Source organism: Mycobacterium sp. BK086, assembly GCA_004362315.1.
GTDB lineage: Bacteria > Actinomycetota > Actinomycetes > Mycobacteriales > Mycobacteriaceae > Mycobacterium.
In genome coordinates this window covers 337,406-451,962 of sequence record SNWL01000007.1, presented here as the reverse complement: position 1 = coordinate 451,962, position 114,557 = coordinate 337,406, and the positions used below count along the sequence as shown (strand labels likewise).

Genomic DNA, 114,557 nt, shown 5'->3' with positions numbered 1-114,557 from the left:
AAATAGCGGTACGCGACGTCGATCGTGATGCCCTGTTCGCGCTCGGAGCGCAGCCCGTCGGTCACCAGCGCAAGGTCGGTGTAGTCGTTGCCGCGTTCGCGTGACGTCCGCTCGACGGCCTCCAGCTGGTCTTCCATCACCGCTTTGGAGTCGTAGAGCAGCCGGCCGATCAGGGTCGACTTACCGTCGTCTACCGAACCCGCGGTGGCGATCCTCAACAGGGTGCTCATCAGAAGTAGCCCTCTCGCTTGCGGTCTTCCATGCCGGCTTCGGAGATTCGGTCATCGGCGCGAGTGGCGCCGCGTTCGGTCAGCCGCGACACGGCAGTCTCGGCGATCACCTCGTCGACGGTCGAGGCTGTGGACTCCACACAGCCGGTGCAGGTCACGTCGCCGACGGTGCGGAACCGCACCGCGGTCTCGAACACCTTCTCGTCGGCGGCGGGTTGCATGAATTCGTGGACGGCCAGCAGCATTCCGTCCCGCTGGAACACCGGGCGGGTGTGCGAGTAGTAGATCGCCGGCAGGGTGATCTCCTCGGCGCCGATGTAGGCCCAGATGTCGTATTCGGTCCAGTTCGACAGCGGGAACACGCGGATGTGCTCGCCCTTGCGGTGACGTCCGTTGTAGAGGTTCCACAGCTCGGGCCGCTGGGCCTTGGGGTCCCACTGACCGAACTCGTCGCGGAAGCTGAACACGCGCTCTTTGGCGCGGGCCTTCTCCTCGTCACGGCGGGCACCGCCGAAGGCGGCGTCGAACTTGTTCTCGCGGATGCCGCGCAGAAGGGTCACGGTCTGCAGCGGGTTGCGCGAGGGGCCGTTGTCGACCACCCGGCCGGCTGCGATGTCCTCTTCCACGCTGGCGACCACCAGTCGCAGCCCGTATTTCTCGACGAGCGCATCGCGGGTGGAGATCACCTCGTCGAAGTTGTGCCCGGTGTCGACGTGCATCACCGGGAACGGCAGCCGCCCGGGAGCGAAGGCCTTGATCGCCAGGTGCAGCATGACGATCGAGTCCTTACCGCCCGAGAACAACAGCACCGGCCGCTCGAACTCGGCGGCGACCTCGCGGATGATGTGGATTGCCTCGGCCTCAAGGGACCGAAGGTGGCTCAGCTCGTACTGCCCCGGTAGGGGGCGTTCGACCACCGGACTTGCCATGGTTTCCTCGTAAAGTTGGTAGGATTGACCAGAATTACAAAGCTAACCTGGAATTTAGCGAGCACGACGGGCTAAGTCAAGGGTTAGGCGCAGAAGCGAGAGCCGCAGGCCACGGCCCATTTGTGGGCTCAGAGCACGACTTCGTTGAGCTTTCCGGTCGCGACATCGAAGACAAAGCCGCGCAGCGACTCGTGCTTGGTGACGAACGGACTGTTCTCGATACGCCGCAGCGACTGGCGCACGTCGTCGTCGAGGTCGCCGAACGCCTCGGCCGCCCACTGTGGCTTGATACCGGTCTCGTCTTGGATGTCGGCTTTGAATGCGTCATCGGTGAAAGTCAGCATGCCGCAGTCGGTGTGGTGGATCAGGATGATCTCTTTGGTGCCCAGCAGCCGCTGACTGATCGCCAGCGAGCGGATCTCGTCGTCGGTGATCACACCGCCCGCATTCCGAATAACATGTGCCTCACCATCTTTGAGGCCCAGGATCCGGTAGACGTCCAGCCGGGCGTCCATGCACGCCACGACGGCGACGTGCCTGCTCGGTGGCAGCGGCAGCGGCCCGCTGAAACTCTTCGCGTATTCGACATTGTTGGCCAGGTATTCGTCGGTAACGCTCATTGCGCGATGCTAACTCCGTCCGCTGCCACTGCCACCAAGAACGATCAGCCTGATCGCAACTCCGGGTTAAGGGGCCTCAGGCGGTTCGGCGGTCACCGGCGGCGCATAACTCACGGCAGTCACGGTGGGCTCGCCCACCTCCGACTTCGTCGTCTCCCCTGTCGTCATCTCCACAGGTACCGGCGAGGTGAACGTACCCGGGTCGGACATGATCATGCTGCCGCCCGGCTCAGTTGCTCCCATGGCCAGCGCCCCCATGGCCACGATCGCGCTACCGCCGACCACGGCGGACAGCGTTTTGATGTTGCGCATCTCGACACTTCCAATCGGTTTCGGTGGGTGATCCGCAGACCGGCTCCCCTGCCAATCCGCTGGCAATTGGTTAACCGTGACCTGTGGAGCCCAAACGAAGGCCGGCTAACTGGGCCCGTTACCAGGCTCGGGGCTCGCCGACGCGACCGAAGAGGAGGGCAGCATCGGCTTCGAGGTCTGCACCGTGGTCGGGCTGGGGCTCGTCGTCGTGGGGTCGACCGTGGTGCCCTTGTCGGTGCACGCCGTCAGGGCAACAAACGCCAATACCGAGGCGACGACCGAACGCCGCAGTGTGATGCCATTCACGTCAGGCCGCGTACCCCGGGGCCACGCCGGTAAACGCCCGGGTCTTCCCCTCGTTTCCCACTGTCATCTCCTACCCTGTGCTGCATGCACCCTGCGGCGGACGGCGACCGATGACGCGGTTCCTGGCCCGTCGGCTGCTCAACTACCTGGTGCTGCTCGCTTTGGCGTCCTTCCTCACCTTCACGCTGACGTCGCTGACGTTCACCCCGTTGAACAGCCTGCTGCAACGCAATCCGCGACCGCCCCAGGCCGTGATCGACGCCAAGGCCGCCGAGCTCGACCTCGACAAGCCCATACCGCTGCGCTACGCGCACTGGGTGGGCGGCGCGGTGCGCGGTGATTTCGGCACGACGGTCACCGGTCAGCCCGTCTCCGACGAGCTGTGGCGACGGATCGGGGTGAGCCTGCGGCTGCTGGTCATCGGCTCGGTGCTGGGCACCGTGATCGGCGTGGTGATCGGCGCCTGGGGCGCGATCCGGCAGTACCGATTATCCGACCGGGTGATCACCCTGCTGTCGCTGCTGGTGATCAGCACGCCGACCTTCGTGATCGCGAACCTGGCGATCCTGGCCGCACTGAAGGTCAATTCCGTTCTGGGACTGCAGATCTTCGAATACACCGGCGAGACATCGCCGGACGCGATCGGGGGCCCGTGGAACCAATTCATCGACCGTCTTCAGCATCTGATCCTGCCCAGCGTCACCCTGGCACTCGGCGCGATCGCGGGATACAGCCGCTACCAACGCAATGCGATGCTCGACGTCCTCGGCCAGGACTTCATCCGCACAGCCAGGGCCAAAGGGCTCACCCGGCGACAGGCCCTGTTCAAACACGGGCTGCGCACCGCCCTGATCCCGATGGCGACGCTGTTCGCCTACGGTGTCGCGGGTTTGGTCACCGGTGCGGTGTTCGTGGAGAAGATCTTCGGCTGGCACGGCATGGGTGAATGGGTGGTCCAGGGCATCGCCACCCAGGACACCAATATCGTCGCGGCGATCACAGTGTTCTCCGGTGCCGTCGTGCTGCTGGCCGGGCTGCTGTCCGACGTCATCTACGCGATCCTCGATCCCCGGGTGAGGGTGACATGACGGAAACATCTGCGCGCGCGGCGGTCAAGCCCGAGGAGTTCGCCTCCCGGCGCACGTTGGTGCTGCGCCGGTTCGCCCGCAACCGTGCGGCGATGGTCTCGCTGGTGGTGCTGGCGCTGCTCTTCATCGGCTGCTACGCGCTGCCGCCGCTGCTGCCCTGGTCGTACACCGATCTCGACTTCTACGCACTGCAGGACCCGCCCAGCACCGATCATTGGTTCGGCACCAACGCAATCGGCCAGGACCTCTTCGCCCAGATTCTGCGCGGCATGCAGAAGTCGATGCTCATCGGCGTGTGCGTAGCGGTCATCTCGACGGCCATCGCGGCCACCGTCGGCTCGATCGCCGGGTACTTCGGCGGCTGGCGCGACCGCACGCTGATGTGGGTGGTGGATCTGCTCCTGGTGGTACCGAGCTTCATCCTGATCGCGATCCTCACGCCGATCACCAAAGGCTCGGCCAACGTCGCGCTGCTCATCGTGCTGCTCGCCGGGTTCAGCTGGATGGTCAGCTCGCGGATGGTCCGCGGCCTCACGATGAGCCTGCGCGAGCGTGAATTCGTCCGGGCCGCACGGTATATGGGCGTGTCCAGCTCGCGGATCATCATTCGGCACATCATTCCCAACGTCGCCTCGATCCTGATCATCGACGCCGCGCTGAACGTCGCCGTCGCGATCCTGGCCGAAACCGGCTTGAGCTTTCTCGGTTTCGGCATTCAGCCGCCCGACGTGTCGCTGGGCACCCTGATCGCCGACGGCACCAAGTCGGCGACGACGTTCCCGTGGGTGTTCCTGTTCCCGGCCGGTGTGCTGGTGCTGATCCTGGTGTGCGCCAACCTCACCGGTGACGGACTCCGTGACGCGCTCGACCCCGGCAGTGCCACCCTGCGCCGCAGGAAGAAAACGAAGTCATGAGCGACACCTTGCTGGAAGTCACCGACCTCTCCGTCAGCTTCCCGACCACCACCGACGATCTCACCGCGGTCCGCGGGCTGAGCTACCAGATCCGGCCGCGCGAAGTGGTCGCGATGGTCGGCGAATCCGGGTCGGGTAAGTCGGCGGCGGCCATGGCGGTGATCGGCCTGCTGCCCGAGTACGCCGCGGTGTCCGGTTCGGTGCGGCTCGACGGGCAGGAGCTGCTCGGCCTCTCCGACGCCGACATGTCGAAGATCCGGGGTCTGCGCATCGGCACGGTGTTTCAGGATCCGATGTCCGCGCTGACGCCGGTCTACACCGTCGGCGACCAGATCGCCGAGGCGATCACCGTGCACAATCGGGAGATCGGCAAACAAGCGGCGCGCAAGCGGGCCGTCGAGCTGCTCGAGCTCGTCGGTATCGCCCAGCCCGAGCAGCGGGCCCGCGCCTTTCCCCATGAACTGTCCGGCGGCGAACGTCAGCGCGTGGTCATCGCGATCGCGATCGCCAACGACCCCGATCTGTTGATCTGCGATGAACCGACGACCGCGCTCGACGTGACCGTGCAGGCCCAGATCCTCCAGGTACTCAAGACCGCACGCGACGTCACCGGGGCCGGGGTCCTCATCATCACCCACGACCTGGGCGTGGTGGCCGAATTCGCCGACCGTGCGCTGGTGATGTATGCCGGGCGGGCGGTAGAAGTCGCCGAGGTCGGCGACCTCTACCGTGACCGCCAAATGCCTTATACCGCGGGCTTGTTGGGCTCCGTACCCCGACTGGACTCACCCCAGGGCACCCGGCTGGTTCCTATCCCGGGCGCGCCACCGGCACTGGTCAACCTTCCGCCGGGCTGCCCGTTCGCCCCGCGCTGCCCGCTGGTCGTCGACGACTGCCGAACCGCGGAGCCGGCACTACTGAATGTCGGACCCGGTCATTCGGCGGCCTGCATCCGCACCGACGAGGTGAAGGGACACAGCGCGGCGGAGATATACGGGGTGTCCACCCAGCCGGTGCCGCTCGAGGACACCGCCGAGCCCGGCGTGGCGATCAGGGTGGCCGAGCTGGTGAAGACCTACTCGCTGACCAAGGGCGTGGTGTTTCGCCGCAAGACCGGCGAGGTTCGCGCCGTCGACGGCCTGTCCTTCGAGCTCCCCCGCGGCGAGACGCTGGGCATCGTCGGCGAATCCGGATCGGGGAAATCGACGACCCTGCACGAGATCCTCGAGCTGACCGCGCCGCAGTCCGGCAGCATCGAGGTACTCGGCAATGACGTCGCCACGCTCACCACGGCGCGCCGACGCGAACTGCGCCGGGACCTGCAGGTGGTGTTCCAGGATCCGGTGGCCTCTCTGGACCCCCGGCTACCTGTCTTCGACTTGCTGGCTGAACCGTTGACCGCCAACGGCTTCGACAAGACAAGCGTCGACGCGCGGGTCGCCGAACTACTGGAGATCGTCGGGCTGCGGCGGGCCGACGCCAGCCGCTACCCCGGCGAGTTCTCCGGCGGCCAGAAGCAGCGGATCGGTATCGCCCGGGCGCTGGCACTGCAACCCAAGATCCTGGCGCTCGACGAACCGGTGTCGGCGCTCGACGTGTCCATCCAGGCGGGCATCATCAACCTGCTGCTGGACCTGCAGCGCGAATTCGACCTGTCCTATCTGTTCGTCTCGCACGACCTGTCGGTGGTCAAGCACCTCGCGCACCGCGTCGTGGTGATGTACCGGGGCGCGATGGTCGAATACGGAGACGCGGACGACATATTCGCCAATCCGCAGCATGAGTACACCAAGAAGTTGCTGGGCGCTATCCCGCAACCGGATCCCACTCGCCGTTAGCATCAGTGGCGTGACCCGATTGATCCGCCGGCACGCCGGCCGAATCGCAGTGTTGGCAGTCGTGGCAAGTCTGGTGGTGGCCGGCTGTTCGAGCAGTAAGCGAGAAGTCCCATCCGCCGGCGGCAACGCCGAAGTCGGATCGACCAGCGACATCAACCCCCAAGACCCGGCGACCCTGCGCACCGGCGGGAACCTGCGGTTGGCGCTCACGGCGTTTCCCTCGAACTGGAACACCCTCAACATCGACGGCAACGAAGCCGATACCGGCGCGATGCTGCGGCCCACGATGCCGCGTGCATTCGCCATCGCCGCCGACGGTTCGATGAAGGTCAACACCGACTACTTCACCAGCGTCGAACTGACCAGCACCGACCCACAGGTCGTCACCTACACGATCAACCCCAAAGCCGTGTGGTCCGACGGCACCCCGATCACCTGGGAGGACATCGCCTCCCAGATCAATGCGACGAGCGGCAAGGACAAGGCTTTCGCCATCGCCTCGCCCAACGGCAGCGACCGCGTCGCGTCGGTCACCAAGGGGGTCGACGACCGCCAGGCCGTCATCACCTTCGCCAAGCATTACGCCGAGTGGCGGGGCATGTTCGCCGGCAACACAATGCTGTTGCCCAAGAGCATGACCGCCAACCCCGACGTGTTCAACAAGGGTCAGCTCAACGGCCCCGGCCCGTCCGCGGGACCCTTCTTGGTCTCGGCCCTGGACCGCACCGCCCAGCGCATCGTGCTGAGCCGCAACCCCAAGTGGTGGGGCACCCCGCCGCTGCTGGACTCGTTCACCTTCCTCGTTCTCGACGACGCGGCGAGAATCCCTGCGCTGCAGAACAACACGATCGACGCCACCGGACTGGGCTCACTGGACGAACTGACGATCGCCCGGCGCACACAAGGTATCTCGATCCGGCGCACGCCGGGGCTGAGCTGGTACCACCTCACGTTCAACGGCGCGCCCGGTTCGATCCTGTCCGATAAGGCGCTACGGCTCGCCGTGGCCAAGGGCATCGACCGGCAGGCGATTGCCGATGTGTCACAACGTGGTTTGGTCGACAAACCCGTCCCGCTGAACAACCACGTCTACGTGGCGGGCCAGAAGGGCTATCAGGACAACAGCGAGGTGGTGGCCTACGACCCCGAGAAGGCCAAGCAGGAACTCGACGCCTTAGGCTGGAAACTCAACGGGCAGTTCCGGGAGAAGGACGGCAAGCAACTGGTCATCCGCGATGTGCTGTACGACGCGCAGACCACGCGGCAGGTCGCGCTCGTCGCACAGAACAGCCTGGCCCAGATCGGGGTGAACCTGCAGATCGACGCCAAGCCCGGTAATGGCTTCTTCACCAACTACATCATTCCAGGCGATTTCGACGTCGCTCAATTCTCTTGGGTGGCTGATGCTTTCGCGTTGTGCTGCCTGAACCAGATCTACACGACGGGCGCCGAGAGCAACTTCGGTAAGATCAGCAACCCCGATATCGACGCCAAAGTCGAGCAGGTGCTCAACGAACTCGACCCCGACAAGGCCCGCGGACTGGCCAACGACGTGGACAAGCTGATCTTCGGCGAGGTGTTCAGCCTGCCGTTGTTCCAGTCGGCAGGCAACGTCGCGGTGCGCAGCAATCTGGCCAACTACGGTCCGGCGGGGCTGGGCGACTTGAATTACACCGCAATAGGATTCATGAAGTAATCGGCTTCGGAATGGTTCGAGCCACCGCGCGCGGAAGCACTGCCGGCAGCACCGCCTCGACGCGGGCGGCCACCGCCAACGCCGACACCATCAGCCGCACGGCGGGAACACTCGGCATCGCGTCGAGCGCCGACTCCTGCGATCGCAGCGTGTCGGTTCGGCCGATGGCGACCGCCTCGGCGATCCGCAACGCCGTCCGCTCCTTGGTGTCGAGCACGCTGTGACCGGTGGAGGGTAGCCGCACCAGCACCGATCCGGGAATGAGCTCGGCGACCCTTTCGGCGACCGCGGGCGGCGTGATCAGGTCCCGCCCGCCGGAGATCACCACGGTGGGCCAGCTGAACTTCGGCATCTCGGTGACCAGGTCGAACGGCTCGGCCTCGAATTTGTCAGCCTCCCCCGTCGCGAGACTTCGCATGGCGACCGCCGGGTCGAGCGGCAGTCCGTCCGGGTCCGCCGCATAGTTCAGTTCGCGGAACGCGATCCGCTCCACCAGGTCGGTTTCGTTGCGGTACGGCGCTTTTCGGCCCACCATCAACTCGCCGAACCGGCCCATCGCGGTCCACACCAGTGGGCGACCGTGGAGCAAGAGGTCCAGTTGGCGATCCAGCAGCCGGGCTCCCCCGAACCCGTACACCGTCGCGGCGAGCTGAGCGGCGGCCGGATTCATCACCCCCTCGTCGACCAACCGGCGGACCTTGTCGGCCACCTCCTCGGTGTCGCGCTGACCGTGCCAGAGCACGCTGCGGATGTTGCGCCGCACCACCTCGATGTCATCACCGGCCAGCAACGGAGAATCCAGGATCATCGCGTGCACCCGGGTCGGATGCCGAACGCCGACGCCGGCGGCGATGTAGGTGCCGTAGGACGTGCCGTAGATGATCGCCTTGTCGACCTGAGCGTCATCGAGCACGGCGGCGACATCGTCGACGACCTGTTCGATGGTCAACGCCTCGGGTGGCAGGTCGGCTCCGGCGTCGTCGTGCCGCGACATCCCGATGCCCCGATGTTCGATCATGATCACGTCGAGGCCCTCGGAGGCGGCATGCCTGCGCAGGCCCCGGTAGAGCGCGATCGACGCGGCGCCTGGCCCACCGGGGATGATGACCAGCGGATGCTTGGTCTTGCGGCCGGTGCGCACGTAGTAGAGATCGAATTCTTCGGGCCCGCCCGGGGTGACCGGACGCCGAACCGGACGCACGCCCGGCAGGGCCGCGAGTTTTTCGTGGGCGCGGCGCCTCTTCTCGTTCAACGTCATCGCCGCCGGCCCACCATGGCTTGATTCTGCCTCGCCCGGGGCGGGAATGGAATCCGCCCCCTGCCTCTTAGGTTCGGGGTGAGCCAAAGCAGTGCCCGTGGTATCGAACCTCGCGTAGAACGGGGCCATGACCACAGTGGAACCTGTCAACCGCATCCTTCCCGGCACACCCGAATTCACCGCACTGCTCGCGAACATCAGGGCCGGCGCCAAAGACCGAGACCTCAACGACGAGAACCCCTTTGACCAAGTCGATGCGCTCAAGCGGGCCGGTTTCGGCACGCTTCGCCTGCCCGCCGAACTCGATGGTCCGGGTTTCACTGTCCGTCAATTGTTTTCGACGATCGTCGATGTCGCGGCAGCGGATCCGATTGTGGCGCACATCTTCCGGACCCACTTCTGGTTCGTCGAGGAACGTCTGCGCACTCTGTCGGACCCGCGATCGCGGCAGTGGCTGACAAAAGTCGCAGACGGCAACATCGTGGGCAACGCGTTCAGCGAAAAGGGCTCGAACGCCGTCGGCAGCCTGGTGTTCAACACCCGGCTCCTGCCCGTTCCCGGCGGCTTCCGCCTCACCGGCGAGAAGTACTACAGCACCGGGACCCTGTTCGCCGATTACCTGACCGTCACGGCGACCACCGACCACGACTCCGTGGCGACGGTGATCGTGCCCGCCGACCGCGACGGCGTGCGGCTGGTGGACGACTGGGACGGCTTCGGCCAGCGCCGCACAGGCACCGGGACCACGACGTTCACCAGCGTCGACGTCGCTCCCGACGAGGTGTTGACCGACGCCTCCTACGACGCCGACCCGGTCCCCACGGTGCAGTACGCGTCGCTGCAGCTGTACATCCATGCCGTGGTCGCCGGGGTCCTGCAGACGATCGTGGACGACGGCGTCGAGCTGCTGCGCTCGCGCACACGTAGTTTCAGCCACGCGCTGACGGACAACCCCGTCGACGATCCGCTCTACCAGCGTCAGCTCGGTGAGCTGGCCAGCACCGCCTACATCGCACGTGCCGCGGTGCTCGACGCGGCGGCGGCCATCGAGGCGGCGACGGACTCGGTGCGCGATGGGGTGCCCGACGCCGACCTGTCGTCCGAGGCCCAGCTCAAGGTCGCCAAGGTGAAGGTCCACCTCGACGACGTCGCACCGGAGGCGGCCACCCGGCTGCTCGAGCTCGGCGGCGCGAGTGCGGCCAGCCGCCAGCGCAACCTGGACCGGCACTGGCGCAATATCCGCACCATCACGCTGCACAACCCGGTGGCCTATAAGGCACGGGTCGTCGGCCAGAACCTGTTGCACGGCAGCCCAATCCCCGCCAACGCCTACTTCTGACATCCCAGCGATTTCGGCGCGAAAATCGCCGCTGAGCGACGGTTTCCGCGCCGAAATCGCAGAAAGAGACCACCATGACCCGACAGCTCCACCTGGGCGGCTTTCAGATCGCCTCCCAGGTCACCCACTCCCACGCCGCCTGGCGGCACCCGGCCAGCGACACCGGGTTCCTCACGCCCGAGTACTACCACCGCATCGGGCGGATCCTGGAACGCGGCAAGTTCGACTTCCTGTTCTTCGCCGATCTGCTCGCCGCGCCGGTCCGGTTCGGTGACGGGATCGCCGAGCCGCTGCGACGCGGGACGCAGGCGACCGCCACCCTTGATCCGTCCATCGTGGCCGCCAGCATCGCCGCCGTCACCTCTCGCCTGGGACTGGCAATCACCAAGTCGGCCACCTATTTTCACCCCTACGAGCTGGCCCGCATCTTCGCCAGCCTCGATCACATCACCCGCGGCCGGGCGGCCTGGAACATCGTCACCTCGCTCACCCAGGGCGAGGCGCAGAACTTCGGTCACGACGACCACCTCGGCCACGAGTTCCGCTACGAACGCGCCGACGAGTTCGTCCGCACCACGCTCGAACTGTGGTCGAGCTGGGATCCCGATGCCCTCGTCCTCGACAAGGAGTCAGGGGTGTTCGCCGACCCCGACCGCATCCGCCACGTCGACCATGACGGCCGCTACTTCCGCTCCCGCGGGCCGCTCAATGTGCCGCACTCCCCACAGAGCCGGCCGGTGCTGATCCAGGCCGGGTCGTCGAACACCGGCAAGGACTTCGCCGCCCGCTGGGCCGAGGCCATTTTCGAGATCGACCCCACTCCTGAGGGCCGACGCGCCTACTACGACGACATCAAGTCCAGGGCGGTGAACTTCGGCCGCAACCCCGACACGGTGCTCATCTTCCCGGCGTTCATCCCGTTCATCGGCGAGACCGAGTCGATCGCCCGCGAGAAGCAGGCGTATCACAACGAGCTCGCCGACCCGATCTCCGGACTGATCACCTTGAGCGTGCACACCGACCACGATTTCTCCGGCTACGACCTGGACGCCCCGGTCGAAGACGTCCAAGTCAGTGGCACCCAAGGGCTTTTCGACGCGGTGCGCCGCGTCGCCAACCGGGACAACCTCACCTTGCGCGACGTCGGCGCCTGGTACGCCCAGGGCGTGCTGTTGCCCCAGTTCGTCGGGACAGCAACACAGGTGGCCGATCAGATCGAGGAATCGTTCACCTCAGGTGAGGCCGACGGCTTCATGGTGTCGTCGGCGACGACACCGGGGACATTCAACGATTTCGTCGACTCGGTGGTCCCGGAGCTGCAACGGCGCGGACTGTTCCGCACCGAGTACACCGGAACCACGCTTCGCGATCACCTCGGGCTGGGCAACGTCGCCGACTCGAACGTCGGGGCGCGAGACGAGCGGCTGCCCGCCGCCGGCTGAGCATTCGCTCAGCATTTCCCTCAATATCAAGTACTTGCCACGCTCGGCGAGTAGCTTGCGGCTATGCAAACGGTGCGCAGTTTCTGCCGGGTGTGCACGTCGGTCTGCGGCATCCTGGTCGACGTCGACGGCGATGAGGTGCTTCGCGTCCGCGGCGATCAGGACCACCCGTTCTCCAAGGGCTACACCTGCGCGAAGGGCCGGGCGCTGCCACTGCTGCACCACCATCCGGCGCGTCTGGAGAGGCCGCAGATGCGGGTGGACGGCCGACTGCGGGACGCCTCATGGGATACCTGCCTGGACGACCTGGCCACCCGGCTGAAGGCGATCATCCACGAGCACGGGCCCCAATCGGTCGCCTTCTACTTCAGCACCATGGAGAGCGCCGGCTTCCGGATGGCCGAAGCCCTGCACGCCGCGATCGGCACCCCGGCCAAGTTCAGCCCGCTCACCATCGACGGCACCGCCAAGCCACTGGTCTCCGATCTGGTCGGCGGATTCATGGGGTTGTCGGGTCGTACCGACCTCGACAACTGCGATTTCCTGATGCTCGTGGGCGTCAATCCTGTTGTCTCACATGGGCATGCGATCTCCATGCCCAACCCGACCGGCACTGTGCGCGATATCGCCAGCCGCGGACAGGTGTGGGTGATCGACCCGCGGCGGACCGAGACCGCCCGGCTGGCCACCGGGCATCTTGCTCCCCGACCCAGCACCGACCACGCGGTGCTGGCCTATCTGATCCGCGAGATCTTGATCGATGGCGCGAAGACCGATGTGCCCGTGCAGGGCTTGGACGAGCTGACCGCTGCGGTCGAGCCGTTCACGCTGGAGCACACCTCATCGCTCGCCGATGTCCCCGGACACGAGTTGGCGCGACTGGCGACGGCGGTCCGCGAAGCACGTTGTGTCGCCATCGAAACCGGTACCGGGGTGACGATGACCGCCGAGCGGGGCAACGTCACCCAGTGGCTGGCCTGGGTGTTGATGATTCTCACCGGCGCGATGAACCGCCCGGGCGGGACGTGGTTCCATCCGGGGTTCGCCTACCAGCTGGAGGCGTTCGGCGAGTTCCTGCCGATCACGCCGGTCGAGGGATCGTTCGGCCCAGGACCGCGAAGCCGTCCCGAAGCGCAGGCCTTCATCAACGAATGGCCTTGTGCCGTATTGCCTGACGAGATCGCCGCGGGCAACATCCGCGCGCTGATCAACGTGGGCGGCAGCCTGGTCACATCGTTTCCGGAGACCGGCAAGCTGATCCCCGCCCTACAAAATCTCGAAGTGTTCGCCAGCACCGAGATCATCGACAACGAGACCACCCAGCTGGCCACACACGTTCTGCCGACCAAGGATCCGCTGGAACGCGCCGACATCACCATCCACGACATCCTCAGTTCACGAGTGTCGGTGCAGCACACCCCCGCTGTCGTCGCACCGGTCGGTGAACGGCGATCGATGTGGTGGGTGTTCGCCGAACTGGGCAGGCGGCTGGGTTACGACATGGGCGGCCTCGGTGATCCCGCCAGCAGCAGCGACGACGACGTGCTGGCGGTCCTGCTGGCCGGCGGGCGGTGCTCGTTCGACGATGTGGTGGCGAAGGGCTGGGCCGAAGCCCCGCAGGATCTGCCCGCGCCGTGGGTCGAGGATCACATCGGCCGGATGGGTGGCTGGCGGCTGGCCCCACCATTGTTGGTCGATCAACTGGCGGCGCTGCAACCTCCTGCCCCCTTGGTGATGGTGCCGCGCCGCCAGCGCAAGAAGCTCAACGGCCAACTGGACTTTCTCGGCGAAACCGCCGAGATCATCATCAACCCGGCTGACGGTAGCGCGGCCGGCATCGTCGACGGCCAATCGGTCACCGTGCGCAGTGTCAGCGGCGAATTGACCGGTGTCGCAAGGGTTGACGACTCGATTCGGCGCGGCGTGGTGTCCATCCCGCACGGCCACCACACCGCCAACGTCAATCGCCTGACCAACTCCGGCGACATCGACACGGTGACCGGCATGGTGCGGTACTCCGGCATCCCGGTCAGCCTGCACCCGGGATAGGACCTCAGTCTTAGGGGCCAAAGTCCTCAAGTGATCGGGCGATGTTCTCCCCGGCGCCCCGCCGTCGTACGTTGGCGAGGGAGAACATCATGACCGAATTCATGCGCAACTCAGACGCGTTCACCTGGTCGATGGAGGCCGATCCACGGCTGAGATCGACGGTGGTGACGGTGGTCCTTCTCGACCGGTCTCCGGATTGGGACCTGGTGCGGGAGCGCTTCGAGATGATCAGTCGAGAGCTGCCGATATTCCGTCAGCGGGTGGTCGATTCACTGCCTCCCGCGCCGCCACGCTGGCAACATGTCACCGATTTCGATCTCGACTACCACATGCGCCGGGTCTCGGCCGCTGAGCCTGGCAACCTCGACGGCGTGTTCGAGATGGCCCGACTGGCCGCGATGGCGGACTTCGACCGGGCTCGCCCGATGTGGGAATGCACTCTCATCGAGGGCCTCGAGAACGGTCAGGCAGCGGTGCTGTGCAAGTTCCACCATGCGCTCACCGACGGCATCGGTGGTGTGCAGATTGCGATGGCATTGTTCGATCTGACCGACGAGCCACCTGCCATCGGCGACGCGGGGCAGGCCCCAGCCGTATCCTCGCGCACGCAACTTGCTGCGTATCGGGACACCTTGCGCTACGACGTGAACCTTCTCGGCAAGGTGGTGACCGAGTCAGCCAAGCTCGGTCCCAGGTTGCTACTGAACATGATTCGCCGACCGATACAGACCGCCGAGTCGGCGAGCGAACTCGCCGCGTCGATCTACCGCACCGTTCGCCCGGTCAACACGACCGGTTCACCGCTGATGAAGCGTCGCTCGCTGGTCCGCCGACTCGGCGTGCTCGATATTCCGATGCCGCGCCTTCGCGAAGCAGCCCACCGAAGCGGTGGCGCACTCAACGACGCCTTCGTCGCGGGGGTGGCCGGCGCCTTACGCCGGTACCACGACAGGCACGGCGTCGGTGTCTACGACCTTCATCTGACGATGCCGATCAGCCTGCGTGCCGACGGCGACGCGATGGGCGGGAACCGAATAACTTTGATGCGCTTCGACGTCCCAGCCGGAATGGCCGATCCGGCGCGGCGGATCAGCAGCATCCGCGAACTCACATCCCGGGTTCGCCACGAAAAGTCGCTGCCCTATACACAATTGATCGCGGGTGCACTGAACCTGATGCCCCGCTGGTACATCGGTTCGATCCTGCGTCACGTCGACTTTTTGTGCAGCGACGTGCCCGGAATTCCGGTGCAGGTTTACCTCGGTCACGCCAAAGTGCTCGGGCAGTACGCGTTTGGCCCGACGATCGGCTCGGCAGTCAACGTCACGCTCGTGACCTACATGGACAACTGCGCGTTGGGTATCGACGTCGACACGGGTGCGATCCCCGACTTCGAGGAGTTCTACGACTGCCTGATAGAGAGTTTTGACGAAGTATTGGCGTTAGCGGATTAGCTCAGGCGGTCAGCTCGATGACATGGGCGTCCTGCACACCCAGGTAACGGGTCGGGGTGCAGGTGAGCACGATGACCTGACCGTGGTCGCCCACGGTGTCGAAGACGGCACCCATCTTGGTCAGGCGTTCGGGATCGGTGAACCCCAGCGCATCGTCGATGACCACCGGCACGGTGTCTTCCGGGGCCACCAGCGCCGCGCCGGCCAGCCGGGCCAGAATGCCTAGCTGTTCCTTCGCCCCGCCCGACAGGGAGTCATAGGGAACGGTGCGACCGTCCAACGTGCGGTTGGAGATTCGCAAGTCGCTGTCGACCTCGACTTCGAAGGTCGGCCCGAACACCGGGCGGCCCAGCCGCTCGATTTCGGTTCGGAACGGCGCGACGTAGCGCGCCCTGGTGTTGTCGCGGTGGCGCGCCATGACCGACCGCAACAGCTCGGCCGCCCTGGCGCGGCGGGCCACCCGCGAATGCTCGGCGAAGGCGTGCTCACGCACGATCTCAGCGGCATCGAGGCTGCCCTTGCGGCCCTCGTTGCCCATCACGCCCAGCTCGACGGCGATGTCGTTGAGTGCCTGCCCGACGCCTGCATGCTCGCGGTCCAGGTCTTCGGCCGCCGCCTTGGCAGCAGCCAATTCCCCTTGCACCGCGGCCGGATCCGCTGCCGCGTAGCGCTGCGTCAGTTCGGCAACACCGGTGGCCGCCTGCCGATGCACCTCGACATCTGCGGCCGCCAGCTCAGCCACCTGCTCGTCGGAACTGACCGCCCGCAGTGTCGCGAGCCGCATCGTTGCCCCGTCCAGTTCAGTGATGGCGTCGGCCAGTTTTGAGCGCAGAACCGTTGCTGCTGTGCTCTTTTCGGTCAGCTTCACATTGGCGGCCGCGATCGCCCGCTGGTGCAGATCCGCCTGGGACTTCGCATTTTCGCGTGCCTCGATGGCCCCGACGAAGGCCGCACGCGCGGCACCGGCGTCGACACCGGCAACCAGGAGCACCGGTGAGATCTCCGCGCGCAGGGCTGCCAGCCGCACGCGCATCTGGGCAAGCCCTTCGTCCTCGCACAACCCGGCCAGTGTCGCCGACAGCTGGTCACGATCGCCGGTGAGTTCGCGGCGACGCGCGTCGATCGCCCGGGCGCGCTCGATATCGGCCGCACCGCCTTGCGACAACGCTTCGGCCATAACGCGTTGCGCGGCATCGAGTTTCGCCTGCGCATTCGACGTGGTGGTGGCCGGATCGATCCGCACACTCAGCAGCCCGGGCACCTCGACGGTGCTCGGCGCCGAGCTCGACGGCGTCCAGCGCTGACCCGCCGACAGCCGGATGGTCTGCTCCCCCACCGTCAGCTCGAGATCGGCCGCCGCAGTGAACTCCACCGTGGTGGCGGTCAATGCGAGCTGCGCCTCGATACGGTCGACCAGGGCCGCCGCCGACTCGATATCGGCCATCACGTCGGCGGTCAGCGTGATTCCGGAGAGCTCACGGTTCAGCTCGGCCAGCTGGCGCTCGGCCGCCTCGACGCGCTCCACCCGCGCGGTAAGGCGCTGCGCCTGCTCACTGTCGGCCAGCGCATCGACCACTCGGCGGGCCTGGTCCACCGCTTCCTGGGCGACGTTGAGCGTGGTGGCCGATTCCGCTGCTGCCGCACAAGCCATTTCGACGACTTCACGGGCGGTGTGTTCGGCCTCGATGGCGGCGGCCAGCTGGGTCTGCACCTCGGCGACGGCCACGGTGCGGACGGCCAGTTCCTCCCGCAGTCGCACACGTTCGGCTTGCGCGGCGCTCGACGCGGCGCAGGTGCCCTGCGCCGCGGTCGCGACGAGCTCGGCCTGCCGCAGCTGGTCGGCGAGCTCAGCGAGCGCGCCGGCCGCCGCCTCGGCGGCGGCCACGCGCTCGGTGATGCCGTGGCGCCGATCCGCCAGGCCGGCCTGCTGCTGCGCCAGGTCGGCATGCCGGCGTACCCGTTCGTCGACCTCGGCGACCGCGGCAGTACAGCGGGCCACCTCCTCGTCCGCGGCGCGCAGTGCGGCGATCGCCACCGACCACTCGCCCGTCGGCCGGCCCGTCGCGGTGAAATACCGGCCGTACTCGGCGTCGATCCGTTCGATCAGCAGGGGTTCGGTGCCCGACATCGCCGCATCGTCACCCGCGGCCAGATCCAGCGCCCGGGACAGCGCATCGCATTCGGACAGATCCACCGCTGATGTCGAGCCGTTCTGCAGTACCCGCTGCGCATGCCACAGCCCGGTGTCGACGGTCTCACCGAGCATGGCCAGCACCCGGTCGTGAGCCTCGTCGCCGGTCAGCTGCTCGCGGCGCGGCGCCATGATGGTCAGCTCGGTCTCGCACTTCTTGTGGAACCGCTTGCGATAGACGAAACGGTATGGGCCCGTGCTGATCTCGGCGGTCACCTCGGACCCGACGTCGGCGTGCGTCGGCTTGACCTGCTTGACTTCTTTCTTCGTCGAGCGGTCCTTGGACTCCAACAGCAGATCGAGCGCCTCGATCATCGACGTCTTGCCGATCTCGTTGGCCCCGCAGACCACGACCACACCGTGGTCGGGAAACTCGATGTCGCGGTGCGCGATTCCGCGGTAGTTGGTCAGTGTCATGCGGTGCAGTTTCATGCCGCACTACCGCCGGCCAGCCGCAGCAACAGTCCCAGCGCACTCTGCGCATCGTGGGCGGCGTCGCCCCCGGAGCGGGCGGTGCTCACCAGCTCGTCGATCGCGGCGGCGGCGAACCCACCGATTCCGAGATCGTCGAACTCGCCGTCGGCGGGCATGACGGCGATGTTGGTGTGCCGCTCCCAGGTTCCCAACCAGGCGAACAGCCGGACGTACTTGTCCAGGCAGGCATCCAGCGCGGCCCGATCGGTGACGGTGAGCGAACCGGTCAGCCCGAGCCGGACGACGGTGCGCTCCTTGTCGGGCAGCAGGTCGAGATTGAGGTCCAGATCGGTGATGTCACGGCTGTCGTCGACTTGGCGGTGCAGCGTGACGAACCGCCACCGCCCGACGTGGTGGGACTCGACGGTCACCGGATGCGCCGGTCGGGTTTCGTCGACATCGACTACCAGGACGTGGCCCGGGTCGGCCTCGACATCGTCGAAGTTGGTCACCTCGGGCGAACCCGAGTACCAGACCCGTCCACTGTCACCGACACAGGTTCGAGAGTGCTTGTCCCCCAGGGCCACATAGTGGACCGCACCGCGCGCGAGCGCGTCGGACAGGGCGGCCAGCCGGATCAGCGACGGCTTACCCGGATCCGGATCGAGGACGTCGACCCCGCCGTGCGCCACCAGGATGCGGATGGTGCCGTCGGCGGGAAGATCGGCCAACACCGCGCCGGCCAGGTCGGTGGTCGGCGCCTTGGTGCGCCACGGGGCGACGACGAGTTGCACGCCGGGGCGCACGTCCCACAGTCCGTCGCGATCCAGCACGATCACGTTGTCCGGGCATTCGGCCTTGAACAGTGCGCTGGTGTACACCGACGATGCGTCCAGCGGGTCATGGTTACCCGGCAGCAGATACACCGGAACGCCGATGGCGCGCATGGCTTCCAGCGATTGACTGATCACCTTCGGGGCGAGCTGGTTGTGCTCGAAGACGTCGCCGGCCACCACGACGAACTCCGCGCCGGCCTGCTCGGCCAGCGCACCGAGGCCCGCGACCGCATCGCGGCGCGCGCCCGAGTAACGGGGCTGGGCTTCACCTTCCAGGAAGTGCCGCGTCATGCCGAGCTGCCAGTCGGCGGTGTGCACGAAGCGCATGTCGCTGGGGCCTTCCCTGTCTCGTCGGCGAGTGTTGGGGCGAGTGTATGGCTGCGCGCCGACAAGTCCGCGGACCTCGACCGGCATTGCGCGCGACCGTCTAGCCTGACTGGCGTGCACACCCTGATCCTGATGCGCCACGCCAAATCGGATTACCCCAACGGGGTGGCCGACCACGATCGGCCGCTGGCCGCTCGCGGCATCCGGGAAGCCGGGCTGGCAGGTGACTGGTTGCGGGCCAACGTGCCCGCGATCGACTTGGTGCTGTGCTCGTCGGCCACCAGAACCCGCCAGACCCTGGACCGCACCGAGATCAGTGCGCCGGTGACCTACTCCGAGAGGCTCTACCACGCCAACGCGGGCGCGATGATCGACGAGATCAACCGGGTCGCCAAGCATGTCGCCACACTGCTGGTCGTCGGCCACGAACCCACGATGAGCCACGTCGCGCTCGGCCTGGCCGACCCCGACAGCTCGGACGCGGACGCCGCCGAACGCATCTCGATGAAGTACCCGACGTCGGCCATCGCGGTGTTGTCGGTGCCGAGCGGCTGGCCCGGCCTGCAGCTCAGCGGCGCGGAACTGACCTCATTCCACGTGCCCCGCTAGGAGTTCGTGGCCAGCGTCAGTTCCATCAGCTTGATGGCCTGACCGCACGCGTCAATCCCGGGCGCTTGGGGGTTCACCCACCAGCCGACGACACCGCCGGCATCGCTGGCCACTCCGCATGCCCCGTTCGGATCGCTGGTCCGCAACACGATCGACGGCACACCGGCGATCGAACGGTTTTCGATCTGGTACTTGAGGAACTGGGCGACCGACCGCTCGTTGTCCAGGCTGCCCTGCTCGTACCAGAACCGAGTGATGTCCACCAGACCTGCGGGGTTGGCGGCCTGCCACCGGCACACCGCACCGACGAACGTGCTCTGGATGTCCAGCGGATCGGCTCCGACGGTCTTGGCCAGGATGTCGGTCGTGAGGACGTCGCACTCCTTGAGCAGGTTGGGGTACTGCTGAGCGGAGTTGTCATTGCGCGGCGTCACGCCTGAACCGGACTTCGCCGCGGTGCCTGCCACGGTCTTGGCGCAGCCACTGACCAGCACGAGCGCGGACAGCACCGCGACCACGACAGCGACCAACCGGCGCGGGCTCATTTGGAATTCACGATCGATTGGCGGGTCAATTCCTTGGCCACATCGCACGCCGGCGGGAACGGCTTCTCGGCGAAGCTGACCGACCATTCGATGAAGTCGTCGTTGAACTGGATTCCGACCTCGCACAGGTTGTCTCCCAGAGTCGGATCGGTGCCGATCGCGATGAATCCGCTGTGGCCCTCGATATTGATGTCCTCGACGCTGGTGCGCGACAGTTCCTCGGTCTTGCGTTCGCGCCCGATCGGGCTACCCCGGTACCAGGTGAAGGAGAAGTGCGGTCCCAGGATGCCGCCGCCGGCCAGCCACTGGCAGCCGATGGAGTTCTTGGCGGTGGTCACCAGGCCCGTCACCCGGGTCTGCTCGGCCATCGTCTGGTCGCTGATGCCTCCGCACTCGGGAAACATCGGACCGTGTTTGGCGTTGGCCGACTGCGGCGCGGGGCCCTGAGAACCCGGGGTTGGACTGGGGCCACTGCCCGAATCCGAGCATGCGCCGATGGTGGCGACGATGGCTACGGCCCCCGCAGCCACCGCGAGTTTGCGCGTCGCTGTCATGCGCGCCTGCTGCGTGTCACAGCATGCACTGTAGCGGCCACCCTTTATCACAACCACCGACATGCCGCTTGACCTGCCACTTTGCTGAGATTTCACACAGTGGGAGTTGACAGGACCCAACACGACCCCGGGAGCCCGGGTGCAGGGGTGTGCGACAGTAGCGAAATGCTCCTGGCGCTGCTGAGACAGTATGTCCGGCCGTACCGGTGGCTGGTCGCCGCGGTCATGGTGCTGCAGACCATCAGCACGCTGGCCTCCTTGTATCTCCCGACCGTCAACGCGGCGATCATCGACGACGGGGTGGCCCAGGGTGACACCGGGCTGATCGCCGAGCTCGGCCTGGTGATGCTGGCGGTGACGGGCCTTCAGGTGGTGTGCGCGGTCGGGGCGGTCTTTTTCGGTTCCCGCACCGGCATGGGTTTCGGACGTGACCTGCGCTCGGCGATGTTCCACCACGTCACGACATTCTCCGAGCAGGAGACCGCGCGGTTCGGGGCGCCGTCACTGCTGACCAGGACCACCAACGACGTCCAGCAGATCCAGGTGCTGATCCAGATGACGACCACCGTCCTGGTGACCGCGCCGATCATGTGCGTCGGCGGCATCATCATGGCGATCCATCAGGATGCCGGACTGTCCTGGCTGCTGGTGGTCAGTGTTCCGGTGCTGGCGCTGTCCAACTACTGGATCGTCACGCGCATGCTGCCGATCTTCCGCAGCATGCAACGGCTCATCGACGGCATCAATCGGGTGATGCGCGAACAACTCTCCGGTATCCGGGTGATCCGGGCGTTCGCCCGGGAATCCTTCGAGCAGGACCGGTTCGCCGTCGCCAACGCGGCGGTGTCCGACACGGCGCTGGCCGCCGGCCGCTGGCAGGCCCTGATGCTGCCGGTCACCACGCTGACCATCAACGTCTCCAGCGTTGCGCTGATCTGGTTCGGCGGGCTGCGCATCGATACCGGACACATGCAGGTCGGCTCGCTGATCGCGTTTCTGTCCTACTTCATGCAGATTCTGATGGCCGTCATGATGGCCACGCTGATCCTGGTGATGCTGCCCCGCGCCGCGGTGTGTGCCGAACGGATCACCGAGGTGCTGGGCACCCAGCCCGCGGTCAGCAGCCCGGCCTCGCCGCTACACCCCGACGGGGGTATCCGCGGTGCGGTCACCCTCGAGAACGCGACGTTCCGCTACCCGGGCGCGGAACGCCCTGTCCTGGAAGATGTTTCGCTCACCGCGCGGCCGGGAACGACGACGGCGATCGTCGGCAGCACCGGCTCGGGTAAGTCGACGCTGATCGCGCTGATCTGCCGCCTCTACGACGTCACCGACGGCGCCGTGCGCGTCGACGGCATCGACGTGCGCGACTACGACACCGAAACCCTCTGGTCGACGCTGGGTTTGATACCGCAGCGCGGCTATCTGTTCTCCGGCACCGTCGCCGACAACCTGCGGTACGGAAAGGCCGACGCGACCGAGGACGACATGTGGTCGGCGCTGCGGGTGGCCGCCGCCGAGGATTTCGTGCGCGCCCATCCCGACGGCCTGAACATGCGAGTTGCCCAGGGCGGCATCAACTTCTCCGGCGGGCAGCGTCAGCGGCTGGCGATCGCGCGGGCGGTCATCCGGCGCCCCGCCATCTATCTGTTCGACGACGCGTTCTCGGCTCTGGACGTCCACACCGACGCCAAGGTCCGCGCCGCACTTCGCGAAGAGTCCGCGGGTGCCACAGTGATCATTGTCTCCCAACGTATTTCGACCGTCGCCCAGGCCGATAACATCATCGTGGTCGACGGCGGACGCGTCGTCGGCTCCGGCACCCACGACACGCTGCTGGCCGAATGCGCGACCTATGCGGAGTTCGCCGACTCCCAGTCGGTCGGCGCCGGGGTCGGGGGCGCACAGTGACCGGGCCGGGCTTCCGCGGCGGCGGGATGCGCACGCTGACCCAGGATCCCCGGCAGGCCCGCTCACGGGACTTCACCGGCTCGGCGCTGCGGCTGCTGCGGCGACTGACCCCGCAGCGGTGGCCGACGCTTGCGGTGATCACGCTGTCCATCCTCGGAATCGCGCTCGGCGTCATCGGACCACGCATCCTCGGGCACGCCACGGACCTGTTGTTCAACGGCGTCCTCGGCCGGCAACTGCCTGCCGGTATCACCAAGGACCAGGCCGTCGCGGCGGCCCGGGCGCGCGGTGACAACACCTTCGCCGACTTGCTGTCGGGAACCAACGTGGTGCCCGGCCGTGGCGTCGACTTCACCGCGGTGGCCCACACTCTGTTGCTCGCGCTGGGACTGTATGTCGTTGCCGCGCTGCTGGTCTGGGCGCAAGCCCGGCTGCTCAACGTAATCGTGCAACGCACGATCACCGCGCTGCGCTCCGACGTGGAGGACAAAATCCACCGGCTACCGCTGTCCTACTTCGACTCTCGGCAGCGTGGCGAGCTGTTGAGCCGGGTCACCAACGATGTGGACAACATCCAATCGTCGGTGTCGTTGACGATCAGCCAGCTACTCACCTCGGTTCTGACCGTCGTCGCGGTCCTGGCGATGATGCTGAGCATCTCGCCGCTCTTGGCATTGATCACCGTCGCCACAGTTCCGTTGTCGCTGTGGGTGACCCGGGTGATCGCGCGCCGTTCGCAGCGGATGTTCATCGCCCAATGGACCAACACCGGCCGGCTCAACGCACATATCGAGGAGACCTACAGCGGCTTCACCGTCGTCAAGACCTTCGGGCACCGGGCCGCCGCCCAGGAGAAGTTCCGCGAGTTCAACTCCGATGTCTACCACGCGAGCTTCGGCGCGCAGTTCTTCTCGGGTCTGGTGTCACCGGCGACGACGTTCATCGGCAACCTCAGTTACGTCGCCGTGGCGGTGGTCGGTGGCTATCAGGTGGCGACCGGCCAGATCACGCTGGGCAGCATCCAGGCCTTCATCCAGTACGTCCGCCAGTTCAACCAGCCCCTGACCCAGGTCGCCGGGATGTACAACACGCTGCAGTCCGGGGTGGCCAGCGCCGAGCGGGTTTTCGACTTTCTCGACGAGCCCGAGGAATCACCGGATGCACCAACGGCATTGCCGAGCAATGCCATTGGGCGAGTCGAGTTCCGAGGCGTGTCGTTCAGCTATGTGCCGGGAACCCCGGTGATCGAGGATCTGTCACTGGTCGCCGAACCCGGCTCCACGGTGGCGATCGTCGGACCGACCGGCGCGGGCAAGACCACACTGGTCAATCTCTTGATGCGGTTCTACGACGTCGACGCCGGACGGATCCTGCTCGACGGTACTGACATCACGCGCGTGAGCCGGGAATCGTTGCGCTCGCGGATCGGCATGGTGCTGCAGGACACCTGGCTGTTCGGCGGCACCATCGCCGAGAACATCGCCTACGGCAAGCCCGGCGCGACCGAGGACGAGGTGGTGGACGCGGCGCGCGCCGCGTACGTGGACCGGTTCGTGCACACACTGCCTGCCGGCTACGAAACCCGCATCAACGACGGCGGCGGAAACATCAGCGCCGGCGAGAAGCAGTTGATCACCATCGCCCGGGCGTTCCTGGCCCGCCCACAATTGCTGATCCTCGATGAGGCCACGAGTTCGGTGGACACCCGCACCGAACTGCTGATCCAGCACGCGATGACCGAATTACGCAGGGAACGAACGAGTTTCATCATCGCCCACCGGCTCTCGACCATCCGCGATGCCGACAGCATCCTGGTGATCGAGGCCGGGCGGATCGTCGAAGCGGGCAACCATGCCGAGCTACTGGCCCGCCGCGGGTCGTACTACGCGATGACGCAGGCTTAGCCGCCACAGCCAAATTTTCCGTAAACCAGCAATTCCAGCAAACTTGTTATACGCTGTCGTCCCGCTGCTCGCGATAGCGCGAACAGCACCTATGACGCGAAAGGCGTTTCAGTATGGCAATTACGCATGCCTTCCTGGCTGGGCTGGCCACAAGTGTGCTGGCGGCAGGCATGGTCACCGCAAATTCTGAGGTGACACAAGAGGCCAGCACCCCCGCACTGCCGGGCGTCGAATTGACCGGCACCACGATCCCGATCATCGACTTCTACGGGACGCTCGGCCCGCTGAGCATCTTGCGAACTCTCACCCTCGAACAGAATGTCGCGCCGAACGTGCTGAATCTGAAGGGCGAAGCGGGCACCGCGTGGAACCCCGCGATCGGGCCCACCGTCACGGTGGGCAACAGCTTCGAACTGCCGATCAGCCGGACGTCCACCGCCGCGATGGTGGACCTCGGCTTCAAACCGGAATGGAAGAGCGCATCGCTGTTCCAGCCGATCGGCGCGACAGGCCCGACGATCGACCTCGCTCCCGACATCTCGTCGGAGATTCACCTGATCGAATACCGGGGCGGTACTGAGGGATACGGCTTCGGCATGAAAGGGTCGCTTGTGCAGCTCGGCCTGCAGGGCGGCTCAACGAAGCCCACGTCGATGCTCGGCGGCGCCGTCACGATCGGTCAGTACGAAACCCAGCTCTCGGTGCTGCCTACCGGCGGACTGAAGGCCGCTCTCAGCTTCTCGCCGTATTTCGGCGGCGGCGGCGCGAACATCGAATTGGGAACGACGAAGATCGGCACCACGTTGCCCAGCGGGAAGTTCGCGTTCGACACCAAGTTGTGCCTGGGGTCCGCCGCAGCCTCGTGCGGAGGTGTGATCGCTGAGGCCTCGATGACGGTTGCTCTCGGCGCCACCGTCTTGAAGGTGGGCAATACCGAAGTCTTCGCCTACGACCTCGCCCTGCCCGACGGTCTGAAGGTCGAGCTGAAGTCCACCGCCCTGACGGTGACGGGAAAGATCGGCGCGACGGTGACGATCGCGAACACCAAGGTCGGCGGGATCAGCCCGATCGACATCACGATCCCCATCCCGTCCGCGCCCGCGATCCCGTCGGTCAGCGCGCTGCGCAAGACATCGACCGCGGCAACGGTGAGCGCGGTCAAGCCGGAAGCCGCGTCGAAAGCCGCGTCACGAAAGTCGGTGAGCGACAACAAAGCCGACGCGCCCGCCGGCGCCAGCCCCAACGGCAAGGGGGTCGCCAAGTCCAACCGCCCGGCAAGGGACTGACAGAAGCGGGCACACTCGGCGTTAGAGCCCAGGACCCTCGGCGCGGAGGTCATCCACCTCGGCCATCGCCGAACGCAGCTTGGCCAGCCATTCCTCGGCATGCTCACCGACGAGCCGCACACTCCAGGCGAGCGCGTCAGACCGGGACCGGGCCACGCCCGCGTCGACCAGGGTGTCGAGCACCTGGCGTTCAGGTTGCTTGAGGCGGGTCATCACCGGAACGGCGATGTGCGTGAACAGAATTCGCTCGGGCGCCTCCGGCGTCCCCAGCTCGACCCCCCACGACACCTTGCGGCCGTACTTGTCCTGAGCCTCCTCGGCAATCCGGATGCGCTCGGAACGGGTGTCCTCACGGAAGCGTGACGCCCGCCCGGAAGCACGCGCTTCGCTGTCGGGCTTGTCGGCGGAATCCCGTAGTCGTCCGATGACGGTGATTTCCTCGCGGTCGACGATCACCGTGGGGTCGCCGGCGAACCATTCTTCAGGGAGCCGGCCGGCGAACCACTCGCCGGCATCGGTCGCGTCGGGTTGATCGGCCTGCTGCCAGCCGCCGGGGCGGCCGGGCCGACGATGCATGTGCTGATGTTTCATGAATTACATGATTACACCGTTACAAGATGAGCACCAGGCATTCTCTGAGGGCGAACGGGCACAAACCCGCTTCGGACACGGATAATGGGCCGCATGGCAGGCAAAGAGCTCGATCCCGACCGCGCCCGGGCCGCGCGCGACGTGGCGCGCCAGCACCCGGCGATGTTGGCGTTGTTGGTGGGAGCACCGACCGTCGCCGCCGTCGCGTTGGTGTGGTGGCTACTCGGACCAGGCGCGGCGATCGTGCTGCTGATCGTGGCCGTGCTGGCCGGCGGCTGGTCGGTCGTGCGTAAGCGCTGAACCCGCGTCCGCTCAGGGCTTTTCGGCGCGACGAGCGCGGAAGAGCTTGACATCGTCCTGAATACCCTTGAGGCGCCGCGCCCTGGCGAACGACCAGTCGAAGGAACGATCGTCGCCGATTTTCTCGCGGGCGGCCTGCTCAACCAGAACCGATCCGGGCCGAGCGGCCGACGTGACCCGGCTGGCCAGGTTGACCGGGCTGCCGAACCAATCGCCGACCCGGCTCACCGCCGGTCCGAATGCCACGCCCACCCGCAACTGCGGGAGCGCCTCATCGGCCTCGGTGGCTTCCACCAGGGTCAGCATCGCCTCCAGCAGCGCTGCCGCGTCCGTCGACACCAGCATCACCGCGTCACCGATCGTCTTGACGAACCGCACCGGCGGCACGGCCACATCGCGAGCCGCGTCGGCCAGCCGGTTGGCGAGCTGCTCGAGTTCCTCGGGCGGGACCGTCTCCCCCAGCCGGGTGAAGCCCACCAGGTCGGCGAACGCGACCGCCACCAGGCGAGCCCCGGGCAACGGCGCACCCGCCGCTCGTTCATTGGCGTTGACCGCTTCGGTCTCCATCGCGTGCCGCAGCTGCAGCATCAGCATGTCCTGGATCATCGGGCCCAGTAGCGGCGCTGCGTTACTCACCAAGGCCTGTACGCCCTTGGCCATCTCGAGCTCGGTCGTCCCCGCGTGCATCGTCGACGCCACACCGGTGTAGCGCATCGCCTCGGCCGCGCGTGAAAGCCCTTCTGCCAACACCCGAACCACGGTCAGCATCTGGTCGGGGTCCAACCCGAGATCGAGGAACCGCTTGATGTGATCGACGATCTCCGCGTCGGGTTTCAGGTACACCGCCGCGTCCGGATCCTCCACCGACCCCAGCCCGCTGGCCCGCAGGAACCGCATGATCTGGTCGATCTCCAGACCGGACCGCTCGCTGATCTGCCGGACCGACAGCCGGGTGCCGTCATCGCCGAGACTCCGGCGGCCGGGCAACAGCATCGGCGCGAACGATCCTTGAATCTCCTCGACGGTGATGCCCTGCTCCTGCAGCCACGGGATCAGTTCGGCCCGCTGGGCGCGGGCATCGCCCGTCAACCCGTCGAGCAGCCCGGCAGCATCCGGGTCGACGGTGTCGGTCACCGCCCCAACGTATACCGTCGTTCCTGATGTCACGATCCCCGCTCCTGGAGGGGCTGCCGCCGATCGGCTCCCCCGATGCGCGGTTGGTGATCCTCGGCAATATGCCCAGCGTGCTGTCGCTGGCGTCCGGGCAGTACTACGGCAACCCGCGAAATGCGTTCTGGCGCATCATCGGCGAGCTGTTCGACTGTGAAGCCGATGCCCCGTACGAACAACGCACCGCCACGCTCGACCGTCACGGGATCGCCGTCTGGGATGTGCTCAAGGGATGCCTGCGCATCGGCAGCCTGGACTCCGCGATCGAACCGGACAGCATGGTGCCCAACGACTTCGCCAGGTTCTTTGCCACGCACACCAAAGCCGATCTCGTGCTGTTCAACGGCGCTGCCGCCGAGCGTAACTTCACCCGGCTCGTCCATCTCGAGCTACCAGCAACCACCCTGCGGCTGCCGTCGACCAGTCCCGCGCAAACCATGCGCTACGCCGACAAACTCGGCGCCTGGAGTGCGGCGCTGACGGGCGCTCGATAACCCTTCGGCGCAGGCCATGGCCGCTTATTCTCGGTCAGGTGGCGGTCGATAGCGCGACGTGCCGAGTATGTGGCGCCCAGCCGCGCCCGGGCGCGCGGTTCTGCGACTCGTGCGGTTCGCCGCTCACCGACACCGAGATGCCCGCGGAGTACAAACAGGTCACGGTCCTGTTCGCCGACGTGGTGCGGTCGATGGACCTCGCCGCCGCGTTGGGCCCGGAACGGCTGCGCGAAATCATGACCAATCTGGTCGAACGGGCCACCGGTGTCGTGACCCGCTACGGCGGCACGGTCGACAAGTTCACCGGTGACGGCATCATGGCGATCTTCGGCGCACCGGCCGCCCTCGAGGATCACGCATTTCGCGCGTGCCTGGCGGCCCTCGGCTTGCAGAACGAGGCCCGCCAGCTGGCAGCCGAGATCGAGAAGGTCGACGGACTGCAGTTCGAGCTGCGAGTCGGCCTGAACTCCGGGCAGGTCATCACCGGCGACATCACGTCGAGCCCAACGAGTTACACCGCCGTGGGTGAACAGGTCGGGCTGGCGCAGCGGATGGAATCGGTGGCACCGCCCGGCGGGGTGATGCTCAGTGAATCCACCGCTCAACTGGTCGACGGCACGGTCGAGTTGGCTGACGCGGAGCAGGTTCATGTCAAGGGCGCGCAGGCACCCATGACGGCGCGACGCCTGCTGGGTGTGTCGAGCCGGCTGCGCCGCAGGCAGACGGCCGAGACCACACTCGTCGGCCGTACCTGGGAGCTGGCCAGCATCGCCGGCATGCTCGACGAGGCCATCGGCGGGGCGGGCGGTGTGGTCAACCTTGTCGGCCCACCGGGGATCGGTAAAAGTCGCATCGTCCAGGAGGTCACCGCGCGCGCGGCCGAACTCGACGTCGACGTGATCGCCGCCTCCTGCGAATCGCACACCAGCGACCTGCCCTTCCACGCCGCCTCAGCACTGCTGGCCGCGGCCCTCGACGTCGCCGGAATGGACAAGGCGGCGGCCAGAGCCCAGGTTCGCGAACGAGTGCCCGAGACCGGCGCCGATGATCTGCTGCTGGTTGACGATCTGCTGGGAATCGCCGATCGCGACGCGCAGACACCGGCGATCGAAGCCGATGCGCGCCGACGCAGGCTGACGAGCCTGCTCGACGCCGCCCTGATGGCCCGGCGGCGGCCAACGATGTTCGTGCTCGAAGACGCGCATTGGATCGACGAACCCAGCGAAGCCCTGTTGTCGAGTTTTCTCGAGGTGGCGCCGCAGACTCCGTCACTCGTGCTGATCACCTTCCGGCCCGAATACCGGGGTGCGCTGGCCAAAGCGCCGGGCGCCCAGACGATCACGTTGCGGCCGTTGAGCAATACGCAGACCTCGGCGCTGACCAGTGAGCTGCTGGGCCGGCACTCCTCGGTACGAGAGCTTGTCGACCACATCGCCGAACGGGCGGCCGGCAATCCGTTCTTCGCCGAGGAGATCGTTCGCGACCTCGCGGAACGCGGTGTGCTGGAAGGAGTTCAGGCCGGATACAGCTGCACGGTCGATATTGCAGATATTCGGGTACCTGCCACACTGCAGGCCGCGATCGCCGCGCGTATCGACCGGCTCGGCACTGCCGCGAAGAGAACGCTGTCGGCGGCATCGGTCATCGGGTCCCGCTTCAACGCGGAGCTACTCGAAGGTCTGGGTGTGACACCGGCTTTCAGCGAGCTGTTGGACGCCGAACTCGTGACACGCGTGCAGTTCACATCACACGACGACTACGCCTTCAAGCATCCCCTGATCCGCACCGTGGCCTACGAATCGCAGCTCAAGTCCGACCGCACCGGGCTGCACCGCCAGCTGGCCGCGCTCATCCAGACCCAGAGCTGCGGCGACGACAGGGCCGCCGCCGTCGCCGAGCATTTCGAGGCCGCCGGCGACCTGCGGACGGCGTTCGACTGGCATATGCGGGCCGGACAGTGGCTGACCAATCGGGACATCGCCGCGGCCCGCGCGAGTTGGCAGCGGGCCAGACAGGTCGCTGACGAACTGCCCAACAACTCCCCCGATATCGTCGCGCTACGGATAGCGCCACGAACATTGTTGTGTGCCAGTGCATATCGTGGCGGCGGGCGCGTCGCCGATACCGGATTCGACGAGCTTCGCGTACTCTGCGAGCAGGCAGACGATCGCCGGTCCCTGGCTATCGCGATGGCAGGCTTGCCAGTGTCGATGACACTGTTGAACAAACACCATGACGCCGTGATGATCGCCGGCGAGCAGGAGCAGCTCGTCGAATCGATCGGCGACCCCCTGCTGACGGTGGGCTTGTTGCACGGTGTGATCACCGCACGACTGCACGCCGGCCAGGCCGAGGCGGCGGCACGAACGGCGCAACGCGTCATCGATACGGCCGGAGGCGACGCCACGATGGGCGAATTGCTCATCGGTTCCCCGCTGGCCCAGGCGACCATGCTGCGTGGCGTAGCCCGGTGCACATTGGGGCGACCCGGCTGGCGCACGGACTTCGCCGAGGGCATTGCGTTGGCGACTGGTTCGGACGCTGTCACCCGGGTGATCGTTGTCTCCTATCCCTACGGAATGCTGCTACTGAACGGCGTTTTCGTGCCCGACGACACCTTCTTCGAAGCAGTGCGAAATGCCTTCAGCACCGCCGAACAGTCGGGTGATGACTTCACCCTTGGCATGGCCGGGTTCGCCTATGGCGCTGCGTCGATCGCCCGTGACGATATCGACCCGGCGATCGGCGCCCAAGTCCTCGAGGAAGTTCTCGATTCGGTCGTGGGAGAAGAGAACGGGTTTCGAGCAACTCCGGCCACTGTTGCACTGGCGTCCTACCGCGCGAGATTCGGAAATGTCGACGGCGCGATACGGATGGCCAGGACACTGGTCGACAGCACCGCCGACACCGGCGAGATGATTCTGCGCGGCCCCGCTACCTCAGTGCTGGTGCAGGCGTTACTGCAGCGCGGAACCGGCGACGATGTGCAGGAAGCACGAACGCATATCGAGCGGTTGGCGGCGGTGCCCACCGATCCAGGCTTCGTCTTGTTCGATGTGCCGCTGCTACGGCTGCGCGCACTGCTGGCGCGCAGCGATGGTGACGACGCGCGCTACCGCGATTTCCGCGATCGCTACCGGGCGATGGCCAATGCGCTTGACTTCCAAGGACATATGGCGCTTGCCGAGGCGATGGACTAGGACACCGGGGGACGACGGTGCGCCCACGGGCGGGCGGTTTCGATCTGGTGACTCAGCGACAACAGCGTCGCCTCGTCCGACGGCCTGCCGACCAATTGCACAGACACCGGGACCCCGTCACGGTCCAGCCCCCACGGCACGACCGCGGCGGGTTGGCCGGTCGCGTTGAAGATGCCCTGGAACGGCACCCGGGAGGCCACCCGCGCCAGCGTCGACACCCCGCCGCGGCGCTGATACTGGCCAATCCTGGACGGCCCCAACGCCGTTCCGGGGGTGACCACCACGTCGACATCGTCGAAGATCGACTGCACCCGAGCACACAGTGCCGGTTCGGCGGCCCGCACCCGGGCGATCTGGGCGTCGGAGATCAGCCGGCCGAGGCGGGCGATCCCCTTCGTCCTCGGCTCGAGCCGCTCCCGATGCGGCAGCGCCGCGACATCCTCGTAGCAGCCTCGCCACATCCGCGGCAGCAGATGGCCGTACACGGCCCAGGCCGGATAGTCCGGATCGCGCCAGAGCACGTCGTGGCCGAGGTCACGCAACAGCGTCTCTGCTTCGTCCAGTGCTTTCTGTTGCGCTGACCCGATGCGCGCGATCACCGTCGGCGGCACCTTGGTGCTCAACGCAATTCGCAGCCGGCCGGGCTCGCGGCCGGCCGCGGTCACGAATCCGCCAGGCGGGCCGGGTTGTGTGGTCGTCGCGTCGAGGAACAGTGCGGCGTCCTCGACGGTGCGGGCCAGCGGGCCGTTGACGGACAGGCCGCACCAGGCGTCGTCGTGCGGGGCCATCGGCACGCGGTCACGCTGCGGCTTGAGTCCGAAGAGCCCGCACCAGGTGGACGGAATCCGGATGGATCCGGCGCCGTCGGATCCCAGGGCCATCGGTGCCAATCCCGCGGCCACCGCCGCCCCGCTGCCGCCGCTGCTCCCGCCGGGGGCACGAGCCAGGTCCCACGGGTTGTGCGTGGCACCGAATGCGATGGTCTCGGTGAAGGGCCAGAGCATCATCTCGGGAACGGCGGTCTTACCCAGGATCACCGCGCCCGCCTCACGCAGCCGGCGCACCACATCGGCGTCGGCGGTCGGCGCCAAACCGTAGGCGCTGCTGCCGTAACAGGTGAACTCGCCGGCGACATCGACGTCGTCCTTGATGGCGATCGGCACCCCCAACAGAGGCCTGCGTTCGCCGGCGTCGAGCAGTTCCTGGGCAGCCGCGGCATCGCGACGCGCGTTGTCGGTGAACACCACGCGGTAGGAGCGCAACTCCCGGTCGACGCGGGCGATCCGGTCTAGATAGAGCTCCAACAGCGCAGGTGCGGTGATCGTGCCGTTGACGAGCATGCGCGCCTGCTCGGCGGCGCCGGCAAACGCAATGTCGGTGGAGTCCATCTGCCGCAGCGTAGCGCCGACCGCTACGGTGGCGAGATGGCATGCGTGTTCTGCGAGATCGTCGCCGGTAGGGCGCCGGCCATCCGCGTCTACGAAGACGACGACTACCTGGGCATCCTCGATATCCGGCCGTTCACCATCGGCCACACACTGGTCATTCCGAAGCGGCACAGCGTCGACCTGACCGATACGCCTGCTGAGACGCTGGCGAGCATGATGGCCGTCGGGCAGCGAATCGCCCAAGCCACCCGCGCGTCCGGGCTGGGCGCGACGGGGAACAACATCGCCATCAACGACGGCAAGTCGGCGTTTCAGACGGTGTTCCACATTCACCTGCACGTGGTGCCCCGCCGCGATGGCGACAAGATCTCGTTCGCCAAGGGGATGCTGCTGCGCCGCGATCCCGACCGCGAGAACACCGGGCGAATTCTGCGCGACGCCCTGGCCGCACTGGATACGACCGGATGAGAGTGGTGCCATGACGTCGTTGAGCAATAGAGGTCTGTTGGCGTTCGTCAAGGTGCACGACTGGATCTATCGACGGACCAACGGCTGGATCGGGCACCGGATGCCTGGTGTGCCACCGTCGTTGATGCTGCACACCGTCGGGGCGAAGACCGGTCAGCCGCGCTCCCTTCTGCTCGCCTACTACCGCGACGGTGGCGACTACCTGATCGTCGCCTCCAACGGCGGCGCGGACCGCAACCCGGCCTGGTATCACAACCTGCGTGCCCAGCCCCGTGTCGAAATCAACCTCGGCAGAAGGCGTTTAGCGGTCACCGCACACATCCTGCTGCCGGACGATCCAGACTATGCCCGGTTGTGGCAGCTCTGCGACTCAGCGAACGGCGGCCGGTATTCCACGTATCAGCAGGGCACCACGCGGCCGATTCCGATCGTGCGCCTGACGCCCTGAGGCGAAAAGCGTTGAGCTAGAACAGCTCTTTGGCGAGCAGCTCCAGCGTGGCCTCGCGGGCCGGCGCAGTACGAGGATCGGTGCCACGATGCGCCGACGCGACCGGATTGACCATCACCTCGTCGACATCGAATTCCTCGGCCACCGCCCGGACCTGCTCAGCCGCCTCGGAAGGCGAACCCATCACCGCCTTGGCGCGGCCAGACTCGATGATGGCCTCGGCCTGCGGGTGCATCGTCAGCGCCGCGGCGTCCTCGACGAGGTCCAGCGGGCCCAGCGGCTGACCGGTGCGCAACCGCGCCATCATCTGCAGGTTCGGCAGCAGCAGCGCCTCGGCTTCAGCGCGCGTCGGTGCGACCACCGCGTTGACGGTCATGAACGTCACCGGCTCGCTCGCCACGTCACTCGGCCGGAACTCCGAGCGATAGGTCGCCAGCGCTTCCACGGTGCCCTGCCCCGCGAAGTGATGGGCGAACACGTACGGCAGACCCTTGGCCGCGGCCAGATGCGCCGAATACATCGACGAGCCCAACAGCCACAGGCGCGGCTCCTCGACCGCCGCGGGAGTGGCCTTGAGGATGTAGTCCTGGTTGCGGATCGGAATGCGGACCCCGTACGCGCTCATCAACGCCGCGACGTCGTCGAGGTATTGCGGGAAGTTCTCGATATCGGAATCGTCGCGGGTGCCCCGCAGCATGATCGACGTCACCGGATCCGAGCCCGGCGCCCGGCCGATACCCAGATCGATGCGCCCGGGTGCGGCGGCCTCCAGCAGTGCGAACTGTTCGGCAACGGCCAGCGGCGCATGATTGGGCAGCATCACCCCGCCCGACCCCAGCCGCAGCTGCGTGGTCTGGGCGGCCAGGTAGGCCAGGATCACCGGCGGGCTGGTGGCCGCGACCGCAGGCATGTTGTGGTGCTCGGCCACCCAGTACCGGGTGAACCCCAGCCGGTCGGCGGTCTGCGCCAGCCGCACCGTGGCCGCCAGCGCGTCACCAGTGGTCTGGTCGGTGCGCACGGGAACGAGGTCGAGGACAGAAAGCCGCATAGCAGCCTCAACGATACGACCGCCGCACTTGTTTCCCGCTAGCCGCGCAGGCCGGCCCGCCTGGCCGCATCGGTGAAGACATCGTCGAGCATGGCCGGGGTGAGCCGGCCGGTGAACATATTCTGCTGGCTGGGGTGATAGCAGCCCAACAGTTGCCGTCCCGACGGCAGTTCGACAACGACCCCGTGGCCGAATTTGGGCTTCCCCGGCCCGGGAAGGTCGTTGGCGAGCAGCCGCAGCGCCGCCTCCCAGCCGAACGCACCGAGGGTGACGATCACCCGAACGGACGGCGCGATCATCTGCCACTCAGCAGTCAGCCACGGCTCACACGTCGAGCGCTCGTCGGGCGCCGGTTTGTTGGCGGGTGGGGCGCATCGCACCGCAGCGGCGACCCGAATCTCGTTGGTGTCCAAGCCATCCGCGGCGTCCACACTGGTCGGTTGGTTGACGAGCCCGGCGCGGTACAGCGCGGCGAACAGCTGATCCCCCGAGCGGTCACCGGTGAACACCCGGCCCGTACGGTTGCCGCCGTGCGCGGCCGGGGCAAGGCCTAGCACCAGGATCTTCGGCCGCGCCGCGCCCCAGCCGGTGATCGGGCGGCCCCAGTACGGCTCGGTGATGAACGATCGCCGTTTGGCGACGGCCACCTCCTCGCGCCAGGCGACCAGCCTCGGGCAGGCCCGGCACACACTGACCATGGCGTCGAGGTCGGCCAGGTCCCCTGCCGCCGCCGCCAGCCCGGCCACCTTCCTTGCGGTCGTGGCCACCGGGGTTTCGGGGACGGCGGGGTCTCCCGGCCAGCCGGTCCCGGGCAGCACCGGCGACTCGAACAGCACCCCGGTGCGCGGGTGTGGAAGGACGTTCACCAGTCCAAATTAAGCTCTGCCGGTGACCACCACGCGCATCCCCGCGCTGCTGATCCTGTCCTCGACCTTTCTGGCCGCGGGCGCCAACGGGATCTCCATGGTCGCGTTCCCATGGCTGGTGCTGCAGCGCACCGGAAACGCGGTCGACGCCTCGATCGTCGCGGGGGCGGCGACGCTGCCCTTGCTGTTCGCCACGCTCATCGCCGGTACCGCCGTCGACTTCATCGGCCGGCGCCGGGTGGCGATGCTCTCCGACGCGCTATCGGCCGTCGCCGTCGCGGCGATCCCGGTACTAGCCATCATCTTCGGTACCGATGTGCTGAACACGCTGGTGCTGGCCGGCCTGGCGGCTCTGGGCGCCTTCTTCGATCCGGCCGGCATGACCGCGCGGCAATCGATGCTGCCCGAGGCGGCAGGCAAAGCGGGCTGGACCCGTGACCACACCAACAGCGTCTACGAGGCGGTGTTCAACCTGGCTTACATCACCGGGCCCGGTATCGGTGGTCTGCTGATCGCCACGCTCGGCGGGGTGAACACGATGTGGGTCACCTCTGCCCTGTTCGGGCTGGCAATCCTGACGATGGCGGTGCTGCGGCTCGAGGGCACCGGGCGCCCGGTGCGCGAAAAGCTCCCGGAGAGTGTGGTTTCCGGCGTCATCGAGGGGTTGAAGTTCGTCTGGCGCAACCGGGTGCTGCGCACACTCGGGCTCATCGACCTGGCCGTCACCGGGCTGTACCTGCCGATGGAAAGCGTGCTGTTCCCCAAGTACTTCACCGACCGCAACGAGCCGGCCCAGCTCGGTTGGGTGCTGATGGCGCTGTCGGTCGGCGGCCTGATCGGGGCGTTGAGCTGGACGGTGCTGTCGAAGTTCTCCAGCAAGCGTCGCACGGTGCTGACCGCGGTCCTGACGTTCGGCATCGCCGTGGCCGTCATCGGTTTCCTGCCGCCGCTGCCGGTGATCCTGTCCTTCGCCGCGGTCGTCGGGCTGGTCTATGGGCCGATCGGGCCGATCTACAACACGATCATGCAGAACCGCACCCCCGAGGAGCTGCGTGGCCGCGTGATGGGGGTGATGACGTCGATGACGTATGCCGCAGGCCCGATCGGCTTCACGCTGGCTGGTCCGCTGGTCGACGCGTTCGGCCTGAAGGTGACGTTCCTGGTGCTGGCGGTGCCGATCCTGGTGATCGGCCTGCTCTGCCCGTGGCTGCCCGCGCTGCGCGAACTCGACGACGAGCCCGATGCCGCCAAGTCCCACGCTTAGGATGGCGCCATGGCCGTGAGCGCTGTGGCCGGCCTGGCCGCTGAATTGCCCGACGGGGTCGTCGTCACCGACCCCGACATCGTTGCCTCCTACCGCCAGGACCGCGCCGCCGATCCCGCCGCAGGCACGCCGCTGGCGGTGGTGCGCCCCACCCGCACTGAAGAGGTCCAGACGGTGTTGCGGTGGGCAACCGAAAATCGGATCGCGGTGGTACCGCGCGGGGCGGGTACGGGTCTGTCCGGCGGGGCGACCGCCGTCAACGGCGGCATCGTGTTGTCGACGGAGAAGATGCGCGACATCACCGTTGACACGGTGACCCGCACCGCCGTCGCACAGCCGGGGCTGCTCAACGCCGAGGTGAAGAAGGCGGTCGCCGAGCACGGCCTGTGGTACCCGCCCGACCCGTCGTCGTACGAGATCTGCAGCATCGGCGGCAACATCGCCACCAATGCCGGCGGGCTGTGCTGCGTAAAGTACGGCGTGACAACCGATTACGTGCTCGGTATGCAGGTGGTGCTGGCCGACGGGACCGCCGTGCGCCTCGGTGGGCCGCGTCTGAAGGACGTGGCCGGACTGTCGCTGACCAAGCTGTTCGTCGGCAGCGAGGGCACCCTCGGCGTGATCACCGAGGTGACGCTGCGCCTGCTGCCGCCGCAGCCTTCGGCGTGCACGGTGGTGGCGACCTTCGATTCGGTGGAGGCGGCCGCGGGCGCTGTCGTCGAGATCACCGGTCAGATCCGGCCTTCGATGCTGGAGTTCATGGACTCCGTCGCGATCAACGCCGTCGAGGACAAGCTGCGGATGGGCTTGGATCGCAACGCGGCGGCGATGATGGTGGCCGCCTCCGACGACCGTGGGCCGACGGGCGCCGAGGACGCCGAATTCATGGCCCGGATCTTCACCGAAGCAGGTGCGACCGAATGCTTTTCGACGTCCGACCCCGACGAGGGTGAGGCGTTCGTGGCGGCCCGGCGATTCGCCATCCCCGCGGTGGAGGCCAAGGGCTCACTGCTGCTCGAGGACGTCGGCGTGCCACTGCCCGCGCTGGCTGATCTGGTCGGCGGGGTGGCCAAGATCGCCGCCGACCGCGACCTGACGATCTCGGTGATCGCGCACGCCGGTGACGGCAACACCCACCCGCTGATCGTCTTCGACCCCGCCGATGCCGCGATGGCGGAGCGGGCTCAGCTGGCGTTCGGCGAGATCATGGATCTGGCGGTGTCTCTGGGTGGGACGATCACCGGTGAGCACGGCGTCGGTCGGCTGAAAAAGCCTTGGCTGGCGGGCCAGTTGGGCCCAGAGGCCATGGAGCTCAACCGCAGGATCAAGGCCGCGCTTGACCCCGACGGGATCCTGAACCCGGGCGCGGTGGTTTAGCGGACGATCGTCTCCTCGATCGCGGCGGCGATCTGGCCGGCCAACGGCGAGGAGACGATGGAACCGTGATCACCCGGAAGATGAATGGCGACAACACCGTTGGAGGAAAGGCCCGCGGCCTCATAAGCCTGCGGCAACGATAGTGGTTGTTCGGTCAGGACATCGGACCACGGGAGGGCTTCGGTGGCCTCGACGAGGAGCAGCCGCCCCGGAACAGGTTGCATTCGGTAGGCATCCATGCGGTGGTCGATCAGCTGCAGCCGAGCCACCTGATCGGATCGCCGCCAGCGCGCCCGTTGCACCACAGACAACCTCGAGAGTTTGCGCACGATCCGGCGAAAAGCTCTCTGTACCAAGATATGCGGTGGTATCGACACCACGCGTCGCATCGTCGCCGTCCGCCCCAGCGCACGGCGCGAACCCGGTGGCGCCGTATCGATCAGACACAGGAGGCCAACGTCGTCACCCGACTCCCCCAATTGCCGCGCCATCTCCCAGGCGATCACACCCCCTAAGGAATAGCCCACCAAGTGATACGGGCCCACCGGGCGCACTCGGCGCAACTCCGCCAGATAATGCGTCGCCAGCGCCTCGATACCAACCGGCAGCGGCCATTGGACATCCGCCGGGTCAGTAGCCATTCCGTACGACAACCCGACGACGGGGCGGCGGTATGCGATCTGTCGCATCAGGTCGGAACTGAGCTGGTGGACCACGAAAACCGGTGGCACGTCACCGGTTTCCGGCGGCTGTGGCAACACGGCGACACTGCCGCTCGCTGGGCGGGGCTGGATCAGTCGCTGCGCCAGTCCCCGAGCCGTCGGGACCTCGTAGAGATCCGCCAGTCTGAGCCGCTGCCCAAACTGCCGTTCGATGAGTGCCAGCAACGCAGTCCCCAACAGCGATGTGCCGCCCAGCTCGAAGAAGTCTTCGTCGACGGCGACATCGTCGACGCCAAGGGTGTGGCCGATCAAGTCGCACACCGTCGTGGCGACGTCGGTCACGAGCCACACCGCATTCGAGCCGCAACGGTCAACAGCCGCAGGCGTTCGGCACCGACCGCGAGCGGTGTCGAGCAGCCGGGAGACAAGATGGTGCGCCCACCGCGGTTCACCACTTCCGCGCACGCCGCGAGCACGTCGTCATCCGGCGCCGCAGAGGCGAGGAGCGCTTGCGATGGCCCGGTTGCCACCGCGCAGCCGGCATCCAGGAAGCGCTCGGGTGTTGGGTTGTCCGCCCACATGTCGTAGTGGATCGTGGCCCCCGCGAGCTCCGCGAACAGGTCGTCGTGCACCTGCGCACCGTGCACATGAACCATGTTGAGCATCAGCCCGTCCATCGCATCCAGACACGCGCGCACGCCCGGCATGCCGTGTCGGGCGAACACATCGCGTGCGAAGACGCTGCGAATGGCGTGCTGACTGGCCAGGAAGATCCCCTCTGCACCTTGGCCGATCAGATGGCTGATGAGCTCCGTCGTATTCTCCGTGATGCGGGCCAGCCCCTCATCCACCGCGTCCGGTGCCGCACTGAGGTGGGCGTGTATCACCTCCTGGCCTGCCAGGGTGAGGGCCTGAAACATCGGGTCGAAGACGGTGATGATCACGGGAACCTCGGGCGCGGTTGCGTCACGCACCATCTGCACGCATTCGCCGAACCGCGCGACGAATCCTCGACGGGGATCCACCCGGCCAAGCCGTAGCCAATCCTCGGGATGGCGGATCACCGTCTTGGTCACCGTGCGCCGTCCGATCGGGTCACCGCGCCAGTCGTCCTCGAGGCCGTAGTCGGGAAGCTGGTATGTCGCAGCAGGGCTGATCTTGACGATGTCGCAGTCGAACTCCGACTGAAAGTCGAGCGTCGCGCGGCATAGCGCGGCGCCGTCCTGATCAGCGACCGGGTGGTGCTTCCAGAACAGCACCGGTGTCGCCGGGGACGGCTCGCCGGACAAGCGGCGCTCCAGCAAGGCCCGGTAGCGCAGGCTCATCGACGTCGGCTTCCGGCGTCGATGAGCCGCAGCTTCTCGGGGTCGATCTTGTTGCCCGGCAACAGGGGAAGCTCGCTCAGCACATGGATGCGCTGTGGCCGCATCGCGGGCGGGAGCGCGGCGGCGAGTGCCTTGCGCAGACGCCCGGTCAGACCGTCTGGCGAGGCGGCTCCGACCGCCACGAAGGCGATCAGACGGGTGACGGCGCCGTGGCTCATCGGTAAGACCGCCGCGTCGAGCACGTCTGGTTGGGCCCGCAGGACTGCTTCGACCTCGACGGGTTCGACGCGGTAGCCGTCGAGTTTCATCTGCCGGTCGATGCGCCCGACGACGACGAACACGCCGTCCTCCCGCAGCCGGACAAGGTCGCCCATTGCGTACCGGCGAGCACCGTCGACTCCGTCGGCATGAAGGCGACCGGGGACACAGGTCCCGTCCTCCCATTCGCCAATCGCGGTGTAGCGGCTACGAATCCACAGTTCGCCCACCTGACCGGCCGGTGCCGGCGTGCCATCCTCGCCGACAATGACCCATTCAACGCCCGGGATCGGCCGGCCCGCGGGGACCTGCGCCTCCTGCGGTACCTCCGCGGCCGGGACGAAGCGCATCCCCGCCTGGGTTTCCGTTGCGCCGTAGATCATTTGGATGGCACACCCGTCGGGCAAGACGTCCCTCAACAGTTCGAGGTCGGCAGTCAGCAGAGCTTCGCCGTTGCTCGACACCGTGCGCAAGGACGCCAACTGCTTTGCGGCGCCGTCGATGCGGGACAGCGCACGATACAACGCGGGTACGGCGATCATCGCGGTGATCTCGGACTGCTCGATGCGATCGAGGACACCGGTCAGACCCTGCTCCGCGATATCCACCCGGTGCAGGCAGGCGCCGGACACGAAGGAAGCGATCGCGTTGAGCAGCCCACCCATGCTCGATGAGGTATTCAGCGACAGGTAGCGATCCGCCGCCGACAGGTGGCCGGAGTTGATCAGCAGTCCGCTGCGGAACGTCACGCTTCGTTGGCTCTGGACGATGCCCTTGGGCGCGCCGGTGCTCCCGGACGTCCACACGACGAAAGCCGGGGCACCCACCGCCATTGCCCTCGGCTGCCAGGGCGCAGGCGGGTGGCCGTTCGGAGCGATGACGTCATGGCCCGCGGCGGGCTGGTCTGAGATCACTGCGGCCAGGCGGCTGGCCGTCGCGATGCGGGCGAACCGCTCCGGGGCATCCGCCGGATCGAGCAGGATCGCGGGACAGCCCGCCGCCAGACACGCCAGCCAGGCGACCGGGGTGCTCGCACAATCCGGCAGCCGCACACCGACCGGTGCGCCCGCCGGAACCGATGCGGCGATCACCGCAGCGAGAGCCGCGATCTCCCCGAGCAGATCCGCACGCGTCAACCGGCGCGTGCCGTCATCGACCGCCAGGGCGGAGGGATCGTGCCGCAGGCGCTCGGCGATGAGAGGCAGCAGGCCGCGCTCGGGGTCGTTCACCAGGTCGACGGGCGTGAAGTCCAGGTCCGGTCCATCGCGATCGACACTCGCTGTCGGCCCGTCCATCCATGCAACGCCGGTCATCGACGACGCCTCCCCTGGGCGAGATCACTGGATCTGCTTGCGAGCGATGATAGGCGGTTGGGGCTGACCAGGAGGTCCTCCGCAAAACCTGCAACAGCCATTGACAGAATGGTCGCCATGTCGTATCCATAAGACATGACCGCAGTTGTGTCTCACGAGGCGGAGGCCCGTTTCGAACTCGCCACCGCCGAGACCTGGGGCGACCGCTGGCCGATGTATCAGGCCCTTCGGGACCACGATCCCGTACACAATGTCGTTCCGGAGAACCCCGAGCACGACTACTGGGTGCTCTCCCGGCACGCCGACATCTTCACCGCCGCCCGCGACCACGAGACGTTCTCCTCAGCCCAGGGCCTGACCGTAAACTACAACGAGCTCGAACTCATTGGGCTGCAAGACAACCCGCCGATGGTGATGCAGGATCCGCCGGTACACACCGAGTTTCGCAAGCTGGTGTCACGCGGTTTCACCCCCCGCCAGGTCGAGGCCGTCGAGCCCAAGGTGCGCGAGTTCGTCGTCGAACGCATCGAGCGGCTCCGCGCCAACGGCGGCGGTGACATCGTCACCGAGTTGTTCAAGCCGCTGCCGTCGATGGTGGTCGCCCACTACCTCGGCGTGCCCGAACAGGACCGCGACCAATTCGACGGCTGGACCGAAGCCATCGTGGCGGCCAACACCTCCGCCGAAGGAATCGGCGGGGCCCTCGAAGGTCTCACCGAGGCCCTGGGCGGGATGATGGGCTACTTCACCGAACTCATCGAGCGGCGCCGCGTCGAGCCCGAGGACGACACGGTGTCGCACCTGGTGGCCGCCGGCGTCGGCGCGGACGGTGACATCGCCGGCACACTGTCGGTGCTGGCCTTCACCTTCACGATGGTCACCGGCGGCAACGACACCACCACCGGCATGCTCGGCGGGTCGGTGCCGCTGCTGGCCGCACGTCCCGACCAACGCCGGCTGCTCATCGACCAGCCGGAGCTGATCGCAGACGCGGTCGACGAGTTCCTGCGGCTGACGTCCCCGGTGCAGGGATTGGCCCGCACCACCACCCGTGATGTCGAACTGCACGGCAAGACCATCCCGGCCGGGCGCAAAGTGCTGCTGCTGTACGGCTCGGCCAATGTCGACGAACGCCAATACGGCCCGGATGCAACCGAACTCGACGTCACCCGCCGACCGCGCAACATCCTCACGTTCAGCCACGGCGCCCACCACTGCCTCGGCGCGGCCGCCGCACGGATGCAGGCCAGGGTGGCCCTGACCGAATTGCTCTCGCGCTGCCCCGATTTCGAGGTCGACGAGGCAGGCATCGTCTGGGCAGGCGGCGGTTATGTACGCCGTCCGCTGTCGGTACCGTTCCGGGTGCGTGGCTAGATGGCGGGCAAGGACTGGCTGGGTTCGCGACGTGCCGAGGTGGCCGCTGACCGTATCCTCGACGCGGCAGGCGAACTGTTCGCCGGCCACGACGTGGGCAGCATCGGAATGAACGACATCGCCCGTGCCGCAGGGTGTTCCCGGGCCACGCTGTACCGCTACTTCGAGAACCGCGAAGTGCTGCACACGGCGTATGTGCACCGCGAGGCATACCGGCTGCACGAGCAGATGACCGAGCTGGTCAACGGTATCCCCGATCCGCGGGAACGCCTGCTGACCGGGCTCACCACATCGATGCGGCTGGTACGGGAGAGTCCGGCGTTGTCGTCGTGGTTCGCCACCGCCGACTCCCCCATCGGTGCGGAGATGGCCGAGCAATCCGAGGTCATCCAGGCGTTGACATCGGGCTTCCTGCTGTCACTGCGGCCCGACGATCCCGACGTCGTCCACCGCCGTGCTCGCTGGCTGGTGCGGGTGCTGACCTCACTGCTGATCTTCCCCGGCCGCGACGCGGGCGACGAGCGCGCCATGCTCGAGGAGTTCGTCGTTCCGATGGTGTGCCCCAGCGAAACCGATTCCCCGTTGAAACCGCAATAAGGGCGAACTTTCGGCGAAAACCTCGCGCTCAGTGCGGTCTCAACGCACCCGGGTGAAGCGGTGCAACAGCCAGGCCACCGGGATCGTCATCACCAGCGTGACGACGAACAGCGCCGGCGCCGATCCGGTGTAGACCGGCCAGCGCAGCACCTCCACCATCGCGATCTCCATCACCACGAGGTGAACCAGGAAGATCTCATACGAGATCTCGCCCAGCCACACCATGGGCCGGGTGGCCAGCAGCCGTGCATACCAGCCGCGGTTGCCCAGGGCCAGCGGTGCAACCAGCAGCGTCGCGATCGCGGCGTAGGCCCCCGTTTTCACCAGTGCCTCGGTCATGCCCGTCGGTGATGTGGTGGGCTCACCGGCGATCGGTGTCGACACGATAAGAAAGCTCACCAGCGCCAGCCCCACGGCGATGAACCCGTACACCCGAACTCCCATGGCGCCCAACACCGTCAGCAGCATGCCGCCGACGAACCAGGCCAGATAGCCGGGCAGCCACAGCCGAGCACCCTCGGGCAGGAAATCCGTCGTGTGTACCAGCGCCATCCACGCCGGACTGACCAGAATGAGTACCGCCAGCCCGGTCAGCAGCAGCCGCGGCCGCCACTGCCTGCGGCACAACACCACAAGCAGCAGCCATGCCAGCACTGGCAGCGCGACATAGAAGGCCACCTCGACCGCCAGGCTCCACATCTGCGTAAGGCCTTGGTGCAGATAGCCGTCAAACGCGTACTTGTTGGTGTAGATCTGGGTCAACGTCAGATTGCGCAGCAACCCGATCCAGGTGTGTCCGGGATTCGGGCCGGCACTGCGGAAGTGATAGATCAGGTAGGCGGCCAGCACGGTCACGACATAAGCCGGCATGATGCGCCGCACCCGGTGCCAGGCGTAACGGCGCACCGACGGGGCCGTCCGCCCGGCCACCGCGGCCCGCACCCACGGACCGAACAGCAGGTATCCCGACAGCACGAAAAAGATCGGAACCCCGATCTCGAGGCGCGAATACACCAGGCCCACAAAGCCGTGCGTGTACTTGCCCGTGGTGTAGGCCGCATGCGTGCCCAACACCAGCAGGGCGGCCACCGCACGAATACCGGTCAGCGAGGCCACCCGGTCGGCCCCGGAGACTGCTTCCAGTCCGCCTTGGTCGACCTGGCTGGACGCGATCATCGGTTCGTGCGCCGGGGCTTCCCGCCGGAGGGCCTCGCGTCGGGACGCGTGTCGTATCGCGGGTTGCCGCGGTCGGGCTTGAGATCGATCAGCACCCCGGAAATCCGGGTCTTCTCAAGCGCTTTCAGCGTCTCCTTGGACAGCTTCGCGGGCAGCTCGACCAGCGAGAAGTTCTCCTTGATGGTGATGTGCCCGAAATCGCTGCGGTGCAGCCCACCTTCGTTGGCCAGGGCGCCGACGATCGAGCCGGGACCCACCTTCTGCTTCTTGCCGACCGCGATGCGATAGGTCGCCAGGTCGTCGCGGGTCTTGCGCGGCGGGCGTTCCCGTTCCGGACGGTCGCCACGATCGGGCTTTTCCCGTCGTTTCTCGGGCGGCGGTTCGGTCATCAGGAACTCTTCGCCGTTGCGGCTCTGTAGCGCCAGCGCCGCGGCGATATCGGCCAACGGCACGTCGTTATCGCGCTCGTAGTCCTCGATCAGCCGGCGGAACATCTCGAATCCGGGTGCGTTGAGCGCATCGGTGATCGAGTCGCGGAACTTCTCCACCCGCTGCGCATTCACGTCTTCGACCGACGGCAACTGCCCTTCGACGAGCTTCTGCCGGGTGACCCGTTCGATCGAGTTCAGCAGGTGGCGTTCGCGCGGGGTGACGAACAGCAGTGCCGTGCCCGAACGGCCCGCGCGGCCGGTGCGCCCAATCCGGTGCACGTACGACTCGGGGTCGTGCGGGATGTCGAAATTCACCACGTGCGAGATGCGTTCGACGTCCAGGCCGCGGGCCGCGACGTCGGTGGCCACCAGGATGTCGATCGTCCCGTCCTTCAGCGACGAGATCGTCCGCTCCCGAACCGCCTGCGGGATATCGCCGTTGATGGCCGCCGCGGCGAATCCACGGGCCCGCAGCTTCTCGGCGACCTCCTCGGTGGCCTGCTTGGTGCGGACGAACACGATCATCCCGTCGCCCTGCTCCACCTCGAGCAGTCGGGTCAGCGCGTCGATCTTGCGCGGATACGACACCTGGAAATAGCGCTGGGTGATGTTCTCGGCGGTCTGGGTCTTGGACTTGACCGTGACCTCGACCGGATCATGCAGGTATTTGTTGGTGATCTTCTTGATGCCCGGGGGCATGGTGGCCGAGAACAGCGCCACCTGCTTGTACTCGGGGGTGTCGGCGAGGATGCGTTCGACGTCCTCGGCGAAGCCCATCTGCAGCATCTCGTCGGCCTCGTCGAGCACCAGGTAGTCCAGGTGCGACAGGTCCAGGCTGCCCTTCTCCAGATGGTCGATGACGCGTCCGGGGGTGCCGACGACGACCTGCGCGCCGCGCTTGAGGCCGGCCAGCTGCGGCACATAGGACGAGCCGCCGTAGATCGGCAGCACGTTGATCCTCAGGCGCGCACCGTAACGGCTGAACGCTTCGGCCACCTGCAGGGCCAGCTCCCGGGTCGGGGCGAGCACCAGCGCCTGCGTGTTGCGGCTTTCCGGGTCGATCTTGGACAAAATCGGGATCGCGAAGGCCGCGGTTTTACCGGTGCCGGTCTGCGCCAGACCAACGACGTCGGAGCCGGCCAGCAGCGCAGGAATCGTCGCCGCCTGAATCGCCGACGGCGTTTCGTAGCCGACGTCGGCAACGGCCTGCAGCACCGCGGGGTGGATCTGCAGGTCGGCGAAGGTCTGGGGGGCGTCGTCAGGGGATGTCATCGGATCTGCAGTCTACTGCCGGAGCGTGCCGTAACCCCGATCCGTCCGCAAAGACCGGTACCGTCGGGCGGTGTGTGGCATCGGCTAGCGGCGGGCGCGACGGGAGTCGCGCTGACCGCAGCGCTCGCGGGCTGCAGCTCGGGCGACTCGACGGTGGCCAAAACCCCGCAACCGACGACGACCGCGGTGACCACCACCGAGGCTCCCCCGCCGCCACCGCCCCCGCCGAGCAGCACCCCTCCGCCCGACCCGTGCGCGGTGAACCTGGCCGCACCGGCTATCGCGCAGACCGTCTCCGAACTTCCCCGCGACCCGAGCAGCAACCAGGGCTGGTATCCGGTGCCGGTGGCCGGCAACTACAACGAATGCGCGCAGCTGTCGGCGGTGATCATCAAGGCCAACACCAACGCCGACAAGCCCAACACCCGCGCGGTGATGTTCCACCTCGGCAAGTACATCCCGACCGGGGTTCCCGACACCTACGGCTTCAATGGCGTCGACACCACCCAGAGCACCGGCGACACGGTCGCACTGGCCTACACCAATGGCCTGGGCATGCAGAGCGTGGTGAAGTTCCGCTGGAACGGCAACGGTGTGGAGCTGATCGGCAACGGCTGAGTAGTCGGTGCGCCCGCCTACAGTGGGTCTGTGTTCGTCGCCGACGACCGCGTCATCTACAGCGCATCCGACCTCGCCGCGGCCGCACGCTGCGAGTACGCGCTGCTGCGCGCGTTCGATGCCAAGCTCGGCCGGGGCCCGTCGGTATCGGCCGAAGACGAGCTGCTGGCCCGCACCGCCGAGCTCGGCGATCAGCACGAGGAACGTCACCTCGACGAGCTGCGGTCGGCGGCCGACGTCACCGTCATCGGCAGGCCCGCCTACTCCGTCGCCGGACTGACCGCCGCCGCGCACGCCACCCGGCGCGCGGTCGAGCAGCGCGCGCCCGTCATCTACCAGGCCGCGATGTTCGACGGCCGCTTCGCCGGTTTCGCGGATTTCCTGTTACTCGACGGCGAGCGCTATCGGCTGCGCGACACCAAACTCGCCCGCTCGGTAAAAGTCGAGGCACTGCTGCAGCTGGCCGCCTACGCCGAAACGCTCTCCGCCGCAGGGGTTGCCGTGCACGACGAGGTGGAACTGGTGCTGGGCAACGGAATAACGCGCGCCTACCGGGTCGACGAGCTGCTGCCGGTCTACCGATCCCGCCGCACCGAATTGCAGGAGTTGCTGGACCGGCACCTCGACGCCGGACTCGCCGTCGACTGGGCCGACGAGCGGGTGCGGGCCTGCATGCGCTGCCCGGAATGTGAAGCGCGGGTCCGCGAAACCGACGACTTGCTGTTGGTGGCGGGCATGCGGGTCAGCCAGCGGGCGCGGCTGATCGAGGCCGGCATCACCACGGTGGCCGAACTGGCCGCACACGATGGTGCGGTGCCCGATATGCCGGCCCGTGCGGTCAAGGCGCTGAGCGGGCAGGCGCGCCTGCAGATCTCGCCGCGGGTGGAGGGTAAACCGCCGTACGAAGTCGTCGACCCGCAGCCGCTGATGCTGCTGCCCGATCACGACAAGGGTGATCTGTTCTTCGATTTCGAGGGCGACCCGCTATGGACGGCCGACGGTACCGACTGGGGCCTGGAGTACATGTTCGGGGTACTCGGAGCCGGTGGGGAGTTCAAGCCGCTGTGGGCGCATGACCGCCGCCAGGAACGCAAGGCGCTCAAGAGTTTTCTGGACATGGTCCGCAAGCGGCGCAAGCGCTATCCGAAGATGCACATCTATCACTACGCGGCGTACGAGAAGACGGCACTGCTGCGGCTGGCCGGCCGCTACGGCGAGGGCGAGAACGAGGTCGACGACCTGCTACGCAACGGTGTACTGGTCGATCTGTATCCCTTTGTGCGCAAGAGCATTCGGGTCGGAACCGAGAACTACAGCCTCAAATCGCTCGAACCGCTGTACATGGAGGCCGAACACCGGGCGGGCGACGTCACCACCGCCACCGACTCGATCACCATGTACGCCCGCTACTGCGAGCTGCTCGCCGACGGGAACGACGACGAGGCCGCGGCCGTGCTCAAGGAGATCGAGGACTACAACCACTACGACTGCCGGTCCACCCGCAAGCTGCGGGACTGGTTGTTGCACCGCGCCTTTGAGGCCGGCGTGCCACCGCTGGGTATGCAACCGGTGCCCGACGGCGGGCAGCTCGACGTGGACGACGACCTGTCCCGGACGTTGGGTGGCTTCGCCGGGGATGACGTCACCGCCCGGACTTCCGAGCAGCGGGGGGTTGCGATGGTCGCCGCGGCGCGCGGCTATCACCGCCGCGAGGACAAGCCGTTCTGGTGGGGCCACTTCGACCGGCTCAACAGTCCGGTCGACGAATGGTCGGACACGCCAGGGGTTTTCCTGGCTGACGCGGTGACGGTGGACACCGACTGGTGTGTGCCGCCGCGGGCCCGCAAGCAGCAACGCCGACTGCTGCTGACCGGCTCGATCGCCGCGGGCGATCTCGACCGCGACATGTATGCGATGTACAACCCGCCAACCCCGGCCGGGTTGTCCGAGGACCCCGAGCGACGGGCATACGCCTCGGTGACGGTGCTTGAATGTGACGACCCGGCCGCTCCCACCGAGGTGCTCGTGATGGAGCGAGAACCAAAGAGCGGCGGCGTGTTCGACGCCGTCCCGTTCGCGTTGACGCCCGGCCCGCCGTTCCCGACGAAGGCTCTGCGCGAATCGATCGAGGCCGCGGCCACCAAGATCGCCGCAGGACTGCCCGAGCTGCCTTCGTCCGCCGTCGTCGACATCCTGCTGCGGCGCCCGCCGCGTACCGGAGGCCCGCTGCCTCGGACGGGTGACAGTGCCGCGGACATCACCGCCGCGCTGCTGACCCTGGATTCGTCGTACGTCGCGGTCCACGGCCCGCCCGGCACCGGCAAGACCCACACCGCCGCGCGCGTCATCGCCGCACTGGTGAACGAGCACTGCTGGCGGATCGGGGTGGTCGCGCAGTCACATGCCGTGGTGGAGAACCTGTTTCGGGACATCATCGGCGCAGGGGTGGACCCGGCTCTGGTGGCCAAGAAACCCAACGGCACCGGCCCGTGGACCGATATCGACGACAAGAGCTACTCCGCGTTCATCGCCGACAACGACGGCTGCGTGATCGGCGGTACGGCATGGGATTTCGCGAACGCCTCCCGGGTGCCCCCGGCGAGCCTGGACCTGCTGGTGATCGAGGAAGCCGGCCAGTTCTGCCTGGCCAACACCATCGCCGTCGCACAATCGGCCACCAATCTGCTGTTGCTCGGCGATCCGCAACAGCTGCCGCAAGTCAGTCAGGGCACCCACCCCGAACCGGTGGACGCCTCGGCGCTGGGCTGGCTGATCGACGGAGCACACACCCTGCCCGACGATCTCGGCTACTTCCTGGACCGTTCGTATCGCATGCATCCTTCGGTGTGCGCGGCGGTATCCCGGCTCTCTTACGACAATCGGCTGCATTCGGTCGAGGAGCGCACCGCCGCCCGCCAACTCGCCGGATTCCAGCCAGGGGTGCACGTGCTGGCGGTCGAACACGACGGCAACTCGACGGACAGCCGCGAGGAGGCCGACGCGATCGTCGCCGCGATCACCGGCATGCTCGGCTCGGCGTGGACCGACGAGGGCGGCACCCGGCCGTTGACCGCTGCCGACGTGCTGATCGTGACCCCGTACAACGCCCAGGTGGTGCTACTGCGCCGTCTGCTGGATGCGGCCGGACTGGATGAGGTTCAGGCAGGCACGGTGGACAAGTTCCAGGGCCGCCAGGCCCCGGTGGTGTTCGTCTCACTGGTCGCCTCGTCGATCGCCGAGGTGCCGCGCGGAATCTCGTTCCTGCTCAACCGCAATCGGCTCAACGTCGCGGTGAGCCGGGCGAAGTACGCGGCGGTGATCGTGCGTTCGACCATGCTGACCGATTACCTGCCGTCCACGCCCGCGGGGTTGGTGGAGTTGGGGGCGTTTCTGGCAATGTGTGCGCCATGAGTTCCTCGCTGCCCGAACGACTCCAGGCCATCGTGGGTGCCGCGCATGTCGTCACCGACGCTGACGTACTGGACGGCCGCAGCGTGGACCACACCGGCCGATACCGCGGGAAGGCGAGCGCGCTGGTGCGTCCCGGTTCGGCCGACGAGGTTGCGGCGGTCCTGCGGGAGTGCCGCGATGCCGGGGTGTCGGTGACCGTGCAGGGCGGGCGCACCTCGTTGGTGGCCGGAACGGTGCCCGAACACGACGATGTCCTGCTGTCCACCGAACGCCTGACCGAGATCGGCGACGTCGACGTGGTCGAACGCCGGATCCGGGTGGGGGCCGGTGTGACCGCCGCTGCCGTCCAACGCGCGGCAGCCGCCGCCGGCCTGTTCTTCGGAGTCGATCTCGCCGCTCGTGATTCGGCCACTGTCGGCGGGATGGCATCGACCAACGCCGGCGGACTGCGCACCGTGCGCTACGGCAACATGGGCGAGCAGGTGATCGGCCTGGACGTCGCATTGCCGGACGGATCCGTGGTGCACCGGCACAGCCAGGTGCGCGCCGACAACACCGGCTATGACCTGGCCTCGCTGTTCGTCGGCGCCGAAGGCACGCTGGGGGTGATCACCGGCCTGGATCTGCGGCTGCATCCGGTGCCCGCGCATCGGGTGACGGCGGTGTGCGGGTTCACCGATCTGGCGGCGCTGGTGGCCACCGGCAGACAGTTGCGCGACACCGAATCCATTGCCGCCCTGGAACTCATCGACGGACGGTCGGCGGCACTGGCCGCCGAGCATTTCGACGTGCCGGTGCCGACGAGCGGCGACTGGCTGCTGCTGATCGAGCTGGCCGGCGAGACGGATCTGACCGAGCGGCTGGCCGACGCGCTGGAGGATGCCGAGCTCTCCGGCGAACCCGCGGTGGGCATCGACGCGGGAGCCCAACAGCGGCTCTGGCAGGTACGGGAGTCGACCGCCGAGGTGGTCGGCCTGTTCGGTCCGCCCTTGAAATTCGATGTCTCACTGCCGTTGTCGGTGATCCCGGCATTCGCGACCGACTCCGCGGCGCTGGTCGCCGAGCACGCCCCCGATGCCATCCCGGTGCTGTTCGGCCACATCGGCGAGGGCAACCTGCATCTGAACGTGTTGCGGTGCGGCGCCGAGCAGGAGGCTCACCTGTATGCGGCGATGATGAAACTCATTGCCGCCCATGGTGGGAACGTCAGCTCGGAGCACGGCGTCGGCAGTCGCAAGCGCGCCTACCTCGGGATGGCGCGGTCGGACGCTGACATCGCCGCGATGCGCACGATCAAGGCCGCCTTCGACCCGACGGGCTATCTGAATCCCGCGGTGCTGTTCGACTAGGCGCCGCCCAGACTGCAGTTGTTGTACGCATTTCGCGAGTAGGCGCGCGAACAAGTGCAGTCTCGGCGGGCTAGGGCCTAGGGCGTACCAGCACCGACTGCTGGATGACGCCGATCGCGCCGTCGTCGTCGAACAGGGTGCCCACGGTCGTTCCCACGCCGTCTGGCCCGTACATCGTCTCGGCGCGAATACCGATCCAGTCCCCCTTGGGAATTCGATGCACGTGCACCGCCAGATCGGTGTTCAGGAACGTGTACTTGGTGATGTCGATCTTGGAACCGATCCCATTGGCATCATCGGCAACGGCGAACAGCCGCTCCAGCGGGGTCATCTGCTCGCCCTGCACCAGGTCGACCATCGGCCGCAGCCACGACTCCCCCGGCCCGGGCGCCAGCGGCTTGGTCAGCCACAGCCATTCCAGGCTGTGCACGTAGTTGCGGTCGAAGTTGTCGGCCAGGTTGCGGTTCACGCCGTCCGCACGGGGGCGCAATGGCTCCACCGGCGCAGACAGCAGCGCTTCGGTGTCCAGCGTCAGCATCCGCCAGCCGCTGGCCCTGGCGACCGGCCGAGGTTGCCCGTCCGGGCCTTGCCCGAGCATCGTCGCGGACACCAATTCGATTTGCTTGCCGCTTCTTTCGAGCGTGGAGGTGATCCACAGGTCGCCTTCGGCCGGAACCGGCCCCAGCAGGTCGACGACCACCCGGCTCAGCCGGGTGTCCGCTCGCTGCTCGCAGCGCTCCAGCGCACGGGCCAACAGTGCCGACACCGGACCCGCGTGCTGGATGTGCGACGTCCAGGTGCTGCGAACCAAGTCGGTGGCCCGGAACTTCTCCCCACGCGGATCGTCCGGGTCGACGAGTTCGTAGTAGCTGTCGGTCATGCTCACCTTTCGATTGACGGAAAGCCCGCGCCGGGCACGTCGACCGTGACCGTCTCCACGTACGAGAGCCGGGTGCCGACGAGGCGCTGCGGGTAGGCATCCGAGCTCGAGACCAGGAACAGGGTGCGCAATTCCGGTCCACCGAGCATGCACGCGATCGCCGCCCGCTCCCCGATGTCGATGCGATCGGTGACCGTGCCGCCGTCCACGATCCGCTCGAACTGGTGGGCCAGCGTCATCGACGTCCACACCCCGCCAGCCGCGTCCAGCGCGATGCCGTCCGGCGGCCCGTCGAGTCCGTCGGCGAACACCCGCCGCCCGGACAGCGCACCGCCGGCGTCGATGTCGTAGGCGGTCAGTCGCCGCGCGGTCGATTCGGCGACGATGAGCGTGCCGCCGTCCGGCGTGATCACCATCCCGTTGGGGAAGTCGAGGTCCTCAGCCACCACGGTGACCGAGTCGTCGAGGTCGAGCCGAACGATGATGCCGCCCTCACGCGCCTGCGAGCCGATGTAGGCCCGGCCGTGCGCATCGATCACCATGTCGCCGAGGTTGGCCGGAGCGATCTCGGACAGGTCGACGACCTCGGTGACCGTGTCGCCGTCGTAGGCCAGGACGACCTGGCGTTCGGTCGACACGATGAGCAGCGTGCCATCGGGGCGGAAACCCAGACCCGCTGGCGCATGGCCGGGCAGATTCAGCGTGGTCATCGAGCCGTCGAGAGTGACGGTGCGCACCGCCTCGCCGAGCATGTCGGACACCCACAGCAGACCCTCGTACCAGCGTGGCCCTTCGCCGAAACTGAGGCCCTCGGCCAGCAGCGCGCGCGCCAGGGAACTCGTTACCGTCATACCGTGCCTCGACCCATACGTAGACTTTACAAAAACTCGCACAAGTGTCACGCTCCGTACGTGCCACTGTCAACGACCCACGCGGTATCGGAGGCTTAGCTCGTGTGGTGTTATCGGCTCGTCGCGCCGTATACGTTCGAGCGGGTCACAGTGCCCGAACCCGCGTCTGACCAGCTGCGTGACGGACAGGTCCTGCTGAAGTTCCTCGCCGCCGGAATCTGCGGCAGCGACATCCCCGGCTTCAAGGGCGTGCAGGGCCGGCTGCCGGGCGACACCGGAGCACTCGCCGCGGAGATGGCGGGCTTCCCGGTCCACGAGATCGTCGGCGAGGTGCTGGCCAGTGCGCACCCCGACCACCGCGCGGGTGACCGTGTCGTCGGCTGGGCCTCCGGCTTCGACGGGCTCATGGAGTACGTCATCTCCGATGGCAACGGCCTGGCCCCCTACGACCCAGCGCTGAGTCCCGCACACGCGGTCGGACTGCAACCGCTGGCCTGCATTCTGTATGCGGTCGAACAGCTTCCACCGTTGGCCGGCAAACGAGTGGCGGTGATCGGCCAGGGATCGATCGGGCTGTTGTTCTCCTACGTGGCGAAAGCCGCTGGCGCACAGCACGTCACCGGCGTCGACCCGATCTACCGCGACGACATCGGCGCGAAGTTCGGGGTCGACACCGTGGTGCGGGCCACCAGCGACCGCTGGGTGGCGCACCTCGCACCGCATGACAAACCCGATGTGGTCATCGAAGCGGTCGGCCACCAGGTGGCCACGCTGAACAACGCGGTTGAGGCAACGGGGTTCGGCGGCACCGTCTTCTACTTCGGTGTGCCCGACGACGACAGCTACCCGATCAGCATGCGCATGATGCTGCGTAACAACCTCACGCTGAAATCCGGTGTGACACTGGAACGCCGGCGGGTCCTCGACGCTGCCGACGCGTTCGCCCGCGCCCATCCCGATCTGCTGAGCATGTACGTCACGCACACTTTCGGGGTCACCGACGTGCAAGAGGCCTTCGAGTTCGCGTGCCGCCCGACCCCGGGCCGGGTCAAGATCTCTATCGTGGCCTCATGACCGCGAGCAGGTTGCAGCAGGCGCTGGCAGACAAGCCGCAGGTGTGGGGTGGCTGGATCACCGGCCCGACGTTCGCCGGGCCCGACGAATTTGCCAGGGCCGGTTACGACTACGTCGGGTTCGACATCCAGCACGGCTATCTCGACGACGCCGACGTCGCGCAGATCCTGCGCCGCATCGAGCACGTTCCAATCGCCACCGCGGTAAGGGTTCCGTCCGCCGCGTCGGCACCGATCGGCCGGGTGCTCGACGCCGGTGCCGACGCGATCATCGTGGCGATGGTCGACCGTCCTGAGCAGGCCGCCGAGGCGGTGGCCGCCACCCGGTTCACCCCCGACGGGATCCGCAGTTTCGGTCCGCTGCGCGCCAGCCTCGGCGCTGACCCGGCCGCGCTGGCCGACCGGGTCAGCGTGTTCGCGATGATCGAGACGGCGGCCGGGCTGGATGCGGTCGACGAGATCTGTTCGGTGCCAGGCCTTGCCGGCGTCTACGTGGGCCCGGCGGATCTGGCGATTTCACTGGGCGCCGGGATCGTCAAGGCGACCGGTAACCCGGTCGTTCGCGACGCGATCGTTCGCGTTCAGCAGGCCGCCGCGACGGCCGGCATTGTCGCCGGTATCCACGCCGGTGACGGCGTGACAGGAAAGGATTTGGCCGCGTTGGGCTTTCAGCTGATCACTCTCGCCCCGGAGTCGGGTGCACTGCGACGCGGTGCGATGGCGCATCTGGCCGAAGCCGAGGGCCGCAATGACTAAAGTAGCGCTGGTGACCGGCGCGGCACGCGGTCAGGGCGCGGCGCTGGTGACCCGGTTGCGCGCCGACGGCTTCAAGGTCGCCGCCGCCGACCTGCGCATCGAGGAATTGCGCACGACGGTCGAGGCGCTGGATGACGACGGTGTGATGGCCATCGAGCTGGACGTCACCTCCGAAGAGCTGTGGTCGGCCGCGGTAAGCGAAGTCGTCGAGCGCTTCGGCGGGTTGAGCACGCTGGTGAACAATGCGGGTGTACTACACCGGGCGTCGCTGTCCGAAGAGACCGCACAGGGTTTCGAAAGTAGTTGGCGGTTCAATACTTTGGGACCGTTCCTGGGTATCAGGACCTCGCTGGAGCACCTCCGCAAGGCAGAGGGAGCCGCGATCGTCAACACCTGCAGCACCGGGGCGATCCGGCCATTCCCGTTCCACGCGGCCTACGGCTCGTCGAAGTGGGCGCTGCGCGGCCTGACCCAGATCGCCGCGGCCGAATTGGCGAGCGACGGCATCCGGGTCAATGCCGTGTTCCCCGGCCCGATCGACACCCCGATGCTCGACGACACGGCTCGGCAGCGGCTGATCGAGCGGTCCTACAGCGGACGGCTCGGCCAGCCGATGGAAGTCGCCGACGCGGTGGCCTTCCTGGTTTCCGAGCACGCGTCGTTCATCACCGGTTCCGAGCTCGTCGTCGATGGTGGGCAATGCCTGCGGATCGGCTGAACCCGCTGTCGGTCGGCATCATCGGCGCCGGCCCGGGTGGGCTCGCTCTCGGTATCTTCCTGGCCAAGGCCGGCTTTCGGGACTTCACGATTTTCGACCGCGAGGACGGGGTCGGCGGCACCTGGCGGATCAACACCTATCCCGGGCTGGCCTGCGATGTGAAGTCGCATCTGTACTCCTTCTCGTTCGACCTGAACTCGGAGTGGAGCCGGATGTGGCCGGGCCAGCCGGAACTGCTGGAGTACTTCGAACGGTCCACCGATCGCCACGGTCTGCGCCCGCACCTGCGGCTGAACACCGAAATCACGACAGCACAGTGGAATTCCGGCACCAACACCTGGACGCTGACGGACGCGACCGGCCAGCAGCACACCTTCGACATCGTGGTCTCCGCTGTCGGCATGTTCACCAAACCCCTGCTGCCCGAATTGCACGAGCAGGAGCCGTTCACCGGGACGCTGATGCACACCGCACGCTGGGACCACTCCGTCGACCTCACCGGGGCCCGGGTCGCGGTGCTGGGCACCGGCTCCACCGCATCGCAGCTGCTGCCCGAGGTCGCCAAGGTGGCCGACAAGGTGTACTCGGTGCAGCGCTCCCCCACCTGGATCCTGCCCAAGCCGGACCGGCCGTACACCGATCGGGAACGCTTGCTGTTCAAGCGCATCCCGTTCGCCAAGAAGTTCTACCGGACCCGACTGTGGCTGCGCAGCGAACGCAACATCTCGGTGATCGAGAATGGCAGCGACAAAACCCAGGAGTTCAAAGACATCTCGTTGCGCTACCTCGAAGCATGCGTCGCCGATCCTGAGCTGCGCGCCAAGCTCACCCCGGATCACCCGCTGGGCTGCAAGCGGCTGGTGTTCGCCGCCGACTACCTCTCGACACTGACCCAACCGCACGTCGAGGTGGTGTCCAGCCCGGCCCGCTCGCTGCGGGCTCGCTCGCTGGTGACCGAGGACGGTTCCGAACTGGATGTGGACGTGGTGTTGTGCGCCACCGGTTATGCCGCCACCGACTACCTGGGTCAGATCGACGTCATCGGCGAGGGCGACCGCTCGCTGCACGACACCTGGCGCGACGGGGCCTTCGCCTATCTGGGAATGACGGTCCCCGGCTTTCCGAACTTCTTCATGCTGTACGGGCCCAACACCAACGTCGGGTCCAATAGCGTGATCTTCGTGCTCGAAGCCCAGGCGCACTACATCGTGCGGGCACTCGAGCATCTGCGCCGCACGCGCGGACGCTATGTCGCGGTGCGCCCGCAGGCCATGGCGCGGTTCCTCGCCGACGTCGATCGCTGGATGGAGGGCACGGTCTGGACCACGCGATGCAGCAACTACTTCCGGGCACCCAACGGCCGGGTGGTCACCCAGTGGCCGCGCAGCGCTCGGGCGTTCTGGGCCTTGACCCGCCGATTCCGCCCACGCGACTACACGTTCAGCCCCGGCGGGTAGCCCGATGCAGCCCGATCCCGAGATCGTCCGGCGCCTTGACCCCGCGCTGCATGGGTTCGCCGCGGCCCGCAGCGATCTGTCGCCGGGCGGTCTTGGCGCCGTTCGGGATTCACTGAATCAACGCCGACGCGATGCCGTCGCACACATCGATGCCGCCGGCGTCGAGATCGCCGACAACACAGCCGGCGCCGTGCCGGTCCGTATCTATCGGGGCGCGCCGTCGCGCTCGCCGGCGGTGATCTATTGCCACGCAGGTGCATTCGTCCTGGGCAATCTCGACACCGACCACCGCCAGTGTGTCGAACTGGCCCGCCAGGGCGCCTGCACGGTGATCTCCGTGGACTATCGGCTGGCTCCCGAGCATCCGTATCCCGCCGCGCTCGACGATGCCGCCACGGTACTGGCGTGGGCCTGGGACGCGGCCGATGAGCTGGCACTGGACCGTGACCGGCTGGCATTGGCCGGCAACAGCGCGGGAGGCGCACTGGCGGCCGGATTGGCCCAGCGGGCCGCGGCCGAGATGGTTCCGCCGGTCGTCGGCCTGGTTCTACACCAACCGGTGCTCGACGACCGTCCCACCGCATCGAAGGCCGAGTTCCTGACCACACCGGGTTTCGACGGTGTCGCGACCGAACAGATGTGGCGGCACTATCTTGGCCAGACGCCTCCGAGCGCGGCCGCGGTGCCCGGCCGCAGCCACCAAATGATCGGCGCCGCAAGCACCTTCATCACCTGCTCGGAGCTCGACCCGCTACGCGACGAGGCATTGGACTACGCCCGCCAGCTGCTGCGTGCCGGCGTGCGCACCGATGTGCACCTGTTCGGCGCGACCTGTCACGGCTTCGATTCGCTGTGCCCCGAGTGGGAGGTCAGCCAGGCCCTGCTGACCATGCAGGCACAGGCGCTGCGGGGCTTTTTCGCCCAATCTTGACCTTTACAGATTGGCGCGAAACTGTCACGCTGGTTGGCGTGCATGAGATCGACGAACGACACCGCCAGCGCGACGCTCCCCGGTCGCGCCAGCGGACGCCCCGACTCGCCCCCTATCAGCTGGATGTCGTCGGCGCCCACGTCGCTGACGTCGTCGACTCTGCAGGCGGCTGGCTGTTCGACCGCGTGATGGCGGGCTGGAACGTCCGAGTCGCGGTCAGCGCCCCCGGTGACCTCGCTGCCCTACAGATCCTCGGAGTGCAGACCGTGAGCCTGGCGTCGGTGTTCGGCGCCACGCCGGCTCCGGCGGCGCTGGCCGTGGCCGGCTCGATCTGCAGCGCCGATGGCCGGATCAGCGAGGCGCTGGCCGCGTCGGTACGCTCGGCCCGCACCGAAGTCACCGTCTGGGGTGACCTGTGGGTGCCCAGCGTGGGCCGCCCGGGCGACGAGGTACGCCACGAATTGAGCTCAGCCGCAAGGGTGTTCAAGGCGCAGGCGGCGTTCGCTGCCGGGCTCGACCCGGCGGTCGCGGCCTACGAGGTCTTCCGCAGCTATGGCCAATCCATCACGACCGAATACCCCGACCTGCAGCCGGTCGGCTAGCCCGTCTCCTACTTGTCGACGAAGATGTCGATGATCGGGTTGTCCCCACCGCCGTAGCGCGACAGGTCCTCGACACCGGCCGCGCGCAGCACGTCGGAGTCGATCGAGCAGTTGCCGTTGACCTGCGAGCCCGGCGAGATGATGATCTCGACGGCCGCGTCGGCCATGATCTCCGGGCTGCGCGAGGCGGCAAGGGCCTCTTCGAAATCCGCCGAGTTGGCCACCGCCGACGTCGCGATGTAGGTCTCGGGCCACAGACAGGTGAAACCGATTCCGGTGTCGGCGTATTCAGCCGCCCAGCCCATCGACAGCAGCGTCATGCCGTACTTCGACAGGGTGTACGACGGATGGGCGCCAAGCCAGTACGGGTTGAGGTTCAGCGGCGGCGCGATGGTGACGACGTGACCGTTGGGCGACTTGCGCAGGTACGGCAGGCACGCCTTGGTCAGCAGGAATGTGCCGCGAATGTTGATCTGCTGCATCAGGTCGAACTTCTTGGCCGACAAGGTCTCGGTCGAGTCGGTGGAGATCGCGCTGGCGTTGTTCACGCAGATGTCGACGCCACCGAAGTTCTGCACCGCGGCATCGACGGCGCGGGCGACGTCCTCTTCACTGCGCACATCACCGACCACGGCGACGGCCTTCCCGCCGGCCGCTTCGATCTCGGCGGCGGCGGTGTACACCGTGCCCGGGAGCTTCGGATGCGGCTCAGCGGTCTTGGCCAGCAGCACGACGTTGGCGCCGTGGCGGGCCGCACCGAGCGCGATGGCCAGACCGATACCCCGGCTGCCCCCCGACACGACGAGCGTGCGATCGGTGAGCGAGTGCTTCTCGGCCATCATTCTCCTCGATGAAAATTGCATTCTCTTTTTCAGCGAGCATAGTCCTCCGACGAGAAGAACGATCGCAGGGGTCGGCACCGCTCAATTCAGATACGGCGCGAGCTCGGCGCGCGGTACCGCCGCCTGCAGCGGGCCCTCGTTCTGGCCGAACATCTGGTCCTGGTCGAAGAAGAAGATGACCTCGTCGTCGGTGATCGCGAAATTGCGGTACGCCGCCGGGTCGAGGCCACCGCGCGGCGGCAGCATCTGCGTGCTCGACGCGAGGTCGCGGCGCACCGACGGTGCGATGACGTCGAACGCGCCCGGCTTGAAAAAGGTGTCGTAGGTGATCGGAGCGTGCTTGGCCAGGTCGTAATTGAAGGCCTTCATCGAACTCACCGGATGGACGCCGACGTCCTCGCCGACCCGCAGCACCACGCTTTGGGTGCCGGCGGAGTGATACTCCTTCGCCGACACCGCCAGCTGATAGGGCGCGGGCCGGTCCCCCAGCGGGAACTTCTGGGCGTAGTCGACGAAGTGGTCGCGCCGCTGGGTCAGGTACGCCGTCAGCGCCTGTGCGTCGGGATAGTCGACCGGGAAGCTCAGGTTGATCGCGTAACTCGCCGTGGCGCTGTGGCTGTGGCAGATCTGCTCGGCATCGACCGTTCCGCCGAAGTCGGCACAGGACGCCGGATCTGCCGCAGCCGGGCCGCACCCGATGACACCGGCCAGTGCCACGACACCGAGGAACACAGCCCGTCGCACGTCAGGAATCCGCGGTCGGATACAACATCGCGTTGCTCACCGCGCCGCCGTTGATCGGCGGCCCGAGCAGGACGGTCGCCGTGTTCGCCGCCGGGTCGTAGCTCACCAACGAGTTGCTTCCACTGCAGCCCACCTGGCCCCGCACCAACAACCTGTCATTTGCCGCGCCGGCCACGAAGACGTTCTCGGACACACCGGGAATCGTCACCCGGGTGGTGTGTCCGTCGGCGGTCAGCTTGGACAGGAATACGGTGCCGCATGCACCGACCGATTGAAGGAAGATGCCGCTCGGCAATTTCCAGGCGTCACCATCGCCGATATCGCCGCCGAACCCGTTGTCTTCCTGGCCGGAGTTGACGGCGGTGATCGGCGTGGGTGCACCACCGTCCAGCGGCACCTCCCAGAGCTGGTTCGCCGAGCTCCGCTCGACGGTGCAGTGCACCAGGATCGAACCCGGCGTCCACCATTTGACCGGTCCGCACAGGGCTTTCGGCATCGGCGCCGGCAGCGTTTTGGTCACCGTGCCGTCGTTCGTCATCAGGACGAGGCTGTTGTCGCTGCGCGGCACGACCTCATTGCCGAGGTTGGCGGTGGCAAGCACCAACTGCGTGCCATCAGGGGACTCCACATAGTCGCCGCCGAACTGACCCGCGCCGGCCAGATCGCCGGTCGGGTACGTGAACTGCGGATTACCTTTGAGATCAACCCTTTTGAGAGTTCCCGGCTGGCTGCCATTGAACGAGGTCGACACCAACAGCGCGGTGCCGTTGGGTCGGGTGTAGGCCGGATGGCCGTCGACCGGGATGGTGGTCTGCTCCCCGGTGTGCAGGTCTACCGAGACCGCCGATGTCGGGCTGGCGTAAGACCCGGTGAACAACGCGTGGCTGCCGTCGCCCGACCAGTCGACCAGTCGCATTTCAGTACCGGGCGCAAATGTGGTGATCGCGTAGCGGTTACCCGCCGGGTCCACCAAATACAGTGTCGTGCCGACGGTCTCATGGGTCGGTTCGTCGGGATCGCGCTGCTCGCCGGGCCGATGCGGAACGACCGGGCTCCACTCGGCCAGCGTCCAACCCGGCCCGACCTTCGACCATGGAACATCTTTGAGCGCGGCCTCGGTGGCAGCAACCGGTGTCGCCGGCGCGGCCGGGGTCGTCGGCGCCGGAACGACACTGGAGGCCGGCGCTGAAGAGCTCTGAGCCGCAGGGGTATTCGTCGACGACGAGCAACCCGCCACCACCCCGGCTACCGCCACCACGGCGGCAACGCAGCGAAAATTGTTCATGGAGGTACCCTTTCCGAAGTTGCTCATGCGCCGATCCTGCCGATGGCGATCTGCGCGAATTGCTTGAGCTGGTCACACGAAGTGCCGTACCAACTGGTGGCTCGGTACAGCCGATTCCCGCTGAGGAGGACCACCACCGTCGTGGACGGCGGTGTTGTCGTCGGCTCGTGGACGCACTGCGCCCGGAGACCGAGGCCATCGACTGGTGTGCTGTTGGCGCCGTTGGCCGCCAGCGCGAACTGCGTGGCCGCGTCCACCGGAAATGACTGGGGCAGGCGAAGATCGGCCTGCAAGCCGGTGTCGCTGGTGCTTGTGGTGTAGCTGCAGAACAGGTCGGACGATCCGGCCTCGTCGCCCCACGCCGTGGTCTGGACCGGACCTCCGAGAAGCGCGCCCGCCTCGTCGGCGGACACCCAGGCGCAGGGCTGGAACGCGGCAGGCTGAGCCGCAGCGGGCGCCGCCAGACCGGTCGCCATTGTCACCGTCGCCGCCACGGAGGCGGCTAGCGTCGCCCGTCTCATGACGCGCTTGTGACCGGGTGTACCTGCAGTTGGCAGGTGTCGATGGTGGCCGGGACGGTCACCGTGCCGGTGGTGTTGGGCGGGGTGACGAGCAAGTCGGTGTAGGTCGGGCACTGGTTGGTGTCGGCATCGACGGCGACGCCCTCCACCATGGCCTGCGCCGGATGCCCCGGCCCCAGGGTGACCGTGGGCGGGATGTCCACCCCGCTTGGCAGGCCGCCGAGATATCCGCGCAGCGTTCGCCGGGCGTGCAGCAAGGGTCCGCCGGTACCGGAGTCGACGCCCGGATAGCCGGTCAGTGTGCAGGGGTCGGCGCCGGGCGCAAGGGCGAAAACCAGTGGCACACCCCGATGGGAAACCCCCGCCTGCATGGGCAATGCGGTCACCACGAGCTGCGCCGGAGCGCACGGCGACGCAGCGTCGTCGGCCTGCGCGGTCGGCAACCACGCGAGAGCGGCCATACTCACCATCGTGGCGGTCAGGGCCGGCTTGATCGTCATGACATCAGTGAAGACTGTCTACGGCGCTACCGATCCCAAAATGGACCGAACACTCTGGTCAGTCGCCCGGGCGTGAGTGGCGACCGTAGCTCTGGACCTCGTCGTGCTCGTCACGATAGTGCCGGGCGGGCCGAGGTTCACTCTCGTCAGTGAGGCGGTGCCGCGAGCGCGGCCCAGGTTCGGGTGCCACCCTCTCCAGCGGCCGGTAGCGCGACTCGCCGTCGACATGGAAGCCGTTGTGCGCGAACCCGATCGGATCGATCAGCGGGTCGAATTTTCGCCGTTCGGAATTTGGTTCGGGTTCGGGTTCGGGTTCGGGACGCTCCCACACGATCACTTCGGTCTTGTCGTCGATCTCGTCGATCTCGTCGGCGGCGTCGGGCACCGGCGCGGGCACCCGCTGGTAGGACGGCTCCACCAGATATTCGACGTAGTCGTCGTCGTCATAGCCCTCGTCGTAGGCGGGGATCTCGTCGGTGATCTCGTCGTCGTCCATACGCGCACGCGCGAACCGGGGGCCCAGCACGAACAGCGCAGCCACGATTCCGAACAGCGCGACGAACGCCGGCAGCAGCATCGATTGCGACAAGGCTGCAGCGAACGGCTCGTGCAGGAACGAGGGAAGGCTCAGCACGGCCAGGTCAGCGGGCGAGGCGTCTGACGGTGCGGCCGGCATCTCGTCGCTGATCCGCGACGCCATGAACGCGGCGATCCCCGCGCTGCCGAGCACCGATCCGACCTGGCGCGTCGTGTTGTAGACACCGGCACCGGCGCCGGCCAGATGCGGCGGCAGGTTGCGGGTGGCGGTGGTGGCCAACGGCGCCCAGATGAACGCCATGCCGACGCCCATCGCGATGAGTGGCAACACCAGCCGCCAGATCGGGGTCGTCGGCGTCATGTCGATCGACAGCCATGTCAGGGCGATGGCGACGACGGAGAACCCGAATCCGAGGATCGGACGGGGATGCGCCTTATCGACCAGTTGCCCGACGAACGGGGCCAACACCCCGCTGACGATCGCCATCGGCGCGATCAACAGCGCGGAACGCGTCGGCGACAGCCCACACACCACCTGGGCGTAGAACATCACCGGCAGCATCATCGCGGTGACGACGAAACCGATCACGGCCACACCGAGATTGGACAGGCTGAAGTCTCGGTCCGAGAACATCTCCAGCGGGATCAGCGGCTCGCGCGGATTGATCGACTGCCAGTACACGAATGCGGTGAAGAACCCGATACCGGCGACGATGACCGCCCAGATCCACGCCTGCCACTGGTGACCCTGGCCTTCCTGCAGCCCGAACACCACCAGGAACATGCCGATGCCGGAGAGCGCGACGCCGACCACGTCGAACCGGTGACGCGTGGTGGGCAGCGTCGGGATGAGCCACACCGCCAGCGCCAGACCGATCACCCCGACCGGGACGTTGACGAAGAAGATCCACTCCCAGCCCAGGCGACCGACGAGGACACCGCCGGCCAGCGGGCCGACCAGGGTGGCGACGCCCGCCGTCGCTCCCCACATGCTCATCGCCACGCCGCGGCGCTCGGGCGGGAAGATCCGGGTGATCGTCGACAACGTCTGCGGGGTCAGCAGGGCGGCGCCGAGGCCCTGCGCGACGCGGGCGGAGATCAGCATCTCGATCGAGCCGGCCAGCCCGCACCACAGCGACGACACGGTGAAGATGGCCAGGCCGATGATGTAGAGGTTCTTCGGGCCGAACCGGTCACCAAGACGTCCGGCCAGCAGCAGCGGCACCGCGTAGGCCAGTAGATAGGCGCTGGTCACCCAGATGACGGTGTCGTAGTCGGTGATCTCCAGCCCGTCCATGATGCTCGGGTTGGCGACCGCGACGATCGTCGAATCGACGAGGATCATGAAGAAACCGACGAGCATGGCCCACAGTGCCCGCCACGGATTCGCGGGAGGATCGAGCACACCGTCCGGATCGAGGTCCAAGTCCACGTCCGGCACAGGGCCGGCCATGTTCCCGGTCATATCCATCCTTCAGTCGGCTTGTTCCGATGGTGCGGGCGCGCGTCCGCCACAACGTTGTGGGCCCCCGCGCCTCATATCGTCACGCCGCTTGACCGAGCCTATCGGCCCGTCGCGCGCGATCGTCGGGGGCTAGTGCTCGGCGGTCTCGTCGCCGCCGCCGACCGCCAACAGCGCCAGCAGTGCGATCGCCACACCCGCCGTCATCACGATCGACAGCGCGATCTCGTCGTTGCCCATCAGACCCACCACCGGAGCGATCACCGCACCCACGGTGAACTGCGCGGCACCCAGCAGCGCGGCGGCCGTGCCGGACGCTTCGTGGTGGCGGGAGAGTGCGACGGCCGGAGCGTTCGGGATGACAAAACCCATCATCGCCAGGACAGCCCAGACCGGGACCAGGAAGCCGTACACCCCACCGGTGTGGGTCACGGACAGGGCGATGAAGACCGCTCCGACGACCGTCGCGGTCACCAGCGCACCCACCAGGATGCGCAGTGGCGAGAACCGGCGCAGCAGCACCACATTGAGCTGGGTGGCGGCGACGAAGGCGATCGCGCCCGCACCGAACACCAGCGCGAAGGTCTGCTGATCCAGGCCGTGCCTGCCTTGCAGGACGAAAGCCGCACCGGCGATGTAGGCGAACAGCCCAGCCATCCCGAGTGCGCCGACCAGGACGAGGATGACGAACCGGAGATCACGCAGCAGGAAGAGGTAGGTCGACGCGATCGAGCGCACTCGCAACGGCAGCCGGTTCGCCCGTGGAAGGGTTTCCGGCAGCGCCAGCGCGGCGACGATCAGCAGCAGGCCGGCCACCACGATCAGCCCGGCGAACACCCAATGCCACGACGCCTTCAGCAGCACCGCCGCGCCCAGCGACGGCGCGACGATCGGCGCCACCCCCAGCACGAGCATCAGCCGCGACATCACCGTGGCGGCCTCGCTGTCGTCGAACAGATCACCCACGACGGCGACCGCCACCACCATCGCGGCCGCCGCACCCATGCCCTGCAGGCCACGAGCCACGCTGAGCACCTCGATGTTGGGCGCGAACAGGCAGGCGAGCGAGGCCAGCATGTGCAGGACGATCCCGGCCATCAACGGACGGCGCCGGCCCAGCGAATCCGACAGTGGGCCGACGATGAGCTGCCCCAGCGCCAGCCCCGCCAACGTGCCGGTCAGCGTCAGCTGCGCCACCGACGAGGACACCCCGAGTTCGTGAGCGATCCGCGGCAGTGCGGGCAGGTACATGTCGATGGTCAGGGGGCCCAACGCCACCATCGCACCCAGCACGACGATCATCCGCACCTGGCTGGGAGTTGCCACCGCCGCGGCCTCGGCCGACGTGTTTCGGGTGGCAGTCACAGTCCGGGATGTTGCCATGCACACCCACAGCGCGCGCCAGTGAATATTTGTTCCTCCTGGGGCTATCCGGCCTGCGGTGACCGGGATCACCGCAGGGCACCTTTCTTCGGGGCTCGTTCGTTAGCCTGGGAGTACTTGACCAGGAAGGCACGCCATGAAGGTTCGCCGAGGAAGCGCCGAGAATTTACCGGCGCGGGTCGACGACGACGCGACCATGTCCGCGCGGGTGCTCTCCCAGGTCATCGAGCGCAGCACCCGCGTGCAGGCGCCGGCGGTCAAGGCGTACGTCGCCCGGCTGCGGCGCTCCAATCCGGAGGCCACCCCTGCCGAGATCGTCACCAAGCTCGAGAAGCGCTTCCTGGCCGCGGTGATGGCCAGCGGCGCCGCCGTCGGTTCGGCGGCCGCGGTGCCGGGAATCGGCACGCTGACCGCGTTGTCGGCGGTGGCCGGCGAGACCCTGGTGTTCCTGGAGGCCACTGCGGTCTTCGTGCTGGCGATCGCCGAGGTGCACGGCATCCCGATCGAGCAGCGGGAGCGCCGCCGGGCGCTGGTGCTGGCGGTGCTCGTCGGCGACGAGAGCAAGGGTGCGATCGCGGACCTGCTCGGCCCGGGCCGCACCAGCGGCGCGTGGCTGGCCGAGGGTGCCGAGATGCTGCCGCTGCCCGCGTTGTCACAGCTCAACACCCGCTTGATGCGGTATTTCGTCAAGCGATACACCCTCAAACGCTCAGCAATGGCGCTGGGCAAAATGCTGCCCGTCGGCATCGGAGCCGTCGTCGGTGGCGGTGGCAACCGAATGATGGGCAAAAAGATCGTGAACAATGCCCGCACGGCGTTTGGGCCCGCGCCCACTCGATGGCCGGTCAGTCTGCATCTGCTGCCTGCGATCGAGCCCGGACAGTAGCCGTTCGCCGACGTCTGTCGACCGGTTGTCGCAGCAGTGCTCGGCATGGTGGCGACGTGCTTCGGGAACACGTGAGAAGGGATAGCCTTTTAGGCGCGGCTACGTGCCGGGGCTGACAAGTGGGGGCAACCGTCCAAGCGCGGCTTGCCCGGACGAAGGAATTGAGGCGAGCAACTGCCGTGAGCAGTACCAGTTCACCATTCGGCCAGAACGAATGGCTTGTCGAGGAGATGTACCGCAAGTTCCGCGACGACCCCTCCTCGGTCGACGAGAGTTGGCACGAGTTTTTGGTCGACTACAACCCTGAGCCGACGACCGAGTCGATCGCCACCGGCAACGGACAGTCGGCCCCCAGCGCGGCGCCCGTGGCGCCGCCGGAGCCCGCACCGGCACCGCCTGCCACGCCGGCCCCCGCCAAGACCGCTCCCGCGGCCAACGGCGCGGCCGCCCCGGCCAAGACGCCGGCTCCCGCTGCCAAGGCGGCGCCGGCCCCTGCTCCCAAGGCCGACAGCGGCGAAGAGACCCAGGTGTTGCGCGGCGCGGCGGCCGCCGTCGTCAAGAACATGAACACCTCGCTGGAGATCCCGACCGCGACCAGCGTGCGGGCCATCCCGGCGAAGCTGATGATCGACAACCGCATCGTCATCAACAACCACCTCAAGCGCACCCGCGGCGGCAAGGTGTCGTTCACGCACCTGCTGGGCTACGCGATCGTCCAGGCGGTCAAGGCGTTCCCCAACATGAACCGCCACTTCGCCGAGGTCGACGGCAAGCCGAATTCGGTGACGCCGGCGCACACCAATCTGGGCCTGGCTATCGACCTGCAGGGCAAAGACGGCAAGCGCTCGCTGGTGGTCGCGGCGATCAAGAACTGCGAGACGATGCGGTTCGGTCAGTTCATCGCCGCCTATGAGGACATCGTGCGGCGCGCCCGCGACGGCAAGCTCACCGCCGAGGACTTCGCCGGCGTGACGATCTCGCTGACCAACCCGGGCACCATCGGCACCGTTCATTCGGTGCCGCGGCTGATGGCCGGTCAGGGCGCGATCGTGGGTGCCGGCGCGATGGAGTACCCCGCCGAGTTCCAGGGCGCGAGCGAGGAACGCATCGCCGAACTGGGCATCGGCAAGCTGATCACGCTGACGTCGACCTACGACCACCGCATCATCCAGGGTGCGGAGTCCGGCGACTTCCTGCGGACGATCCATCAGCTGCTGCTCTCCGACGATTTCTTCGACGAGATCTTCTTCGAACTGGGCATCCCCTACGAGCCGGTCCGCTGGCGCACCGACAACCCGGACTCGATCGTCGACAAGAACGCGCGGGTCATGGAATTGATTGCGGCATACCGCAATCGCGGACACCTGATGGCCGACATCGACCCACTGCGGTTGGACAAGACCCGATTCCGCAGCCATCCCGACCTCGACGTCAACACCCACGGCCTCACGCTGTGGGACCTGGACCGCGTGTTCAAGGTCGACGGGTTCGCCGGCAAGGAATACAAGAAGCTGCGCGATGTGCTCGGGCTGCTTCGCGATGCCTACTGCCGCCACATCGGCGTCGAGTACACCCACATCCTCGAACCCGAGCAGCAGAAGTGGCTGCAGGAGCGCATCGAGGTCAAGCACGAGGGACCGACGGTCGCGCAGCAGAAGTACGTGCTGTCCAAGCTGAACGCCGCCGAGGCGTTCGAGACCTTCCTGCAGACCAAATACGTTGGGCAGAAGCGCTTCTCGCTGGAAGGCGCCGAAACCGTCATCCCGATGATGGACGCGGCGATCGACCAGGCCGCCGAACACGCGCTCGACGAGGTCGTGATCGGCATGCCGCACCGCGGCCGGCTCAATGTGCTGGCCAACATCGTCGGCAAGCCCTACTCGCAGATCTTCAGCGAGTTCGAGGGCAATCTGAACCCCTCGCAGGCGCACGGCTCCGGTGACGTCAAGTACCACCTCGGCGCCAGCGGCAACTACATCCAGATGTTCGGCGACAACGACATCGAAGTGTCGCTGACCGCCAACCCGTCGCACCTCGAAGCGGTCGACCCGGTCATGGAAGGCATCGTCCGGGCCAAGCAGGATCTGCTGGACAAGGGTACCGGCGAGGACGGTTTCACCGTGATGCCGATGATGCTGCACGGCGATGCGGCCTTCGCCGGCCAGGGCGTGGTGGCCGAGACGCTGAACCTGGCGCTGCTGCGCGGCTACCGCACCGGCGGCACGATCCACATCATCGTCAACAACCAGATCGGCTTCACCACCTCGCCGCAGGACTCGCGCAGCTCGGAGTACTGCACCGACGTCGCAAAGATGGTGGGAGCCCCCATCTTCCACGTGAACGGCGACGACCCCGAGGCCTGTGTCTGGGTGGCACGGTTGGCCGTGGACTTCCGCCAGAAGTTCAAGAAGGACGTCATCATCGACATGCTGTGCTACCGCCGTCGCGGGCACAACGAAGGTGACGACCCGTCGATGACCCAGCCGTACATGTACGACGTCATCGACACCAAGCGCGGTGTCCGCAAGACCTACACCGAAAGCCTGATCGGCCGCGGCGACATCTCGATGAAAGAGGCCGAGGACGCACTGCGCGACTACCAGGGCCAGCTGGAGCGGGTGTTCAACGAGGTTCGCGAACTTGAGAAGCACGATATCGAGCCCAGCGAGTCGGTCGAGGAAGACCAGATGATCCCGCGCGGTATGACCACCGCGGTGGACAAGTCGCTGCTGGCGCGCATCGGCGACGCACACTTGGCGTTCCCCGATGACTTCAACGTGCATCCGCGCGTCAAGCCGGTGTTGGAGAAGCGCCGCGAGATGGCCTACGAGGGCAAGGTCGACTGGGCGTTCGCTGAATTGCTGGCGCTGGGAACATTTTTGGCCGAGGGCAAGCTGATCCGGTTCTCCGGGCAGGACACCCGCCGCGGCACGTTCACCCAGCGGCACGCCGTGATCATCGACCGCAAGACCGGCGTGGAGTTCACCCCGCTGGACCTGCTGACCGTCAATCCCGATGGCACGCCGACCGGCGGCAAGTTGATGGTGTACGACTCCGCACTGTCGGAGTACGCGGCGGTGGGCTTCGAATACGGCTATTCGGTGGGCAACCAGGACGCACTTGTGTTGTGGGAGGCGCAGTTCGGCGACTTCGTCAACGGCGCGCAGTCGATCATCGACGAGTTCATCAGCTCCGGCGAGGCCAAGTGGGGCCAGCTCTCCGATGTGGTGCTGCTGCTCCCCCATGGCCACGAAGGCCAGGGGCCGGACCACACCTCGGGCCGCATCGAGCGGTTCCTGCAGCTGTGGGCCGAGGGCTCGATGACGATCGCGTTGCCGTCGACCCCGGCGAACTATTTCCACCTGCTGCGCCGCCACGGTCTGGACGGGGTGCACCGTCCGCTGATCGTGTTCACGCCGAAGTCGATGCTGCGCAACAAGGCTGCCGTCAGCGACATCCGGGACTTCACCGAGCAGAAGTTCCGGTCGATCATGGAAGAGCCGACCTACACCGACGGCGACGGCGATCGCGACAAGGTCACCCGAATCCTGTTGACCAGCGGCAAGATCTACTACGAACTGGTCGCACGCAAGGAGAAGGACAAGCGCGACGACGTCGCGATCGTGCGGGTCGAGCAGCTGGCTCCGCTGCCCAAGCGGCGGCTGAGCAACACCCTCGACACCTATCCGAATGCCAAGCAGTTCTTCTGGGTGCAGGAAGAGCCGGCCAACCAGGGCGCGTGGCCGACATTCGGGCTGACGCTTCCGGAGTTGTTGCCGGAGAAGCTGACCGGGATCAAGCGGATCTCTCGCCGCGCGATGTCGGCACCGTCGTCAGGCAGCTCGAAGGTGCATGCCGTCGAGCAGCAGGAGATCATCGACGAGGCGTTCGGCTAGGCCCTCGCGCGCCGACTGTGTCCCTCGTGCACGCCGAATCGCGGTTCTGCGTGCATGAGGAGCACAGTCGCGCGCGGCTAGAAGCCCAGGTTGTTCAGGAAGGGCAGCGGGATCGGCGTCTGCCCGTTGGCCAGATCCTGCACGGCACGCGGGCAGAAGAACGACACCGCGAGACCGGTGAACATGGTGGCCGGGCCCAGGGGCCGGCCGAGCCGGTCGGCGACGGTGGACGCGATATCGGCGGTGTTCTGGCTGCGATCGGCGAGCAGCGGGCAGATCGACTGGCCCAGCTCCACGGCCTGTCCCGGGTCGATATCCGTGATGCCGGCGCTGGCCAGCGAGGTGAGGAATTCATCGGCGGTGGTGTCGGCCTGGGCGGGGGCCGCGAGCGCGATCGCGCTTGCGATCAAGCCGGCAACGGCTGCGGCGCTGGAAATCCGGCGAAACATCATGCTCTAAGCATCGCGGACGGGTATCCCCCTGTTACCCGCGGGCCCCGACCCGATACCCTTGGTCCCATTAAACACGCGTCGAACAACTCGGAGGAGCGTTCATGCAGGGTTTTGCCGGGAAGGTAGCGGTCGTCACCGGAGCCGGGTCGGGCATCGGCCAGGCGCTGGCACTCGAGCTGGGCCGATCGGGCGCCAAGCTCGCCATCAGCGATATCGACACCGAGGGCCTCGCGGTGACCGAGGAGCGTCTCAAGGCGATCGGCGTCGAGGTCAAGGCCGATCGGCTCAACGTCACCGAGCGGGAGGCCTTCGGAGCCTACGCCGACGGCGTCAAGGCGCACTTCGGCAAGGTCAACCAGATCTACAACAACGCCGGGATCGCGTACTCCGGCGACGTGGAGATCAGCCAGTTCAAAGACATCGAGCGGATCATGGACGTCGACTTCTGGGGCGTCGTCAACGGCACCAAGGTCTTCCTGCCGTATCTGATCGAGTCCGGCGACGGGCACATCGTCAACGTCTCCAGTCTGTTCGGCATCTTCTCGGTGCCCGGCCAGGCCGCCTACAACGCGGCCAAGTTCGCCGTCCGCGGCTTCACCGAGGCGCTCCGGCAGGAGATGATCCTGGCCAAGCACCCGGTCAAGGTGACGACCGTGCACCCGGGCGGAATCAAGACCGCCATCGCCCGCAATTCCACTGTGGCCGAGGGACTTGACCAGGCGGAAATGGCGAAGGCGTTCGACAAGAAGCTGGCCCGCACCACCCCGGAACGCGCCGCCGAGATCATCCTCGACGCGGTGCGCAAGAACAAGGCCCGGGTGCTGGTCGGTGCCGACGCCAAGATCCTCGACGTGATCGTGCGCATCACCGGCTCGGGCTACCAGAACCTGTTCTCCACCGTGCTGCCCAAGCTCGCCCCGCCGATGCGCTGAATTCTCTAGCGCCCCAATGGGTGTGCCGATAGCCATTCCTCGGCCACCGACCGCGGATCCCGACCCTCGGCGACATGCTGGCGCATGTCGACCAGGGAGCCGGTGTCCAGCACGCCGGCGAGCTCGTTGATCGCGCGGGCCTGCTGCTGGTCGAGTTCGTTGCGCCGATAGAGCGGCACGATGTTCTCGGCCATCACCAGCGCAGGCTTGCGGTCGGCGAGCACGACGAGCTCGCTCGGAATGCCGGTGTCCGCAGTGCCCGTCCAGCCGGCGGTGATCGCCCCGGCCCGCAGCGCCTCGAACATCGTTGCCTGGTCCGGGAATGCGCGCACCGGCGGCAGTGTGCAGCTGCCCACCACGTTCGGCAGACCACGGGCGTGCGCCACGGCGCCGACCCGCAGTCCGGCACAGTGACCGACCAAGGCGGTCAGATCGCGGCTCCCCCACGCCGTCGCGGTCGCATCAGTGACGACCAACGCGGGCTTGTCCTCGGCCGAGGTGGTGTAGTCACCGGCCGCGACGCCTTCCGGCAGGACGCCGACCATGGCGCGGTACACCTGCGAATCCGACCGCACCGTGGTCCCCGGGGCGAACTTCTGCAGCAGCCGGCCGGTGAATCCCGGCACCACACTGACGGTCCCGGAATCCAGGGCGACCAGCGGATGGTCGACGATCTCGACGTGCGCGGCGCTGCCGTACGAGCGCAGCGCCGCCGCGTACAGATTGGCCAGCAGCGTCATCTCCGGGTCGGCCGTCGCACCGACCGCCAGCGACGGACCCGGCGACGGCGATCCGCACGCGACGACAACCAGGACCAGCAGTCCCAGCACCAGCCGGCGAAACATCGTCGGCCCCAGAAGATTTCGCTCTAGGATTCGGCCACCGCGGCCACCGCCGCGGCCACCGCAGGCCCGACCCGCGGGTCCAGCGGACTCGGCACGATGTGATCGGCCGCCAAGTCATCACCGACGACGGAGAAGATCGCCTCAGCCGCTGCGACTTTCATCTTCTCGGTGATGCGTCGCGCACCGGCATCGAGCGCACCGCGGAACACACCGGGGAACGCCAGAACATTGTTGATCTGGTTGGGGAAGTCGCTGCGCCCGGTCGCCACGACCGCGGCGTACTTGCGTGCCACATCCGGGTGGATTTCCGGATCCGGGTTGGACATGGCGAACACGATGCTGTTCGGCGCCATCGTGGCGATGAACTCTTCGGGAACGAGTCCGGCCGAGACCCCCATGAACACGTCGGCGCCATCGAGCGCTTCGGCGATCCCACCGGTGAGCCCGCGCGGGTTGGTCCGCGTCGCCAGCTCGGCCTTGACCGAGTTCATATCGCCGCGGCCCGTGTGCAAGATGCCCTGGCTGTCCAGCACCGTGATGTCGGTGATGCCCGTGGCGAGCAGAATGTTCGTGCACGCGACGCCCGCGGCACCCGCACCCGACATGACCACCTTGAGGCTGTGCATGTCGCGATCGAGGAACTTGGTGGCTCCCATCAGCGCGGCGAGCGCGACGATCGCGGTGCCATGCTGATCGTCGTGCATGACGGGGCAGTCCAGTGCCTCGATCAGGCGCTGCTCGATCTCGAAGCAGCGGGGAGCGGAGATGTCCTCGAGGTTGACCGCACCGAACGTCGGGCGCAACCGGATGACCGTCTCCACGATCTCGTCGGGATCCTTGGTGTCCAGCACGATCGGGATGGAGTCCAGGCCCCCGAACGTCTTGAACAGTGCCGACTTGCCCTCCATCACCGGCAGCGACGCCGCAGGACCGATATCGCCAAGACCGAGCACAGCGGTCCCGTCGCTGATCACCGCGACCAGTCGGTTGGCCCAGGTGTACTTCTTGGCCAGGGTGTGATCGGTGGCAATCGCGCGGCTGACCTGGGCTACGCCCGGGGTGTAGGCGATCGACAGGGCGCGCTGGGTGTCCAGCGGCGCCTTCAGTTCGACAGACAGCTTCCCGCCCACGTGAGCGGCGAAGATCTCCTCATCGTCGATTACAACGCGGGGGGTACTCACCATTTCGGACACGGCGTCAGGGTACTCGCCCCCGAAACCTCACCGACCGGGGTTCCCCCGCCGTGAACTTCGCCGGGAAAGCTACTGGCGCGTAGCATTTCCCCTCGGGCCCACCGGGGCCTCACCCACGCCGTGAGGGGAGGTCGCATCATGCCGTCATTTCGCGCCCGGCCACAGGCCCTGTTGGGCGGGACCCGCTCACGATCCACCCCCGTCGATGCCAAGCGCATCCACGTCCCCGTCGCACGCGCCATGGTCGACTGCGCCATCTACCTCGACGGCGACCGCGTGGCCGGGAAATACACCCACGCCGCGGCCCTGGACAAGGTCCGCGAGTTCGAGTCCCTTGGCCAGAAGGCCTACGTGTGGATCGGCTTGCACGAGCCCGACGAGCACCAGATGCAAGCGGTCGCCGAGGTGTTCGACCTTCACCCGCTGGCCGTGGAAGACGCGGTGCACGCCCACCAGCGCCCGAAGGTGGAGCGCTATGACGACACGCTGTTCCTCGTACTCAAGACAGTGACGTACGTACCGCACGAGTCGGTCGCACTGGCCCGCGAGATCGTCGAGACAGGCGAGATCATGGTGTTCGTCGGCGCCGACTTCGTGGTGACCGTGCGCCACGGCGACCACACCGGACTCGCCGGTCTGCGCAAGCAGCTCGAAAGCGAGCACAAGCAGCTGTCGCTGGGCCCGTATGCGGTGATGCACGCGATAGCCGATCACGTCGTCGACACCTACCGCGATGTCAGCGAGCTGATGGAATGCGATATCGACGCCATCGAATCGGAGACGTTCTCGCCACTGACCAAGACCGACATCGAACCGATCTACATGCTCAAGCGTGAAGTCGTCGAATTGCGAAGGGCTGTCTCACCTCTCACCGTCGCACTCGGCCGGTTCAACACCGAGTTCAAAGACCTCATGTCCAAGGAAGTGTTGCGCTACATGCGCGACGTACTGGATCACCAGACCCAGGCCGCCGACCGGATCGCCTCCTATGACGAGATGCTGTCCTCGTTGGTGCAGGCCGCGCTGGCGAAGGTGGGCATGCAGCAGAACGTCGACATGCGCAAGATCTCGGCCTGGGTGGCGATCGCGGCGGTACCGACGATGATCGCCGGCATCTACGGGATGAACTTCGAGCACATGCCCGAATTGTCATGGACCTGGGGCTATCCGGCGGTACTTCTGCTGATGCTGACGGCGTGTGGCTTCCTGTACCACAACTTCCGCCGCAACCATTGGCTCTGACCGGGACTAACCCGGTTGGGCCGCACGGCGATTCGGATCCAGCACGTCCACACCGTCGTCGATCCAGGCTTGGCGCATGGCATCGGCACCCTTGAGCCGCACCCACGCCGCCTCGGTCTGCGTCACGGGTATCGCCGCCAAGAAGTGCACCGGGTCACGTGGCGCTTGCAGCGGCAGGTCGGCGACGGCCGAATCACCCAGCAGCACAGCGGTAAACGCGGCCCCCTCCCACAGTGGCGCGGACAGATCGATCAGCGCATCGGCCACGAGCACCACACCCTCGACGGCCGGAGTCGCCGCGATCACCGCCAGGCTGCGGGCCAAACCGGGCGTGGAAGTCGTGGCACGTAACGTCAGTACCACCTCGGCCCGCGGTCCGCGCAATGGATCAGCGACATCGGCTGCCGCCTCGGTCATCGGGTGCCGCGAACATCCCAGCGTCACATAGTGAGCCACACCGCTCGGGTCAGGCCCGAACCGCAACACCTCGAGGCGTTCGAGACCCAGGAATGTGACACTGGCCGAGTCCGGCTCGGCATCGATGCCCGCCTCAGCGAAGTGGCCGCGCACATGGGCGCGGACCTGATCCAGGGGCTGACTCACTCAGGCCGGCGGAATCGTCAGGTTCACACCGCTGTCGGCATCGAAGATGTGCAACTTGGTGGTGTCGAACGCCAGCTCGACGGTCTGCCCGATGGACACCTTGGACTCCGCGGAAAGCCGTGCCACGAACTCGTTCTCACCCGCGCCGGATTCCGCGGCCAGCTCGGCGAGCTGTGCCGACTTCGCGCCGTCGCCGGAGGTCGTGAAGTACACGTACTTGTCCGCACCGAGCGACTCGACCAGGTCGACCTTCACCTCGAAGGTCAGCGCGCGAATACGCTCGTAGGCGTCCAGCAGCGCGGCGTCTTCGAAGTGTTCGGGCCGCACACCGACGATGACGTTGGCGGCCTTGGGATGCCGGCCCACCACGTCGGCGACCTCTTGGCTCAACGTGACCTCGCCGAACGGCAAGCGCAACCCCATCTCGCTCAGTGTCGCCGGGAAGAAGTTCATCGCCGGTGAGCCGATGAAGCCGGCGACGAAGAGGTTCGCCGGCCGCTCGTAGAGCTCCTCGGGGGTGCCGATCTGTTGTGCCTCACCGGCGCGCAGCACCACCACCCGGTCGCCGAGCGTCATCGCCTCGGTCTGATCGTGCGTGACGTACACGGTGGTGGTGCCGAGCCGGTTCTGCAGCCTGGCGATCTCACCGCGCATCTGGACGCGCAGCTTGGCATCGAGGTTGCTCAGCGGTTCGTCCATCAGGAAAGCCTTGGGCTGGCGCACGATCGCCCGGCCCATCGCCACCCGCTGCCGTTGCCCGCCGGACAACTGCGAGGGCTTACGGTCCAGAAGTTCGGACAGGTCAAGGATTTTCGCGGTCTCCTCCACCTTCTGCGCGATCTCGGCCTTACCCATCTTGGCCAGCGTCAGCGGGAAGGCGATGTTCTGCCGAACCGTCATATGCGGATACAGCGCGTAGGACTGGAAGACCATCGCGATATCGCGGTCGCGGGGCGCCTTCTCGTTGACCCGGCCACCGCCGATGCGCAGCTCACCGGAGCTGATGTCCTCCAGGCCGGCGATCATGTTGAGCGTGGTGGACTTACCGCACCCGGACGGACCGACCAGGATGACGAACTCGCCGTCGGCGATCGTCAGGCTGAGATCCTTCACGGCGACCGCGCCGTCCGGATAACTCTTGGTGACATGGTCCAGGACTATCTCGGCCATCGAACTACCCCTTCACCGCACCGGAGGTCAGTCCGGCCACGATCCGTCGTTGGAAGATCAGAACGAACACGATGATCGGAACCGTGATCACCATCGCGCCCGCCGCGATCGAACCGGTCGGCTCCTCGAATTGCGAACTGCCGGTGAAGTTCGCGATGGCTACCGGCGCGGTGATCGCGGCGTTGGTGGCCGTCAGCGACAGCGCCAGCAGCAGGTCGTTCCAGGCGAAGATGAACACCAGGATGGCGGCCGTCACGATGCCCGGTGCGGCCAGCGGTGCGATCACCCGGCGAAACGCCTGAGCCGCTGTGGCGCCGTCCATCTTGGCGGCCTTCTCCAGATCCCAGGGAATCTCCCGGAAGAACGCCGACAGTGTGTAGATCGCCAACGGCAGCGCGAAGGTGATGTACGGAATGATCAAGCCGGGCCAGGTATCGAACAGTCCGAGCCGGCGCTCGATGTTGAACAGCGGTGTCACCAGCGAGATCTGGGGGAACATCGCGATCAGCAAGGCCGCACCGATGAGCGCCTTCTTGCCCTTGAAGTCCAGCCGGGCCACGGCGTAGGCGGCCATCCCGCCGATGACCACCGCGATCACGGTGGTGATCAGCCCGATGCCGATCGAGTTGACCAGCGCGGAGCTGAAGGCGTCGCCGTTGAAGATGCCCTTGTAGTTGTCGAAGGTGATCTCCGACGGAATCAGCTTGCCGTCCTTGACGGTTGACGTCGGCTTCAGGGACAGGCTCAGGATCCACAGCACCGGGAAGAGCGCATAGATCACCACGAGGGCGTCGATGACCACCCAGCTCGCCGCCCGCCGGGCGCCAACCCGCTCAGACATCTAGCGCCCCTCGTCGTCCGTGCCCGGCGCCGCGGCGCCGAACAACTTGATGTAGATGAATGCGATGACGGCCACCGAGAGAAAGACCAGCACGCTGATCGCCGAGCCCAGGCCGATGTTGAACGCCTTGAACAGGTTGTCGTAGCCCAGGATCGAGACCGATGCCGTGTCGTTGGCACCACCGGTGAGCACATAGATGTTGTCGAAGATCCGGAACGCGTCCAGCGTGCGGAACACCAGCGCCACCAGGATCGCCGGCTTGATCAACGGCAGCGTCACCTTGATCAGCCGCGTCCACGGGCCTGCCCCGTCCACCTGGGCCGCCTTGAGCAGATCCTCTGGTACCAGCGCCAGCCCGGCCAGCAGCAACAGTGCCATGAACGGGGTCGTCTTCCACACCTCGGCGAGGATGATGACGGCCAGCGACGGAATCTGTTGTGTCAGTGGCGCGCTGCCGTCGGGAAGCAGATTGGCCAGGTACCCGGTGCCCGGCGTCCAGGCGTAGTACCAGCTGTAGGAGGCCGCGACGGTGACGATGCCGTACGGGATGAGGATCGCGGTGCGCACCAACCCCTTGCCGAAGATGGTGCGGTGCATGACAAGTGCCAGCGCCATGCCCAGAACGAACTCGATGGCCACCGAGATCACCGTGATGACCAGGGTGACGACGAACGCCGTCCACCAATACTTGTCGGTCAGGATCGTCTGGTAGTTCTCGAACCAGATGAACTTCGTGTCGGCCGGGCTGGCGAGGTTGTAGCGCTGCAGGCTCAGCCACACGGCGTACACGATCGGATACGCGGTCACCGCCAGCATCAGCACGACGGCCGGCGTGATCAGCAGATACGCCAGCCTGCGCTGAGAGTTGCGGTCTTCGCTGCGGGCCGCGGCATTGGCCGGAGTGCGCGGTGTCGCGGCGGTCATGGGATCAGCCCCTTGCCGTCAATCGCCTTCTGCACCTGATCGGTGAGCTCGTCGGCCGTCTTCTCCGGGTCGATCTGGGTGATCGGGGCCAGCGTGGCCGAGATGCGCGTCGAGACCGCCTGATAGTTCGGCGTCGCCGGGCGCACCGCCGCGGTGGTCAGCTGATCGCGAATGATCGAGTACTGCGGATACTTCTTCTGGAACTCTGGATCGTCATACAGCGACGCGCGGACCGCGGGCAGACCGCCCTCGATCGAGGTGTACTTCTGATTCTCCAGATTCCGGATGCACCGCACGGCTTCGAACGCCTCGGCCGGATGACGGGTGGTCTTGGCCACCGCGAGATTCAGTCCGCCGAGCGTGACCCGGGTCGGCTGGCCCGGGATCACTCCCGGGTACGGCGCGAACCCGAACACCTCCTTGGCGGCGTCGAAGGCGACGGTGAACTGATCGTCGGTCGGCGAGAACGTGCCCTCGTCGTTGATGCTGCCCGCCAGTTCAGGCTTCTCATTCAGCGGCAGGAACGGCACACCGCCCTTGACGGAGTTCTCCAACATCGAAGCGAACACGAACGGCCAGTTGACCTCAAGGGCGGCTTTGCCCTGTTCGAGCGCCAGCCGCGCGGTTCCCTCATCGGTCTGCGTGACCGAAGGATCCGCACCCGGCGCGGTGGCCACCGCCTTGATGATCTGCAGCGCCTTGATCGTCGCGGCGCGGTGTTCAGCGGTGTCGGTCAGCGTGACCCGTTTGCCGTCATCGGAAAGCACCTGTCCCCCAGCGCTTTCCAGCAAAGTGTTGAACCACACCACCAAGCCCTCGTACTGCTTGGCCTGGACCGCGATCCAGCTGGGCTTGCCCTCGGCGTGCAGACGGGTGGCCTCGGCCACCATGCCGTCCCAGGTGTCGGGCGGCGGAGCAACCAAATCAGCTCGATACCAAAGCAATTGGGTGTTCGTGGTGACCGGCGCGGCGAACAACTTGTCCTGCCACTTGGCGGTCTCGAGCGGGCCGGGCAGCGTGTTGTCATTCGCGTCGGCCTCGGCCCGTCCGGCCGGATCCTCGGACAATGGCAACGCCCAACCGGCCTCGGCGAACTCCGCGGTCCACACCACGTCCAGTGCCATAACGTCGAGCGTGCGATCGTTTCCGGTCAGCCTGCGCGCCAATTGGAGCCGCTGATCGTCGGCGGCCTTGGGCAGACTGCGCTGCTCGATGCGGAACCGCCCGCCGAGCTCGTCGTTGCATCGCTTGGCGACCGCGGTGAACGTCGCGGTCTCGCTGGCCGGCGTGTAAAAACTGACGACGACGCCGTTCTCACCGGAGCTGCACGACGAGACCAGAGATACGCATGTCAGAGCGGCTATCGCGGCCGCGCCCACCCGCCGAGCGCGTGCGCCTGGGCAAGCCATCCGCAACCGCCTCCCGTCTTCTCGACACGTGGCGCAACGGTATCCGGGTCGGGGCGCGCTGCATCACGGCAGGGCATTGCCCCGCGCGCAAACCGTAGAACCCCGGCGGCGTGATGTGCAACACTCCCACGCCGTATGCAGCCCAATCGTGACCGCCAAAGCCACGATTCGGGGCCTAAATGGTCAAGCGCGCCAGCATGTCCCGCGCCTTCTCGGCGCTCTGCGGATCACACAAAACGTCGTAGCGGCCCGCCACCAGTTGCATGGTCGAACTGAAATCCCTTGTGCCACGGGCCATCGCGTACGGCACGGCCGACGTGATGAGCCCGAAGATGACGCCCGCGACCACACCGGTGATCAGCGACGCCCACGGGTTGGGGCTGAAGAAGCCCAGCACCAGGCCGATGAAGATACCCAGCCAGGCGCCGGTGATCACCCCACCGCCGAGCACCTTTGGCCACGACAGCCGGCCGGTGACCCGCTCGACCTGCATCAAGTCCACGCCGACGATGGTCACGTCCTGCACGGGGAACTGCTCGTCGGACAGATAGTCGACGGCCTTTTGCGCCTCGGCGTAGGTGGGGTAAGAACCGATCGGCCAGCCCTTGGGCGGGGTCGGCAGGCCCACCGGCCCGCGACGGGACGCGGCGGAGCCGCCGCCTGGGTTCTGACCCGGGGTGAAAGGACTGGTCATAACTGAACATTCTCCTGTCGTGCGCACCGTTTGTCGCGTCGCTGCCACCAGCCTGCCCGACGGCAAGCCAGTCCCGCGCCACCTGCACATACGCTAGGTTGATCAGCATGACAGCTTCCGGCGGCGACTCCGGCGAAAAGCCGCAGAACGCAGGCGATCAGAGTCCCTCCGAAGGGACTTACGAAGCCCCGTCGCTCGAAAAAAACCCCACGCCGCCCAGCTACGAGGCAGCCCCGTCGGGGTATGAGCCGTCCCCGCCCGCCTATGAGGCGCCCAGCGCGTACCCGCCGCCGTCGGACTACCCCGCGCCCACGTATCTGCCGCCGGGCTACGCCCCGCAACCGGGTTACCCGCCGCCGGCCCCCGGTGGTTACGGAGCGCCGGGCTATTCAGAGCCGACGCCGTACTACCCGCCCCCGCAACCGGGCGGCGCATATCCGCCGCCGCCGCCACCGCAATACGGCGCCGCGCCCTATCCGGGCGGCTACGGCTATCCCGCACCGCCGACGGGAACCAACACGTTGGCGATCGCGTCGTTGGTGACCTCGGTCCTCGGGATCCCGTTGTTCTGTCTCTGGATCCTGTCCGTCGTCGGCGTCGTGCTGGGCGTCATCGCCCTCAACCAGATCAAGCAGACCCGCCAAGGCGGCTATGGCATGGCGGTCGCCGGGATCGTGCTCGGCGCGGCCACATTGGTCATCAGCGGAATCTGGACGATCGTCGGGATCGTGGCGCAATGACCATGCCGCCGCCGCCCGACGGCACGCCCAAGCCCACCGATCCCTATGCCCCGGTGGACTATCCGGCGAATTACCCGACGCCGTATCCGCCGTATCCGGCACCCTCGGGGTATCCGCCCCCGTCGGCTTATCCCCCGCCCACGGGCTACCCGTACCCGAACTACGCGGGCTACACCGCCGATCCCTACGATCCGTACCGGCCCACCAAACCGCCCGGCACCAACGGCAAGGCCATCGCGGCGCTGGTGACCTCGCTGGCCGGCCTGCTGTTGTGCGGTCTGCCGTCGATCGCCGGGATCATCCTCGGGATCATTGCCATGCGCGAGACCAAGCGCACCGGCCAGGACGGGTTCGGACTGGCGGTTGCCGGGCTGGCGATCGGCGCCGTGGTCGTGGTCGGGTACGTGTTGTGGTTCGTGTTCTGGGTGCTCGTGGCGGCCACCGTCCCGTCGTCCCCCGACTACTACCCCTAGCTAGGCCGGCGGCGCGAACCGTTCGCCCTGGCGGGCCATCCCGGCCGCCCGGCCTTTGCCCGCGACCACCAGTGCCATCTTGCGACTGGCTTCGTCGAGCATCTCGTCACCGAGCATCACCGCCCCGCGCGAGCCGCCGGCTTTCGAGGTGTGCCATGCGTAGGCCTCGAGAATCAGCTCGGCACGGTCGTATTCGCCTTGGCGGGGACTGAAGATCTCGTTGCCCGCGGCGATCTGATCGGGATGCAGCACCCACTTGCCGTCGTACCCCAGCGCCGCGGCGCGGCCGGCGACCCGGCGGAACGCGTCGGTGTCACGCACCTTCAGATACGGCCCGTCGATCGCCGCGATCCCGTGCGCGCGCGCCGCGACCAGGATCGTCATCAGCACGTGGTGATAGGCGTCGCCGACGTCGTAACCCTCGGGCTGCTCGCCCACCACCAGGGTGCGCATGTTGAGACTGGCCATCAGGTCGGCCGGTCCGAGCACCAGGGCCTGAACCCGCGGCGCACCCGCGATCGCGTCGATGTTGGTCAGCCCCTTGGCATCTTCGATCTGCGCGTCGATCCCGATCCCCCCGACCGGAAGGCCGTGGGTGAGCTCGAGCTGGGTGAGCAACAGGTCCAGTGCGTGCACATGGCTGGCGTCGGTCACCTTCGGTAGCACGATCACGTCGAGGTGGCCGTCGCGCGCGGACGCCACCTCCGACACCACGTCGATCACATCGCTGTACGTCCACGGCGTCGTCCAGTCGTTGACGCGCACGCCGCGCAGCTGACCCGCCCAGCCCGGGCTTGCCAGGGCCGCACCGACCTGTTTGCGGGCCTGCGCCTTGGCATCTGGCGCGACCGCGTCTTCCAGGTCGAGGAACACCTCGTCAGCGGGCAGGCTCTTGGCCTTCTCGATCATCTTGAGATTGCTGCCAGGAACTGACAGGCAGGTTCGGCGGGGTCGATAAGCGTTCTCCACGCTTACACTCCTACCCTTTGAGTCATGGCGTCGGTGAACAGGGTGTACGCGGCGCGGCTGGCAGGACTGGCCGTGCTCGGGCCGGACGGTGAGTCCCTTGGCCGGGTGCGCGACGTCGTGATCAGTATGAGCATCGTCCGCCAGCAGCCGCGCGTCCTGGGCCTGGTGGTCGAAATGCTCACCCGCCGAAGGATTTTCGTTCCCATCCTGCGGGTCACCGCCATCGAGCCGAACGCCGTCACGCTCAATACCGGCAACGTGTCGCTGCGCCGCTTCGCCCAGCGCCCCGGCGAAGTTCTGGTGCTCGGCCAGGTTCTGGACAGCCGGGTCCGCGTCGACGATCCCGAGATTCCCCAGATGGCCGGCGTGGACGTGGTGGTGGTCGACCTGGCCATCGAGCAGATCCGCACCCGCGACTGGGTGGTCAGCCGGGTGGCCGTGCGCAGCCACCGGCGGCTGGGCCGGCGCTCGACAGTGCAGGTGGTGGACTGGGACAACGTGCAGGGGCTCACCCCGTCCGCGTTGGCGATGCCGGGCCAGGGTGTGGCCCAGCTGCTGCACCAGTTCGAAGACAAGCGCCCGATCGAGGTGGCCGACGCCATCCGCGATCTGCCGGCCAAACGCCGTACCGAGGTGATCCAGGCGCTCGACGACGAACGGCTGGCCGACATCCTGCAGGAGCTGCCGGAAGACGACCAGACCGTCCTGCTGCTGCAACTGGACACCGAGCGCGCCGCCGACGTGCTCGAGGCCATGGATCCCGACGACGCCGCCGACCTGCTCGGCGTGATGAATCCGACCGAGGCCGAAGTGCTGCTGCGCCGGATGGACCCCGAGGATTCCGAGCCGGTGCGACGACTGCTGAGTCACTCGCCCGACACCGCCGGTGGTCTGATGACGTCGGATCCGGTGGTGCTCGCCCCCGACACCACGGTCGCCGAGGCGCTGGCCCGGGTGCGCGATCCCGATCTGACGCCGGCGCTGGCGTCCCTGGTGTTCGTGGTGCGCCCGCCGACCGCCACCCCCACCGGCCGCTACCTGGGCTGCGTGCACCTGCAGGCACTGCTGCGCGAACCGCCCGCCAACCTGGTCAGCGGCATCGTCGACACCGACCTGCCGAGCCTGCTGCCGGAGACCTCGCTGGCCGGGGTGACGCGGTACTTCGCCGCCTACAATCTTGTCTGCGGTCCGGTCGTCGACGAGCAGAGCCACCTGCTGGGCGCGGTGTCCGTCGACGACGTGCTCGACCATCTGCTGCCCGACGACTGGCGGGAGAGCTTCGAGGATCCGCATCTGAGCGCAGAGGGGACGACATGAGCGACTCGTCTGCGCGCCAGCGGCTGGACACCCCGCGCACGTCGCGGCGGCCGGTGTTCAACGTCGACCCCGAAGCGGTCGGCAATTTCAGCGAATCGATCGCCCGCTTCCTGGGCACCGGCCGCTACCTGGCCTGGCAGACGATCATCGTCATCGTCTGGATCGCGCTGAACCTGTTCGCGGTGACCTGGCAGTGGGACCCCTACCCGTTCATCCTGCTGAACCTGGCGTTCTCCACCCAGGCCGCCTACGCGGCGCCGCTGATCCTGCTGGCGCAGAACCGGCAGGAGAACCGGGACCGGGTCTCACTCGAGGAAGACCGCAGGCGCTCCGAGCAGACGAAGGCCGACACCGAGTTCCTGGCCCGTGAGCTCGCCTCGCTGCGGTTGGCGGTCGGCGAGGTGGCCACCCGCGACTACCTGCGCCGCGAGCTCGAAGAGATCCGCGAGTTGCTGGAATCGCTGCAGTCCGACGGCGGCGGCAAGCCCAAGAAGGACAAAGCCAAGAGAGCCCGGCAAGCCGTCGACCCCGTCGTCGAGGAAAGTCAGCCGTGACAAAGGTGACCATTGGATACCACTGAGGTCACGAAGGTATGTATGGTGACTTGGTTCACAGGCGCAGGCTTTTGTTGAGGACGGACGAGTGGGCATAGGACACCGCGTCACCGGGTTGGTGCGGAAACCTGCGTTCGGAATTGCTGTACTCACTCCTGTCGTGCTCGCCGGCGCCGTCGGTGCCGCCCCCCAATTTCCGCACCCGCCGGTCGTCGGCACCGAAGTCACCCCGCTGGCCGCGGTCTCCCCGCAGACCGACACCTCGGGTGCGACCGTCGTCGCGCTTTCCAAGCAGCCCACCAACTTTCACTTCGCCGCCGCGGCGACGCCGTCTGTCCCGCCGCCGGCCATCGTGGTCAGCTCACCGGGGTCCATGCGGATCCCCTCGGTGGCGCTGGCCGCATACCGCAACGCCGAGCAGGCGATGGCCTCCACCGCACCGGGCTGCGGGCTGAGCTGGAACCTGTTGGCCGGCATCGGCCGCATCGAGTCCGGGCACGCCAACGGCGGCGCCACCGATGCGCGCGGCACCGCGATCAACCCGATCTACGGCCCGACGCTCGACGGCAGCCTGTCGGGCAATGAGGTCATCGTGCAGACCGTCCAGGCCGGGCGGCCCGTCTACGCCCGGGCGATGGGACCCATGCAGTTCCTGCCGGGCACCTGGTCGCGCTACGCCGCCGACGGCGACGGCGACGGCAAGGCCGATCCGCAGAACGTGTACGACGCGGCGCTGGCCGCGGCCCGCTACCTCTGCAGCGGTGGACTGAACCTGCGCAACCAGTCGCAGGTGCTGACCGCGATCCTGCGCTACAACAACTCGATGGCCTACGCCCAGAACGTGCTGGGCTGGGCCGCCGCCTACGCCACCGGCGTGGAACCGCTCAACCTGCCGCCGATCGTCGGGCCGGTGCCGGCGATGGGCGATGCGCACCTGGAGAACCCCGAGGGTCTGGGCCCGGGCCTGCCGCTCAACGCGATCGGCCTGCCGTCCACCGATCCGCTGACGCAGATTCCGCTGATCAACCTCGGCAACTCCGAGACCGCCGGATCGCTGGCCCTGGGCCCCCTGCCCGGACCGGCGAACGCGCTTCCCGGACTGCCCTGCCAGGTGATCTGCCTGGGTACGCAGGCACCGCCGCCGGTGACGGCCGACGCTGCGCCGGAAGCTCCGGCGCCCTGGCCGCCGCCGTGGCAGCCGCCGTGGGCGATGCCGCCCCCACCGCCGCCGGCTGAGCCCGCCCCGGAGTTGATCGCTCCGGCGGTTGCGCCTGCGCCGCTGCCCGCCGTGCACGGCGCGCTGCCCGGGCCTGCCGCCTAGTTCACCCTTGCGAGGCGCCGCCTAGACTCGGCGCTGATGTCCGAGAAGAACGAGCTGCAAACCCAGGTCCGCATCGCGCTGGGCAAGGTGATCGATCCTGAGCTGCGCAAGCCCATCACCGAGCTCAACATGGTCAAGAGCATCGCTGTCGGCGACGACAGCGCCGTACACGTCGAGATCTACCTGACCACCTCCGCGTGTCCGAAGAAGACCGAGATCAGCGAGCGGGTGACCCAGGCCGTCGCCGACGTGCCCGGCACCGGCGCGGTGACCGTCGCGCTGGACGTGATGAGCGACGAGCAGCGCACCGAACTGCGCAAGCAGCTGCGCGGTGACGCGGCCGAACCGGTGATCCCCTTCGCCCAGCCCGGTTCGCTGACCCGGGTGTACGCCGTCGCCTCCGGCAAGGGCGGGGTCGGCAAGTCCAGCGTGACGGTGAACCTGGCCGCCGCGCTGGCGGCCCGCGGCCTGTCGGTCGGGGTGCTCGACGCCGACATCTACGGCCACTCGGTGCCCAGGATGATGGGCACCGACGACCGGCCCACGCAGGTCGAGTCGATGATCGTGCCGCCGATCGCCCACGACGTGAAGGTCATCTCGATCGCCCAGTTCACTCAGGGCAATGCGCCGGTGGTGTGGCGTGGGCCGATGCTGCACCGCGCGCTGCAGCAGTTCCTGGCCGATGTGTACTGGGGCGACCTCGACCTGCTGCTGCTGGACCTGCCGCCGGGTACCGGCGATGTGGCGATCTCGGTGGCGCAGCTGATTCCCGGCGCGGAGATCCTGGTGGTGACGACCCCGCAGCTGGCGGCGGCCGAGGTGGCCGAGCGGGCCGGCGCGATCGCGCTGCAGACCCGGCAGCGGATCGTCGGCGTCGTGGAGAACATGTCCGGACTGCTGATGCCCGACGGCACGACGATGCAGATCTTCGGTGAGGGCGGCGGCCGTCAGGTCTCGGAGAGCCTCAGCCGATCGGTCGGCGCGGATGTGCCTCTGCTGGGCCAGGTTCCGCTGGATCCGGCGTTGGTCGCCGCGGGTGATTCCGGGGTGCCGCTGGTGCTGTCGGCGCCGGATTCGGCGGCAGGCAAAGAGCTGCGCGGGATCGCCGACAAGCTGGCGGCGCGGCGGCGCGGGCTGGCCGGGATGTCGCTGGGCCTGGACACCACCCGACACCTCTGATCACCGGTTTCGGCGCGAAAACCGCCGCTGAGCGAACGAAAACGCGCCGAAATCGCTAGTGGCTAGGTGGCGTCGGCGTCGTAGGGTGCCGGCGTACCGGGCGGCAGCGGCTCAGGCTTGGTCAACGAAGGCGGGGCCGGCTGCGGCGGCGGAGCGCTGTGCGGCTTCTCCTTGTTCTCCGGCGACTGGAACGCCTCGTTGAGCCACGAGTCGTCGCCGTCGAGCAGGTGTTTGGTCAGCGCTGCCCGTGGTGTCATCCCCCGCAGCTTCTGCAGCTCGCTGAGCGGCTGGCGGAAGTCCTCGAACTCAGGTCCCAGATCGTCGCGCAGCTGGCTGGTGGCTCCGCTGATGTAGTCGCGGGCCTGCCGCAGCGAATTGGATGTCCACCGGATGGCGCCCGGCAGTCGTTCCGGGCCGAGGATCACCAACCCGATGACGACCAGCAGGAGCATTTCGCCCCACCCGACGTTGGCGAACATCGCGTCAGTTGTCCGGCGCGGGGTTCACCGTCAGCGTCACCTTGCGGCCGTCGCGGATGACCTCGATGGGGGCGTCCTGCCCGATTTTGAGCTGCCGGATCGCGACCGCGAATTCGTCGGCGTCGGCCACCGTGCGGTTACCGACCTTGACGACGATGTCGTTCTCCAGGATGCCGGCCTTCTCGGCGGGGCTGCCGGCCTTCACGTTGGCCACCTGGGCACCCTGCGCGAGGTCGTTGCTGACCGAGCGAGCCGAGAGCCCGAGCGTCGGGTGCGAGACCTTGCCGTCCTTGATCAGCGCCTCGACGGTCTCCTTGACCTCGTTGACCGGGATCGCGAAGCCGAGACCACTTGCGCTGTCGGACAACGACTTTCCGGCGGTGTTGATACCGATCACTTCGGAGTTCATGTTGATCAGCGGACCACCGGAGTTCCCGTGGTTGATCGAGGCGTCGGTCTGGATGGCATCGATCACGGTGTCGGTGTCCGAGCCCTCACCGGACAGCGGGATCGGGCGGTGCAGCGCGCTGATGATGCCGTGGGTGACGGTACTGCGCAGACCCAGCGGGGCGCCGGCGGCGATCACCTCGTCCCCGACGTGCACCTTGTCGGAATCGCCGAACCGCGCGACGGTGAGGTTGTTGACGTTGTCCACCTTGAGCACGGCCAGATCGGTCTTCGGATCGCGACCGACGAGGTTGGCCGGCACCGACTTGCCGTCGTTGAACACCACCGAGATCTTGAACTTGCTCGGGTTGTTGGCGGCGTCGGAGATGACGTGGTTGTTGGTGACGATGTAGCCGCGGCCGTCGACGACGACGCCGGAGCCCTGGGCACCCTCGTCGTCGCTGACCGCCTCGATCGTGACGACGGAGTCGGCCACCGACGCGGCGACCTTGGCGAACCGGCCGGGCGGAACCTCACCGGTGCTGTTGGTGGCCAGCGAGACCTTGGACGTGGTGAAGGCCTCGACGACCTCGGCCGTCTTGCGCCCCACCCAGCCGCCGGCGAAACCGATCAGCAGCGCGATGATGCCCAGCACGGCCAGCGAGACGTAGGACACCCGCCCGCCGAAGAGCACCTCGCGCAGGCCGAGCTTGCCGGTCGGCGCGGCCACCACGACGGGTGCGGCCTGCTGCATCGCCGGCGTCCCCAGTCCGGCGGCAGCGCCCGGATCCCGCCACGGATCGTCGGGCTCGTCCGAATCGTCATTCTGGGCGTCGAGCGCCCCGGCGTCGGCCGGGTGGCGCTGCAGTGAATCACCGACCGAGCCGGGCGGCCTGCCGAAGGCCTCGCCGAGCACGGGATCCGGCGGACGATCCTTGGGCTGAAATTCGACTTCGCCGCGGAACTTGGCCGGGCGCAGCTCCTCGGCGACGAACGAGCCGTCGACACCGTTCGGGCGACCGAAAGCACGGGTGGCGGCCGGGTCGACCGCGGGCCGCGACACGGGACGCGGAGCCAGGCGGGGGCTGCTGCCCGAGTTGTCCTGATTGGGGCTCAAGTTCAACCTCTATCCAAGCGCTCAGCCGTGAGCGCGCGCGATGGGACCGAGCACGAAGCAGCTCGACTTCTCATCCACCCTACCGGCGCTTACGCCGGTCGCGGTCTGAGCCGTCAGCTAACTGATCGGCGAGTCCCGGCGAGGGGCCGACAGGCTCGTCCGGCGCCGACTGCGGGATCTGCGACAACAGCCCCAACAGGCTGCTCGGCATGCTGATCGGCATCGAGTCACGCAGCGCCGTGCGGGCCTGGGTCTGACCCTCGACCTCGGCGGCGCACTCCGCGCACAGCGACAAATGATGTGCCGCGCGCAGGTGGGCGTTCATCCGCAATTCGCCGTCGACGTAGGCGGCGATCGCCTCGGAGGACAGGTGTTCGGTCGAGCCGAACTGGCGGGGTGCACCGACGGGGGCGTCACTTTGAGAGGCGAACTGAGAGGGCAGCCAAGAGAATGCTCGACGGAACATGTGTCCACGGTCGACCATCGCTGCGCTCCTCTCGGTCGCGTTAATTTTCCGCGCCGCTAGGTCGAATGTAGCGCGCGCAGCGCCATACGACAGAACATGACGACTACTTTGTCCGGTCCCCGGACAGAGCGGACTACGCCGATTCGGCGATGAAGTCAGCAATTCCCCGCTGGCCGGAGTGGGCCGCGAGGTAGTCGCGCAAGGCCTGCCGGCCACGGTGAATGCGACTGCGCACGGTCCCCAGCTTGACGCCCAGCGTCGCGCCGATCTCCTCGTAGGACAGACCCTCGATGTCGCACAGGACCACTGCCGCACGGAATTCGGGCGCCAGTGAATCCAGGGCGGCCTGCAAGTCCGCGCCCAGCCGCGAGTCGTGATAGATCTGCTCGGGGTTGGGCTCGTCGGCCGGCACCCGGTCATAGTCCTCGGGCAGCGCCTCCATGCGAATGCGGCCGCGACGACGGACCATGTCGAGGAACAAGTTCGTGGTGATGCGGTGCAGCCAGCCTTCGAACGTGCCGGGCTGGTAGTTCTGCACGGAGCGGAACACCCTGATGAAGGTCTCCTGGGTGAGGTCCTCGGCGTCCTGCTGGTTACCCGACAGGCGGTAGGCCAGGCGATAGACCCGGTCGGCGTGCTGACGCACCAGCTCGTCCCAGGACGGCATGGCCGTCCGGTCGCCGGTCGCGTCGAACACCGCGGTGCCCTGCAGCTCCTCGGACGGTTCGACCCAGTCGGTGTCGCCATACTGCTCGGCGTGCGACATGTGGGCGGGAGCCATCAATTGGGTGGTCGTCGGATCCTCCTGATCGATCTGCGCTGACGGCTGGCTGCCGCCGGACGCATCAAGTGACACAACACGAGCGCGTTCTGGCACATTCCCCGACCAGCGTGGCCCTTGTTCCATGCCCGCTACCGTTCCCCAAACCTGTGTGGGGCTGATTTGAGCTAACTAAGGTTTGACTAAGAAATACTTTCGTTATCATTTCGTGCCCTGATCTGAGGCTTCGCGCGCGGCGCGTCGGGCTTGACGGGCGACGATCCGCGCGCCGCACCGGTCCAACCCCCGGGTCGCTGCGCTCCTGCCCGCCGAGCCCCGGACACCGGGCGCGCCTGCCCACCCGGTGATCCGGTTGGCTCTACGCTGCTGAGAATGGCCACTACCGAGGACCAATCAGGCCAACCGGAGGCCAGCCGTGCCGACCGGATCCTCGCCCACGCCGAGGGTTCGATCTCCGAGGACGCCATCGTCGCGGCCGCCAGGGAGCGGGCCGTGGACGCGGGCGCCGGGGCTGTCACGCCGGCGGTCGGGGCGCTGCTCAGCGTGCTGGCGCGACTGTCGGGCGGCAAAGCGGTCGTCGAGGTCGGCACCGGCGCGGGTGTCAGCGGGCTGTGGCTGTTGTCGGGCATGCGCGAAGACGGCGTCCTGACCACGATCGACATCGAGCCCGAGCACCAGCGCACCGCCAAACAGGCGTTCAACGAGGCCGGAATCGGGCCATCGCGCACGCGGCTGATCGCCGGGCGGGCCCAGGAAGTCCTCACCCGGCTCGCCGACGAGTCCTATGACTTGGTGTTTCTCGACGCGGCGCCCTCCGACCAGGCTGATTTCGTGGTCGAGGGCATACGACTGTTGCGTCCCGGCGGCGTGATCGTCGTGCACCGCTCGGCGCTGGGTGGTCGCGCCGGGGATCCGGCGGCCAACGACGCCGAGGTGACGGCGGTGCGGGAAGCTGCCCGGCTGATCGCCGAGGACGAGCGACTCACCCCGGTCCTGATTCCACTGGGCGACGGGATTCTGGTCGCCGCCCGCGACTTCTGAATCGCGCTACGCCACACCTTTGTGCGGGATCATCCCCGGCGAACCCATGATGATCTCGGCGAGGCGCGCGGTCGCCCGGCTGAGCTCGCTCGCCGGCCGCGACGCCAGATACACCTGCCAGGTCACCGGCGTAGCCAGGTCGATCTTGCGTAGATGCGACATGTGCCGCGCTTCACTGCGGGGCATCACCGCACTCCCCGCTCCGCGCGCGATGAGTTCGGCCATCTCGGGAAGACCCAGCGTCAGCTCGTGATGGCAGGGCGTCTCGAGCCCAACCGTGTGAAAGGCGTCATCGATCACACTGCGCAGACCGAATCCCGGCGGAAAACCGACGAGGGTTTCCTGCGCCAGATCGCTGATCTCGACGACGTTGCGGCCGGCCAACGAATGGTCGGGACGGCAGACGAACGCGAGTGGATCCTCGAACAACAGGTTCATCTCGAGCTGCTGCGGGAAGCGCTGAGGTGCCGAGATCAGAGCCAAATCCAGTGAGCCGTCGATCAGGGCCGGCAGGTAGGCCCATGAGCCGGTGGTGGACAGGTGGGAGCGAAGACGAACCCGCGGGTTCTCCTCGACGAAGTCACCCAGCGCCTTGACGTAGTCCAGCGGGCCGAACGACAGCAGCACCCCGAGGTTGACAGTGCCGGAGATGCTCGTGTTCAGCTCGAGCATCGAATCCTTGGCAGTTTGAGCCGCGCGTAAGACCTCGGCGGCTCGATCCCGGAACTCCGCGCCGGCAGCCGTCAGTTTGATGCGCTGACGGCTCCGATCAAACAATTGCACGCCGAGTTCGTGTTCAAGTTTGCTGATACTCGTCGACAGTGCAGATTGCACGACGTTCGCCCGGTCGGCGGCGCGAGAGAAACTCATCTCACCAGCGACAACCATGAAGTATTCGAGCTGGCGAAGTTCCACCCCGAGAACTTATCAGATGATTCTCTCAGCTGCTGATTATTAGCTGTGTGCTCAACTAGTGGAATTCCAGCAAACTTTTTATCGGGCAATTCATCGCGTCGATGAATGGGTGCGATCTAAAGCCGAGATGTCATCGCAATCAAGAATGACCGTTATCGAAATTTTTCATTGGACATGCAATAACCTCGCTGCTTACATGGTCAGCACCACCCCAAAGGTGATGTGTGGCAATGAGATTGCAGGAATGTTTCGGAGCGGCCAGAAGAGGCTACAAAGGCTGATCGAAGGGGGGAGTCATGGATCCGCAACTCAGCACCGTTATGGTCGCGGTATTGATCGCGCCCTTCATCCTCTTCGGAATTGCGGCACTCGGTGCCGACCTCTCGCAAAGTCGACGTGACCGCCGAGAGCGCGTCATCGCGAGCTGGGGAGAGCTGCGTATCACCGAGAGCTTTCTGATCGTGGGCTACCACCGGAACGCTCAGCGAATTCCACTGGCCGGCCTGACCGTCCGCGTCACCGAAACCGGCTCCCCTGCCGACGGACCGGGCGGGCATCGGGTCCACGTGACCGTCGCAGGCGCCGGCGCTGAGAGCGTCCAGCAGAGCCAGCCGCACTCCGTCGGCTCCCTGACCGGGGCCCGGATGTTCGAGATCCTGTTCAACCGGACCGCTCCGGCACCCGTCGCGCCGGTCGCGGCTGCCGTCGAGGCGCCCGCCGTGCGCTGGGCCGCCTGACCGTACTCCCCCTCTGGGCTTTACCGGAGTCGATGCTTGACGTTTGATTGAACGCGTGTTTAGCATTCTAAACATGCGTTCAACCGACCTGACGACAGCCGCGAGGATCCGCGACGCCGCCATCGAGCAGTTCGGTGCACACGGGTTCAGCGTCGGGGTCCGCGCGATCGCCGAGGCCGCAGGCGTCAGTCCCGGGCTGGTCATCCACCATTTCGGCTCCAAGGACGGCTTGCGTCAGGCGTGTGACGACTTCATCGCCGAAGAGGTTCGCAGCGAGAAGTCCGAGACCATCCGCTCCACCGACCCGGCCACCTGGCTGGCCGCCGCGGCCGAAATCGAGTCGTTCGCGCCGATGATGGCCTACCTGGTGCGCAGCATGCAGGCCGGCGGAGAGCTCGCCAAGAATCTCTGGCGCACGATGTTCGCCAATGTCGAGAGCTACCTCGACGAAGGCGTTCAGGCCGGCACCGTGCGACCCAGCCGCGACCCGGCCGCCCGGGCCCGATACCTGGGCATGGCCGGCGGCGGCGCGTTCCTGCTCTACCTCCAGCTGCACGACAACCCGACCGACTTGCGGGCCGTCCTGCACGACTACGCCAACGAGATGATGCTGCCGGCTCTGGAGCTCTACACCGAGGGCCTGCTCACCGACTCGACGATGTTCGACAGCTTTGCCGCCCACGGCGAGATCGACACCCACCCCAAGGGAGAACCAGATGACGATGGCCTCGGCACCGACAGCGCGCACTGACACTGCCGCAGTCGAAATCCAGGGATTAGTAAAGACTTTCGGCCGCACCCGCGCCCTGGACGGGATGGACCTGACCGTCAGGGCGGGCTCGGTCGCCGGCTTCCTGGGACCAAACGGCGCCGGCAAGTCCACCACGATCCGCATTCTGCTGGGGCTACTGCGCGCCGACGGCGGGACCGTGCGACTCCTCGGTGGTGATCCGTGGCACGACGCCGTGGCGCTGCACCGGCGGATCGCCTACGTGCCCGGCGATGTGACGTTGTGGCCGAACCTGACCGGCGGGCAGGTTATCGACTTTCTCTGCGGGCTGCGCGGCGGGGCCGACCCGCGGCGCCGAGACTGGCTGATCGAGCGGTTCGAACTGGATCCCCACAAGAAGGCACGCACCTACTCCAAGGGCAATCGCCAAAAGGTCGCGCTGGTCGCCGCGTTCGCCACAGAAGCCGACATCTACATTCTCGACGAACCCACCTCAGGTCTCGATCCGTTGATGGAGAACGTCTTTCAACAGTGCGTGCAGGAGGTCGCCCGTCGCGGCGCCGCGGTACTGCTGTCCAGTCACGTGCTGGCCGAGGTCGAAAAGGTCTGTGACACAGTCACCATCATCCGCGCCGGGCGCACGGTTCAATCCGGTTCGCTGGCTCAGCTACAACACTTCATGCGGACCACCGTGACGGCACGCACGCACCGCGATCCCAGCGTGGTGAGCAGATGGCCGGGCGTGCACGACGCTGACCTTCGCGACGGACAGATCCGCTTCACCGTCGGCCGCGACGTCTTGGAGCCGACGATGGTGCACCTTGCCCAGTTGGGTCTGATGGATCTCACCGTGACACCGGCCTCGCTGGAAGACCTGTTCCTGCGCGAATACCGGACGCCCCAGCGATGACGACGATCGCGCCGGCATCGTCCCCGCTGACCGGCACCGTCGCGCTGGTCCGTTTCGCACTGCGCCGCGACCGGATCCGGTTGGCGGTCTGGATGTCGTCGCTCACGCTGATGATGGTCTACGCCCCCAACGCGATCAAGCTCGCCTATCCCGACGAGGCCCAGCGCCAAGCGCGGGTCAACCTGCTGAAGACGCCCGCCGGAATCATGTTGGGCGGACCCATGTTCGGCGGCAACGAGACCGACCTCGGGGTCATGATGGCCAGCGAGCTGACCCTGACGCTGATCGTCGCGACCTCGATCCTGGCCGTGCAGACCATCGTTCGGCACACCCGCGCCGAGGAGGAGAGCGGCGCCGCCGAACTGGTGCTGTCCTCGATCGTGGGCCGGCACGCCCGCACCGGCGCGGCGTTGACCGTCATGGCCCTGGTGAACGCCGTTCTGACGGTGACGATGACAATCGCCATGGCGGCCAGCGGTTTTGGCGTGATCGACACCGCGGCGATGTGTGTGGGCATCACGGCGGTGGCCACCGTCTTCGGGTCACTGGCGGCACTGTTCGCCCAACTCTGGCGACAGGCCAGGACCGTCACCGGCGCAACGCTGGCGGCGCTGGCCGCCGCGGTGCTGGTGCGCGGGGCCGGTGACGTGATCGACAACTCGGGCAGCGTCCTGAGCTGGTTCTCCCCTATCGCCTGGGCACAGCAGATGCGCCCGTTCGTGGCGCTGCGCTGGTGGCCGCTCGCTCTGCTGGTGGTGCTGGCTGCCGCACTCGTCGCGGCCGCGCTGGTCCTGGAGGCCCGCCGCCAGTACGACGACGGCGTGCTGGCCTCGTCAGGCGAGCGCACCCGGGCCCGCCCGGTCGGCGGGGTGTTCGGCTTGCAGATGGTGATCCAGCGCGGCCTGACGCTGGGCTGGGCGATCGGACTGCTGATCGCCGGGGCGGCCTTCGGATCGATGACCAAGTCACTGCTGGACGCCGCGAGCGGCAATGAGCTACTGGCCCGGGTCCTTTCGGCACAGGGCACCGACGGCGTCTACACCACGATGACGCAGTTCCTGGCCGCCGCGACGACGGCCTATGTGGTCACCGTGGTGGTGCGACTGCACCGCGACGAGGAATCCGGGATCGGCGAGGCCGTGCTGGCGGGTTCGGTGTCGCGGTGGAAGTGGCTGCTGTCGGCGGTCGGAGCGGCATTGACCGGTGCGGCGATCCTGCTGTTCTGTGCGGGCCTGGGCAACGGCCTGGGCGCAGGGCTGACGTTGGGCGAACCGCAGATCATCGTGCGGCTGACCCTGGCCGCGCTGGCATTCCTGCCCGCGATGGCCGTCATCGCCAGTGTCGCCGCGCTCGCCGTCGCGTTGCGGCACCCCGGTATCGGCTGGCTCGCAGTGACATTCGTGGTGACATCGTTGTACCTCGGCGCACTGCTGCGGTTGCCCCGTTGGCTGATCGACGCCTCGCCGGTGGGCCGCACCACTGCTCCCTCGTCGATTTCTGTTGTGACGCTTGGCGTCGTGGTCGTCATTGCCATCGCGGTCACGCTGACCGCCGGATTCCTCTATCGTCGCCGCGACGTTGTCTAGGAGAACAATGAACATGTTGCTTCGCATCGTGATCTCGTCGGTCCTCGGCATCATCGCGTTCGCAATACTGCTGTTCGTCCCTGCGGGCACCCTGAACTATTGGCAGGGTTGGGCATTGCTGGCGGTGTTCTCCGTGATGAGCTTGGCGCCGACCCTGTTCATCAACCGCATCGACCCCGCTGCCATCGAACGCCGCACCCATGCCGGCGTGAAGGCGGAGACACGCCCCGTCCAAAAGGTGGTGATCGCCGGAACATTCGTCGTGTTCGCCGCGATGCTGATCGTGCCGGCGCTGGACTACCGGTTCGGCTGGTCGCATGTCCCCGGATGGCTGTCGGTGGTCGGCGACGTGATGGTGGTCGCCGGGCTGGGCCTGGCGATGCTGGTCGTCTTCCAAAACCGTTATGCCTCAGCCAATATCACCATCGAGGAAGGCCAGCCCCTGGTCAGCACCGGACTGTACGGCATCGTGCGCCACCCGATGTACTTCGGCAATGTGGTCCTGATGATCGGGATCGCATTGGCTCTCGGCTCCTACTGGGCCCTGCTGCTTGTGCTCATCGGGCTCCTTCTCATGGCCGTCCGGATCCTCGACGAAGAGAAACTGCTGAACGCCGAACTGGACGGCTACCGGCAATACACTCAGAAAGTGCGCTACCGGTTGGTGCCGCTGATCTGGTGAGCGCGATGTGTTGAGGAGGCCCGCGTGGAGCTGATGACGGGTTTCGGCCTGGCCACCGCCGCGGGACTCAACGCGTACATCCCACTGCTGGCGATGGGACTGCTCGCCCGGTTCACCGACCTGCTCGCGCTCCCGCACGGCTGGTCGTGGCTGGAGAACGGCTGGCTGATCACCATCGTCGCGGTTCTGCTTGCGGTCGAGATCGTCGCCGACAAGATCCCGGCACTGGACTCCGTCAACGATGTGGTGCAGACGTTCGTCCGTCCGACGGCCGGTGGCATCGTGTTCGGTTCCGGCACAGCGGCCCAGACCGCCGCGGTCACCGACCCCGGGGAATTCGCCCGCAGCGGTCAGTGGGTGCCGATCGCGATCGGCGTCGTCACGGCATTGGTCGTCCACCTGACGAAGACGACGGTGCGGCCCGCGGCCAACGTCGCTACCGCCGGAGTCGCGGCGCCGGTACTGAGCACTCTCGAGGACATCGCCAGCGCCGCTCTGGTGTTCATCGCGATCCTGATCCCCGCGCTGGTTCTGCTGGTGCTGATCGCGCTGGCATGGGCGGCGGTCGCCTTGTGGCGCCGCCGACGGCGGCGCAACGCCGCGCCTGAAACCTAGATCCAGACGCCCTTACCGACGGCGACCACACCGCCCGCGCTGAGCGCGAACCGTTCCCGGTCCTTCTCCAGGTCGACGCCGACCATCTCGCCGGGGCCGACCACGACGTTCTTGTCGAGGATCGCGTGCCGGACCACCGCGCCGCGGCCCACCCGCACCCCGGGCATCAGCACGCTGCCTTCGACGATCGCGCCGTCCTCGATGACGACATTGCTCGACAGCACCGAATTGCGAACCGACGCTGCGGAGATGATGCTGCCGGCACCGACCACCGACTCCTGCGCGGAGCCGCCGTTGACGAACTTGGCCGGGGCCAGGTTCTCCGACTCGCCGCGGATCGGCCAGCGCTTGTTGTAGAGGTTGAACACCGGATGAACCGACACCAGATCCATGTGCGCGTCGTAGAACGCGTCCAGCGTTCCGACATCGCGCCAGTAGCCATGATCACGTTCGGTGGCACCGGGCACTTCGTTGTTGCTGAAGTCGTAGACCGCGGCCATGCCGTCGGAGACCAGCCGCGGGATGATGTCGCCGCCCATGTCGTGGTCGGAGTTGTCGTCGTCGGCGTCGGCGCGGATGGCGTCGATCAGCACCTTGGTGGTGAAGATGTAATTGCCCATCGACACGAACGTGGCATCCGGATCATCAGGTGTGCCCGGCGGGTCGGCGGGCTTTTCCACGAACTCACGGATGCGGCCGGACTCGTCGGCGTCGATGCAGCCGAACGCGTGCGCCTCGGCCCGCGGCACCCGGATACCCGCGACCGTGGCGCCCGCGCCGCTCTCGATGTGGAACTTGACCATCTGCTCGGGATCCATCCGGTACACGTGGTCGGCGCCGAAAACCACGATGTAGTCCGGATCCTCGTCGTAGATCAGGTTCAGCGACTGGTAGATCGCGTCGGCCGAGCCCGTGTACCAGCGCGGGCCGAGGCGCTGCTGGGCGGGGACCGGCGTGATGTATTCGCCGGCGAGACCGCTCAGTCGCCAGTTCTGCGAGATGTGCCGGTCGAGTGAATGCGACTTGTACTGAGTGAGCACACAGATCCGCAAGTACCGAGCGTTGACCAGATTCGACAACACGAAATCGATCAGCCGGTACGCGCCGCCGAAGGGAACCGCCGGCTTCGCCCGGTCCGCGGTCAGCGGATACAGTCGCTTGCCCTCTCCGCCGGCCAGGACAATGCCCAGCACATGTGGCAATTCCCTCATGCTGCAAACCTAATGGCACGGGCTACAGACGGCTAGGCCATCACGACTATTGCAGGTCGCTGTGTCGCGGCAGCAACGACTTTGGCGTTGCGCGCAACAACCTTTGGCCCACAATGATGCGCCGCCGGGCCGGTGCCACTACCGTCGGGCCTATGCGGGTGGCGATGATGACTCGGGAGTATCCACCCGAGGTTTACGGCGGGGCGGGCGTGCATGTGACGGAGCTCGTCGCACAGTTGCGCCGCCTCTGCGAGGTCGATGTGCACTGCATGGGTGCGCCGCGCGCGGGGGCGTTCGTCCACCAGCCCGACCCGGCGCTCAAGGGCGCCAACCCGGCGCTGTCGACACTGTCGGCCGATCTGGTGATGGCCAACGCCGCGGCCGAGGCGACGGTGGTGCACTCCCACACCTGGTACACCGGCATGGCCGGTCACCTCGCCGCACTGCTGTACGGCGTGCCGCATGTGCTGACCGCCCACTCCCTCGAACCGTTGCGGCCGTGGAAGGCCGAACAGCTCGGCGGCGGCTACCGGGTGTCGTTGTGGGTGGAACGCACCGCCGTCGAAGCAGCCGACGCGGTGATCGCGGTCAGTTCGGGCATGCGCGAGGACGTGCTGTCCGTCTATCCGGCTCTGGACCCCAACCGCGTGCACGTGGTGAAGAACGGAATCGACACCAGCGTCTGGTATCCGGCACCCCCGGAACGCGGCGAATCAGTGCTCGCCGAACTCGGTGTGGACCCGTCACGGCCCATGGTGGCGTTCGTCGGCCGCATCACCCGGCAAAAAGGCGTGCCGCACCTGATCGCCGCCGCGCATCGCTTCGATCCGGAGGTTCAGCTGGTGCTGTGCGCCGGGGCGCCGGACACCCCGGAGATCGCGGCCGAGGTCAGCGCGGCGGTGCAGGAGCTGGCGAATGCCCGCAGCGGCGTGTTCTGGGTGCAGGAATTCCTGCCGATCGGCAAGATTCGGGAAATCCTCTCGGCGGCAACCGCTTTCATCTGTCCATCGGTCTACGAACCGCTGGGGATCGTGAACCTGGAGGCGATGGCGTGTGGGACCGCCGTGGTGGCCTCCGATGTCGGCGGCATCCCCGAGGTGGTCGACGAGGGTGTGACGGGAACGCTGGTGCACTACGAGGCGACGGATCCGGCGGGCTTCGAGGCCAGGCTGGCTGAAGCTGTCAACGCCCTGGTGGGCGAGCCGGACAAGGCTCGTCGCTTCGGGGCCGCCGGACGGCAACGCTGTATCGACGAGTTCTCCTGGGCACACATCGCCGAGCAGACGTTGGAGATTTACCGCAAGGTGTCGGCTTAACCCGACGCCAACGGACGACCGGCAGGGAGAAACCCCGCGTGCCCACGCGGGGTTTCGTAGGTGGATCAGTTAGCTGGTGACGTTCTTGAGTTCGTCGCCAAGGGCGGCGGCCTCGTCGGGTGTCAACTCGACGACGAGCCGTCCACCGCCCTCCAGCGGTACCCGCATCACGATGCCGCGCCCCTCCTTGGTTGCTTCCAGCGGACCGTCACCGGTCCGGGGCTTCATCGCCGCCATCGAGTGCTCCCTCCAGATTCGAGCCGGCCCGTCTTCACGGGCAGTGAACTGCTTGTATTCGATTCTATTGTTCCTTATCGGCGGGCATGGGTGTGAAAGGCCCAATTCAGGGCCCTGGATTTTGGCCTCAGACGGCCGCGGGCGTGGGAACCCAACAGGTCGCGAGGTGGTCGTCGACCATGCCCGTGGCCTGCATCAGCGCATAGGCCGTGGTGGGCCCGACGAACCGGAATCCGCGCTTTTTGAGGTCTTTGGCCATGGCCTGGGATTCCGGGGTGATGGCGGGGACGTCAGCCAGGGTTTTGGGCCGTGGCCGCGGGGGCGGCGCGTAGGACCACAGCAGATCGGACAGATCGACGTCCAGGTCCGCGACGGCCCTGGCGTTGGCGATGGTGGCTTCGATCTTGGCGCGGTTACGCACGATCCCCTCGTCGGCCATCAGCCGGGCGATGTCACGATCGGTGTACCGGGCGATCTTCTCCAGGTCGAACCCCTCGAACGCCTTCCGAAAGTTGTCCCGTTTCCGCAGGATGATCAGCCAGGACAGGCCGCTCTGGAATGCCTCGAGGCTCATCCGCTCGAACAGGGCCACCTGGCCGCGCAGAACCTGGCCCCACTCCTGATCGTGGTAGTCGCGGTAGAGCTGTGATTGTCCGTACGCCCAGTCGCAGCGGGTGCGGCCGTCGTCGTCTGCGCTCACGTGGGTTCCTCGTCGGCGCCGACAGCGGCGTGGTGGGTGACTTCCGGCTCGTCGAGGCCGGCGGCGGCACGCACAGCGGACAGTTCACCGCGCAGCTGGTCCAGCTCGGCGCCGAGACGGTCCAACACCCAGTCCACCTCGCTGGTCTTGTAGCCGCGCAACACCTGGGTGAACTTGACGGCGTCGACATCCTCGCCGGTGACCCCGGAGGCAGGCAGGACGGTGGCCGTCGTCGCGCGGGGCAGCGGCGGGAGCTGCTCACCGCGCCCGAATATCAGGCTGGCGACTCCGAACAGGACGACGCCGATCAGGATCAGTACCGCCAGGTACAGCAGGATCAATGTCACGTCACCGATATTGCCCTAACCGGCCGACATCGTCGCCGCCGAAGCGCGGAACTCAGCGCAGGGTGTTCATCGGCGGCCGGTCGGCCAGCGAGACGTTCGTGGTCCGCGGCAGATACCCGTCGTGGCCGTCGGGCAGGAACTGGGTCAGCCCGATGCCGGAGTCGGTGATGCCACACCGCGACAGCAGGGTGGCGATGACCTGTCGGCTCATCGCGCCCAGCTCGATCAGCGGACGGTTGCGGTGGCTGCGCACACCCAGGTTGACCTGGGCGATCGCCCCGAGACCGAGCCGGTCGTAGGTGTCGACCAGCAGGCCGATCTCCACGCCGTAGCCCGGCGCGAACGGCACCGATGTCAGCAGCTCGCGGGTGCCGGCGTACTCGCCGCCCAGCGGCTGCAGCACACAGCCCAGTTCGGGACGCAGCGCGGCCAGCAGCGGGCGGGCGACCAGCTCGGTGACCCGGCCACCGCCGTTGGCGTCCTCCCCCTTGCCGACCTTGAGCGGGCGCCGGTAGAAACCCTTGACCAGGTGGATGCCGTCGCCGGTCAGCAGCGGGCCGACCAGCCGCGGCACGAACATCGGATCGGGATCGATCAGGTCGGAGTCGACGAAGACGATGATGTCGCCGCTGGTGGCGGCCAGTGAGCGCCACAGCACCTCGCCCTTCCCGGGCTGGGGCTCGACCTCGGGGACGGCCTGTTCGCGGGTGACCACCCGGGCGCCTGCGGCGATGGCTTCGATCTCGGTGTCGTCGGTGGACCCCGAATCCAGCACGATCAGCTCGTCGACCAGGTTCCCGAGCAGCGGACGGACGCTGTCGACCACCGAGCCGACCGTCTCCTCCTCGTTGAGCGCAGGCAGGACGACGGAGATGGTGCGGCCGCGTTTGGCGGCGATCAACTCGCTGACGGTCCAGGTCGGCCGGCTCCAGCTGTGGTCAGACAGCCAGGTGTCACCGGGAAGTGTGTCGTTGGCGAGTTCGGTCATGCCAGGCCCCTCACCGTCCGCGCCGGCGGACGCTCCCCACGGATCGACGCGACCATTTCCAGTACGCGCCGAGTGGGTCCCACCTCATGCACTCGGAACATCCGAGCTCCGTCGGCGGCGGCCAGTGCGGTCGCTGCCAGCGTGCCCTCGAGACGTTGAGTGAGCTCCACACCCAAAGTCTCCCCGACGAAATCTTTGTTGCTGAGTGCCATCAGGACGGGCCATCCGGTCTTAACAAGATCTTTTACGTGGCGCAACAAAGTAAGACCGTGATAAGTATTTTTGCCGAAATCGTGGGTCGGATCGATCAGGATCGCGTCCTTGGCGACCCCGATTTTCACGGCCCGTTCGGCGGCGGCGGTGACCTCGGCGATGACGTCGTCGACCACACCGGTCACAGTGGTCCCGTAGTTGACCCGAAAGGGGCGGGTCCGCGGCTGGGCGCCACCGGTGTGCGAGCACACCAGTCCCGCCCCGAATTCGGCCGCGACCTCGGGTAATGCCGGGTCGGCACCGGCCCAGGTGTCGTTGATCAGGTCGGCTCCGGCCGCGCACGCCTGTTTGGCCACCGAAGACCGCCAGGTGTCCACGCTGATCAGCTGGTCGGGGTATTCGGCGCGCAGCCATTCGATGAACGGCACCACGCGGGCGATCTCCTCGTCGGCGTCGACCAGGACGCCCGGTCCAGCTTTCACTCCCCCGACGTCGACCACATCGGCCCCGTCGGCGACGACGCGGTGGGCGGCGTCCTTTGCTGCCTCATCGGTGAAGGTCGCGCCGCGGTCGTAGAACGAGTCGGGCGTGCGGTTCACGATCGCCATGATCAGCGCGCGATCACCGGCCACCGGCCGTCCGCAGAACGTCGACTTCACCCCACCATGGTGCCTGGTGACGCCGAGATCGACGAAATGGTGCGCTCCACTCGCACTTCTTGTGCGAAATGTCGGTTTGGGCGTAAGGGGCTATTTGGGCCTAGCGCCGGCGGCGACTTCCTTGGGGTAGTCGTCGTAGAACTCGACGTAGCCCTCGTCCTTGCCGGCCAGCACGTACAGCGGGTCCTCGATCTTTTCGTCATCGCTGCCGTAGCCCTGCTTGCGCAGGTCGACCTTGCGGCTCTTGAACGTCGACGTGGTTTCCAGCGACTCGACGATCCGGATGAACAGCGGCACCGCGTAACTGGGCAGACTGCTGTACGCCGTCTTGGCCAGCGCCTTGCCGTCGAACTCGGCACCCTCACGCAGCTTGATCGCCGCCATGCCGGCCCGCCCGCCCGTGTCGGGCACCTCGACACCGAACACCGTCGACTCCTCGACGTTCTGGTCCTGACCGAGCGCGCCTTCCACCTGGGTGGTGGCGACGTTCTCGCCCTTCCAGCGGAAGGTGTCGCCGAGCCGGTCGGAGAACGCGGCGTGGCCCATGCCCTGCGGGTTCATCACGTCGCCGGTGTTGAACCACACGTCGCCTTCTTTGAAGACGTTGCGTACCAACTTCTTCTCGCTGGCTTCCTTGTCGGTGTAGCCGTCGAAGGGCGACAGCTTGTTCACCGGGCTGATCAACAAGCCGGGCTGGCCGGGCGGCACCCGGCGGGCACGGCCGTTCTCGTCGCGAGCCGGCTCGCCGGTCTCGGCGTCGTACTCGACATAGGCCAGCGGCGTCGGGCTGATACCCGTGCTCTTGGGGATGTTGAAGATGTTGATGAACGCGGTGTTGCCCTCGCTGGCCGCGTAGAACTCGGCGACCCGGCCGATGTTGAACCGGCGGGTGAACTCGTCCCAGATCTCCGGGCGCAGCCCGTTGCCGGCGATGACGCGGATCTTGTGCGCGCGGTCGGTGGCCTTGGCCGGCTGGTTGAGCAGATAACGGCACACCTCGCCGATGTAGATGAAAGCGGTGGCCTCCATCTGAATGACCTCGTCCCAGAACCGGGACGCCGAGAACGACTTGCCCAGCGCCAGTGTGCCGCCGGCGTTGATCACCGACGACACCGCGACCGTGAGCGCGTTGTTGTGGTACAGCGGCAGCGGGCAGTACAGGGTGTCATCGCTCTTGAGCCGAAGGCCCAGCCCGCCGAACGCCGCCAGTGCGCGCAGCCAACGGTGGTGAGTCATCACGCTGGCCTTGGGATGGCCGGTGGTGCCCGAGGTGAAGATGTAGAACGCGGTGTCCTTGGCCCGGACCTCCGACGCCGACGCCGGGTTGCCGGTGGGCTTGCCCTGTGCCTGCTCGACCAATTCCTCGACCGTCATCAACTGCTCGGTCTCGGCGCCGCTCTCCTTGATCGGGTCGATCAGGTCGGACTCGGCCACCACCACCGTCGCCTTGAGCAGACCGATGCTGTGCGACAACACATCTGAACGCTGGTGATAGTTGAGCATGCCGGCCACAGCGCCGCACTTGACGGCGGCCAGCATCATCAGCACTGCGTTGGGCGAGTTCCGCATCATGATGCCGACGACGTCGCCGCGACGAACTCCCTTGTCGGCCAACACCGCCGCGAAACGGTTCGCCGTCTCGTTGGCTTCCCGGTAGGTGATCTTCTCGTCGCCGAACCGGATGAACACCCGGTCGGCGTAGCGGGCGGCGCGGTCTTGGAACACCTTGCCGATCGAGGTCTTCGTCGTCGGCAGCGCCAGGAAACCCGTCAGCGCACCGCGCAGGATCACCGGCGCATCCATCACGACCGACGGCAACCGCGTCGCGATGTCGAGCAATCCCACCGACTTCCGCGCACCAGACTCGTCATCGGCCATTCGGCGCCTACCTCCCGTTATCTCGCCCGTCCCGCGGACAGGGTAACCCCGGGCCGCTACTGCCCGGCCGCGCAGACCGCGATCGCCGACTCGACATCGCTGACCACCACCAACCGGTCCAACGCGGCCTGCGCTACATAGCCAGTCTCGGCCAATGAGGCCAGCCAGGTGAGCAGTCCGTCATAGTGACCGGCGGGGTCCAGCAGCACCACCGGTTTTGCATGCATACCCAGGTACCCCGCGGTCCACGTTTCGAAAAGTTCCTCCAGCGTGCCGATCCCGCCGGGCAGGGCCACGAAGGCATCGCTGCGGTCCTCCATGACCTGCTTGCGCTGCCGCATGGTGTCGGTGACGATCAGCTCGTCGGCGTCGACGTCGGCCAGCTCGCGGTGCACCAGCGCCTTGGGGATCACGCCGACGGTGCGCCCGCCGTGCGAGCGGGCCCCCTCAGCCACCGCACCCATCGCCGAGACGTTGCCGCCGCCGGACACCAGCGTCCAACCGCGGTCGGCGATCGCCTCGCCGACCTGGCGCGCGAGCTCGAGCAGCTCGGGGTGTCGCGGGCCGGACGCGCAGTACACGCAGACCGCCCACTCGTCGTCGCGGTTCTCGGATCCGGGATGCACCTGGCAAACCTAACGCAGCCGATTTCTCGCTATTGCCCTGCCGGTGCACGGCCGGCAAATAAAGTCCGGCTATGCCGATTCGGTGGCCTCTCGCGCCGCGCCAGTCTCTGGACAGCGCGATCGAACTCCTCGAGGCGCACGGCGGGGTGGCCCTGCTGGGTGCCGACGGCACCGGCAAGACGACGCTGGCCGAGCAGATCGCCGACCGGCTCGGCGAGAAGAACCCGGTGCGAGTGATCGCCACCGCGACACAGGCCGCCGTCCCGTTCGGGGCGTTCGGCTCGCTGATCGAGGTCACCGAGGTCGGCAAACCGGCGGCGTTGATCCGCTCGGCGCTGGATTCCCTACTGGCCCAAGCGGACAGCACGCTGATCGTCGTCGACGACGCCCAGCTACTCGACCCACTGTCGGCAACCCTGGTCTACCAGCTGGCGCGCCACTCACCGGGGCGGCTGGTCGTGACGGTCCGCACGGGTGGGGCATTGCCGTCGGCGGTGGCCGCCTTGTGGGAGGACGGACTGCTGGGCCGCCTGGAGGTCGGACCGCTGGACGAGGCCGAAACCCGGGCCGTGCTTGCCGCACTGGACGAGCCGCGCGAGGACGCCTACCGGCGCACCGGCGGCAACCCGCTGGAGCTTCGAATGCTGACCCAGACCCGGTCGGCGGCAACCTCTCTGGAGGCTCTGGTCGACGCCTATCTGGCCGGGCTGCCGTCCCCGGCGCGCACGGCACTGGCCTACCTGGCGGTGCACGAGCCGCTGTCGCGAGCCGATCTGACCGCACTGGCCGGCGACGGAGCCATCGAGCAGGCCGAAACAAACGGGGCGGCAACCCTATTCGGCTCGATGGTCTACGCGGGCCATCCGCTGTTCATCGAGCGGGTGGCCAAGGCCGCCGACCCTGCCGACGCCCGCCGGCTGCGCACCGAGATCGTGACGCAACTGGCCACCCAGCCCTGCCGGGACCTCGCCGACCGGCTGGGCCGCGCGGTGCTCGCGCTGGACAGCGACGCACCCGAATCCGTCGACGACGTGGTGGCATCGGCCCAGCAGGCCCTGCGCCTCGGGGATCTGAGCGTCGCCGAGCGGCTCGCCGGTGCGGCCTTGGCACGGTCCGAACGTTTCGATGCACGATTGGCGCTGAGCTACGCGCTGGCCTGGCAGGGCCGGGGCCGCGAATCCGATTCGGTGCTGGCCGAGGTCGACCCCGAGGCGTTGAGCGAGGCCGAGGTGATGGCGTGGGCGCTACCGCGGGCGGCCAACCAGTTCTGGATGCTCTCGGAGCCCGAGCGCGCCACGGCATTCCTGCAGAACATCCGCAAACGGATCAGCACCACGGCGGACCGCCTGACTCTTGACGCCCTGTCGGCGACGTTCGCGATGAACGCCGGCAACCTGGCCCGCTCGGTCGAGATCGCCGCCGAGGTGCTGGCCGATCCGGAGGCGCAGGACATGGCGGTGGCGTGGGCGGCGAGCGCGTCGGCCCTGTGCGCGGCGCGGATGGGCCGATTCGATGAGGTGCCCGCGTTCGTCGATCGGGCACTCGGCGCCGAGCATCCGGGGCTGCTGCGGTTCACCGTGGGTCTGGCGCAGACGACGACGCTGCTGATGGCCGGCAAGGCCGAGGCAGCGCACGAAACTGCCCAGCAATTCACCGATTTCGCCGAACTGGCCCAGCCGGGCCGCTCGATCGGCGAGGTGCTGATGGCCCAGGTGCTGATCGCCCAGGGCGATCCGGCGGGCGCTTCTCGACTGCTGGGACCGGCCGCGGCAAACCTGGAGCGCACCGGCTATTCGTGGGGCCCGCTGTCGCTGATGTATCTGGCGACCGCGCTCGCCCAGCAGGGCGAGATCGCCGAATCCGCCAAGGTGCTGAGCCGCGCTGACGCCAAGCACGGCACCAAATCGGCGTTGTTCGCGCCCGAACTCGGCGTGGCGCGCGCCTGGCAGCTGTCCACGACCGCCGACACCGACGGCGCGATCGCGGCGGCCCGCGAAGCCGCCCGCGGCGCCGAGCGCAGCGGTCAGCTCGGGGTCGCGGTGTGGGCCTGGAACCAGGCCGAGCAACTGGGCGATACCCGGGCCGACGGTGAGCTGGCGAAGCTTGCCGAGGCCGGGGTTCAGGCCGTCAAGTAGCGCCGCAGGGTGTCTGCGACCGCCGTGATCTGCGCGACGGCGACGCGCTCGTCGCGTTTGTGGGCGAGGTTGGGGTCGCCGGGACCGTAGTTGACCGCCGGGATGCCCAGTGCGGCGAACCGGGCGACGTCGGTCCAGCCGTATTTGGCCCGCACCATCCCGTCGGCCGCGGACACCAGTGCCGCCGCGGCGGGGTGATGCAGCCCCGGCAGTGCGCCGGCCGCGACGTCGGTCTGTTCCAGCCGGACATCGAGGCCGTCGAACACCTGCTGGACGTGGGCCAGAGCCTGGGCCGGCGTCCGGTCGGGGGCGAACCGGAAGTTGACGGTCAGCGCGGCGGCGTCGGGGATGACGTTGCCGGCGACTCCGCCGTCGATCTTCACCGCCGAGAGTCCCTCCCGGTAGGTGCAGCCGTCGATGTCGACGATCCTGGCGTCGTAGTTCGACAACCGGTCCAGCACTGCCCCGAGTTTGTGAATCGCGTTGTCGCCCAACCAGGATCGCGCCGAATGCGCACGGGTGCCGTCGGCGGAGATGACCACTCGCAGAGTGCCCTGGCAGCCGGCCTCGATGTAGCCGCCGGAGGGTTCACCCAGGATCGCGACGTCGCCCTGCAGCCAGTCCGGCAGCTCGCGTTCGATACGGCCCAGACCGTTGGCCGAGGCTTCGATCTCCTCGCAGTCGTACATGATCAGGGTGATGTCGTGCGCGGGCTCGGCGATCGTGGCGGCCAGGTGCAAGAACACCGCGTCACCGGATTTCATGTCCGATGTGCCGCAGCCGAACAGGTGATCCCCTTCGAACCGGGACGGCACGTTGTCGGCGATCGGCACGGTGTCGAGGTGGCCGGCCAGCACCACCCGCGAGGGCAGGCCGAAGTTCGTGCGGGCCAGTACCGCGTCGCCGCTACGGACGATTTCGTAGCCGGAGGTCTGCTCACGCAGCGCGGCTTCCACCTCGTCGGCGATCCTGGCCTCGTCGCGCGACTCGCTCGGAATGTCGACGAGCGCGGCAGTCAGCGCGATCGGGTCCACTCTCAGGTCCAACACAACTTCCCAGGCTAGCGGGCCGGGCCAATGCATTACGGTGGAGCACCGTGACTTCTGCTGCGGGCGTCGGATTGGCCACCATCACCGGGGACGGCACCGTCCTGGACACCTGGTTCCCGGATCCCGAACTGGGCGCCTACAGCCCGTCGGGCAGCACCCGGCTGTCGGCCGACGACGCACCCGAGGATCTGGCCGCTCTGGCCGGCACCGATGCGGCGCGCGGTGTCGAGACCGTCGTCGTACGCACGGTGATCGCCGACCTGTCCGACAAGCCGGCCGATACCTACGACGCCTACCTGCGGCTGCATCTGCTGTCGCACCGGCTGGTCGAGCCGCACGGGTGCAACCTCGACGGCATCTTCGGTGTGCTGACCAACGTGGTGTGGACCAACTTCGGGCCGTGCCAGATCGAGGGCTTCGAAGAGACACGGCTGCGGCTGCGCCGGCGCGGCCACGTCACGGTCTACGGCGTGGACAAGTTCCCGCGGATGGTCGACTACGTGATGCCGACCGGCGTGCGGATCGCCGACGCCGACCGGGTCCGCCTCGGTGCGCACCTCGCTCCTGGCACGACGGTCATGCACGAAGGTTTTGTGAACTTCAACGCCGGCACACTGGGCGCCTCGATGGTGGAGGGCCGCATCTCGGCGGGCGTCGTCGTGGACGACGGCTCCGACGTCGGTGGCGGCGCCTCGATCATGGGCACGCTGTCCGGTGGCGGCACCCAGGTGATCTCGGTGGGCAAGCGCTGCCTGCTGGGCGCCAACGCGGGGCTGGGCATCTCGCTGGGTGACGACTGCATCATCGAAGCCGGTCTGTACGTGACAGCCGGCACCAAGGTCACCACCCCGGACGGCACGACGGTGAAGGCCCGCGAGCTCTCCGGCGCGAACAACCTTCTGTTCCGCCGTAATTCGGTGACCGGAGCGGTCGAGGTCGTCGGTCGCGACGGCAAGGGCATCGCACTCAACGAGGCGCTGCACGCCAACTAGTCAGCGGCGAGGATGCAGAACTCGTTGCCCTCGGGGTCGGCCAGCACGACCCAGCTCTGTTCGCCCTGACCGATGTCGACGAGGCGCGCGCCCAGCGCCAGCACGCGGTCGACCTCGGCCTGCTGATCGTCGGGCGTGAAGTCGAAGTGGATGCGGTTCTTCACCGTCTTGGCATCGGGCACTTCGAGGAACAACCAGTCGGCACCGCTCGGCGAACGCAGCACCACGTCACCGTCCTCGGTCGGCTCCGCCGGCCAGCCCAGCACCGTCGACCACCACGCGGACAGCGCATGGATGTCGTGGGCGTCGATGCAGACCTCGCTGAACCGCAGCGTCACTTCATCAGCTCCTTCTTGACGACCTTGCCCATCGCGTTGCGCGGCAACGACTTGACCAGCCGCACTTCTCGGGGCCGTTTGTGGATCGAAAGTTGCTGCGCCACATAGGCAATCAGGTCTTCCGGGTTGGCATCGCCGACGACGAACGCGACGATGCGCTGCCCGAGATCGGGGTCGGGCAGCCCCACCACCGCGACCTCCTCGACACCGGGATGGCCGAGCAACACGGTCTCGACCTCGCCGGCTCCGACCCGGAAGCCACCGGACTTGATCAGGTCCACCGACTCACGCCCCACGATGCGGTGCATACCCCCGTCGTCGATCACGGCGGCGTCGCCGGTGCGATACCACCCGTCTGGGTCGAACGACTCGGCCGTCGCATCCGGCCGATTCAGATAGCCGTCGAACAGCGTGGGCGTCTTGAGCTGAAGGCTGCCAATGGTTTCCCCGTCGTGCTCGGCAACCGAACCGTCCTCGCGCACCAGCCGGGTCTGCACCCCGGGCAGCGGCAGACCGACCCACCCGGGCCGGCGTTCGCCGTCGGCACGGGTGCTGATGGTGATGAGCGATTCGGTGCTGCCGTACCGCTCGACGGGCGCGTGGCCGGTCAGTTCGGCAAGCCGGTCGAACACCGGAACCGGCAGTGGCGCACTGCCCGACACCAGCAGCCGCGCCGAGGCGAGCGCGGTCGCGGCCTCGGTGTCGGCCACCACCCGCGACCACACCGTCGGGACCGCGAAATACAGACTGCCGCCGGCCGCGGCATAGCCGGCCGGTGTGGGTTTTCCGGTGTGCACGAAGCGATTTCCCACCCGCAGCGAGCCGAGCAACCCGAGGATCAGACCGTGCACGTGGAACAACGGCAGCCCGTGCACGAGGGTGTCGTCGGGGCTCCACTGCCAAGCCTGGACCAGTGCGTCGATATCGGCGGCGATCGCACCGCGGCTGATGAGCACACCCTTGGGCAGCCCGGTGGTACCCGAGGTGTACATCACCATGGCAGTGGCATTCGGTGGCGGTTCGGCGTAGCGATGCCACGAGCGCGCATGCAGCCGGACCGGGATGTGGGGAAGGCCGCCGAGATCGGCGGGCTGCTCCCCCAGCCAGGCCTGGGCACCGGAATCGGACAGGATGTGCGCCCGTTCGGCAACACCGACGTCGGCGGGCACCGGCACGAACGGCACCCCGGCGATCAGGCAGCCGGTGACCGCGAGCACCGTCGTGGCGGTGGGAGTGGCCAGCACGGCGACCCGGCCGGCACCGCCGACCCGCTCGGCCACCGAGGTGGCAGCACCGACGAGATCGCTACGGGACAGCACCGCGCCGTCGATGCGCACGGCGTCGCCGATATCGGCTCCGGCGGCGACGGCGGCCGGATTCAGGGAGGCCAGCAACACGCCAGCGACGCTACCCCGATACTGGCCTGGTGAAGCCCATCACCCAGGTCTCGTCGCGCGAGGTCTACCGGAACAAGTGGATGACCGTGCGCGAGGACGCGATTCGCCGGCCGGACGGATCGGCCGGCATCTACGGCGTCGTCGACAGGCCCGAGTACGCCGTGGTCATCGCCGTGGACGACGACCGGGTGGCTCTCGTGGAGCAGTACCGCTATCCGTTGGGCGCCCGCCGCTGGGAGTTCCCGATGGGGACGGTCCCGGCTGGCGTCGATGTCGAACCGGCCGAGCTCGCGGCCCTCGAGCTGCGCGAGGAGACCGGCCTGACCGCCGGTTCGCTGCAGGTCCTGGGCCGTCTCGACCTCGCGGCTGGCCTGAGCAGTCAGCGGGGCTGGGTGTTCCTGGCCACCGATATCACCGAGGGCGAGCCGGACCGCGAGCACGAGGAGCAGGACATGCACTTCGAATGGTTCGAGCGCAGCCGGTTCGAGGACATGATCCGCTCCGGCGAGATCACCGACGCCCAGTCGATCGCCGCGTACGGCCAGCTGCTGCTCAGCGGCCGTTTTTGAATCGTGACCGACGCGCCGTGGGACAGAAGTGACAGATGAGGTTATTTGACGGCTAGGCTCATAATTCGCACTGATCGCGACCCTTCGAGGAGTCATGAGCCGCCACAGTTGGGGTGCCACCCTGGTGGTCACGGCGACGATCTGCGCCGCGGGACAGCTGTCCCCCGCCTCGGCGCACGGTCAGCCGCTGGCCTGGAACGGGCGGTATCAGATGGTCACCTACGCCTCGCAGAAGGCGGGTACCAGTCCGGCGACCCATCAGAAGGAAAACGACTTCGGCGCCGTGTTCACCCTGGCGACCGCCTGCTCGGGCGGTATCTGCGTGGCCACCGTCGTGGACGGCCCCGCCCCCGGTAACCCGACCATCCCGCAGCCGACCCGCTACACCTGGAACGGGTCGGAGTGGGCCACCACCTACGACTGGGTGTGGGACTGCTTCCTCGGCGAGGGTTATCAGAAGCAGTGGAGCCCGGCCACCTCGTGGGCGTTCTACTCACCCCAGCCCGACGGATCCCTGCGCGGGACCTGGCACACCGACATCGCGTCCGGCCCCTGCCGCGGCAGTGTGGTCATGCCGGTCGCCGCCGTCCCCGCCTGATGCAGCCGGCCCGCAATCACTCGATGGACCTCTATCGGGTGGTCGCGTTGCTGTTCGTCGTCGTGGGCCATTGGGTGGCCGCGGCGCTGACCTATTCCGACGGGGCGTTCTGGCGCGACAACCCGCTGGTCGACCTGCCCTGGACGCAATGGCTGACCTGGATCTTCCAGGTGGTGCCGGTGTTCTTCGTGGTCGCCGGATACGCCAGCGCGGTGTCGTGGGCG

At 67.2% G+C, this 114,557-nt stretch carries 108 protein-coding genes (2 of these 108 running past the window's edge); 53 read left to right on the top strand and 55 right to left on the bottom strand.

From position 1 onward, the window contains the following. The 5 genes from cysC to EV580_RS25880 form a co-directional block, all read right to left on the bottom strand. On the bottom strand, positions 1 to 230 hold the 5' end (the start) of the coding sequence (gene cysC / locus EV580_RS25900; RefSeq protein WP_133694840.1) for an adenylyl-sulfate kinase. 1,621 nt of this gene lie to the left of the window's left edge; only the first 230 of its 1,851 coding nucleotides appear in the window; it begins with the start codon at positions 228 to 230; its stop codon lies beyond the left edge, outside the window. Next, positions 230 to 1,159, bottom strand: coding sequence for a sulfate adenylyltransferase subunit CysD (gene cysD / locus EV580_RS25895; RefSeq protein ID WP_133694839.1), 930 nt, complete (start codon positions 1,157 to 1,159; stop codon positions 230 to 232). The genes cysC and cysD overlap by 1 nt, the downstream gene beginning before the upstream one ends. A 128-nt stretch (positions 1,160 to 1,287) precedes the next feature. Further along, a complete protein-coding gene (locus tag EV580_RS25890; RefSeq protein ID WP_133694837.1) occupies positions 1,288 to 1,779 on the bottom strand; it encodes a beta-class carbonic anhydrase in 492 nt (163 codons plus the stop codon). A gap of 66 nt (positions 1,780 to 1,845) precedes the next feature. Continuing rightward, positions 1,846 to 2,091 (bottom strand): hypothetical protein, encoded by a 246-nt coding sequence (locus EV580_RS25885; RefSeq protein ID WP_133694835.1) that lies wholly within the window; start codon positions 2,089 to 2,091, stop codon positions 1,846 to 1,848. A 105-nt stretch (positions 2,092 to 2,196) separates the two neighbouring features. Continuing rightward, positions 2,197 to 2,397: a hypothetical protein gene (locus tag EV580_RS25880; RefSeq protein WP_133694834.1), complete on the bottom strand. Its 201-nt coding sequence runs from the start codon at positions 2,395 to 2,397 to the stop codon at positions 2,197 to 2,199. A 110-nt stretch (positions 2,398 to 2,507) separates the two neighbouring features. Here EV580_RS25880 and EV580_RS25875 point away from each other — a divergent pair, with 110 nt between their 5' ends. The 4 genes from EV580_RS25875 to EV580_RS25860 are packed head-to-tail and all read left to right on the top strand — an operon-like array spanning position 2,508 to position 7,933. Further along, positions 2,508 to 3,485 (top strand): ABC transporter permease, encoded by a 978-nt coding sequence (locus EV580_RS25875; RefSeq protein WP_133694832.1) that lies wholly within the window; start codon positions 2,508 to 2,510, stop codon positions 3,483 to 3,485. Beyond that, positions 3,482 to 4,399 (top strand): ABC transporter permease, encoded by a 918-nt coding sequence (locus tag EV580_RS25870; protein WP_133694830.1) that lies wholly within the window; start codon positions 3,482 to 3,484, stop codon positions 4,397 to 4,399. The genes EV580_RS25875 and EV580_RS25870 overlap by 4 nt, the downstream gene beginning before the upstream one ends. Next, positions 4,396 to 6,237, top strand: coding sequence for a dipeptide ABC transporter ATP-binding protein (locus EV580_RS25865; RefSeq protein ID WP_133694829.1), 1,842 nt, complete (start codon positions 4,396 to 4,398; stop codon positions 6,235 to 6,237). The genes EV580_RS25870 and EV580_RS25865 overlap by 4 nt, the downstream gene beginning before the upstream one ends. Further along, positions 6,179 to 7,933 carry an ABC transporter family substrate-binding protein gene (locus tag EV580_RS25860; RefSeq protein WP_183507962.1) on the top strand — a complete coding sequence of 585 codons (1,755 nt, stop codon included), beginning with the start codon at positions 6,179 to 6,181 and terminating at the stop codon, positions 7,931 to 7,933. Before EV580_RS25865 ends, EV580_RS25860 begins: the two co-directional genes overlap by 59 nt. Here EV580_RS25860 and EV580_RS25855 read toward each other — a convergent pair. Continuing rightward, complete coding sequence (locus tag EV580_RS25855) at positions 7,923 to 9,191, bottom strand: alpha/beta fold hydrolase (RefSeq protein ID WP_133694827.1); 1,269 nt, start codon at positions 9,189 to 9,191, stop codon at positions 7,923 to 7,925. The two genes, EV580_RS25860 and EV580_RS25855, sit on opposite strands and share 11 nt — an antisense overlap. A gap of 127 nt (positions 9,192 to 9,318) precedes the next feature. Here EV580_RS25855 and EV580_RS25850 point away from each other — a divergent pair, with 127 nt between their 5' ends. The 4 genes from EV580_RS25850 (at position 9,319) to EV580_RS25835 (ending at position 15,475) form a co-directional block, all read left to right on the top strand. Further along, entirely contained in the window at positions 9,319 to 10,530 is a 1,212-nt protein-coding gene (locus tag EV580_RS25850) for an acyl-CoA dehydrogenase family protein (protein ID WP_133694826.1), read from the top strand. A gap of 74 nt (positions 10,531 to 10,604) precedes the next feature. Then, on the top strand, positions 10,605 to 11,972 hold the full coding sequence (locus tag EV580_RS25845) for an LLM class flavin-dependent oxidoreductase (RefSeq protein WP_133694824.1): 1,368 nt from the start codon (positions 10,605 to 10,607) through the stop codon (positions 11,970 to 11,972). Between the two features lie 63 nt (positions 11,973 to 12,035). Then, entirely contained in the window at positions 12,036 to 14,021 is a 1,986-nt protein-coding gene (locus EV580_RS25840) for a molybdopterin-containing oxidoreductase family protein (RefSeq protein ID WP_133694822.1), read from the top strand. An 89-nt stretch (positions 14,022 to 14,110) separates the two neighbouring features. Further along, positions 14,111 to 15,475, top strand: a complete 1,365-nt coding sequence (locus EV580_RS25835; RefSeq protein ID WP_133694821.1) for a wax ester/triacylglycerol synthase domain-containing protein — start codon at positions 14,111 to 14,113, stop codon at positions 15,473 to 15,475. A 1-nt stretch (position 15,476) separates the two neighbouring features. Here EV580_RS25835 and EV580_RS25830 read toward each other — a convergent pair whose 3' ends face one another. Together EV580_RS25830 and EV580_RS25825 are read right to left on the bottom strand one after the other, a co-directional pair. Then, on the bottom strand, positions 15,477 to 18,098 hold the full coding sequence (locus tag EV580_RS25830; RefSeq protein ID WP_133694819.1) for an AAA family ATPase: 2,622 nt from the start codon (positions 18,096 to 18,098) through the stop codon (positions 15,477 to 15,479). Further along, the gene (locus EV580_RS25825) at positions 18,095 to 19,243 is read right to left on the bottom strand and encodes a metallophosphoesterase family protein (protein ID WP_133694818.1); all 1,149 of its coding nucleotides are present in this window, start codon (positions 19,241 to 19,243) and stop codon (positions 18,095 to 18,097) included. The genes EV580_RS25830 and EV580_RS25825 overlap by 4 nt, the downstream gene beginning before the upstream one ends. 105 nt (positions 19,244 to 19,348) lie before the next feature. On the opposite strand from EV580_RS25825, the gene EV580_RS25820 reads away from it, so the two are divergent. After that, a complete protein-coding gene (locus tag EV580_RS25820) occupies positions 19,349 to 19,852 on the top strand; it encodes a SixA phosphatase family protein (RefSeq protein ID WP_133695055.1) in 504 nt (167 codons plus the stop codon). Here EV580_RS25820 and EV580_RS25815 read toward each other — a convergent pair. Both EV580_RS25815 and EV580_RS25810 read right to left on the bottom strand, forming a co-directional pair. Further along, positions 19,849 to 20,397, bottom strand: a complete 549-nt coding sequence (locus tag EV580_RS25815) for a DUF3558 domain-containing protein (protein WP_133694816.1) — start codon at positions 20,395 to 20,397, stop codon at positions 19,849 to 19,851. The genes EV580_RS25820 and EV580_RS25815 overlap by 4 nt on opposite strands. Then, positions 20,394 to 20,951 carry a DUF3558 domain-containing protein gene (locus tag EV580_RS25810; protein WP_133694814.1) on the bottom strand — a complete coding sequence of 186 codons (558 nt, stop codon included), beginning with the start codon at positions 20,949 to 20,951 and terminating at the stop codon, positions 20,394 to 20,396. The genes EV580_RS25815 and EV580_RS25810 overlap by 4 nt, the downstream gene beginning before the upstream one ends. A 165-nt stretch (positions 20,952 to 21,116) precedes the next feature. Between EV580_RS25810 and EV580_RS25805 the strand changes: the two genes are divergently transcribed. From EV580_RS25805 to EV580_RS25795, 3 genes are all read left to right on the top strand, one after another. Further along, positions 21,117 to 22,862, top strand: coding sequence for an ABC transporter ATP-binding protein (locus EV580_RS25805; protein ID WP_133694812.1), 1,746 nt, complete (start codon positions 21,117 to 21,119; stop codon positions 22,860 to 22,862). A gap of 26 nt (positions 22,863 to 22,888) precedes the next feature. Next, entirely contained in the window at positions 22,889 to 24,766 is a 1,878-nt protein-coding gene (locus EV580_RS25800) for an ABC transporter ATP-binding protein (protein ID WP_133695053.1), read from the top strand. Positions 24,767 to 24,879: 113 nt separating this feature from the next. Continuing rightward, entirely contained in the window at positions 24,880 to 26,052 is a 1,173-nt protein-coding gene (locus tag EV580_RS25795; RefSeq protein ID WP_133694810.1) for a hypothetical protein, read from the top strand. Between the two features lie 21 nt (positions 26,053 to 26,073). Here the strand turns inward: EV580_RS25795 and abmR are convergent, their stop codons facing one another. Then, positions 26,074 to 26,643: an ATP-binding transcription factor AbmR gene (gene abmR, locus EV580_RS25790; protein WP_133694809.1), complete on the bottom strand. Its 570-nt coding sequence runs from the start codon at positions 26,641 to 26,643 to the stop codon at positions 26,074 to 26,076. Between the two features lie 93 nt (positions 26,644 to 26,736). On the opposite strand from abmR, the gene EV580_RS25785 reads away from it, so the two are divergent. Continuing rightward, on the top strand, positions 26,737 to 26,943 hold the full coding sequence (locus EV580_RS25785) for a hypothetical protein (protein ID WP_133694807.1): 207 nt from the start codon (positions 26,737 to 26,739) through the stop codon (positions 26,941 to 26,943). A gap of 12 nt (positions 26,944 to 26,955) precedes the next feature. On the opposite strand, the gene EV580_RS25780 is transcribed toward EV580_RS25785, so the two are convergent. Further along, positions 26,956 to 28,077 (bottom strand): adenylate/guanylate cyclase domain-containing protein, encoded by a 1,122-nt coding sequence (locus tag EV580_RS25780; protein ID WP_133694805.1) that lies wholly within the window; start codon positions 28,075 to 28,077, stop codon positions 26,956 to 26,958. 26 nt (positions 28,078 to 28,103) lie between these two features. Here EV580_RS25780 and EV580_RS25775 point away from each other — a divergent pair, with 26 nt between their 5' ends. Next, positions 28,104 to 28,607 (top strand): DNA-deoxyinosine glycosylase, encoded by a 504-nt coding sequence (locus EV580_RS25775; protein ID WP_133694803.1) that lies wholly within the window; start codon positions 28,104 to 28,106, stop codon positions 28,605 to 28,607. A 38-nt stretch (positions 28,608 to 28,645) separates the two neighbouring features. After that, the gene (locus EV580_RS25770; protein WP_286171854.1) at positions 28,646 to 31,807 is read left to right on the top strand and encodes an AAA family ATPase; all 3,162 of its coding nucleotides are present in this window, start codon (positions 28,646 to 28,648) and stop codon (positions 31,805 to 31,807) included. Here EV580_RS25770 and EV580_RS25765 read toward each other — a convergent pair. Further along, positions 31,804 to 33,195: an amidase gene (locus EV580_RS25765; protein ID WP_133694802.1), complete on the bottom strand. Its 1,392-nt coding sequence runs from the start codon at positions 33,193 to 33,195 to the stop codon at positions 31,804 to 31,806. The genes EV580_RS25770 and EV580_RS25765 overlap by 4 nt on opposite strands. Positions 33,196 to 33,231: 36 nt before the next feature. Here EV580_RS25765 and EV580_RS25760 point away from each other — a divergent pair, with 36 nt between their 5' ends. After that, positions 33,232 to 33,663: an HIT family protein gene (locus EV580_RS25760; protein WP_133694800.1), complete on the top strand. Its 432-nt coding sequence runs from the start codon at positions 33,232 to 33,234 to the stop codon at positions 33,661 to 33,663. A gap of 10 nt (positions 33,664 to 33,673) precedes the next feature. After that, complete coding sequence (locus EV580_RS25755; RefSeq protein ID WP_133694798.1) at positions 33,674 to 34,111, top strand: nitroreductase family deazaflavin-dependent oxidoreductase; 438 nt, start codon at positions 33,674 to 33,676, stop codon at positions 34,109 to 34,111. A gap of 16 nt (positions 34,112 to 34,127) precedes the next feature. Here EV580_RS25755 and EV580_RS25750 read toward each other — a convergent pair whose 3' ends face one another. Both EV580_RS25750 and EV580_RS25745 read right to left on the bottom strand, forming a co-directional pair. After that, on the bottom strand, positions 34,128 to 35,159 hold the full coding sequence (locus EV580_RS25750) for an LLM class flavin-dependent oxidoreductase (RefSeq protein ID WP_133694796.1): 1,032 nt from the start codon (positions 35,157 to 35,159) through the stop codon (positions 34,128 to 34,130). Positions 35,160 to 35,197: 38 nt separating this feature from the next. Continuing rightward, the gene (locus tag EV580_RS25745) at positions 35,198 to 36,025 is read right to left on the bottom strand and encodes a uracil-DNA glycosylase (protein ID WP_133694795.1); all 828 of its coding nucleotides are present in this window, start codon (positions 36,023 to 36,025) and stop codon (positions 35,198 to 35,200) included. A 22-nt stretch (positions 36,026 to 36,047) separates the two neighbouring features. Here EV580_RS25745 and tap point away from each other — a divergent pair, with 22 nt between their 5' ends. Continuing rightward, positions 36,048 to 37,289 carry a multidrug efflux MFS transporter Tap gene (tap, locus tag EV580_RS25740; RefSeq protein ID WP_208114664.1) on the top strand — a complete coding sequence of 414 codons (1,242 nt, stop codon included), beginning with the start codon at positions 36,048 to 36,050 and terminating at the stop codon, positions 37,287 to 37,289. 9 nt (positions 37,290 to 37,298) lie between these two features. Further along, positions 37,299 to 38,666, top strand: coding sequence for an FAD-binding oxidoreductase (locus EV580_RS25735; RefSeq protein ID WP_133694791.1), 1,368 nt, complete (start codon positions 37,299 to 37,301; stop codon positions 38,664 to 38,666). On the opposite strand, the gene EV580_RS25730 is transcribed toward EV580_RS25735, so the two are convergent. The 3 genes from EV580_RS25730 to EV580_RS25720 are packed head-to-tail and all read right to left on the bottom strand — an operon-like array spanning position 38,663 to position 42,224. Then, positions 38,663 to 39,670, bottom strand: coding sequence for a thioesterase domain-containing protein (locus tag EV580_RS25730; protein WP_166654887.1), 1,008 nt, complete (start codon positions 39,668 to 39,670; stop codon positions 38,663 to 38,665). The two genes, EV580_RS25735 and EV580_RS25730, sit on opposite strands and share 4 nt — an antisense overlap. Next, positions 39,667 to 40,653 (bottom strand): uroporphyrinogen decarboxylase family protein, encoded by a 987-nt coding sequence (locus EV580_RS25725; protein ID WP_133694788.1) that lies wholly within the window; start codon positions 40,651 to 40,653, stop codon positions 39,667 to 39,669. Before EV580_RS25725 ends, EV580_RS25730 begins: the two co-directional genes overlap by 4 nt. Continuing rightward, entirely contained in the window at positions 40,650 to 42,224 is a 1,575-nt protein-coding gene (locus EV580_RS25720) for an AMP-binding protein (RefSeq protein ID WP_133694787.1), read from the bottom strand. The genes EV580_RS25725 and EV580_RS25720 overlap by 4 nt, the downstream gene beginning before the upstream one ends. 135 nt (positions 42,225 to 42,359) lie before the next feature. Here EV580_RS25720 and EV580_RS25715 point away from each other — a divergent pair, with 135 nt between their 5' ends. After that, positions 42,360 to 43,598, top strand: coding sequence for a cytochrome P450 (locus EV580_RS25715; protein WP_133694785.1), 1,239 nt, complete (start codon positions 42,360 to 42,362; stop codon positions 43,596 to 43,598). Next, on the top strand, positions 43,599 to 44,195 hold the full coding sequence (locus EV580_RS25710) for a TetR/AcrR family transcriptional regulator (RefSeq protein WP_133694783.1): 597 nt from the start codon (positions 43,599 to 43,601) through the stop codon (positions 44,193 to 44,195). Positions 44,196 to 44,234: 39 nt separating this feature from the next. Here the strand turns inward: EV580_RS25710 and EV580_RS25705 are convergent, their stop codons facing one another. Together EV580_RS25705 and EV580_RS25700 are read right to left on the bottom strand one after the other, a co-directional pair. Next, entirely contained in the window at positions 44,235 to 45,371 is a 1,137-nt protein-coding gene (locus EV580_RS25705) for an acyltransferase family protein (RefSeq protein ID WP_133694781.1), read from the bottom strand. Further along, the gene (locus tag EV580_RS25700) at positions 45,368 to 47,074 is read right to left on the bottom strand and encodes a DEAD/DEAH box helicase (protein WP_133694780.1); all 1,707 of its coding nucleotides are present in this window, start codon (positions 47,072 to 47,074) and stop codon (positions 45,368 to 45,370) included. Before EV580_RS25700 ends, EV580_RS25705 begins: the two co-directional genes overlap by 4 nt. 72 nt (positions 47,075 to 47,146) lie before the next feature. On the opposite strand from EV580_RS25700, the gene EV580_RS25695 reads away from it, so the two are divergent. The 3 genes from EV580_RS25695 to EV580_RS25685 are packed head-to-tail and all read left to right on the top strand — an operon-like array spanning position 47,147 to position 52,452. Beyond that, positions 47,147 to 47,692: an LppP/LprE family lipoprotein gene (locus EV580_RS25695; RefSeq protein WP_183507997.1), complete on the top strand. Its 546-nt coding sequence runs from the start codon at positions 47,147 to 47,149 to the stop codon at positions 47,690 to 47,692. A gap of 30 nt (positions 47,693 to 47,722) precedes the next feature. Further along, entirely contained in the window at positions 47,723 to 51,103 is a 3,381-nt protein-coding gene (locus EV580_RS25690) for a TM0106 family RecB-like putative nuclease (protein ID WP_133694778.1), read from the top strand. After that, entirely contained in the window at positions 51,100 to 52,452 is a 1,353-nt protein-coding gene (locus tag EV580_RS25685) for an FAD-binding oxidoreductase (RefSeq protein ID WP_133694776.1), read from the top strand. Before EV580_RS25690 ends, EV580_RS25685 begins: the two co-directional genes overlap by 4 nt. Before the next feature lie 70 nt (positions 52,453 to 52,522). Here the strand turns inward: EV580_RS25685 and EV580_RS25680 are convergent, their stop codons facing one another. Together EV580_RS25680 and EV580_RS25675 are read right to left on the bottom strand one after the other, a co-directional pair. Beyond that, positions 52,523 to 53,332: a thioesterase family protein gene (locus EV580_RS25680; protein ID WP_133694774.1), complete on the bottom strand. Its 810-nt coding sequence runs from the start codon at positions 53,330 to 53,332 to the stop codon at positions 52,523 to 52,525. A 2-nt stretch (positions 53,333 to 53,334) separates the two neighbouring features. Then, positions 53,335 to 54,183 carry an SMP-30/gluconolactonase/LRE family protein gene (locus EV580_RS25675; protein WP_133694772.1) on the bottom strand — a complete coding sequence of 283 codons (849 nt, stop codon included), beginning with the start codon at positions 54,181 to 54,183 and terminating at the stop codon, positions 53,335 to 53,337. A 102-nt stretch (positions 54,184 to 54,285) separates the two neighbouring features. Here EV580_RS25675 and EV580_RS25670 point away from each other — a divergent pair, with 102 nt between their 5' ends. From EV580_RS25670 to EV580_RS25645, 6 genes are read left to right on the top strand one after another with little or no spacing between them, the layout of a single operon-like run. Further along, positions 54,286 to 55,257: a zinc-binding dehydrogenase gene (locus tag EV580_RS25670; RefSeq protein WP_133694771.1), complete on the top strand. Its 972-nt coding sequence runs from the start codon at positions 54,286 to 54,288 to the stop codon at positions 55,255 to 55,257. Next, positions 55,254 to 56,012, top strand: coding sequence for an HpcH/HpaI aldolase family protein (locus EV580_RS25665; RefSeq protein WP_133694769.1), 759 nt, complete (start codon positions 55,254 to 55,256; stop codon positions 56,010 to 56,012). The genes EV580_RS25670 and EV580_RS25665 overlap by 4 nt, the downstream gene beginning before the upstream one ends. Further along, positions 56,005 to 56,730 carry an SDR family NAD(P)-dependent oxidoreductase gene (locus EV580_RS25660; RefSeq protein WP_133694767.1) on the top strand — a complete coding sequence of 242 codons (726 nt, stop codon included), beginning with the start codon at positions 56,005 to 56,007 and terminating at the stop codon, positions 56,728 to 56,730. Before EV580_RS25665 ends, EV580_RS25660 begins: the two co-directional genes overlap by 8 nt. After that, a complete protein-coding gene (locus EV580_RS25655) occupies positions 56,712 to 58,187 on the top strand; it encodes a flavin-containing monooxygenase (RefSeq protein WP_133694766.1) in 1,476 nt (491 codons plus the stop codon). The genes EV580_RS25660 and EV580_RS25655 overlap by 19 nt, the downstream gene beginning before the upstream one ends. 4 nt (positions 58,188 to 58,191) lie before the next feature. Then, positions 58,192 to 59,118: an alpha/beta hydrolase gene (locus EV580_RS25650; protein WP_133694764.1), complete on the top strand. Its 927-nt coding sequence runs from the start codon at positions 58,192 to 58,194 to the stop codon at positions 59,116 to 59,118. A gap of 38 nt (positions 59,119 to 59,156) precedes the next feature. Then, positions 59,157 to 59,720, top strand: a complete 564-nt coding sequence (locus EV580_RS25645; RefSeq protein ID WP_133694762.1) for a hypothetical protein — start codon at positions 59,157 to 59,159, stop codon at positions 59,718 to 59,720. An 8-nt stretch (positions 59,721 to 59,728) separates the two neighbouring features. Here the strand turns inward: EV580_RS25645 and EV580_RS25640 are convergent, their stop codons facing one another. The 7 genes from EV580_RS25640 to EV580_RS25610 form a co-directional block, all read right to left on the bottom strand. After that, positions 59,729 to 60,559: an SDR family oxidoreductase gene (locus EV580_RS25640; RefSeq protein WP_133694760.1), complete on the bottom strand. Its 831-nt coding sequence runs from the start codon at positions 60,557 to 60,559 to the stop codon at positions 59,729 to 59,731. Between the two features lie 84 nt (positions 60,560 to 60,643). Next, entirely contained in the window at positions 60,644 to 61,306 is a 663-nt protein-coding gene (locus EV580_RS25635) for an esterase (protein WP_208114663.1), read from the bottom strand. Between the two features lies 1 nt (position 61,307). After that, entirely contained in the window at positions 61,308 to 62,618 is a 1,311-nt protein-coding gene (locus tag EV580_RS25630; protein WP_208114662.1) for a hypothetical protein, read from the bottom strand. After that, the gene (locus EV580_RS25625) at positions 62,615 to 63,112 is read right to left on the bottom strand and encodes a hypothetical protein (protein ID WP_133694758.1); all 498 of its coding nucleotides are present in this window, start codon (positions 63,110 to 63,112) and stop codon (positions 62,615 to 62,617) included. The genes EV580_RS25630 and EV580_RS25625 overlap by 4 nt, the downstream gene beginning before the upstream one ends. Beyond that, on the bottom strand, positions 63,109 to 63,573 hold the full coding sequence (locus EV580_RS25620) for a DUF4232 domain-containing protein (RefSeq protein ID WP_166654907.1): 465 nt from the start codon (positions 63,571 to 63,573) through the stop codon (positions 63,109 to 63,111). The genes EV580_RS25625 and EV580_RS25620 overlap by 4 nt, the downstream gene beginning before the upstream one ends. A gap of 97 nt (positions 63,574 to 63,670) precedes the next feature. Next, the gene (locus tag EV580_RS25615; protein WP_286171861.1) at positions 63,671 to 65,512 is read right to left on the bottom strand and encodes an MFS transporter; all 1,842 of its coding nucleotides are present in this window, start codon (positions 65,510 to 65,512) and stop codon (positions 63,671 to 63,673) included. A 231-nt stretch (positions 65,513 to 65,743) separates the two neighbouring features. After that, positions 65,744 to 66,994: a multidrug effflux MFS transporter gene (locus tag EV580_RS25610; protein ID WP_183519375.1), complete on the bottom strand. Its 1,251-nt coding sequence runs from the start codon at positions 66,992 to 66,994 to the stop codon at positions 65,744 to 65,746. 136 nt (positions 66,995 to 67,130) lie between these two features. Here EV580_RS25610 and EV580_RS25605 point away from each other — a divergent pair, with 136 nt between their 5' ends. Further along, on the top strand, positions 67,131 to 67,880 hold the full coding sequence (locus EV580_RS25605) for a hypothetical protein (RefSeq protein ID WP_133694751.1): 750 nt from the start codon (positions 67,131 to 67,133) through the stop codon (positions 67,878 to 67,880). Between the two features lie 179 nt (positions 67,881 to 68,059). Continuing rightward, positions 68,060 to 71,776, top strand: coding sequence for a multifunctional oxoglutarate decarboxylase/oxoglutarate dehydrogenase thiamine pyrophosphate-binding subunit/dihydrolipoyllysine-residue succinyltransferase subunit (locus EV580_RS25600; RefSeq protein ID WP_133694749.1), 3,717 nt, complete (start codon positions 68,060 to 68,062; stop codon positions 71,774 to 71,776). Positions 71,777 to 71,853: 77 nt separating this feature from the next. Here EV580_RS25600 and EV580_RS25595 read toward each other — a convergent pair whose 3' ends face one another. After that, on the bottom strand, positions 71,854 to 72,228 hold the full coding sequence (locus EV580_RS25595; protein WP_133694747.1) for a DUF732 domain-containing protein: 375 nt from the start codon (positions 72,226 to 72,228) through the stop codon (positions 71,854 to 71,856). 101 nt (positions 72,229 to 72,329) lie between these two features. Between EV580_RS25595 and EV580_RS25590 the strand changes: the two genes are divergently transcribed. Then, the gene (locus tag EV580_RS25590; protein WP_133694745.1) at positions 72,330 to 73,160 is read left to right on the top strand and encodes an SDR family NAD(P)-dependent oxidoreductase; all 831 of its coding nucleotides are present in this window, start codon (positions 72,330 to 72,332) and stop codon (positions 73,158 to 73,160) included. A 5-nt stretch (positions 73,161 to 73,165) separates the two neighbouring features. Here EV580_RS25590 and EV580_RS25585 read toward each other — a convergent pair whose 3' ends face one another. Further along, positions 73,166 to 74,005 carry a glycine betaine ABC transporter substrate-binding protein gene (locus EV580_RS25585; RefSeq protein ID WP_286171853.1) on the bottom strand — a complete coding sequence of 280 codons (840 nt, stop codon included), beginning with the start codon at positions 74,003 to 74,005 and terminating at the stop codon, positions 73,166 to 73,168. 23 nt (positions 74,006 to 74,028) lie between these two features. Then, positions 74,029 to 75,189 (bottom strand): NAD(P)-dependent malic enzyme, encoded by a 1,161-nt coding sequence (locus EV580_RS25580; RefSeq protein WP_133695045.1) that lies wholly within the window; start codon positions 75,187 to 75,189, stop codon positions 74,029 to 74,031. A 144-nt stretch (positions 75,190 to 75,333) separates the two neighbouring features. Here EV580_RS25580 and corA point away from each other — a divergent pair, with 144 nt between their 5' ends. Continuing rightward, positions 75,334 to 76,440 carry a magnesium/cobalt transporter CorA gene (gene corA, locus EV580_RS25575; protein WP_370581706.1) on the top strand — a complete coding sequence of 369 codons (1,107 nt, stop codon included), beginning with the start codon at positions 75,334 to 75,336 and terminating at the stop codon, positions 76,438 to 76,440. Positions 76,441 to 76,446: 6 nt separating this feature from the next. On the opposite strand, the gene EV580_RS25570 is transcribed toward corA, so the two are convergent. The 6 genes from EV580_RS25570 to EV580_RS25545 all read right to left on the bottom strand — a co-directional run bounded on the left by EV580_RS25570 (position 76,447) and on the right by EV580_RS25545 (position 82,081). Continuing rightward, positions 76,447 to 77,043, bottom strand: coding sequence for a suppressor of fused domain protein (locus EV580_RS25570; RefSeq protein WP_133694741.1), 597 nt, complete (start codon positions 77,041 to 77,043; stop codon positions 76,447 to 76,449). Further along, entirely contained in the window at positions 77,044 to 78,213 is a 1,170-nt protein-coding gene (locus EV580_RS25565; protein ID WP_133694739.1) for an ABC transporter ATP-binding protein, read from the bottom strand. A 4-nt stretch (positions 78,214 to 78,217) separates the two neighbouring features. Next, positions 78,218 to 79,054 carry a carbohydrate ABC transporter permease gene (locus EV580_RS25560; RefSeq protein ID WP_133694737.1) on the bottom strand — a complete coding sequence of 279 codons (837 nt, stop codon included), beginning with the start codon at positions 79,052 to 79,054 and terminating at the stop codon, positions 78,218 to 78,220. Beyond that, on the bottom strand, positions 79,055 to 79,978 hold the full coding sequence (locus EV580_RS25555) for a carbohydrate ABC transporter permease (protein WP_133694735.1): 924 nt from the start codon (positions 79,976 to 79,978) through the stop codon (positions 79,055 to 79,057). Next, positions 79,975 to 81,387, bottom strand: coding sequence for an ABC transporter substrate-binding protein (locus EV580_RS25550; RefSeq protein WP_133694734.1), 1,413 nt, complete (start codon positions 81,385 to 81,387; stop codon positions 79,975 to 79,977). Before EV580_RS25550 ends, EV580_RS25555 begins: the two co-directional genes overlap by 4 nt. 175 nt (positions 81,388 to 81,562) lie before the next feature. Next, entirely contained in the window at positions 81,563 to 82,081 is a 519-nt protein-coding gene (locus EV580_RS25545) for a YflT domain-containing protein (protein ID WP_133694732.1), read from the bottom strand. Positions 82,082 to 82,188: 107 nt separating this feature from the next. Between EV580_RS25545 and EV580_RS25540 the strand changes: the two genes are divergently transcribed. After that, positions 82,189 to 82,821: a DUF4190 domain-containing protein gene (locus EV580_RS25540; protein ID WP_133694730.1), complete on the top strand. Its 633-nt coding sequence runs from the start codon at positions 82,189 to 82,191 to the stop codon at positions 82,819 to 82,821. Beyond that, on the top strand, positions 82,818 to 83,294 hold the full coding sequence (locus EV580_RS25535; RefSeq protein ID WP_166654884.1) for a DUF4190 domain-containing protein: 477 nt from the start codon (positions 82,818 to 82,820) through the stop codon (positions 83,292 to 83,294). Before EV580_RS25540 ends, EV580_RS25535 begins: the two co-directional genes overlap by 4 nt. Here the strand turns inward: EV580_RS25535 and EV580_RS25530 are convergent, their stop codons facing one another. Further along, complete coding sequence (locus EV580_RS25530) at positions 83,295 to 84,263, bottom strand: HpcH/HpaI aldolase/citrate lyase family protein (protein ID WP_133694729.1); 969 nt, start codon at positions 84,261 to 84,263, stop codon at positions 83,295 to 83,297. Between the two features lie 24 nt (positions 84,264 to 84,287). Between EV580_RS25530 and EV580_RS25525 the strand changes: the two genes are divergently transcribed. The 4 genes from EV580_RS25525 (at position 84,288) to EV580_RS25510 (ending at position 88,634) form a co-directional block, all read left to right on the top strand. Beyond that, positions 84,288 to 85,580: a magnesium transporter MgtE N-terminal domain-containing protein gene (locus EV580_RS25525; protein WP_133694727.1), complete on the top strand. Its 1,293-nt coding sequence runs from the start codon at positions 84,288 to 84,290 to the stop codon at positions 85,578 to 85,580. Then, on the top strand, positions 85,577 to 86,134 hold the full coding sequence (locus EV580_RS25520; protein WP_133694725.1) for a DUF1003 domain-containing protein: 558 nt from the start codon (positions 85,577 to 85,579) through the stop codon (positions 86,132 to 86,134). Before EV580_RS25525 ends, EV580_RS25520 begins: the two co-directional genes overlap by 4 nt. Positions 86,135 to 86,222: 88 nt before the next feature. Beyond that, a complete protein-coding gene (locus EV580_RS25515) occupies positions 86,223 to 87,455 on the top strand; it encodes a lytic transglycosylase domain-containing protein (protein WP_133694723.1) in 1,233 nt (410 codons plus the stop codon). A gap of 36 nt (positions 87,456 to 87,491) precedes the next feature. Beyond that, positions 87,492 to 88,634 carry an Mrp/NBP35 family ATP-binding protein gene (locus EV580_RS25510; protein ID WP_133694721.1) on the top strand — a complete coding sequence of 381 codons (1,143 nt, stop codon included), beginning with the start codon at positions 87,492 to 87,494 and terminating at the stop codon, positions 88,632 to 88,634. A 62-nt stretch (positions 88,635 to 88,696) separates the two neighbouring features. Here the strand turns inward: EV580_RS25510 and tatB are convergent, their stop codons facing one another. From tatB to sigE, 4 genes are all read right to left on the bottom strand, one after another. Next, a complete protein-coding gene (gene tatB / locus EV580_RS25505) occupies positions 88,697 to 89,113 on the bottom strand; it encodes a Sec-independent protein translocase protein TatB (RefSeq protein WP_133694719.1) in 417 nt (138 codons plus the stop codon). A gap of 4 nt (positions 89,114 to 89,117) precedes the next feature. After that, positions 89,118 to 90,617 (bottom strand): serine protease HtrA, encoded by a 1,500-nt coding sequence (gene htrA / locus EV580_RS25500; protein ID WP_133694718.1) that lies wholly within the window; start codon positions 90,615 to 90,617, stop codon positions 89,118 to 89,120. 79 nt (positions 90,618 to 90,696) lie between these two features. Beyond that, the gene (gene rseA / locus EV580_RS25495) at positions 90,697 to 91,101 is read right to left on the bottom strand and encodes an anti-sigma E factor RseA (RefSeq protein WP_133694716.1); all 405 of its coding nucleotides are present in this window, start codon (positions 91,099 to 91,101) and stop codon (positions 90,697 to 90,699) included. Between the two features lie 115 nt (positions 91,102 to 91,216). Beyond that, positions 91,217 to 91,990, bottom strand: coding sequence for an RNA polymerase sigma factor SigE (sigE, locus tag EV580_RS25490; protein WP_133694715.1), 774 nt, complete (start codon positions 91,988 to 91,990; stop codon positions 91,217 to 91,219). A 246-nt stretch (positions 91,991 to 92,236) separates the two neighbouring features. Here sigE and EV580_RS25485 point away from each other — a divergent pair, with 246 nt between their 5' ends. After that, positions 92,237 to 92,905, top strand: coding sequence for an O-methyltransferase (locus tag EV580_RS25485; RefSeq protein ID WP_133694713.1), 669 nt, complete (start codon positions 92,237 to 92,239; stop codon positions 92,903 to 92,905). A gap of 6 nt (positions 92,906 to 92,911) precedes the next feature. Here the strand turns inward: EV580_RS25485 and EV580_RS25480 are convergent, their stop codons facing one another. Continuing rightward, positions 92,912 to 93,820 carry a LysR family transcriptional regulator gene (locus tag EV580_RS25480; protein ID WP_133694711.1) on the bottom strand — a complete coding sequence of 303 codons (909 nt, stop codon included), beginning with the start codon at positions 93,818 to 93,820 and terminating at the stop codon, positions 92,912 to 92,914. A gap of 296 nt (positions 93,821 to 94,116) precedes the next feature. On the opposite strand from EV580_RS25480, the gene EV580_RS25475 reads away from it, so the two are divergent. The 6 genes from EV580_RS25475 (at position 94,117) to EV580_RS25450 (ending at position 99,080) form a co-directional block, all read left to right on the top strand. After that, positions 94,117 to 94,557, top strand: a complete 441-nt coding sequence (locus EV580_RS25475) for a hypothetical protein (protein WP_133694709.1) — start codon at positions 94,117 to 94,119, stop codon at positions 94,555 to 94,557. A 73-nt stretch (positions 94,558 to 94,630) separates the two neighbouring features. Next, complete coding sequence (locus tag EV580_RS25470) at positions 94,631 to 95,308, top strand: TetR/AcrR family transcriptional regulator (RefSeq protein WP_133694708.1); 678 nt, start codon at positions 94,631 to 94,633, stop codon at positions 95,306 to 95,308. After that, the gene (locus tag EV580_RS25465) at positions 95,274 to 96,197 is read left to right on the top strand and encodes an ABC transporter ATP-binding protein (RefSeq protein ID WP_166654883.1); all 924 of its coding nucleotides are present in this window, start codon (positions 95,274 to 95,276) and stop codon (positions 96,195 to 96,197) included. Before EV580_RS25470 ends, EV580_RS25465 begins: the two co-directional genes overlap by 35 nt. Continuing rightward, positions 96,194 to 97,783 (top strand): ABC transporter permease, encoded by a 1,590-nt coding sequence (locus EV580_RS25460; RefSeq protein WP_133694706.1) that lies wholly within the window; start codon positions 96,194 to 96,196, stop codon positions 97,781 to 97,783. The genes EV580_RS25465 and EV580_RS25460 overlap by 4 nt, the downstream gene beginning before the upstream one ends. Positions 97,784 to 97,790: 7 nt before the next feature. Beyond that, entirely contained in the window at positions 97,791 to 98,465 is a 675-nt protein-coding gene (locus EV580_RS25455) for a methyltransferase family protein (RefSeq protein WP_133694705.1), read from the top strand. A 24-nt stretch (positions 98,466 to 98,489) separates the two neighbouring features. Continuing rightward, positions 98,490 to 99,080: a DUF4126 domain-containing protein gene (locus EV580_RS25450; RefSeq protein ID WP_133694703.1), complete on the top strand. Its 591-nt coding sequence runs from the start codon at positions 98,490 to 98,492 to the stop codon at positions 99,078 to 99,080. On the opposite strand, the gene glgC is transcribed toward EV580_RS25450, so the two are convergent. Further along, positions 99,077 to 100,291, bottom strand: coding sequence for a glucose-1-phosphate adenylyltransferase (glgC, locus tag EV580_RS25445; protein WP_133694702.1), 1,215 nt, complete (start codon positions 100,289 to 100,291; stop codon positions 99,077 to 99,079). The two genes, EV580_RS25450 and glgC, sit on opposite strands and share 4 nt — an antisense overlap. 152 nt (positions 100,292 to 100,443) lie before the next feature. Between glgC and glgA the strand changes: the two genes are divergently transcribed. Further along, a complete protein-coding gene (gene glgA, locus EV580_RS25440; RefSeq protein ID WP_133694700.1) occupies positions 100,444 to 101,607 on the top strand; it encodes a glycogen synthase in 1,164 nt (387 codons plus the stop codon). Positions 101,608 to 101,676: 69 nt separating this feature from the next. Here the strand turns inward: glgA and EV580_RS25435 are convergent, their stop codons facing one another. From EV580_RS25435 to log, 7 genes are all read right to left on the bottom strand, one after another. Then, complete coding sequence (locus EV580_RS25435; protein ID WP_005059648.1) at positions 101,677 to 101,844, bottom strand: DUF3117 domain-containing protein; 168 nt, start codon at positions 101,842 to 101,844, stop codon at positions 101,677 to 101,679. A gap of 127 nt (positions 101,845 to 101,971) precedes the next feature. After that, positions 101,972 to 102,544 (bottom strand): DNA-3-methyladenine glycosylase I, encoded by a 573-nt coding sequence (locus EV580_RS25430; protein WP_133694699.1) that lies wholly within the window; start codon positions 102,542 to 102,544, stop codon positions 101,972 to 101,974. Further along, the gene (locus tag EV580_RS25425) at positions 102,541 to 102,891 is read right to left on the bottom strand and encodes a DivIVA domain-containing protein (protein ID WP_133694697.1); all 351 of its coding nucleotides are present in this window, start codon (positions 102,889 to 102,891) and stop codon (positions 102,541 to 102,543) included. Before EV580_RS25425 ends, EV580_RS25430 begins: the two co-directional genes overlap by 4 nt. A gap of 52 nt (positions 102,892 to 102,943) precedes the next feature. Continuing rightward, the gene (locus tag EV580_RS25420) at positions 102,944 to 103,879 is read right to left on the bottom strand and encodes a glucosyl-3-phosphoglycerate synthase (RefSeq protein ID WP_133694696.1); all 936 of its coding nucleotides are present in this window, start codon (positions 103,877 to 103,879) and stop codon (positions 102,944 to 102,946) included. Next, positions 103,876 to 104,700 carry a dihydropteroate synthase gene (gene folP, locus EV580_RS25415; RefSeq protein WP_221220570.1) on the bottom strand — a complete coding sequence of 275 codons (825 nt, stop codon included), beginning with the start codon at positions 104,698 to 104,700 and terminating at the stop codon, positions 103,876 to 103,878. Before folP ends, EV580_RS25420 begins: the two co-directional genes overlap by 4 nt. Positions 104,701 to 104,841: 141 nt before the next feature. Further along, positions 104,842 to 106,629 carry a long-chain-acyl-CoA synthetase FadD6 gene (gene fadD6, locus EV580_RS25410; RefSeq protein ID WP_133694692.1) on the bottom strand — a complete coding sequence of 596 codons (1,788 nt, stop codon included), beginning with the start codon at positions 106,627 to 106,629 and terminating at the stop codon, positions 104,842 to 104,844. A 56-nt stretch (positions 106,630 to 106,685) separates the two neighbouring features. Then, positions 106,686 to 107,255 carry a cytokinin riboside 5'-monophosphate phosphoribohydrolase gene (gene log / locus EV580_RS25405; protein ID WP_133694690.1) on the bottom strand — a complete coding sequence of 190 codons (570 nt, stop codon included), beginning with the start codon at positions 107,253 to 107,255 and terminating at the stop codon, positions 106,686 to 106,688. A 71-nt stretch (positions 107,256 to 107,326) separates the two neighbouring features. Between log and EV580_RS25400 the strand changes: the two genes are divergently transcribed. Then, on the top strand, positions 107,327 to 109,390 hold the full coding sequence (locus EV580_RS25400) for an AAA family ATPase (protein WP_133694689.1): 2,064 nt from the start codon (positions 107,327 to 107,329) through the stop codon (positions 109,388 to 109,390). Here the strand turns inward: EV580_RS25400 and dapE are convergent. Then, positions 109,375 to 110,439, bottom strand: coding sequence for a succinyl-diaminopimelate desuccinylase (dapE, locus tag EV580_RS25395; protein WP_133694687.1), 1,065 nt, complete (start codon positions 110,437 to 110,439; stop codon positions 109,375 to 109,377). The two genes, EV580_RS25400 and dapE, sit on opposite strands and share 16 nt — an antisense overlap. Before the next feature lie 47 nt (positions 110,440 to 110,486). Here dapE and dapD point away from each other — a divergent pair, with 47 nt between their 5' ends. Continuing rightward, complete coding sequence (dapD, locus tag EV580_RS25390) at positions 110,487 to 111,431, top strand: 2,3,4,5-tetrahydropyridine-2,6-dicarboxylate N-succinyltransferase (protein WP_133694685.1); 945 nt, start codon at positions 110,487 to 110,489, stop codon at positions 111,429 to 111,431. Here the strand turns inward: dapD and EV580_RS25385 are convergent. Together EV580_RS25385 and EV580_RS25380 are read right to left on the bottom strand one after the other, a co-directional pair. Beyond that, positions 111,428 to 111,769, bottom strand: a complete 342-nt coding sequence (locus EV580_RS25385) for a VOC family protein (RefSeq protein ID WP_133694683.1) — start codon at positions 111,767 to 111,769, stop codon at positions 111,428 to 111,430. The genes dapD and EV580_RS25385 overlap by 4 nt on opposite strands. Then, positions 111,766 to 113,166: an acyl-CoA synthetase gene (locus tag EV580_RS25380; RefSeq protein WP_133694682.1), complete on the bottom strand. Its 1,401-nt coding sequence runs from the start codon at positions 113,164 to 113,166 to the stop codon at positions 111,766 to 111,768. The genes EV580_RS25385 and EV580_RS25380 overlap by 4 nt, the downstream gene beginning before the upstream one ends. A gap of 29 nt (positions 113,167 to 113,195) precedes the next feature. Between EV580_RS25380 and EV580_RS25375 the strand changes: the two genes are divergently transcribed. The 3 genes from EV580_RS25375 to EV580_RS25365 all read left to right on the top strand — a co-directional run. Then, a complete protein-coding gene (locus EV580_RS25375) occupies positions 113,196 to 113,735 on the top strand; it encodes an NUDIX domain-containing protein (protein WP_133694680.1) in 540 nt (179 codons plus the stop codon). Between the two features lie 94 nt (positions 113,736 to 113,829). Further along, positions 113,830 to 114,333 carry an Rv2253 family sensor-like surface protein gene (locus tag EV580_RS25370; protein ID WP_208114661.1) on the top strand — a complete coding sequence of 168 codons (504 nt, stop codon included), beginning with the start codon at positions 113,830 to 113,832 and terminating at the stop codon, positions 114,331 to 114,333. A gap of 23 nt (positions 114,334 to 114,356) precedes the next feature. Then, positions 114,357 to 114,557, top strand: partial view of an acyltransferase family protein gene (locus EV580_RS25365; RefSeq protein WP_286171851.1) — the 5' portion only. It continues 1,059 nt past the right edge of the window; the window shows 201 of its 1,260 coding nt (coding positions 1-201); it begins with the start codon at positions 114,357 to 114,359; its stop codon lies off the right edge, out of view.

Bases quoted from the DNA above. Each gene is read 5' to 3' on its own strand.
- EV580_RS25525 (WP_133694727.1), top strand. From the start codon at position 84,288: ATGGCGTCGGTGAACAGGGTGTACGCGGCGCGGCTGGCAGGACTGGCC.
- EV580_RS25610 (WP_183519375.1), bottom strand. From the start codon at position 66,994: ATGGCAACATCCCGGACTGTGACTGCCACCCGAAACACGTCGGCCGAG.
- EV580_RS25805 (WP_133694812.1), top strand. From the start codon at position 21,117: ATGCTCCTGGCGCTGCTGAGACAGTATGTCCGGCCGTACCGGTGGCTG.
- EV580_RS25550 (WP_133694734.1), bottom strand. From the start codon at position 81,387: ATGGCTTGCCCAGGCGCACGCGCTCGGCGGGTGGGCGCGGCCGCGATA.
- EV580_RS25720 (WP_133694787.1), bottom strand. From the start codon at position 42,224: ATGACCGGCGTTGCATGGATGGACGGGCCGACAGCGAGTGTCGATCGC.
- rseA (WP_133694716.1), bottom strand. From the start codon at position 91,101: ATGGTCGACCGTGGACACATGTTCCGTCGAGCATTCTCTTGGCTGCCC.
- EV580_RS25875 (WP_133694832.1), top strand. From the start codon at position 2,508: ATGACGCGGTTCCTGGCCCGTCGGCTGCTCAACTACCTGGTGCTGCTC.
- EV580_RS25640 (WP_133694760.1), bottom strand. From the start codon at position 60,559: ATGGCCGAGAAGCACTCGCTCACCGATCGCACGCTCGTCGTGTCGGGG.
- EV580_RS25475 (WP_133694709.1), top strand. From the start codon at position 94,117: ATGGATCCGCAACTCAGCACCGTTATGGTCGCGGTATTGATCGCGCCC.
- EV580_RS25765 (WP_133694802.1), bottom strand. From the start codon at position 33,195: ATGGACTCCACCGACATTGCGTTTGCCGGCGCCGCCGAGCAGGCGCGC.
- EV580_RS25400 (WP_133694689.1), top strand. From the start codon at position 107,327: ATGCCGATTCGGTGGCCTCTCGCGCCGCGCCAGTCTCTGGACAGCGCG.
- EV580_RS25845 (WP_133694824.1), top strand. From the start codon at position 10,605: ATGACCCGACAGCTCCACCTGGGCGGCTTTCAGATCGCCTCCCAGGTC.
- EV580_RS25785 (WP_133694807.1), top strand. From the start codon at position 26,737: ATGGCAGGCAAAGAGCTCGATCCCGACCGCGCCCGGGCCGCGCGCGAC.
- EV580_RS25420 (WP_133694696.1), bottom strand. From the start codon at position 103,879: ATGACCGAACTCGCCAACGACACACTTCCCGGTGACACCTGGCTGTCT.
- EV580_RS25685 (WP_133694776.1), top strand. From the start codon at position 51,100: ATGAGTTCCTCGCTGCCCGAACGACTCCAGGCCATCGTGGGTGCCGCG.
- EV580_RS25860 (WP_183507962.1), top strand. From the start codon at position 6,179: ATGAGTACACCAAGAAGTTGCTGGGCGCTATCCCGCAACCGGATCCCA.
- EV580_RS25825 (WP_133694818.1), bottom strand. From the start codon at position 19,243: ATGCGCTTCGTGCACACCGCCGACTGGCAGCTCGGCATGACGCGGCAC.
- EV580_RS25795 (WP_133694810.1), top strand. From the start codon at position 24,880: ATGGCAATTACGCATGCCTTCCTGGCTGGGCTGGCCACAAGTGTGCTG.
- EV580_RS25585 (WP_286171853.1), bottom strand. From the start codon at position 74,005: ATGTTTCGCCGGCTGGTGCTGGGACTGCTGGTCCTGGTTGTCGTCGCG.
- EV580_RS25625 (WP_133694758.1), bottom strand. From the start codon at position 63,112: ATGAGACGGGCGACGCTAGCCGCCTCCGTGGCGGCGACGGTGACAATG.
- EV580_RS25890 (WP_133694837.1), bottom strand. From the start codon at position 1,779: ATGAGCGTTACCGACGAATACCTGGCCAACAATGTCGAATACGCGAAG.
- EV580_RS25535 (WP_166654884.1), top strand. From the start codon at position 82,818: ATGACCATGCCGCCGCCGCCCGACGGCACGCCCAAGCCCACCGATCCC.
- EV580_RS25665 (WP_133694769.1), top strand. From the start codon at position 55,254: ATGACCGCGAGCAGGTTGCAGCAGGCGCTGGCAGACAAGCCGCAGGTG.
- EV580_RS25735 (WP_133694791.1), top strand. From the start codon at position 37,299: ATGGCCGTGAGCGCTGTGGCCGGCCTGGCCGCTGAATTGCCCGACGGG.
- EV580_RS25835 (WP_133694821.1), top strand. From the start codon at position 14,111: ATGACCGAATTCATGCGCAACTCAGACGCGTTCACCTGGTCGATGGAG.
- abmR (WP_133694809.1), bottom strand. From the start codon at position 26,643: ATGAAACATCAGCACATGCATCGTCGGCCCGGCCGCCCCGGCGGCTGG.
- EV580_RS25840 (WP_133694822.1), top strand. From the start codon at position 12,036: ATGCAAACGGTGCGCAGTTTCTGCCGGGTGTGCACGTCGGTCTGCGGC.
- EV580_RS25660 (WP_133694767.1), top strand. From the start codon at position 56,005: ATGACTAAAGTAGCGCTGGTGACCGGCGCGGCACGCGGTCAGGGCGCG.
- EV580_RS25560 (WP_133694737.1), bottom strand. From the start codon at position 79,054: ATGTCTGAGCGGGTTGGCGCCCGGCGGGCGGCGAGCTGGGTGGTCATC.
- EV580_RS25580 (WP_133695045.1), bottom strand. From the start codon at position 75,189: ATGGTGAGTACCCCCCGCGTTGTAATCGACGATGAGGAGATCTTCGCC.
- EV580_RS25435 (WP_005059648.1), bottom strand. From the start codon at position 101,844: ATGGCGGCGATGAAGCCCCGGACCGGTGACGGTCCGCTGGAAGCAACC.
- EV580_RS25810 (WP_133694814.1), bottom strand. From the start codon at position 20,951: ATGACAGCGACGCGCAAACTCGCGGTGGCTGCGGGGGCCGTAGCCATC.
- EV580_RS25605 (WP_133694751.1), top strand. From the start codon at position 67,131: ATGAAGGTTCGCCGAGGAAGCGCCGAGAATTTACCGGCGCGGGTCGAC.
- EV580_RS25455 (WP_133694705.1), top strand. From the start codon at position 97,791: ATGAACATGTTGCTTCGCATCGTGATCTCGTCGGTCCTCGGCATCATC.
- EV580_RS25855 (WP_133694827.1), bottom strand. From the start codon at position 9,191: ATGACGTTGAACGAGAAGAGGCGCCGCGCCCACGAAAAACTCGCGGCC.
- glgA (WP_133694700.1), top strand. From the start codon at position 100,444: ATGCGGGTGGCGATGATGACTCGGGAGTATCCACCCGAGGTTTACGGC.
- EV580_RS25715 (WP_133694785.1), top strand. From the start codon at position 42,360: ATGACCGCAGTTGTGTCTCACGAGGCGGAGGCCCGTTTCGAACTCGCC.
- EV580_RS25465 (WP_166654883.1), top strand. From the start codon at position 95,274: ATGACGATGGCCTCGGCACCGACAGCGCGCACTGACACTGCCGCAGTC.
- EV580_RS25755 (WP_133694798.1), top strand. From the start codon at position 33,674: ATGACGTCGTTGAGCAATAGAGGTCTGTTGGCGTTCGTCAAGGTGCAC.
- EV580_RS25615 (WP_286171861.1), bottom strand. From the start codon at position 65,512: ATGCTCGTCGGTTTCTTCATGATCCTCGTCGATTCGACGATCGTCGCG.
- EV580_RS25620 (WP_166654907.1), bottom strand. From the start codon at position 63,573: ATGGCCGCTCTCGCGTGGTTGCCGACCGCGCAGGCCGACGACGCTGCG.
- EV580_RS25510 (WP_133694721.1), top strand. From the start codon at position 87,492: ATGTCCGAGAAGAACGAGCTGCAAACCCAGGTCCGCATCGCGCTGGGC.
- folP (WP_221220570.1), bottom strand. From the start codon at position 104,700: ATGGCGATCGTGAACCGCACGCCCGACTCGTTCTACGACCGCGGCGCG.
- EV580_RS25850 (WP_133694826.1), top strand. From the start codon at position 9,319: ATGACCACAGTGGAACCTGTCAACCGCATCCTTCCCGGCACACCCGAA.
- EV580_RS25520 (WP_133694725.1), top strand. From the start codon at position 85,577: ATGAGCGACTCGTCTGCGCGCCAGCGGCTGGACACCCCGCGCACGTCG.
- EV580_RS25565 (WP_133694739.1), bottom strand. From the start codon at position 78,213: ATGGCCGAGATAGTCCTGGACCATGTCACCAAGAGTTATCCGGACGGC.
- EV580_RS25710 (WP_133694783.1), top strand. From the start codon at position 43,599: ATGGCGGGCAAGGACTGGCTGGGTTCGCGACGTGCCGAGGTGGCCGCT.
- EV580_RS25760 (WP_133694800.1), top strand. From the start codon at position 33,232: ATGGCATGCGTGTTCTGCGAGATCGTCGCCGGTAGGGCGCCGGCCATC.
- EV580_RS25885 (WP_133694835.1), bottom strand. From the start codon at position 2,091: ATGCGCAACATCAAAACGCTGTCCGCCGTGGTCGGCGGTAGCGCGATC.
- EV580_RS25650 (WP_133694764.1), top strand. From the start codon at position 58,192: ATGCAGCCCGATCCCGAGATCGTCCGGCGCCTTGACCCCGCGCTGCAT.
- cysD (WP_133694839.1), bottom strand. From the start codon at position 1,159: ATGGCAAGTCCGGTGGTCGAACGCCCCCTACCGGGGCAGTACGAGCTG.
- EV580_RS25470 (WP_133694708.1), top strand. From the start codon at position 94,631: ATGCGTTCAACCGACCTGACGACAGCCGCGAGGATCCGCGACGCCGCC.
- EV580_RS25675 (WP_133694772.1), bottom strand. From the start codon at position 54,183: ATGACGGTAACGAGTTCCCTGGCGCGCGCGCTGCTGGCCGAGGGCCTC.
- EV580_RS25725 (WP_133694788.1), bottom strand. From the start codon at position 40,653: ATGAGCCTGCGCTACCGGGCCTTGCTGGAGCGCCGCTTGTCCGGCGAG.
- EV580_RS25460 (WP_133694706.1), top strand. From the start codon at position 96,194: ATGACGACGATCGCGCCGGCATCGTCCCCGCTGACCGGCACCGTCGCG.
- EV580_RS25750 (WP_133694796.1), bottom strand. From the start codon at position 35,159: ATGCGGCTTTCTGTCCTCGACCTCGTTCCCGTGCGCACCGACCAGACC.
- EV580_RS25370 (WP_208114661.1), top strand. From the start codon at position 113,830: ATGAGCCGCCACAGTTGGGGTGCCACCCTGGTGGTCACGGCGACGATC.
- EV580_RS25830 (WP_133694819.1), bottom strand. From the start codon at position 18,098: ATGAAACTGCACCGCATGACACTGACCAACTACCGCGGAATCGCGCAC.
- EV580_RS25485 (WP_133694713.1), top strand. From the start codon at position 92,237: ATGGCCACTACCGAGGACCAATCAGGCCAACCGGAGGCCAGCCGTGCC.
- tatB (WP_133694719.1), bottom strand. From the start codon at position 89,113: ATGTTCGCCAACGTCGGGTGGGGCGAAATGCTCCTGCTGGTCGTCATC.
- fadD6 (WP_133694692.1), bottom strand. From the start codon at position 106,629: ATGGCCGATGACGAGTCTGGTGCGCGGAAGTCGGTGGGATTGCTCGAC.
- EV580_RS25630 (WP_208114662.1), bottom strand. From the start codon at position 62,618: ATGAGCAACTTCGGAAAGGGTACCTCCATGAACAATTTTCGCTGCGTT.
- EV580_RS25775 (WP_133694803.1), top strand. From the start codon at position 28,104: ATGTCACGATCCCCGCTCCTGGAGGGGCTGCCGCCGATCGGCTCCCCC.
- EV580_RS25870 (WP_133694830.1), top strand. From the start codon at position 3,482: ATGACGGAAACATCTGCGCGCGCGGCGGTCAAGCCCGAGGAGTTCGCC.
- EV580_RS25815 (WP_133694816.1), bottom strand. From the start codon at position 20,397: ATGAGCCCGCGCCGGTTGGTCGCTGTCGTGGTCGCGGTGCTGTCCGCG.
- EV580_RS25800 (WP_133695053.1), top strand. From the start codon at position 22,889: ATGCGCACGCTGACCCAGGATCCCCGGCAGGCCCGCTCACGGGACTTC.
- EV580_RS25540 (WP_133694730.1), top strand. From the start codon at position 82,189: ATGACAGCTTCCGGCGGCGACTCCGGCGAAAAGCCGCAGAACGCAGGC.
- EV580_RS25705 (WP_133694781.1), bottom strand. From the start codon at position 45,371: ATGATCGCGTCCAGCCAGGTCGACCAAGGCGGACTGGAAGCAGTCTCC.
- EV580_RS25700 (WP_133694780.1), bottom strand. From the start codon at position 47,074: ATGACATCCCCTGACGACGCCCCCCAGACCTTCGCCGACCTGCAGATC.
- sigE (WP_133694715.1), bottom strand. From the start codon at position 91,990: ATGGAACAAGGGCCACGCTGGTCGGGGAATGTGCCAGAACGCGCTCGT.
- EV580_RS25595 (WP_133694747.1), bottom strand. From the start codon at position 72,228: ATGATGTTTCGCCGGATTTCCAGCGCCGCAGCCGTTGCCGGCTTGATC.
- glgC (WP_133694702.1), bottom strand. From the start codon at position 100,291: ATGAGGGAATTGCCACATGTGCTGGGCATTGTCCTGGCCGGCGGAGAG.
- EV580_RS25680 (WP_133694774.1), bottom strand. From the start codon at position 53,332: ATGACCGACAGCTACTACGAACTCGTCGACCCGGACGATCCGCGTGGG.
- EV580_RS25865 (WP_133694829.1), top strand. From the start codon at position 4,396: ATGAGCGACACCTTGCTGGAAGTCACCGACCTCTCCGTCAGCTTCCCG.
- EV580_RS25655 (WP_133694766.1), top strand. From the start codon at position 56,712: ATGCCTGCGGATCGGCTGAACCCGCTGTCGGTCGGCATCATCGGCGCC.
- EV580_RS25590 (WP_133694745.1), top strand. From the start codon at position 72,330: ATGCAGGGTTTTGCCGGGAAGGTAGCGGTCGTCACCGGAGCCGGGTCG.
- EV580_RS25545 (WP_133694732.1), bottom strand. From the start codon at position 82,081: ATGACCAGTCCTTTCACCCCGGGTCAGAACCCAGGCGGCGGCTCCGCC.
- EV580_RS25555 (WP_133694735.1), bottom strand. From the start codon at position 79,978: ATGACCGCCGCGACACCGCGCACTCCGGCCAATGCCGCGGCCCGCAGC.